Here is a 115,343-nt window from a genome sequence, read left to right on the forward strand (position 1 = left end):
CGAGACGGTCGCGCCTCCGGTTGCGCCCGAACCGCCTGCGCCGCCGCCACCCCGCGCCGCCCGCAGCGAGCCGCCGGCACCACCGGCCCCGCCCGCAAAGCCTGCCGCGGAAAAGACCAGCTTTGAGAATCTCGAAGACGAGATGGCCTCTCTGCTCGGCCGTCCGAAGCCGTCTTCGTGAGGCTGCCGTCCCTCCCGCGTAGAGTTGTTTTCCTTTCTGTCCTGATCGGCGCGGCATCGGCAGCGATGCCGGCGCATGCGCAGGACATCAGCATCAATCTCGGCGGCGGCGCTGGCGGCGGCGGCGTCACCGAGCGCGCGATCCAGCTGATCGCGCTGCTCACCGTGCTGTCGATCGCGCCGTCGATCCTGATCATGATGACGTCGTTCACGCGCATCGTGGTGGTGCTGTCGCTGCTGCGCACCGCGTTGGGCACGGCGACCGCGCCGCCGAACTCGGTGATCATCGCGCTGGCGATGTTCCTCACCTTCTTCGTGATGGGGCCGGTCCTGCAAAAATCCTACGACGACGGCATCCGCCCGCTGGTCGCCAACCAGATCGGCGTCGAGGACGCGCTGCAGCGCGCCTCCGTTCCCTTGCGCGGCTTCATGCAGAAGAACGTGCGCGAGAAGGACCTCAAGCTGTTCCTGGATCTCTCGGGCGAGGCGCCGCCGGCCACCCCCGACGACCTCGCACTGCGCATCCTCGTCCCCGCCTTCATGATCTCCGAGCTGAAGCGCGCCTTCGAGATCGGCTTCCTGCTGTTCCTGCCCTTCCTGATCATCGACCTCGTCGTTGCCTCGGTGCTGATGTCGATGGGCATGATGATGCTGCCCCCGGCAACGATCTCGCTGCCGTTCAAGCTGATCTTCTTCGTGCTGGTCGACGGCTGGTCGCTGGTGGCGGGGAGCCTGGTGCAGAGTTACGGAGGGTGAGGCAGGCATCGGGCGATGCGCCCCCTCCGCCCTCAGCGACCGCCTCCGCTCCCTCTCGTCATCGACGAGAACGTGGAGCCGTCGCGGGCCGCGCTTGGCGCGGCAGCCTTCCTACCGCGTCATCTTGATCTGACGCACGACGGGGATCGTCGGCAGCGAGCCGGTGTGGTCGACTTGTTCCTTGGCCTGCGGTGAGCCAGGGGCGCGGGCGGTGGCGTCGGGGAAGCGCTGCTTCATCTCGCGCAGGAAGCCGTCGAGCGTGTCGACGCTGGCAGCCAGCTTGGCGATCTCGGCGAATTCGGCACTGGAGGCCGCGGCCGGCTTGCTGGCGATGTCGAAGGCGAGACGGTCGGCGCTTTCGCTCATCAGCGGCGCGTATTTCTCGCGGAAGCGCGACAGGCCGATCGAGTCGTCGGCGAGCGCATAGCCGACGGCGGCGCGGATGATGTCGCTCTTCTCCACCGCGTTGAGCGGCTTGAAGTCGCGGAAGCGCTCGCCGTAATAGAGCTCGATCTGCTCGGCGGACTCGCGCCAGCGCCGTGCCGCCCAGAAGATGTCGGAACGCAGGCGCAGCACCTCGCGCCCGGAGACGTTGGAGACGATGTCGAGCGCGAGATCGTGACGGCCGACGTCGCTCTGCGCGCGCGCCTCCAGCAGCAGGCGCTGCTGCCTGAGCTCGCCGGAGAGGTCGCTGATGCGGCTCGCGCGCAGCGCGGTGATCGCCATGTCGGGCTTGCGGTTGGCGAGATAGATCATGGACAGGCGCGCGGCGACCTGGGCGCGCGCGGCGCCTTCGAGGCGGTGATCGACCTGGTATTGCAGCAGCTCGGCGGCCTGGTCGAGCAGGTCGATCGAGGCGAGACGGTCGGCGAGACGGCGGATCAACTCGTCGCCGCGCCGGCCGATCGGCGTCAGCTCGCGGAATTCGTAGAACATCCCGAGCGCCTCGACCGGCGGCAGCTCGTCGCCCTTCGGTCCCAGGAAGATCTTGGTGAACAGGTCCGAGGCGAGATCCTGCGCCTGGCGCGAGGCTTCGGCGTTCGGCTGCAGCCTGGTCGCGGTGCGCGCCGCGGTGAGCGCATCGCGGTAGCGCCCGTTCTCGGCAAACATCTGCGACAGCATCTGCAGCGTCTTGACCTCGATCGCGTCGCCGCGCCAGGTCATGGACAGCGTCTCGAGCTCGCGCAGCGCGTCTTCCTTGCTGATCTCGTCGCGCTTCTGCCGCAGCGCGACCTCGAGCTGCTTGGCCTCGGCCGCAGCCGGCCGATCGGCCGAGGCGGCCGCGAACCTGTAGTCGTCGAGCGCGTCCTTGTCGTGGCCGAGCGCCTCGGCGAGCCGGCCGCGCAGCACGGCGAAGCCGGGCGCGGCCTCGGGCGAGACGCCGACCACCTCGAGCTCGCTGCGGCGCTTGGAGGCGCCGGCGTAGTCCTTCACCTCGAGTGAGGCGCGCATCGCGTCCATCGTCACGATGCGCTGGATGTCGAGCGGCAGCGAGGCGATGGCGAATTCGACGTTCTTGAATTTTTCGCGCGCGTCAGCCCATTTGCCCTGGCGAGCATAGGCGAGCGCCTTCCAGAGCTGGGAATCGTGGCTGTTCCCGATCACGGGATTGGCGAGGTCCTTCAGGCCCTGCGCCGGCCGGCCGATCAGGATGCTGGCGATCGCATGCATGATCAGCGCACCGCTCTCCTCCTTGTTGAGCGGATCGCTCAGCATCAGCTCGGTCACGGCCTTGGCCTCGTGATACATCGCGCGCGACATGTAGAACTGCGCGAGATCGAGCCGCGGCAGGGAACGCAGCGCCGGTTCAACGGCCGAGATCGCCGTCATCAGCTCGGCCTGGCGCGCCATGAAGTTGTCCGACTGGCCCTTGCGCCAGCCTTCGGGGCTGAAGATCGGGCGCACCGCGGTCGGCGCGCGCTCGGCCGAGATGTCGACCGGCGACAGCGTCAGTCCGCCCCTCTTGCCGAGGATCACCTTGTCGGCACCGACCTCGACGCCGACCTCGTCGGAGTTCGGCCGGATCGCGATGCCGTGCGCGGATTCCAGCAGCGAGAGATCGACGAGATCCTGCCGCTTGATGAAGCCGCGCACCGGCCGCTGCGCGGTGACGACATAGAGCGCGTCGCCGGCATCGGGGTCGGTGAGCTTGTGCAGCAGGCCGGGATTGGCGAAGGGGATGGCGATGTTGGCGAGCGCGGGGTCGGTGATGTTGCGCGACATCATCAGCGGCAGCGGCGTCGACTGGATCTTGTCGGCGAGCGTCAGCAGCCAGTTGGTCTCCTTGCCGACCTCCTCGCTCGCCAGCGAGTAGACCAGCGGGCGGGTGAGACGGATGCGCACCGCCTGCCCCTTGTCGAGCGGGATGCGGCCGACCTCGCCGATCATCGCCCCGCCCCTGGCGCGGATCGCCTCGACGTCGATCGGCTTCGGCGTATCGAACACCAGCCACACCGTGTCGCCGCGGCGGAACGCGGCCGCCGGTGTTGCGACCTGAATTGGGAACGTCACGCGCAGGCCGTCGCTGTCGCGGCGCGCATCGACGCTGGCGATCGTGGGCTGCGGCGCGGCCGGCGCCTCAACGGGCGCAGCCTTGGCGGCTTCCTTCACGGCCTCTTTGGGCGCTTCGGCAGGCGCCGGCTTGGCAGGCGTGGCCGCCGCTTCGGAAACCGGCGGCGCGGGCTTCGCAGTTTCCTTGGCAGTTTCCTTGGCAGTTTCCTTGGCAGTTTCCTTGGCAGTTTCCTTGGGCGCTTCCGGGGCGTGCACAGCCTCGGTCGCGGCGGCCGGCGCCGGTTTCGGCGCTTCAGCGGGCGGCATCGCGGCGGGCGCTTCGGGCTTCACCTCGGGCTTGACCTCGATCTTGGCTTCGCGCGCGATCGTCTCGGAGGTCGGCGGCGCGATCTCGCGATGGGCGTCCTTCGGCTTCTCGGCCGCGGGCTTGTCGGGGGCCGGTGCGTGACCGACAGGCTTCATCTGCGCGATCGCCGCCTCGGGCGTCGCGGCAGTCTTGCCCTTGTCGGGCTGAAAAGAGACGTCGACGACGTAGTTCTTCTCGTCGCGGAACGAATGCACGTCGGAATCGCCGATCAGCGCGATCTCGACATTGGTCTGATCGATGTCGGCCTTCTGCTTGATCGAGGCGACGTTCGGCGGCGCCGCGACGACCGCGTCCGCCAGATCGAAGTTGAGGTTGGCGTTGAAAGCGAGCGTGAGCTTCTGCTCGTTGAGCACGGAGGAGACGCCGACGCCGTCGGGCATCTCGAACACGAAGCGCACGAAGGTCGGCTGCACCGAGGCCCGCACGCGGATCTGCGGACGCTTCTTGGTCTCCGCCGCGGCGCGCTGCGCGCGCAACGCGCGCTCGGCCACGCGGGCGCGCTCGGCGAGCTCCTTGACCACGTCCATCGGCAGGCTCGGCGGCGGTCCCTTCCAGCCCTCCGGCAACAGGTCGACGAAAGTGCGCTCGCCGGCATTCATGGTGTTGACGGTGACGCGCCGCGCCAGCGACAGGCGGATGGCACCGCCGTCAGGATCGCGGCGCGCGGAGTTGACGTAATCGGGCGCGCCTTCGGGAACGCGGTCGACGGGAACGTCGACCGCCCGGTCGAACCGGATGATGAGGATGGAGCCTGCGGTCGTCACCTCGGAGGAAACGTCCTCGCCGAGCTTGATGACGAGACGGGCAAAGCCGCCACCGGCCGAAAAGCTCGCCTCGCCCCTGATCGGATCGGCCGCCCGGGCAGGCGCACCGAGACCGGTCAGCAGGCAGGCCGCCAGCACGCCCGCTGTTCGGACATGACGCAACAGCCCCGACGCCAAGGCGCGGGCTCGCGTCACAAATCCAGCGGCAGCCTTTCGCGCCATTGGCGGCATTTCTTCCGGTTCGGCGGTCCATGCCGGCATTAAGGCCGGCCCATGCCGTCGACTGTAGGTCTCGCCAATTAAGGACTTGTTAATGCTATATCTTGATTTGCTTTGGAGGCAGCACGCCGTGCCGCATCGAGCGTGGGCGGATCCGCCGCGTCTGAATTTGAGACGCCGATGGTTAAGGCCTCGTTAACACCTGCAAAACGGTGCCGTCGCGGTTGACCAGTCCCTTCACGGGCACCCCATAGCGGTCAAAGGCTTGGTCGATTCCAGCGTCGTTTTTTCTGGCCGCCGAGATATCGCTATGGCTACCATCTGTGTCGCCGAGCTTGAATTTGGCAATCCCTCGGCCGTAGAGCGCGCTCGCAAGCTTGGGCGCGAACCGCAGCGCTGAGTTGTAGTCATGCATCGCCGCGGAGAATTGCCCCATTTTCAGATTTATGAGAGCGCGCGAATCGTATGTTGCCGCGTTGTTTGCTCCCGATCGAAGCGCAATATCGCAGTCTTCCAGCGCAGCCTGCAAAGCGCCAAGGACGGCTCGGGTCCAACAGCGTCCGCTCCGCACCGCCTCCAGCTTCGGATCAAGGCGAATTGCCTCGTCATAGTCCCGCGCTGCGCGGTCGTACGCGTTCCCTTGCAGGTGGGCCGCCGCACGGTTGGCAAAAGCGGAGCCGTAGTTCGGGTTGAGCCTAAGCGCCTCGTCAAAGGCGCCGATCGCCAGATCGCGCGCCCCCGTTCTCAGATAGGCCACGCCGAGGTTGTTGAACGCTTTCGCATAATTCGGGTCAAGCCTGGTCGCTTCAACGAAATCCTTGATCGCGCGTTCGTAGTCGGCTTTGGCGCTATAGGCATTCCCCCTGTTGTTGTAGGCGACAACGAAGCCGTTCACCGCTCCCTCGCCCGCATCGATAAACGCCGTGCAGCCATCGATCCGAGCTTCGGGTGACACGCGGTCTGAGCCGTTACACAGTTCAACATTCTTGAGGGAGCTGCCCTTCTTCTGCGCCCAGCCCGACGAACTGGACAGCACAAGGACAAGAATGAGCATCACGGCCTTGATGAAACTGGCTCTTGCAATCATTTCCACACCAAGTGTCCGGCTCCGACAGCGAACGAAGCGCCAATCCTGGTCTCCCTGCCCGGCCGGCACTGCGGCATCACGGCGGCTTCGGGCCTAGCAAGTTTCTCAGCATCCCCGGCAGATGTTGAGCCTCCGATTGCTGGTTCGATCGGGCTCCGGCGCCGCCGATGTCGGCGTTTTCTTCAAGAGCTTACTCTTGCCCTCTTCGATAAGGGTCGAAATTTTGACCGACCCATCGTCCGAAATCTCGACATGCGGCGTCGTGCCTCGGATCCCCAGCGTGGCGACGGGAGTATCGACCTTCATGTCGCCGGTCTTCGCGACACCGCCCGCAACAAAAGTGAACGTTCCCCTGGCGAGATTGAATAGGGTCGCATTGGACTTGCCGGCCGGCTCATACACATAGTGATCCAACACCATGCGGGCGTTGCTCGATAAATTGAACGAGCTGCCGTCGGTAAAATTGATGCCGACGCGGCCGTCGGCCCCCGTCTGCACCACGTCACCAAGATATACGGGATCACCCGTGTTGGCCCGGCCAGGGTCACTCGAGACATTCGCCTGAACGACCACGGCGCCCGCATGTTCGATCGTGACCGAGCCTGTGGCCACCACCACCTTCCCAATCGGTTTCGATGACGAGGCAGCGACGGCGGGCTTGGCGGAATCGATTTGCGCTCGAGCCTCACTCGGCAAGAAATTGGCAAGGGCCAAAACCAGGCCGGTCGTCAAAGCGGCTATCGCAGGTCTGCACATGATCCCCCCTTTCTGAGAAGATCTCGTCGCTATCGGCGGCCCATTCTTGAACCGCGCAGCGCTGCCAGAATAACTATAATTGTTGTTTAATTTTATTAACTAGCCTAATTTATCTCCAGCGCTACACGAGCGCCACAAATTAAATACGTCTCGTTTGTCAATTTAATCACATTGGCGGGAGGGGGCACGGCGGGAATGGCGGTAGGCGTCGCTCTCTCCCGCGCAATGCATCTCTCTCGATCGACTTGATTTTTTCGGCGGGCAAGCCTTCGGGGCTGCCAGCGCCCAGGAAATTTTGTCCCTTGGCGAGGGCCCCAGCAAGGTTTTGGCAGCACGCCGAGCCTGAATCGATCACCCGGGCGAGGTCTAGCCATGTTAGTTGCATCCGGCATCCAGGTTGATAGCGGGGCCACCATGGCCCTGCCTGTCGAACTCATCGGCCATATTCATAGAGTGATCGGTTGCTGTGTGCTTACGCGAGCGAGCGGCGTCGCCACACAGGCCGTAGCTGGTGCGCCCATCTACCGGGGCGACGTGCTGGAGACCGACGCCGACGGGCAGATCACAATCTGCTTCATCGACGGTACTTTCTTCAACATCGCCTGCAGCACTCACGTCGTGCTGAGCGAGTTTGTCTTCGACGTCGAAGGCATGCCACCTGCAGCCTTGTTCGACGTGACCCGAGGGAGCTTCAGTTTCGTACCGGGCCGGCTGGCGGAAACCGGGGCGCTCCAGCTGAATACGCCCCTTGCAGGCATTCGCGCCCGGGGCCACGCGGGCGGTTTCGGGATGCTGACACTTGCAGCATTGACCTTCTCGGCCGCGCAGCATGCCGAGGCCGCGGACCCGGATGTCACATTCCTGGATGACGACTCCATTACCTACAAGGACCTTGCGCACGGCGCATTTGAGCTCGTGACCAAGGAGCGGGTCCCGCGACGCATCATCGTCGAAGATCCCGGCGAGACGATCGTCATCAAGAAGGTGGGATCCACCATCAGCGTCAATCACGTCGCGAACACGGCGGCTCGCATGGAGGAGTTGCGCGCCGCCCAACAGGATGTGCTCGCCAATCTAGGAGAACAAGGGCCCCGTGGCTCGAGCACGCCTTTCTTCGTCAAACCCCAGCCACTGCAGCCGATCAATTTCATTCAGCCGGATGCGCCCACGCTGCAGATCTTGCCGACGACGTTACCACTCATCACTTTCGCGCTGGTGGACCCTGTACCGCCGACCCTCAGCACCGGGGCTGGGCCAATCGAGCTCGATACGGTCGTGTTTGACACATTCACGGCGACGACGGGAACCTTCAGTGCCAGTAGCACCAGCGGCGGCGGCAATCTGACCTTCGGCATCATCGGGGCCAGCGCCGGCAGTACGGTTCTGGATGGAGTGACGTACGATCTGTCGAAGACAAGTTCCTACGGGATTCTCTACGTCAACAGCACGAGCGGCGCTTATACGTTCGTGCCCGACAATGCCGCAATCAACGCGCTGAAGGCGCCTACGACCGACGGTTTCGTTATCACCGTCTCCGACGGACTCACCTCCGTCACCCAGACCTTCACGATCACCATCAACGGTGTCAATGACGCTGCAATCATCTCCGGCACCACGACCGGTTCGATCATCGAGGCTGGCGGCATCGCCAACGGAACGCCCGGCACGCCGCTTGCGACCGGCACCCTCACCGACATCGATGTCGACGATCCGCCCAATACGTTCACCGCCGTGAGTTCGCCAACCGCGAGCGCCGGTGGCTATGGCACCTTCACGATGACGGCGGCCGGCGTGTGGACCTACACCTTGGACAATGCCAACCTCGCAGTGCAGGCACTCAATGCCGGCGAGACGCTGACCGACAGCTTTACGGTGACCTCGATCGGAGGCACCCCACAGGTGGTGACGATCACCATCCACGGGACCCGTGACGCTGCGATCATTTCCGGCGCGACGACCGGCGAGGTGATCGAGGCCGGCGACGTCGCCAATGCAAACCCCGGCACACCCACCGCGACCGGCACCCTCAACGACACCGACGTCGACACGACCGCCAATGCTTTCACGGCCGTCGGATCGCCGACGGTGAGCGCCGCCGGCTATGGCACCTTCACCATGACGGCAGCGGGCGTGTGGACCTACACGCTCGACAATGCCAACGGCGCGGTGCAGGGGCTCAATACCGGCGAGACACTGACCGACACGTTCACACTGACCACTCTGGACGGAACTGCCCAAGTGGTAACGATCACCATCCATGGCGCCAACGATGCGGCCATCGTTTCCGGCACCACGACCGCCTCGGTGACCGAGGCCGGAGGCGTTGCCAACGCGACACCCGGCAGCCCGAGCACAACGGGCACGCTCTTTGCCGCCGACGTCGACAATCCGTCCAATACCTTCACCGCGGTGAGTTCGCCCAAGGCAAGCACGAATGGCTATGGCACCTTTACGATAACCGCCGCCGGCGTGTGGACCTACACGCTCGACAACGCCAGCGGCGCGGTGCAGGCGCTCAATGTCGGCGGCACGCTCACCGACAGTTTTACTGTCACGACCCTCGACGGTACGCCGCAGGTGGTGACGATCACCATTCAGGGCAGCAACGACGCCGCCCTCATTTCCGGCACCACGACCGGCTCAGTGACAGAGGCAGGAACTTTCTCGCCCGGCATTCCCGTCACGACCGGCACGCTCACCGATACGGACGTCGACAACGCTCCGAACACGTTCACCGCAGTCTCTTCGCCGGCTGCGAGCGACGGCGGATACGGCACTTTCACGATGACCGCAGCCGGCGTATGGACTTACACCCTCGATAACAACAACACCGTGGTTCAGGCGCTCGAGGCCGGCGAAACCCTGACGGACACCTTCTCGATAACTGCCATCGACGGTACGACGCAGACGGTGACCGTCGCCATTCATGGTGCCAGCGACGCAGACCCGAACGATTTTGATAACCTGGCCACCGGATCTGCCGTGATCTCCGATCCCCCCAACGTGTATGGAACGCCGGGGAGCGAAACCATTGCCGGTGGCGGCAACACAGGTCAGATCATCTATGCGGGGGCCAGCAGCGACACGGTCAACGGGACCGGAAAGGCCGACGTTCTCTATGGCGGCTCGGGCAATGACACGATCAAAGGCAATGATGGGGATGACACCATCTACGGCGGCTCGGGCAGCGATACCATCAACGGCAACAACGGCGCCGACACCATAACGGGCGGATTTGGTGCGGACCAGCTCACCGGCAGCAATGGGAACGACCGTTTCGCTTACTTGTTCGTAGCCGACTCCAACGCAAGCCAGTTCGACACCATCACCGACTTTGCATCGGGAGCGGACAAGATCGACTTGACCGCCATGGGCGCGCTTGGGTTCGCCATATTGGCATTGAGCTCAACCAGCACGGCCGTGCCGGCACATACGATCGCCTGGCTCTATGACAGTGCGGCGAATGAAACGATCGTGTACGTCAATTCAACGGACCAGACCCTGCACGTCGGCGATTCCAGTCTGCTCGAAATCCATTTGCAGGGCATCGCAACCATCGACGCGTCGGACTTCATCACGGCGCCGGCAGCGGCACCTGTGATGGCGGCTGCCGGCGAACTGCTCGACCCCATCGCAACCTCGCAGGGTGACGCGACCGCCGTGATGACGACCACTTCCGAAGTCTCGTCCGATTCCGGCAGCGGCGACGGCTCGCTTCTCGCTGCAGGAAGTTCGACCATCCAATCGACCGAGGCGGCCACCAGCCTCGATTCGAACTGGGACCAGATCGGACAGACCGGATATTCCAGCTTGTCCAGTTCAGACGAAGTGCAAACGCTCGCGATCGAAACGCCCCGCGGCGACGCGGCAGCTCCCTCAGCCGGCGGATTGTCTTTGATCGTGCAGCACGTGATCCCACTCACCGAGGCCAGCTTTGTCTTCACCAACCCGGCCGGGCTCGACGCAGCCTCATTGGCTGGCAAGAATGGCGCGATTGCCGCAAGCGGCCAGGTGCCCGACATCGCCATGCTGAATTTTGTCCACGGCGCTGCCGGACAGCACGCCGGTAGCGGGCTTGCGCTCGGAAGCGACGCTGGGAATGACGGCGTCTCGTCACCAAGAGGCGCCGCCCAGGCGGCTCATTCCCACGGTCATACCAGCGATGAAGCGGCAGACACTTCGCTCAACCCAAGCCTTCTGAAGTCATCGACCGGCGGTGCCAACCATTCGCTCTCAAGCGGGGCGGACCAGCACAACCCGTCCGGGGGAGCGTCTGGATCAAAGCCTGCCGATCCGCAGCAGCTCGGCGACTCGTTCCAGTTCCGGGATCAGGCGTCGCAGGGCTCGCTGCATAGCGCGATGCTGGATCATCTCTCGGACTTCGTCGGTCGTCACGAGCACGCTGGGGAATTGCATGGATCCGAGCCGGCATTCATGCCTGAAACATCGCCGTCCGATGTCGATCCACCTTTCTCGGCAGGTACCGTTCACGGCCATGTGTCGCACGATCTGATCGTGTGACGGCGTTAAGCCGATTGCGGCTTCAATGTTGCTTGCCGGCACCTTCCGGTGCCGAGGAGCTGTCTTCGTCGAGAGAAGATTCATCATCGTTGCCGTCGTCGTCTTCTGGCGGCGCTGCATGCTGATGGCTGAGGGCGGATGTCCACGCCGATGTCATCGCCGCTATGAGCAGCCGGTTGAGGGCCTCGATGACGCGTTCTGCTGCGGACGAGTAGTTCATGGCCTCCTCCTGCGCTGCCGATTGCGACTGGCCAAAGCGTAGGACCGGGCCTTGGGCGCCACTGTACGCCACTTCACACCTGCGCGCGTCAACTCATCGCAGTCTCAGAAGATGCCGCCAGCTTCGACTGCATCCGCCACGGGAGCTTGATCTGCCGCCTTGAGGAGTTGCTGAGCGCGCGCACTCACAACCTTCGGAGCGTTGCGGTTCGCGCGCGACTCTGAATCAGATGTGACCTCGGCGATGCGAATCGCATTGGTTAGCTTTGGGGGTAATCAATGAGCGGAGAAGCCGGTTGCATTGTGTGTAGCAGGGCAAGAGCGGTCGTAGCGATCGTTCCGATCGCCAGAGGATATGCCCTGAAAATATATGAGTGCTCCTGTTGCCATAGCACCCTGCAGCTCGTGACTCGCGTCACGAAGGCAGCGCTGATCAAGCAGCAGGTCGATACTCTTGCTCGGGTGGAGAAGCAGGCGCCTGTTCGCAGGGTGCAACAGGTCTTCGCGAACTAGACCCGCAAGGCCTCTCGCTGGGCGCCGGTCGAACTGGCCACGCGACAACGCGCCAGGTCGCGATAACCCTCTTCGCCTCGCGCCCTCAATTCGGCTTTTGCGTCGGCTTGCCGTCGATCTTGGGCAGCTCGCCGGCCGAGGCCGACTGATCGCCGCCGCCATTGGCACGGCGGGCCATCTCGACCGTCAGCTTCTCGGCGGCCTCCGGCGACATCAGTCCCATGATGTCCGACATCTTCCGCGGCGCGATCGCCGAGGCGATCTCGATCAGCACGCCCATCTCCAGCCGGTCGAACACCCGTGCGGCGTCCTTGGGCTTCATGCCCTCGTACATGGTCACGAGGCCCTTCATGCGCTGGGCTTCGGCGGCCTTCTGCTCGGCCTGCGTCGCGGAGATGCGGGTTTCCACCGCCTTCATCTCCTCGACCTTGCCTTCGATGCGCTTCTCGGCCGACTTGAGCAGGCTCTCGCGGATGTCGATCTCGCGCTGGCGGGCCTCGATCTCCTGGCGGCGCGCCTGCAACCGCTCGAGGATCGCGCGCTCGGAGGCCGAGACCTGCGGCTGGGCTTCGTCGACCTTGACCACGGTGCCTTCCGGCTTGGTCTCCGGCGCGGCCGGCTTGGGCGCCTCCTTCGGCGCGCCATGGGTCGAGCCGGTGATGATCTCCGGCTCCTCGCGGCCGGTCGGGAAGTTCAGATTCTCCTGCGCCCAGGATTTCCTGGTCTGGTTCGGCTTGTAGTCGAACACATAGCCGCCATTGATCACGAGACCCGCCACCTTCAGCGTGGCGAGGCCTGCGACGGCAACCAGGACGACCGGGATGACACGGATGTTACGAAAGGACTTCATACCCCTGACTTCATGCGGCAAGGCCGTTGGATCGTCGGCGCTCGGAGAAGGCTTCGGCCGCAGCCGCCACCGCCTTCGCCGTCGATGGCTTGGCTGCGGGCGCGACGACCGTTTCCGGACCGGTCATGGGGCGCGCGGCGATCGCGATCTTGGACAGCCGGCGCACCACGTTGTCGGCCTCGCCGAGCTGCTTGTAGAGCTGGTCCGACATCTGCGTCGCCGCGGCGAGCTGGCTGCCGAGATTCTCGTTGACGTCGCGCACCGCCAGCTTCAGCCCGCCGATCGCGCGCTCGGCGATCTCGGTCGCGGTGATCAGCTCGCCGATCACCGCCTTCAGCGAATGCTCGTCCGCCTTCAGCCGCGTCAGCCGCTTGTTGAGCATGACGCAATAAACGATCGTCAGCATCAGCAGGATAGCCACCAGCGTCTCGATCGCCATTCCCAGGGAGTGGTTCATGGGGCCTCCATCATCTTGTTCTGCTCGTCCACCTTCTCGAACATCGCAAGTGTCGTACTTGGCTTGCGCAAGGGTTTCGTCACGCGAATCGCGACGCGGTCGCCGACCCGGCCCATCCGCCCCTCGGTCAGCGTGACGTCGCCGCAGCGCACGGTGACGTTGGCGTCGGCGCGCATGTCCAGCGGCAGGGTGTCGCCGACCTTGAGCCGCATCAGCTGCTTGAGCGGGATGTCGGCCTCGTAGAGCACGGCATCGACGGCGATCTCGGCCTGCACGATCTCGGTGGCGAAATGGCCTTCCCAGACCGGGTCGCGGCCGAACTTTTCGCCCATGAACATCTGGAGCAGGACGCCCCGGATCGGCTCGATGGTCGCATAAGGCAGCAGCAGCTCGATGTTGCCGCCGCGGTCTTCCATGTCGATGCGCAGGCGCACCAGGATCGCGGCATTGGCGGGACGGCTGATCGCGGCGAAACGCGGGTTGGTCTCGAGCCGGTCGATCGTGAAGGTCACCGGCGACAGCGGCCGGAATGCCTGCTCGGCGTCGGCGAGCACCACCTCGACCAGCCGCTTGACCAGCTCGGTCTCGATCGTGGTGTAGGGCCGGCCCTCGATGCGGAGCTGGCTGGTGCCGCGGCGGCCACCGAGCAGCACGTCGATCATCGAATAGATCAGGTTGGAATCGACCGTCGCCATGCCGAAGTTTTCCCATTCCTCGGCCTTGAAGACGGTGAGGACGGCTGGCAGCGGGATCGAGTTCATGTAGTCGCCGAAACGCACCGAGGTGATGCGGTCGAGCGAGACTTCGACGTTGTCGGAGGTGAAATTGCGCAGGGACGTCGTCATCAGCCGCACCAGGCGGTCGAAGACGATTTCGAGCATCGGCAGACGCTCGTAGGAGACCATCGCCGAATCGATGATCGCGCGGATGCCGGAATGGTCGTCGAGGGTGACGTCGCCGACGGTGAAGCCGAGGAGATTGTCGATCTCCTCCTGCGACAGCACCCGCTCGCCGGAATTCTTACCGCTGCCGAGATCGCGGCTGCCGTCCTCGACCATGGCGGCCCATTGCAGGGCCATGGTCTCCGACAGCTCGTTCTCGGCCGCAGCCTTCGCGGCCTCGGCGGGATCCTCGGAATCGAGCGATGCCTCCCATTGGGCGGCAATCGCATCCTGGTCCATTTGCTCGTTGCCGGCCATGACGCTAGCCCATCACCTTCCGCAGCGTCCTCACTGGATCACGACTTCCTTGAACAGCACCGCGCTGACCTGGACCGGAGCGACCGCCGCGTTGACGCGCTTGGTCAGCTCCTCCTTGAGGCGGAAGATGCCGGCGGAACCGTTGAGGTCGGAGGGGCGCAGCTCGCGCACATAGGTCTGGAAGATGTCGGTGACCCGCGGCATCGTCGGCTTGATCGCCTCGATCTGCTTCTCTTCCTTCAGCTCCAGCACGATCTTCAGCCGCAGATATTGCACGCGCTCGCCAGGCGCACCGGCGAGGTTGACCATGATGTCGGGAACGTCGACGAAGGACGGCGGCTTCGGCGGAGGCGCGGCCTCGGCATGATGCTCGTCGTCGCCGTGCCGGAAGAAGAAGAACCAGGTCGCAGCACCGCCGCCGAGAACGGCGAGCAGGCCGACGGCCATGATGATGAGCTTCAGCTTGTTCTTCGGCGGAGCGGCTTCCGCGCCCTCAGTGGCTGCGCCGCCTTCCGCTTCATTCTCTGCCATGGTCGCCGCGCCCGGATCTCTCAAAGGGGTCGAAAGAGCGAAGCCTTAAGACAAGGACGCGATACAAATGCCCCGGCGCAATGCGCTCCTCTTCATGGCAAACGCTACGGTAATAATGGTTAACGGAATCTTTCGATTGGGCCTCCACTAGGAAAAATCTGCCGGGCAGACATGGCTAACAGAACCTTTCTGCCGCCCTCCAGCGCCCCTTCAAAATCAGCAAACCACTGAAATTACGAAGTTTTCCAGGTTGGCACGGCTTTCGCTGAGAAAGGACCGAGACCCGACGGTTTGGGAGAACCCGACGGTCTCGTTCACGGGGTCCGCCAAGGCGCTTGGGAGAGCGAAATGGCAGATCCGCTCAGGGGAGATTTCCGATGCAGAACGCGCTTCTGATCGGCTTGTCACGGCAGATGACGTTGGAACGGCAGATGGATGTCATCGCCAACAACGTCGCCAATGCCAACACCAACGGCTTCAAGGCCGACCATTCGCTGTTCGAGGAGTACCTCAACTCGAACGCGCGTGAGGACAATTTCATCGGCGCGGACCGCCGGGTCTCCTATGTGCAGGACCGCGGCACCTACCGCGACATCGGCCAGGGCCCGATGGAGCCGACCAACAACCCGCTCGACATGGCGATCGACGGCAACGCCTATTTCGCGGTGCAGGCCAATGGCGGCGAGTTGTTCACCCGCGACGGCAAGTTCTCGCTCAACGCCACCGGCCAGCTCGTCACCCCCGACGGCAATCTGGTGCTCGGCACCGGCGGCCCGATCACCTTCCAGCCGACCGATCACGACATCAACGTCGCGCCCGACGGCACCATCACGGTGCTCGAGGGCACCGCCAAGACCGACTCGATCCGCGGCAAGATCCGCATGGCCTCGTTCGACGATCCGACCAAGCTGACCAAGCTCGGCGCCAATCTCTATGCCGCCGGCTCCGCCACCCCGCAGCCCGATGCCAAATCCAGCAGCGTGCGCCAGGGCTATGTCGAGAAGTCGAACGTGAATTCGGTCGGCGAGATGACCCGCATGGTCGAAGTCATGCGCAGCTACACCGCCATCGCCAATCTGCTCCAGCAGCAGAGCGACCTCCACAAATCGGCGATCGAGAAGCTCGCCGACGTTCCGGCCTGATTGAGGGAGAACTGACATGCAGGCGCTTCACACCGCAGCGACCGGAATGGCGGCACAGGAACTCAACGTTCAGGTGATCTCCAACAACATCGCCAACCTGCGCACCACCGGCTTCAAGAAGCAGACCGCGGCGTTCCAGGACCTGATCTACGAGCACGTCCGCCGCGTCGGCGCGCAGGCCTCGGACCAGGGCACCATCCTGCCCGTCGGCGTCGACATCGGCGGCGGCGTCAAGACCGTCGGCACGCCGCGCAGCATGACGCAGGGCACGCTGTCGCAGACCGGCAACGATCTCGACCTCGCGATGTCCGGCGAAGGCTTCTTCAAGATCCTGATGCCCGACGGCACCTACCAGTACACCCGCGACGGCACCTTCCAGATGGACAATCAGGGCCGCGTCGTCACCGCCCAGGGCAACCCGGTGCAGCCGAGCATCACGATCCCGCAAAACGCGTCCGGCATCAGCGTGAGCGAACAGGGCCAGGTCTCGGTGACGCTGCCGGGCTCGTCGACCTCTTCGATCGTCGGCCAGATCGGCGTGACCCGCTTCATCAACAAGGCGGGCCTGCAGCCGGTCGGCAGCAACCAGTTCACCGAAACCCCGTCGTCCGGCCCGCCGCAGGACGGCACCGCGAACTCCGAGGGCTACGGCAAGATCACCCAGGGCAGCCTCGAGCAGGCCAATGTCGACGTCGTCTCGGAGATGAGCGACCTGATCGCCGCCCAGCGCGCCTATGAGATGAACGCCAAGGTGATCAGCGCCGCCGACCAGATGATGCAATCGACCACGGCGCTGTTCCGCTGAGGCAATGACGATGATCCGCACCACCCTCGCCACCATCTCCGCCCTGCTCGCGCTGGCCCTGCCGGCAGCGGCCGCGGACGACTTCATCGCCTCGCCGACGCTGCGCGCGAGCGTCACCGTGACCTCGGACGTGGTGCGGATCGGCGATCTCATCGACAATGCCGGATCGGCCGCGCTGATCCCCGTCTACCGCTCGCCCGATCTCGGCACCACCGGCACGCTGACGGTCACGCAGGTGCTGTCGGTGCTGCGCGCAAAACAGGTGATCGGCGTGATGACGGGCGACCTCAAGGAGGTCCAGGTCACCCGCCTCGCCCGCACGCTCGCGAACAAGGATCTCGAAACCGCCGTCGCCGTGGCGCTCGAGCGCCGCTTCGGCCTCGGGGACGCCGCCAACATCACCGTCACCTTCGACCGCGGCGTCGCCGAGATGCGGCTGGACGCCTCCAACTCCGGCGCGCTCCAGCCGGTCGCAACCCGCTACGACGCCCGCAGCGGCCGGTTCGACATCGCCTTCGAGATCGCCAACGACAGCAATCCGACCGCGACCAAGCTGCGCTTCACCGGGACCGCGATCGAGACGGTGGAAGTGGCCGTGCTGACGCGCGACATCGAGCGTCTCGATCTCTTGAAGTCCTCCGACGTCACGCTGGAACGCCGGCCGAAGGCCGAGGTCACCGGCGAGCCCGCCTCGCGCGACCGCAGCATCGGCATGCAGCTGCGCCGGCCGATGCGGGCAGGCACCGCGCTCCGTGCCGCCGACATCGTCAAGCCCGACTTCGTGGTGCGTGATCAGAACGTCACCATCATCTACCAGGTGCCCGGCCTCTATCTCACCTCGCGCGGCAAGGCGATCGAGAGCGGCGCCGAGGGCGACACCGTCAGCGTGCTCAATGTGCAATCCAAGCGCACGCTGACCGGCGTCGTCACCGGCCGCGGCCAGGTGACGATCCAGGGCGCGAGCCAATCCGCACCGATGGCGCCCGCGGTCGAGCAGACCTCCTCGCTCAAGCGTGATGAGGCGCCCGCCCCCGTCGACACCGCAGCCCTCCTCCGGAACCTGGTGCAGGCCCCCGCCTCGCCGGCCCAGATCGCACAAGCCCAGATCCCGCAAGCTCGCGTCTCGCAAGCTCAAGCCAAGTAAGAGTTCGTCATGTCCGCTTTCAGTTCGGCTTTCCGCCTTCGTCGCATCGCGATCTCTGCCCTCCTGCTGGCCTCTTGCGCGCTGGGCGGTTGCTCCTCGATCGACCGCCTGTCGCAGATCGGCGAGCAGCCGAAATTGTCCGCGATCGACAATCCGACGGCGCAGCCGGGCTACAAGCCGGTGCAGATGCCGATGCCGAAGCCGGAAGTCGCCTCCTACAATCCGAACTCGCTGTGGCGCAACGGCAGCCGCGCGTTCTTCAAGGACCAGCGCGCCCGCCAGGTCGGCGACCTCCTCACCGTGGCCGTCAACATCACCGACAAGGCCAACATCGCCAACGAGACCCAGCGCAGCCGCACCAATTCGGAAGACTCAGGCATCACCGATTTCATCGGCGCGAAGACGCTCGGCGCGCAGGCCCAGAAGGTGCTGCCCGGCCGCATCCTCACCGCCGACTCCACCGCGTCCAGCGACGGCAAGGGCTCGGTCAACCGCACGGAAGCCTTGCAGACCAACGTCGCCGCGGTCGTCACCCAGGTGCTGCCGAACGGCAACCTCGTGGTTGAGGGCAAGCAGGAGATCCGCGTCAACTTCGAGATCCGCGAGCTCGTGGTCGCGGGCATCGTCCGCCCCGAAGACATCCAGAGCGACAACACCATCGATTCAACCAAGATCGCGCAGGCCCGCATCGCCTATGGCGGCCGCGGCCAGATCATGGACGTGCAGCAGCCGCGCTACGGCCAGCAGGTGATGGACGTGCTGCTGCCCTTCTAACCCTCTTCAAGAGCTCCCACATCGTGTTCGCGAACCTAGGCGCGAACGACGATGTACTACGCGGCCTCCGGTAGCTCCCCTGCCGGAGGCCGCATGTATTTTGGGGATGGAAGCAGCTGCACGTCGGATGGTCCCATAAGAGCGATGTCCCATCCACGTCATTGCGAGGAGCCCTTCGCGACGAAGCAATCCAGACTGCCTCCGTGGAAAGACTCTGGATTGCTTCCGCCTTCGCTCAGGCTTCGGCGGACAAGTCGCTGCGCTCGCAACAATGGCGGTGAACGCTAGCGTCACCTCACGCCGCATCGGCGACGGCGCGTATTTCCAGATGCACACCGGTCTCCTTCTGGAGCGCGTGGATCACCGCCATCAGGTTCTCGGCCGTAGGATTGCCGCGCGGCCCAAACATCCGCATCAGGCTCTTTTGCGGACGGTCGAGCACCTCGCTGAGCCGCTCGAAACCGATGGTGGCATTGATGTAGGTCCGCAGCGCGGTGCGGCCATAGTCGACATCCCCCTGCAACAGGCCCTGCATCGCCTCCAGGAACAGCGCCTCGCGAAAGGCGGGATCGCGCTCGGCCATCGCGCGGACGGTGTCACGAAAACTCCGGGTCAATGGCATCACCTATTCCCCTGTCCTGCTCTTGACTTGTAATCCCGCCATCGTCGCAGCGCCGCATCGATGTCGTTTTGCTGTCTCTGCTTGGTGCCGCCTCCCAACAGAATGACCAGCAAATTGCCATTCCAGCCGAAATACACCCGATAGCCAGGGCCGCGATTGATCTTCAGCTCGGCGGCCCCCTCCCCAATGGACTTGACGTTCGATGTGTTGCCGTCGGCCAACCGCTCGATCGCGACCGCAATCATCACACGTGCCTGCGGATCAAGTCGTTCGAGCCAATCGCGGAACGGGCTACGATCGTTGACGATATATTCTTCGATCCTGATCATTTGGTACCACACACGTTACCAATTTTCAATTTCAGAATTTTCGGATTTTAGAAATTCTTGTTGACACGCTCCGACCATCTCATTATGTTCTCGTTTCGTTCCATCCCACAAGAGGGCGTATCGCGATCGTCACGAAGCGCGGGATGGAATGCGGTGGCCGCGACGGCGTCGGCGCGCGATGTTCGCTTCAGGGCGGGAAACCGTGAGCAGCGGCAGGCGCGATACGACACGGCGCTGACAACGTCTTACGCTTGGTCTCGACGGTGAGCGCACGCCAGCCGTGGAGAACCCAGCGAGGATGTGCGCGGACGGAGAAGTCGTGTGGTCCTGACGCCCGGGGTCTGTGCGTCAAGCCTTGCGGTGATGTGGCGGCCAACCGGTGCGCGCATCGATCATCCGCAAGGCGACGGGGGCAATAGTGCATCGCTCCCCGAGGAGAGCACGAAGGACACCGTTCAAACCATCGCGCAGGGAAGGCCGGGATGTCCCGGCGTCACCTGTGATCCACCCGTGCGCGTATCCTTCGCACACGGGATTGCGGGTGCCAGCCGGCGCCCGGCCTTCCCTGCGCCTTCTTGATCCTCAGGAGGGCAAGCCGACAGCAAAGCTCGGGCCGAAGATGCCGCGAGGATGCGGAGGCGTGTCCGCGATTGCGATCTTAATGGAAAAGCCGAGATTGTTGCCGGACACTCATCCCTCGCCTGTCCGGACAAGACGCAGCGCGTCAGCGATGCGGCGCAGAGCCGGGACCCAGATAGCCGCGCAACACGCTGCTGCATGGGCCCCGGCTCTGCAGCGCACCGCTCCCTGGACGATGCTTCGCATCGCCAGGGCTGCGCTGCGCTGCGTCCGGGGCACGGAGATCGCAACGCACCCTCAGGTAAACTTCACCTCTACCGCCCCCAGCCCGTCCAGTTCCATCCGCACCTTGTCGCCGGCCTTCAGCCACAGCGTCTTGACCAGGCTGCCGGTGAGCACGAGCTGTCCCGCGTGAAGACCCTTGCCTTCGGCGGCGAGATGGTTGGCGAGCCAGGCGAGCGCGTTGTGGGGATGACCGAGCACGTCGGCGCCGGTGCCGTGGCTGACCTCCTCGCCATTGAGGATGGCGCGGCCCTTGACCGCCTTCAGGTCCGGCACCGACGAGCGCGGAACCGCCGGGGCCAGCACGCAGCCGGCCGCGAAGAAATCGTCGGCGATCAGCGTCGGGGCACCCATCGCCTCCCACTTCACGTAGCGGTCGTCGACGATCTCGATGGCGGGATGATAGGCCTCGACCGCTTCGCCGACCCATTCGGCCGTGAACGGCGCCTCGCCGGCGGCAAGGTCGCGCTTCAACCGCACCGCGATCTCGCATTCGACCCCGACCCGGACATAGTTGGAGGCGGCGAGCTTGGCGCCGGTGTCGTGCACGCCCTTCTGGAACACGCCGCCGCCGCAGGGATGCGGGATGCCGATATAGTCCTGCATCACCTGGCTGGTGCAGCCGATCTTGTAGCCGACCAGCGGCCCGAGATGCGGCAGCCGCAGATCGTGCAGCGCGCGCTGGACCTGGTAGCCCTCGGCCTCATCCATCGGGGGACGTTCCAGCGCCGCGAGCGGCGCATGGTTGCGGCGCGCCAGCGCGATCGCCTTTGCGGCTTCGAGAATCTTATCCATCGGCGCCGCCTCCCACGCTACGCAACATTGCCGCTCAGTTCAGCATCCCCGTCCGCGCCTGACAAGCGCTGGTCGGCGCTCAGCCGGGCCGAATACGGGGGGCTCCCGCCGCTTAAGGAAATATTGAGTTGGTCCGGTCTTTATGGAGCCACGCGCCAGGCCCACCCGGCCCGCGCGGAACGAGACCCTGATTGCAGCGATGCGTGAAGCCGCTGCGCCGTCGTCTCAAGATGCCGGTCGATCTCCTTGATGCGACTCGCAAAACTTCCCGCACCTGAAGTGAAGGCTTTTTCTCATGCGAACTCACGTGAGCATGCAGGATTCGACTCTAGCCCATTGATCGCGATTCACTTTTCGCGATCGCGGCAATTGGCATCGGACGACAGCGGCGTTGTGGCGGAGGAACCCGCCACAACGCTGCGTGCAATGACAACGCTTCCGTCAAATGCGTCCAAGCGCGAGGCGAATGGCGACCTCGACCGGCGAGTAGTCGCCCTCGCTCCGCTCCAGCCGGTACGGCTCGGCGAGATGCAGCGGTGGTTGCGCCAGGAAGCGCGGTCGCGTTCCCCGATGCTTCTGCGCGGCATGAACCAGGAAGGGATGATAGAGATAGACCGTGCCGGCCGCACCGGTCGCGAGCGCCACCGGACAATCGGCCCCCATCTGCTCCAGCAGCATGTGCGCCCGGCCCGCATCGCCGGCTGGCGCCAGGTAGCGCGCCATCGGCAGATGCGAGCCGACCCGGATCCGCGTCGGCGCATCGTCGTCACCGACATCGGAGAACAGGAACAGCAGCAGCAGCGCTCGCCCCCGCGAGGTGATGTTGACGCGCCAGGCCGAGAAATCCTGCGTCTCGTTCGGGTTGCTGGCCTCGCCGGGAAAGCTGAGATCGATATGCCAGCCGTCGTCGCCCGGATCGTCCGGATGCGGAAACCGCACCGGAAAGGTGCCGATATCGCGTCGCGGCCGCCATCGCCCCTGCCCGACGATCTGGTCGAAGGCGGCATGGAGCACTCCGGTGTTGATGGCATCCCGGAACGGCGGGCCGCCATAATAGGGCAGCCGCACCACGGGCCGGGTCCAGCTCGCGGGGTCGTGCTCGCTGCATGGCAGATCGCGCCAGATGATGACGCGGGCCGCCTCGGCGAGCTCACGGGGGAAAGCATTGTCGATCCGGACAAAGCCGTCGCGGATGAATTTAGCTATTTGCGCGTCGTCGAACGCGCGCGGATTGGCAGTCATGATGATCTCTCGAAGGCTCGCCAGCCCTCATCGTCCGCTCGCTGCGGAACCGGCTGGCTCAATCGGTTGGGAGGCCGCAAGTCGAACTTGCGGGACGCAATGCCTCCGCGACGGAGGCGGCTGCTCTCAGCCCAGGAAGAAGACCGATGCGATGTTGAGAGTGCAAATCATCATGACGGCGCGAATCTACGCGCCGGACCAGCGGCGTTCAAGCGACGCCGTGAGCCAAAAACAAAAGAGCCGCACGCGGCGGCTCGGGCTCTATTCGTCGCGATAGACCTTCTCGCGCTTCTCGTGGCGCTCCTGCGCTTCCACCGAGAGCGTCGCGATGGGCCGGGCCTCGAGCCGCTTCAACGAGATCGGCTCGCCGGTGTCCTCGCAATAGCCGTAGGTGTTGTCCTCGATACGCTGGAGCGCGGCGTCGATCTTGGCGATCAACTTGCGCTGGCGGTCGCGGGCGCGGAGCTCGATGGCACGGTCGGTTTCGGACGATGCCCGATCGGCGAGATCGGGGTGGTTGACGTTCTCCTCCTGCAGGGCTTGCAGGGTGAGCTTGGACTCTTTGAGGATCTCATCCTTCCAGGCGAGGAGCTTCAAGCGGAAGTACTCCTTCTGCCGGTCGTTCATGAAAGGCTCTTTTTCGGTCGGTCGGTAGTTTTTCAACTTTTCCAAGGGCGGCCTATCTGTCTAATCAACGACTCGCAAACGGAACGGAGTCCGTTGAGCGGGGCCTTATATAGCGGCCACCTGTGACAGACAATGTTTCCCTGAGCAACCGGTTAGCGCCCCCAAGCCCTTGCACAGGAAGGTTTATCCTGGAGGGCCCGGGGGCGGCCGAAGGCCTAGTAGCCGACCGTGAAACGCTGCCTCACATGGGCCGGCCGTTCGATCTCGTCGGCGAGCGCAATGGCGTAGTCAGCGAACGTGATCCAGCTCTTCCCGTTCGCATCTGCGAGAAGCTGATCGGTGCCAAGCCGGAACTTGCCCGTGCGCTCCCCTTCGATGAACAGCGCCGACGGCGAAATGAAGGTCCAGTTCAGATCCTTTTCCTGCCGCAGCAGGTCGAGGAAGACCGAGCCCGCTTCCGCTTCCGCCTTGTATTGGGCCGGAAAATTGGGAGTCGTGACCAGTTTCACGCCCGGCGCGACTTCGAGGCTGCCGGCGCCGCCGACGACGAGGTAACGACCAACCTTGGCGTCCTTCGCCGCGCCGATCAGCTTGCGCGCATCGCTCGCCAGGAAGTGCACGGAACTCACGGCGACGTCATGCCCGGTCCACAGCTTGGCAAGCCCCGCCTGGTCGAGCACGTCGCCCTTGGTCGGCGTGACGCTGGGCAGGGCCGCGATCTTCTCGGGGTTCCGGGCGATGGCCGTGACCGCATGGCCGCGGCGGGACAGTTCCTTGGTGATTTCCGACCCGGCCCGACCCGAGGCGCCGGCAACTGCGATTTTCATGGAAGGCTCCTTTGCTTCTGTGGTAACTAACAGTGACTAGATATCGCAAAGAATGCTGGTGTTAAGAGAGCACTTTGTGCTTACCTGATTACGCAAGGGTAACCGCCACGCGCACCGCGAGCGACGAAAACGGATTCCGAGGACCGACGATGAAACCCGACGTCTATGCAGCGAACTGCCCCACCCGCCAGATTCTCGATCGCATCGGCGACAAATGGGCGGTGCTGATCCTGCTGCTGCTGCGGGAGGAGCCGATGCGCTTCAATCAGTTGCGCCGCACGATCGAAGGCATTTCGCAGAAGATGCTGAGCCAGGTTCTCAAATCGCTCGAACGTGACGGCCTGATCAGGCGCCATGCGATCGCGACCGTTCCCGTCACGGTGGAGTATTCGATCACGCAGCTCGGGCTGACGCTCGCCGGCGCAGTCGATCCGCTGCGCGATTGGGCCGAGCAGAATCTGAAAGACGTTCTCGCCGCCCAGCGCCGCTACGACGCGCAGCAGAAGGAGGAAGCGGCGTAAGGGGCGCGGCGAAGATCCAATAGCAGTCCCGTCATCCTGAGGCGCGAGGCATGGGACGCAACGCGTCCCATGGGGAGCCTCGAAGGATGCACGGCCGAGATGCTTCAGCGGGGCCGTCGCCCTTCGAGGCTTGCCCTGCAATTGCATTGCAGGGCGCGCACCTCAGGGTGACGGATGACGATTAAGCCCGTCCGGCCTTGGCGAGTTCAACCTCGACGCGCAGCTCGATCTCGGAGAGCACCGCATCGAGACCGGGGTCGCCGGAGGATGATTTCAGGTTCGCCGCAGCATCGCGCAGGCGCATCACGGTCGAGGCGTCGAGATTGCCGGCCAAGAGCCCCATCTTGAGATCGTCGAGCACGTCGAGCGCGGTCCTGCCGCGGGTGACCGAGCGCTTGCGGCGCTCGACCGGGTCCTCCTCGACGCCCTGCAGCGCCAGCAACCCGTCGATGTTGGTGGCGGCCTTCGGTGCGGCAGCGCTCCGGGTCTCCTGCGCCGACGAGGTGTCAGGCAACACGAAGGTGCCGGAGCCGGTCCGCCTGGCCTGGTTGGCCGGCGTTCCAAGCGTCGTGCCGTTCGGTCCGTAGATGCGCATCGGAGGGAATCCGGGTGATCGATGCGGTCACCTTCGCCGTCTTATGGTTAACGGCGCGTAAACGGCCCGGCAAAATCTGCCGACGGGCGGCAGTTTCGCTCCTCAGGGACAACGCCGGCTGACACCGGTCGAAACAGATTTATTCAACCTATTCAGCGGCCTATCCCCGCCGCCCCGGGTTGGCACAGCCCTCGCAAGGACAGCGCCGGACCAGCTCGTCATGGGAGTGTCGTGCAGGTCCTTCCGATTTGAGGAGCCTTTTGAGGATCCTTGGGGAGCAGAGGATGCCAAGCGTTCGTTGGGTGAGGATTGTTGGGGTGGCCTGCGCGGCGCTGTCGGCGCTGGTGCTGTCGCTCGCGCCGGCGGCTGCGACCTCGCGCATCAAGGATCTCGCCAATATCGAAGGCGTGCGGCAGAACCAGCTGATCGGCTACGGCCTCGTCGTCGGCCTCAACGGCACCGGCGACACGCTCAACAACATCCCCTTCACCAAGCAGTCGCTGCAGGCGATGCTCGAGCGCATGGGCGTCAACATCCGCGGCGCCACCATCCGCACCGGCAACGTCGCAGCCGTGATGGTGACCGGCAATCTGCCGGCCTTCGCCACGCAAGGCACGCGCATGGACGTCACCGTCTCCGCGCTCGGCGATGCCAAGAACCTCCAGGGCGGCACCCTGCTCGTCACCCCCCTGTTGGGTGCCGACGGCAATGTCTACGCGGTGGCGCAAGGCTCGCTCGCGATCTCCGGATTCCAGGCCGAGGGCGAGGCGGCCAAGATCGTGCGCGGCGTTCCGACCGTGGGACGCATCGCCAACGGCGCCATCATCGAGCGCGAGATCGAGTTCGCGCTCAATCGGTTGCCGAACGTGCGCCTGGCGCTGCGCAACGCCGATTTCACCACGGCCAAACGGATCGCGGCCGCGGTCAATGACTATCTCGGCGTCAAGACCGCCGAACCGATCGATCCCTCCACGGTGCAGCTTTCGGTCCCGCCCGAGTTTAAGGGCAACGTCGTCGCCTTCCTCACCGAGATCGAGCAGCTCCAGGTCGACCCCGATCTCGCCGCCAAGATCGTCATCGACGAGCGCAGCGGCATCATCGTGATGGGGCGCGACGTCCGCGTCGCCACCGTCGCGGTCGCGCAGGGCAACCTCACCGTCACCATCTCCGAGAGCCCGCAGGTGAGCCAGCCCAACCCGCTGTCGCGCGGCCGCACCGTGGTCGCGCCGCGCAGCAGCGTCACCGTCACCGAGGACGGCAAGAAGCTGGCCGTCGTCAAGGACGGCGTCTCGCTCCAGCAGCTCGTCGACGGCCTCAACGGCCTCGGCATCGGTCCGCGCGACATGATCAGCATCCTCCAGGCGATCAAGGCCGCCGGTGCCATCGAAGCCGACATCGAGGTGATGTGATGCAGACCGGCACGATCAACACACCGCGCCTTGCCACCTCGTCGGCCTTCTCGGTCGAGAGCCGCAACGGCCGGCCCGATTTCGAGCTCGCCGCCGCCCTACAAAAGGTCTCGCCGAAGCAGCAGGCCAGAGCGCAGAAGACCGCCACCGACTTCGAGGCGATGTTCCTCAACAGCATGTTCTCGCAGATGACCTCGGGCCTGAAGGGCGAAGGCCCGTTCGGCGACACGCCCGGCACCGGCGTGTGGCGCTCGATGCTGACCGAGCAATATTCCAAGAACTTCGCCAAGGCCGGCGGCGTCGGCGTCGCCACCGAAGTCTACCGCACCCTCATCATGCAGCAGGCGAAAACGATCCGCACGGCATAAGGTCAAACGAGATGAACCATTTCAACGCCTCACGTCAGCCGCTGCAACAGCGCCCGAACACCGCGCCCGGCAGCGCCGAGGCGCGCAAGCTCGCCGAAGACCTGATGGACGCGATGAGCGCCCTGCTCGGACTGATCGAGCGCGAGACCGAGCTCGTTCGCGCCGGCAAGGTCCGCGAGGCGATGACGCTCGAGAGCAAGAAGCAGGAGCTGTCGCGAAACTATGTCGGCGCCGTCAGCCAGCTGAAGGCGAACCAGGCACAGCTCGCGAAATCCGCGCCGGAGCTGCTCTCGACGCTGCACCGGCATCACGATGCGTTCCGCGCGATGCTGCAGGTCAATCTCACCGTGCTCGCGACCGCGCACGCCGTCTCCGAAAGCGTCGTGCGCGGCGTCAATGCCGAGATCCAGAAGCGCAACGTGCCGAACACCTATACGGCCGCAGGTCGCCGCGCAGCTCCTGGTCCGCGTCACATCACGCCGCTCGCGGTCAGCCGCTCGCTCTGAGCTGGGCGCGCACAAAAACAACCGACAATTTTACGAAAAACCGCGCGGCGAAATCGTCGCGCGGTTAGTCACGTTTCCTTACCGGGTCTTCAGTCCTGGTGTTCCATGGTTGCGTTATTGGAGGGGTTGGGATTTGACTCACGTTAGGCAACCAGGAGGCTGCCATGAGTACAGATTTCAGCATCAGGCCGGTGGGGATCCCGGCACCCGTGCAGATCGTAACGACGTCCAATGCGGCGGCGAACGAGGCTGTGCAAACCGATCTTCCGGTGAACCAGACGGTCGCCGCGGCGGATACGAGCGCACCCGTGCGCAACGATCTGCCGAACCACGAGAACGTCTCGCGCCAGGTCGTATTCGACCAGGCGTCGGCATCCATGGTCTTCCAGGTCGTCAACGACAAGACCGAAGCGGTGGTCAACCAGTTCCCTGACGAAGCCATGCTGCGCCGGCGGGCCTATTTCCATGCATTGGATATGAAGTCCGAGCCCTCGCGTCCGCTCAGCACGGACGTCAGCGCCTGACGATCAGGAGATCGGCAACGACGCTCTGCGTCTGACCGGCACCGGTCAGCGCGAAATTCGTGTTTCCGAAGGACAGTTAGTCTGGGATTCTCGTGATGCGGCCATCACGAGTCGCCGTCACGGCCGCCCGGACAGGCCCGCGGCGATATTGCGGTTGATCTCGATCAGCGGACGGAAGTGATCGAACTGCGGGCTCATCTGCAGCGCGGCGGTCTGGCTCAGCACGAACACGCTGATGTTGGCGATCTTCTGCCGGACGTCGATCGGCTGCGGATTGTTGTCGCGCATCGCCTCGCTCAGGAAGATGGTCCAGAGCTTGCGGTTGAACATCAGCGCCTGCATGGTCTGCTCGCTGAGCGGATCGGCGTTGTTCACCGCATCCTGGAGCTTGTTCGCGGCCTTGAGCAGGGTCTGCGCCTCGATGTCGCGAGGAGATGCAGTGGTCGTTGCAACGCGCGCGTAAGCCGAGGCAGCGGAATTCGACATCAATCACACCCTGGAGGTTACCTAGCGCGTTGGACGCGCTTAAGGATTTCTTTCCCAACCCTAGGCAGCACCGCTTAAGATTTGCTTACATGTGTGCTTGGAAGCACTCCGGATAATTACGGGTCGCGGAGCTCTTCGTCAGCGCAACGCTAGATCCACGCACGCACGATGTAAACTCGCTCGCGTGATGCGTGTCGATCTCAGCTAATCTCGTCCTAGCGATCTCCCTCAAAAGAACGGCGGAGCGTTAGCCCCGCCGCGATATATCGTGTGGCGATCTTGCGCTGCGAGATTAGCGGAGCAGCTGCAGCACGCTCTGTTGCGACTGGTTGGCCAGCGACAGCGCGGACACCGCGATCGACTGGCGGGTCGACAGCGCCTGGCTGTTGGCCGCTTCCTCGTTGGTGTCGGCGAGGGTCAGATTCGACGAGCCGGTCTGCAGCACGTTGATCAGGTTCTTGGAGAAGTCCTGGCGCACCTGCACGATCGAGAGGTTCGAACCGAGCGACGATCCTTCCGAGCGCAGCCTGCTCGAGGCGGCATTCAGGCTGGCCAGCACCTTGTTGGTGGCGCCGTTGTCGATGAAGTCCGTGCCGGGAACGAGATTGCTGAGGCCGAGGCCGGCCGCGTTGAACACGACGCCGTTGATGCCGAGCGTGGAGCTGCCGGTTTCGTTGAAGACCAGCTTCAGCGTGTCGCCGTTGAGCAGGTTGATGCCGTTGAAGGACGAGTCCTGCGACGTCGTGTCGATCTGCGCCAGGATGTTGTTGAACTGGCTGACCAGGCTCGAACGCGCCGTCTGCGCGACGGGATCCTGAACCGGCGGCTGTGCAGTGGTAAAGGCGAGCACGCCGGTGAGCGTACCACCGACCGCGCCGCCCGCGGCAGTCGAGCCAAGGGTCGAGGAGGCGTATTCGTTGACGGTGGTGACCGTCAGCACGCCGTTGGCGTCGATCGTCGCCGTCAGGTGGTTGGCCTGCAGCTGCACATTGAGCTGGTCGAGCGTCTTGACCGTACCGTTGGTGCCGTCGCCGAAGGTGACGTTCACCGGCGTACCGCCGTTGAAGGAGGAGAAGGTCAGAGTCTTGCCGCTGACACCGCCAACACCGGAGGTCCGCGCAGCGGTGAAGGCGGTCGCCGTTCCCGTGTTGCCGCTGAGACCGAACGCGCTGAGCGCGTTGCCCGTGCCGGTGATCGAGAGATCGGCGTTGATGCCGGTGGAGAGCGCAAGCTGACCGCTGCTGTTGACCGACGACGGGATCTGGCCCGCGGTGGTCGACAGCGCCGCCGCGCCGTTGAAGATGCTCGCGGTCTTGACGCCAGTGGCAAGGTCGACCGCGTTGAGCAGGTCGGTCAGCGTCGCGCTCTGGATATAGACCGTCGAGTTGCCGTTGCCGTCGGTGACGATGTTGCCGCTGACGCCACCCGACGTGACGCTCGCCGCCGATTGCGGCGTCTGCGCGTTCTTGAACGTGATGGTGTGACCGTCGATATTGAGCGTCGAGCCGTCCTGAACGAGAGAGCCGAGCGAGCCGGCGGTCGTCGACCGGTTCGCGGTCACGCTCGCATTGCCTGCGCCGGTCGCCGCGGTCAGACCGAGCTTGTTGAGGAAGTCGGCCTTGCCCGTCACGCTCAGATCGGCGCCGGTCGAGCTCTTCAATGTAACAGCGCCCGCCGTGATGGACGATGCCACCTGAAGCGTACCGACGGGACCCGCCGAACCGCTGACCGCGATGGTCGCCGCGCTCGCGCTGATCGTGGCGGTCTTGACGCCGCTGGCGAGGTCGATCGCGCTGAGGACGTCGTTGATGGTCGCACCGGGCGCAGCCGCCGTTCCCTCATAGACGATCGAATTGCCGTTGCCGTCGGTGGCGATATGCCCGCTGGCGTCGAGGCCCCAGCCGGTCGGTTGCGTGCTCGGAGCGATGCCGGTGCGGAAGGTGATGGTCTTGCCGTTCACCGTGATGGTGTCGCCATCCGCAGGCGCACTCCCGAATGTGGTGGATGCGGTGGTGCCGACCAGTGTGGCGGTGCCGGAGAGTGCGGTGGTGCCGTCGGCCGCCGTCGCGGCGAACCCGACCACCGTGCCCGCGCTTGAACCCAGCGACGCGCCGAGCGCCGCAGTCCCGGTGACCGGGGTCGTGCCACCGGCAGCACCGGTATAAAGCACGTTGCTCTTGGCGGTCGCGCTCGCATAGGAGGTCGTGCCGCGCAGGTCGGCCGGCGTCGCACCGGGAATGGTGGTGGAGACGTTCGACTTGGTGGAATAGCCGACCGTGGTCTGCAGCGCCTGGTTGGCGATCGATTTCGCGCTGTCGATCAGCTTCTGCAGCGAGGTGATGCCGGTGTTGGCGGCCTGCAGCACCTGGACACCGTTGTTGATGCCATCGAGCAGGTTGCTGATGTCGCTCGCCCGGTTGTCGAGCCCCTGCGCCGTGAAGAAGTTGGTGGGATTGTCGAGCGCGGTGTTGACCTTCTTGCCGGTCGACAGCCGCTCCTGCGTCGTGGCCAGCAAGTCGGCCGTCGACTGCAGCGACAACAGGTTCTGGCGAACGGACGCCGAGAGAACGATGTTGGACATTGGCGAGTCTTCCTCTTGAACCGGATACGAATCGGCCGCGCGGTCTGCAAAGCGGGCTTTTGTCCAGTCTTAGGGGGTCTCCTTTAAAGTATGGTTAACGCCGGTTTAAGGGATAGGGTTAATGGCCGATGAACGCCCCTGCCCGTCTCCGGACGCAAAAAAGAGCGGCGGGACAAATGACCCCGCCGCCCGGTTTTGTTTAGTGATTTCAGTCGCTTATTAGCGAAGCAGCTGGAGCACGCTCTGCTGCGAGGTGTTGGCCAGCGACAGCGCGGAGACCGCGATGGACTGGCGGGTCGACAGCGCCTGGCTGTTGGCCGCCTCGACGTTGGTGTCGGCCAGGGTCAGGTTGGACGAGCCGGTCTGCAGCACGTTGATCAGGTTCTTGTTGAAGTCCTGACGGATCTGCACGACCGAGAGGTTCGAACCGAGGCTCGAGGCTTCCGAGCGCAGCGTGCTCGACGCCGCGTTCAGGTTGGTCAGCACCCTGTTGGCGGCGGCGTTGTCGATGAAGTCGACGCCGACGGTCAGGGCAGCAAGACCAAGACCCTTGGAGTTGTAGGTCACGCCGGTGATGTTCAGGCTCGACTTGCCGGTCTCGTCGAACACCAGCTTGAGCTGGTCGCCGTTCAGGAGGTTGACGCCGTTGAACGAGGAGTCCTGCGAGGTCGTGTCGATCTGGTTCAGGATGTTGTTGTACTGAGACACCAGATTGGCACGCGCCGTCTGGGCAACCGCATCCTGGACGGGGTTGGAAGCCGTCGAGAAGGTCAGCGCCGTGGTGAGCGTGCCGCCGATCGCACCGCCGGCAGCCGTCGAGCCGAGCGTCGAGGACGCGTAGTCGTTGGACGCGGTGATGGTCAGCAGGCCGTTGGCGTCGATCGTCGCAGACAGGTTGTTGGCCTGAAGCTTGGTGTTGAGCTGATCGAGCGTCTTGACCGTGCCGTTGGTGCCGTCGCCGAAGGTGACATTGACCGCCGTGCCGCCGTTGAAGGAGGAGAAGGTCAGGGTCTTGCCGCTGAGGCCGCCAACGCCGGAGGTGCGGGCCGCAGTAAAGGCGGTCGCGTTGCCGGTGTTGCCGGCGAGGCCGAACACGTTCAGCGCATTGCCGGTGCCGGTGATCGAGAGGTCAGCATTGATACCGGTCGAGATCTTGAGCTGGCCGGACGTGTTGATCGTCGAGTTGGACTGGCCGGTGGCGGTCGCAAGCGTCGCGGTGCCGTTGGCGTTGATCGTCGCGGTCTGCACGCCGGTGGCAAGGTCGATCGCCTTCAAGACGTCGTTGACCGTGCCGGCCTGCAGATAGACCGTCGAGTTGCCGTTGCCGTCGGTGAGGACGTTACCGGAGGCGCCGAAGCCGCTCGGAACGCTCGGAGCACCGGTCGAGCCCGGGATCGGCGCGTTCTTGAAGGTGATGACGTGACCGTCGACGTTCAGCGTCGAACCGTCCGCGATGGTCGCGCCCAGCGAGGCCGCGCTCGTGGTCCGGGGGACGTCGATGGTGGCATTGCCTGCGCCCGTAGACGTGGTCAGGGCGAGGGCCTTGAGCAGGTCGGCCTTGCCGGTGACGCTCAGATCCGCACCCGTCGAGCTCCTCAGCGTGACGGCGCCGCCGGCAACGGTCGAAACCGCAGCACCTGGCTGGCTGGCGCTCACGGCGATCGTCGCAGCACCCGAGGTGATGGAGACCGTCTTCACGCCGCTTGCCAGATCGATCGCGCTCAACAGATCGTCGACGGTCGCAAGCGTTGCAGGCGTGCCGGTGCTGCCGAGATAGACGGTGGTGTTGCCGCTGCCGTCGGTGACGAGATGGCCGCTGACGCCCGAACCGGACGGAACGGCGCTCGATGCCGGCGCAACGCCGGCGCGGAAGGTGATGGTCTTGCCGTTCACGGTCAGGGTGTCGCCGTCGGCGGGCTGGGCGTTGCCGGCCAGGCCGCTGGCGCTCGTGCCGTTGGTGGCGATCAGGGTGATGGTGCCTTCCAGGGTCGTGGTGCCGCCGGCGCCGGTCGTTGCGCCAGTGCTTGCGAAGACGCCGATGCTGGCGCCGAGCGTCGTGGTGCCGGTCGCCGCCGTGGTACCGCCGGCCGTGCCGTTATACAGCACGTTGCTGCTCGCGGTCGCGCTGGCGAAGGACGTCGTGCCGCGCAAATCAGCCGCGGTCGCACCGGCGATCGTGGTGGAGACGTTGGACTTGGTGGAGTAGCCGACCGTGGTCTGCAGTGCCTGGTTGGCGATCGACTTCGCAGAGTCGATCAGCTTCTGCAACGAGGTCAGGCCGGTGTTGGCGGCCTGCAACACCTGCACGCCGTTGGCGATGCTATCGAGCAGATTGTTGATGTCGCTGGCGCGGTTGTCGAGCGACTGTGCCGTGAAGAAGTTGGTGGGATTGTCCAGGGCCGAGTTGACGCTCTTGCCGGTCGACAGACGGTTCTGTGTGGTGGCGAGAAGATCAGCGGTGGACTGGAGAGAGAGGAGGTTCTGGCGAACCGACGCAGAAAGAACAATACCTGACATGACTCTTACCCTTCTGGCTTACGCGTCTTCGTTCGATCGCTTCGGATCGAGTGACGGGGCCAGCGTGCCGCGACATGGCTAACAAAGGGTGAAACGAACATCGCCTGCATAAGCGCCGGTTCACCATAAGCCGGCGGGACGCGCGGAGCGAAATGGCAATCCGCCTGAAATCATTGGCAATTCTCTGCGCTTACGCTCCATTAACCATAACCGCTGGTTACTTTTCGGAGTGCCGCCTGCCCTCTCAAAACTCGGGCGATCAACGAAAAGCGGCGGGGCCGAAGCCCCGCCGCCGGATCTTGCTTGCGATGTCGTCCGCGACTTAGCGGAGCAGCTGCAGCACGCTCTGCTGCGACTGGTTGGCCAGCGACAGCGCAGAGACCGCGATCGACTGGCGGGTCGACAGCGCCTGGCTGTTGGCCGCTTCGACGTTGGTGTCGGCCAGGGTCAGGTTGGACGAACCGGTCTGCAGCACGTTGATCAGGTTCTTGTTGAAGTCCTGACGAACCTGCACGATCGTCAGGTTCGAACCAAGGCTCGAAGCCTCCGAACGCAGCGTGCTCGACGCGGCGTTCAGGTTGGTCAGCACCTTGTTGGTGGCGGCGTTGTCGATGAAGTCGACACCGCCGGTCAGCGCAGCGAGGCCCAGACCCTTGGAGTTGTAGGTCACGCCGGTGATGCTCAGGTTCGACTTGCCGGTCTCGTCGAACACCAGCTTGAGTTGGTCGCCATTGAGCAGGTTGACGCCGTTGAACGAGGAGTCCTGCGCCGTGGAGTCGATCTGGTTCAGGATGTTGTTGTACTGAGACACCAGGTTCGAACGCGAGGTCTGGGCAACCGTGTCCTGGACGGGGCTGGAAGCCGTCGAGAACGTCAGCGCCGTGGTCAACGTGCCGCCGATCGCACCACCCGCGGCGCTCGATCCGATGGTCGAGGACGCGTAGTCGTTGGTGGTCGAGACCGTCAGCAGGCCGTTGGCGTCGATCGTCGCCGTCAGGTTGTTGGCCTGCAGCTTGGTGTTGAGCTGATCGAGCGTCTTGACCGTGCCGTTGGTGCCGTCGCCGAAGGTGACATTGACCGCCGTGCCGCCGTTGAAGGAGGAGAAGGTCAAGGTCTTGCCGCTGAGGCCGCCGACGCCCGAGGTACGCGCCGCGGTGAAGGCGGTCGAGGTCCCGGTGTTGCCGGCCAGGCCGAGCACGTTCAACGCATTACCGGTGCCGGTGACCGACAGATCGGCATTGACGCCGGTCGAGAGCTTGAGCTGACCCGAGGCGTTGATGGACGAGTTGGTCTGGCCCGTTGCGGTGGCAAGCGTCGCGGTGCCGTTGGCGTTGATCGTCGCGGTCTGCACGCCGGTGGCAAGGTCGATCGCCTTCAGCACATCGTTGACCGTGCCGGCCTGCAGGTAGACCGTCGAGTTGCCGTTGCCGTCGGTGAGGACGTTGCCGCTCGCACCAAAACCGCTCGGAACACTCGGAGCACCGGTCGAACCCGGGATCGGCGCGTTCTTGAAGGTGATGACGTGACCGTCGACGTTCAGCGTCGAGCCGTCCGCGATCTCCGCACCCAGCGAGGTCGCGCTCGTGGTCCGGTTGACGTTGACCGTGGCGTTGCCGCCGCCCACAGACGTCGTCAGGGCGAGGGCCTTGAGCAGGTCGGCCTTGCCGGTGACGCTCAGATCCGCACCCGTCGAGCTCCTCAGCGTGACGGCGCCGCCGGCAACGGTCGAAACCGCAGCACCTGGCTGGCTGGCGCTCACGGCGATCGTCGCAGCACCCGAGGTGATGGAGACCGTCTTCACGCCGCTTGCCAGATCGATCGCGCTCAACAGATCGTCGACGGTCGCAAGCGTTGCAGGCGTGCCGGTGCTACCGAGATAGACGGTGGTGTTGCCGCTGCCGTCGGTGACGAGATGGCCGCTGACGCCCGAACCGGAGGGGACCCCGGTTGCCGCCGGCGCGACGCCGGCACGGAAGGTGATGGTCTTGCCGTTCACGGTCAGGGTGTCGCCGTCGGCGGGCTGGGCGTTGCCGGCCAGGCCGCTGGCGCTCGTGCCGTTGGTGGCGATCAGGGTGATGGTGCCTTCCAGGGTCGTGGTGCCGCCGGCGCCGGTCGTTGCGCCGGTGCTCGCGAAGACGCCGATGCTGGCGCCGAGCGTCGTGGTGCCGGTCGCCGCCGTGGTGCCGCCGGCCGCGCCGCTATACAGCACGTTGCTGGATGCGGTGGCGCTGGCGAAGCTCGTCGTGCCGCGCAGGTCGGCCGCCGTCGCACCGGAGATGGTGGTGGAGACGTTCGACTTGGTGGAATAGCCGACCGTGGTCTGCAGCGCCTGGTTGGCGATCGACTTGGCGCTGTCGATCAGCTTCTGCAGCGAGGTGATGCCGGTGTTGGCAGCCTGCAGCACCTGCACGCCGTTGGCGATGCCGTCGAGCAGGTTGTTGATGTCGCTGGCGCGGTTGTCGAGCGACTGGGCGGTGAAGAAGTTGGTGGGATTGTCCAGGGCCGAGTTGACGCTCTTGCCGGTCGAGAGACGGCTCTGTGTGGTGGCGAGGAGGTCGGCGGTGGACTGGAGGGAGAGCAGGTTCTGACGAACCGACGAAGAGAGGACGATACCGGACATTGAGTGTTACCCTTCTGGTACGCAACGCAACAAACAAACTTCGATTAGGATTAATCGATGCCGGGACGGTGAACGCAGACGGCTAACAAAGCATGAAGCGTGTCGCACCAGTCCTTGCGCGGATTCACCATACGCGCGTTCGGAGCCGGATGGGACTTCGCCGTATCGTCATGATCAGATGATGCTTTTTCACGCACCGACGAAGCGTTTGCTACTTGTCAACCATAACTCAGAGTGAGCAATTTGCTGGACTCGAACGCATCGCCCCCATTGTGCCGGGCGGCATTCTGATGCCAGCGCAAAAAAGAAAGCGGCGGGGCCGAAGCCCCGCCGCCGGATCTTGCTTGCGATGTCGTCCGCGACTTAGCGGAGCAGCTGCAGCACGCTCTGCTGCGACTGGTTGGCCAGCGACAGCGCGGAGACCGCGATCGACTGGCGGGTCGACAGCGCCTGGCTGTTGGCCGCTTCGGTGTTGGTGTCGGCCAGGGTCAGGTTGGACGAACCGGTCTGCAGCACGTTGATCAGGCTCTTGTTGAAGTCCTGACGAACCTGCACCACCGAGAGGTTCGAACCGAGGCTCGAGGCTTCCGAACGCAGCGTGCTCGACGCCGCGTTCAGGTTCGCCAGCACCTTGTTGGTCGCGGAGTTGTCGATGAAGTCGACACCGCTGGTCAACGCAGCAAGGCCTAGGCCCTTGGAGTTGTAGGTCACGCCGGTGATGCTGAGGTTCGACTTGCCGGTCTCGTCGAACACCAGCTTGAGCTGGTCGCCGTTCAAGAGGTTGACACCGTTGAACGAGGAGTCCTGCGCCGTCGTGTCGATCTGGTTCAGGATGTTGTTGTACTGAGACACCAGATTGGCACGCGAGGTCTGGGCAACCGTATCCTGGACGGGGCTGGAAGCCGTCGAGAACGTCAGCGACGAAGTCAGCGTGCCGCCGATCGCACCACCCGCAGCGCTCGAACCGATGGTCGAGGACGCGTAGTCGTTGGTGGTGGAGACCGTCAGCAGGCCGTTGGCGTCGATCGTCGCGGTCAGGTTGTTGGCCTGAAGCTTCGTGTTGAGCTGATCGAGCGTCTTGACCGTGCCGTTGGTGCCGTCGCCGAAGGTGACGTCAACCGCGGTGCCGCCGTTGAAGGAGGAGAAGGTCAAGGTCTTGCCACTGATGCCGCCGATGCCGGAGGTACGAGCCGCGGTGAAGGCGGTCGAGGTCCCGGTGTTGCCGGCGAGGCCGAGCACGTTCAGCGCGTTGCCGGTGCCCGTGATCGACAGATCGGCATTGACGCCGGTCGAGAGCTTGAGCGCACCGGAAGCGTTGATCGACGAGTTGGTCTGGCCGGTGGCGGTGGCAAGCGTCGCGGTGCCGTTGGCGTTGATCGTCGCGGTCTGCACGCCGGTGGCAAGGTCGATCGCCTTCAAGACGTCGTTGACCGTGCCGGCCTGCAGATAGACCGTCGAGTTGCCGTTGCCGTCGGTGAGGACGTTGCCGCTCGCACCATAACCGCTCGGAACGCTCGGAGCACCGGTCGAACCCGGGATCGGCGCGTTCTTGAAGGTGATGACGTGACCGTCGACGTTCAGCGTCGAACCGTCCGCGATCTCCGCACCCAGCGAGGCCGCGCTCGTGGTCCGGTTGACGTTGACCGTGGCGTTGCCGCCGCCCACAGACGTCGTCAGGGCGAGGGCCTTGAGCAGGTCGGCCTTGCCGGTGACGCTCAGATCCGCACCCGTCGAGCTCCTCAGCGTGACGGCACCGCCGGCAACGGTCGAAACCGCAGCACCTGGCTGGCTGGCGCTCACGGCGATCGTCGCAGCACCCGACGTGATGGAGACCGTCTTCACGCCGCTGGCGAGATCGATCGCGCTCAACAGATCGTCGACGGTCGCAAGCGTTGCAGGCGTGCCGGTGCTACCGAGATAGACCGTGGTATTGCCGCTGCCGTCAGTGACGAGATGGCCGCTGACGCCCGAACCGGAGGGAACACCGGTCGCCGCCGGCGCGGTGCCGGCACGGAAGGTGATGGTCTTGCCGTTCACGGTCAGGGTGTCGCCGTCGGCGGGCTGGGCGTTGCCGGCCAGGCCGCTGGCGCTCGTGCCGTTGGTGGCGATCAGGGTGATGGTGCCTTCCAGGGTCGTGGTGCCGCCGGCGCCGGTCGTTGCGCCAGTGCTTGCGAAGACGCCGATGCTGGCGCCGAGCGTCGTGGTGCCGGTCGCCGCCGTGGTGCCGCCCGCCGCGCCGCTATACAGCACGTTGCTGGATGCGGTGGCGCTGGCATAGGAGGTCGTGCCGCGCAGGTCGGCCGCCGTCGCACCGGAGATGGTGGCGGAGACGTTGGACTTGGTGGAGTAACCGACCGTGGTCTGCAGCGCCTGGTTGGCGATCGACTTCGCAGAGTCGATCAGCTTCTGCAGCGAGGTGATGCCGGTGTTGGCAGCCTGCAGCACCTGCACGCCGTTGGCGATGCCATCGAGCAGATTGTTGATGTCGCTGGCGCGGTTGTCGAGCGACTGGGCGGTGAAGAAGTTGGTGGGATTGTCCAGGGCCGAATTGACGCTCTTGCCAGTCGACAGACGGTTCTGCGTGGTGGCGAGAAGATCAGCAGTGGACTGGAGGGAGAGGAGGTTCTGGCGAACCGACGCGGAGAGGACGATGCCTGACATAACTCTGTTACCTTTCTGGTAAACGACGCAACTGTTACTCGTCTGCTTGGATCGAGAGTGACCCAGCGACCGGCGGACCGTGGCGCCGAGACCTCTAACGAAACATGAAATGAAATCCGTGCCTTTGCCGGGTTTCGCGTGATTCGGCCGGGGACGCCGCGCAAGATCGCCGCGCAGCCGCAAGGGTACGAGCTTGAAAATATTGCGGTTTCCCGCGTGAACGGCGGGAATTTACAGGTCGTTAACTAATTCCGAGCGAGAATCACGTCTTAATAGGCCGCAACGAGCGCTCGGTTACGAAAGCGTTGATGGAGAACAGGCAATGGCCCTCAAGGTCGAGCTCAGACCGCACGAACGCATCATCGTCGGCAACTGCGTGATTACCAACACGGACCAGCGCGCGCGCCTCCTGATCGACGGCGACAACGTGCCGATCCTGCGCGAGCGCGACATCCTCACGCCGGAGACCGCGGATTCGCCGGCGAAGCTCGTCTATTTGGCGGTCCAGCTCATGTACATCTCGCCGGATCCGCAGAGCCAGCACGGCACCTATTTCAACCTGGTGCGCGACATCGTCACCGCGGTGCCGAGCGCCTGGCCGATCATCGAGGGCATCAACAATAACATCCTGAACGGCGACCTCTACCGGGCGCTGAAGGATGCCCGCAAGCTGATCGCCTATGAAGAGAAGCTGCGGAGCCAATTCGAGGCCACCCATCCCCAGACGGAAGCGGCCAAGGACGTGAGCTCCGCCGCCTGACCGCGCGCGTTCGCGCTGCCGCGCCACGCGAACGACCCAGTCCGCAAACGACAACGGCCCCGGATCGTCTCCGGGGCCGTTGTCGTTTCAGCCATGCACCAGTGCTATTGCGCCGCGAGCGGCGGTGCCTCGACCTCGATCATCCCGTCGCCGCACCGCCGGCCGCCGAACTCCAGCACAGCCGCGACCAGCGCATCGATGTCCGCCTCCTCGGTGCGGTGATTGACGATCGCGGCGCGGATCGCAAACCTGCCGCCCAGCGTCGTGCTCGAGGGAGCTGCTATTCCGGACTCCTGGATGTCGGCGACAATCTCGCGATTGACCGCATCATCGGCACGATAGCGGAAGCAGACGATGTTGAGGTTGACCGGCGCCAGCAATTCCAGCCGCGGTTCAGCCATTACGCGGGCCTCCAGATATTTCGCCAGCGCGCAGCTTCTCGTGATCGTCGCACCCAGCCGATCGGTGCCGAATGTCTTCAGCGTGAACCACGTCTTCAGCGCACGGAAGCCGCGCGAAAGATCGGGGCCGAGGTCGCAGGGCCAGACCGCGCCCGCCGCAAGCCCCCTCGCCTCGCGGCGCAGATAGGCCGCGGGCTGCGCGAAGGCCTGCCGATGCAGCTCGCCATCGCGCACCAGCAGGAAGCCAGCGTCGTAGGGCACCTGCCCCCATTTGTGAAAGTCGAGTGCAATGGAATCTGCGAGCTCGATGCCGCCGAGCAGCGGCGCGAGCTCGGGCGAGAAGATCGCGAGCGCGCCGAAAGCGCCGTCGACGTGAAACCAGATTCCCTCCTCGCGGCACAGCTCCGCGATCGCCTTGAGGTCGTCGATCGCGCCGATGTCGACGGTGCCGGCAGAGGCAACGACCAGGAACGGCGTGAAACCGACCTCACGATCGATTGTGATCTGCGCGCGCAGCGCGGCTACGTCGATGCGATGATCGGCATCGACGCCGATCTTGCGCAGCGCGTCGGTGCCGAGCCCGGCGATGTCCATCGCCCTGGAGACGCAGCCATGCGCGGCCTGCGACGTATAGGCCGTGAGCAGCGCGCCGTCATTGCCGATGCCGTATTGCCGCGCCAGCGTGCCGAGCGCAGCGTTACGCGCCACCAGCACCGCCATCAGATTGGCCATCGACGTGCCCGTGACGAAGATGCCGCTCGCACTGTCCGGAAACGCGAACAGGCGGCGCATCCAGTCGACGATCTGGCGCTCGACCTCGATCGGCATGTGGTCGCGTCCGCCGAGATTGGCGTTGAGGCCGGCTGCGAGCATGTCCGCGATCATGCCGACCGCGGTGCCGCCGCCATGCACCCAGCCCATGAAGCCGGGATGGACGTTGCCGGTCGCATACGGCGCGACGTGATCGGCGAATTCGCGGTAGACCTCGGCGAGGTCGCTCGCCTCGCGCGGCACGTCGGCCTTGAAGGCCGCGCGGGTCGCATCGGGAATCGGCTGCCAGACCGGACGCGCCCGAACGTTGGCGATGCCGTCGATCGCATCGTCGAGCATGCGATGGGCGAGCGCGCGAAATTCGCTCCAGTCCTGCGGGTCGAGCGAAGCGTGCGCGACGGAGCTTTGCGCGTTGCGGATGATCTCGTTCATGCTGCACTCCCCTCGCCTGCTCCTGCATGCCGCGACAGCATCGCCGAGAACGCCGCGAAGATCTTTCGCATCTGTGGCGGCTTGTAGGGAAACACGACCGGCGAATCCATGTTGTGCACGACGGCGGTGTTGTCGGCCTCGAACACCAGGAGCTCGCCGTCCTGGTTCTCGGCGCAATCGACGATGAAATAATCGAGGCCGACACGCCTGCTCATCTCGTCGAGCGCGCGTCCGTGGCGCGCGGCGAAGGCGTGATCGAAGTCGCGCATGAAGATCGCTTCTTCTGCCCGCTTCTCCTCGCTGAACGCCATGTAGGCGTTGAGATACCAGATGTCCCAGCGGTCGGCGATCGCCATGTGACAGGCGTAGGGTTTGCCGTCGACCATCGCGAGACGATATTTGCGGAAGAGCCCGTCGGAGTTCGCATAGTCGACGAAGCGCGCGACGAAGAAATCCTGCTCATCACGCTCGGCAAGGTAGGCTGCGAGCGCGGCCGCATCGTCGAGCTTCGCGAGTCCGACGCCGGCATGCGATCCGCGCGGCCGCGCGATCATCGGAAAGCGCAGTTCGGCCGCGATGTCCCGGCAGGCGATCTGCCCTCGCGAAAGCTCGGACAATTGCGCGCGCGTCGCGTGGATGGTCGCGGGAATGTCGAGACCCGGCACGCCGGCCAGCAGCCGATGCAGCTTGTCGCGATCGAGATTGCCGATGCGATCGGGACGATTGAGCAGCGGCCGCGGCCAGTGCGGCGCGGCCTTCTCGATCGAGGCGAGCGCCTCACGGCACTCCTCGGAATCGGAGGCGACCACGATGGCAACGTCATGCTCGGGCAAATTCTCCGGCAGACCGACGCCCTTGACCACGTAGAGCGTCAACAGCTCGATGTCGGAGCCTTCGAGCAGAAAATCGATCGGCGTGTTGCCGCCCATGTCGATGTCGGCTGCCAGCGCGAGCACGCGCAAGCCCGGCTTCGGAGCAGCGCCCGGCGTGCGAAACAATTGGTGGAAGCTCAGCACCTCCGACTGGATCGCAAGCCCCTGATCCTTGTCACCGAGAAGCTGGGTGATCAACGACAGATCCAGCCCTTCGCCCGCCAGTACGGTCCCCGCCGCGATCCGCGCCAGCAGCTGGTCGCGCAACGGATGCAGGTCGACGCCTTCGAAGGCCTGGCGCGTCAGCTGCGCAAAGCCGATGCGATCGGCGTAGTTCGCCGCCATCATGCGAAGCGGCGCGGAAACCGGATGCTGCATCTCACACCTCGAACGCGGAGTTTACCGGCACGGCCGCAACCGCGCCACGGTCGAGCAGCAGCTCGATCTTTACCAGGACATGGGCGATGCGATCGAGAATCTGCTGCACGTTGCGTTGCGCCTGCGCCATGTCCGGCGACCAGGCCTCGGTCACGAGCCGTGCGCCGACGCAGAGGCGCAGCACGGCCTGCGGTGCCTCGTCCTGCCGCTCCAGCCGGACCGGCTGGCCGATCAGGCAGCGCTGCACGGCGACCTGCCGGTCCGCCGCACTGCCGCCGATCGCCTCGTTCATGTCACGCGCCAGCGCCCGGTGAACGGCCGCGGTCTCGGCGATCGAGACCGGCTTGCCGTCGCGCAGCAGGATGAACGGAAAGATCGTGGTTTGTGCAAATTCCTCATCATCCACGCCGGCGGTCCCGATCGCGGATGGGACGGCGCGAAGCGAAGGCGACAGCGCGATCATGCTGTCGATGCCGGCGGCGAGCTCGGCGAGCATCTCGGCGCGGAAAGCCCCTGATACGGCGTAGTAGCGGCCGATCTCGGCCAGCGCCGCTTCCCAGCGCAGCCATTGACCGAAATTCGGACGGCGTTCGAAGCGCGAACGCAGCGCCGCCCAGGCCACCGGCCAATCGCAACGGCCGGCATAGTCGAAGATACCAGGCGCAATCCCCTCGACCCGGTCGAGCGACCGCGAAAGGCCCTTCGGCACCAGCACCGCGCCGCTGAAGGCGGGCCCACCGAAGAATTTCGAGCCTGTCACCAGCACCATATAGCCGCGGTCGAGATAAGAGCGCAGCCGGCGGCGGCCGAGCCGGGCCTGGCAGGCGTCGACGACGATCTGGACCTTGCGCGGCCAGCGCCGCGCGATCTCGTCGAGACAGGCCGCGCTCGGTGCGCGCCAGCCGAGCTTCGATGCATCCATGATCTGGAGCAGCACGGGCGCGCCTCGCGCGATCGTGGCCTCGATCGCATGCAGCACGGCGGCATCCGCGTCCGCGCGCATCGCAATCCCGGGCGCGGTCCCGAGCAGCGGCAATGCGAGACAGGCGCCGGCGAGCCCCGCAACCGCACCGTCCTTGCGAACCGCAAGGCCGCTCGCCGTCATGGAGCTGAAATGGTGGCCGCGGGCGGTGTGGATCGTCCCGCTTCCGGTCTGGTCGGCGCCGACCACGATCGTCACCGGCGGCGCCCCGAGCACCGCGCGCGCCAGGAACAGGGCGTGGAGCTGGGAGTCGGTGCCGGAGGGCGAGAACACGACGTCGACGCGCGGCGAGAGCTGGAGATGGCCGCGCAGCTCGTCCCGCATGTCCTCGCAGCGCGCGTCGAAGGCGACCTCGACCTCGTCGAACAGGCACTTGTGCATCAGCTCTTCGCGCGCCAGCGCGGCACGGTCGTAGGCCATTTGCGAGATCGTCGATGCGGTCGAGGAGGCGAAATTCCAGATCTCCGGCTCCGGCGAAGCCGCGCAGCCATAGCCGTTGACGCGATCGCTGGCGTCGAGCGCCAGCCGCGGATCGCCGCCGGAGACGAGCAGCGTGTCCAGGGGCGTGAAGAGATCGCGCAGGCGATAACGCGAGCCGCCGTCGGGGGCGCGCTCCTGACCTGACAGACGGGATGCGCCGGCGCTCATCCCGGAAGGCTCACGCCGCATCGGCCGCCGCCGCGGGCGCCGGCGCGAATTGCGAGGCGATGTCGCCGTGGAATACCGACGGCCCGACGTGATCGAGCGAGCTCTGGATGTCGGCCCAGATCTCGCCGCCGATATCGGTCCAGCGCTTGCAGAAGGCGAAGTCCTCGGAAAGATACGTGCCGGTCGCCGGATCGATCATGCATTCGAACAGCGCGAAACGGTTCTGGCTCGCCGCCAGCGTATCGTGCGAATGCTCGCGGAAGAACTGCAAGGCCGCATAGTCCGGATGGCGGCACATCGCCTCCAGCGCCTGACGCCGGATCATCAGGAAGCCGGTGCCGGCATAGCGCACCCGGGTGAAGCCGTTGACCACGACGATACGGTCGGGGTCCTCGATCTCGAGCACGTAATCGAGCGAGGCGGCCGGCACGTCGGTGCGGCCGGCGTCAATCGCACGCTTTGCCTTATCCCAATTGACCCGCTTGATCGGATAGCAGCCGGCGACGACGTCCGCGCCGCATTCGATCAGCCTGAACACCTGCTCCGGCTTGAAGCCGATATCGGCATCGATGAACAGGAAATGCGTCGCCCTGGGATCGTCCAGGAACATCGCGACCAGATTGGCCCGCGCGCGGGTGATCAGCGCATCGCCGTCGCGCAGCAGCACCTTGAGCTCGAGATTGGACATGCCGTGCACGGCCCGCTGCAGCGCGAAGATCGAGCTCGCATAGATGCTCGACACCTGCCCGCCGAAGCACGGCGTTGCCACCACCAGTTGCATCCTGTCCGACATCGGCAGCTCCGCCCCGCTCCAATCCTCACCAAGAGGTAAAGAGGCATGGTTAACGGCGCCTTAACGCATCCTTACAGGAACTTGACGAGCGACAGCTGCGCGAGGTTCGAGGTCACCTGGTAGGACGCCTGGAGCGCGTTCTGCAGCGCCAGCAGCTGGCTCGCGACCTCGTCCGGCGAGGCCGATTCCGCCTGGTCGATGATGGTCTGGAGCTGCGCCTTGGCCTGGGTCTGGCGCGTGCTCGCGTCCTTCATCGTGTTCTGGGCCATCGCGATGTCGGTCTGGATGTCCTCGATGCGCTGCTGGCCGGGCTGCTGGGTCAGCGCCTGGGTGGTGCGCAGGCTCAGCGCGGCGACCTGCCCGCCCGAATACTGCCCGGTCGGCGAGGTCGAGAAGGTTCCGAACACCGCGATTGCCTGCAGCTGCCGGCGGATCGCGTCCTCGTTCGCCTGGGCGCCGTACTGCACCGTGACGGAATCGTCGACCCGCGCCATCGCGGTGGAGCGCGCCGGGCCGGGCCCGTCATTGCCGGTGTACCACTTCACGGTGTTGGCCGAGCCGTTGACCAGCGTCGTCGCCGAGCTCGCGGGCGAGGAGCCTACGCGCAGCGGCGGCTGCGTCGCGGTCACCGGCGTCGCGCTGAAGCCGAGCGAACCGAGCGCGCCGGTATTCGAACTCGTGATGTTCAGGCTCGCCGCATCGTCCGTGTTGATCGTGATCGAACCGCCATGGATTGTCGACGGCTTCGACGTCCCCGTGATCGCGTCGATCTTGCTCATCAGCGTCTGGACGCTGTCGCCGACGTTGAGCTGATTGCCGGTCGCGCCCGAGGCCACGAAGGTCAGCGTGGTGCCGTTGACGGTGATGGTGTCGCCGGCGACGAAACCCGGCGAGATCGAGTCCGTGGGGCTCGCACCGGACAGCGCCGTCGCTCCGCTGATCGGTACGAGTGGGCCCGCTTGGCTGGTCTTGGGCGCGCCGATCGCAGAGCTGGCGGTGTTGAAGAAATTGTCGCCCGCCGTGACCGCGGATGCCGCCACCAACGAGGTGCCCGCGAGCTTCTTGATCGCAGTGTTCAGCGCCGTGTTGAGATTCGTCGCGGTGTTGGCCGGGTTGACGGGGATGCTTGCGTCGATCGCGAAGCTGCCCACCGGGGTCGGCGTAGCCGTCGAGGCGGTCAGGTCGATCTGCTCGGTCGAGCCGTCCGGCAAGGTGAACTGAACGCTGAGCTTGTCGCCGTTGTTCGGATTGAGGCCGTTGAGATTGACCGAGAACGACACCGGCGAGCCGCTCGGACCGGTGATGGTGGCCCCCGTCAGTGTCGAGGAGACCGCCGCGATCTTCAGACCGAACGGCGAACCGGCAACGTCCTCGGACACCTGTATCGCGCCCGACGGCAGCGTCGACTGCACCAGACGACCCATCCCGTCGCCGAGGTCGGCGGCCTGGCGCTCCGCCATCACGGTCTTGAACCCCGCCTGCGTCGTGGTGCCGTTGATGATGTCGCCGGCATCCGCGACCGACTGCGTGCTGACGGCGGTCCCCGAGAACAGATAGCGGTTGCCCGTCTGCGTGTTGAGCACGCCGACCATCGAGCCGAACTGGGCGGCGGCGGTGTTCTGCGCGATGGTCTGGCCGTTGACGTTGAGATCCTGCGCGGTGTTGGCCGCGCCCGTCTGCACCGTGCTGCGGATCTTGGTCAGCGACTGCAGCGCGGTATTGGCGAGGTTGATGCTCACATTGACGTTGGTGATCGTGTCGGTATAGGCGGCGATGTTGGAGAGCTGCGCGCGCCCGGCGATCGCAAAGCCCTCGTTGGTGCCCATCCCGGAATAGTTCTGCGACAGCTTGCCGGTCGAGAGCTGCGTCGACAGGTCGGTGAGCTGCTGATTGATGTTGCGGATCTGCGAGCCGAGAATCGACGAAGAGTAGTTGATGCTGCTGATCGACATGTTTCAGAGCCCTGTTACTTGTTACACTTGAGCCTGGAGCAACGTATTCATCATGCTCTGCACCACCGACATGACGTGGGCGTTGGCGGCATAGGCATTCTGCAGCTGGATCAGGTTCGACATCTCCGAGTCCAGATTGACCTTGGAGGTCGAGTCGAACTTGGCCTGGAGCGTCGAGACCACGACGCTCTGGCCCTGCTGGAGCTGGGTGGCCTGGGTCGCGGAATTGGCCTGGACGCTCAGGAACTGCTGCAGATAATTCGAAACGCTGCCGGTGAAGGGCTGGCTCGCCGAGCCGAGACCGCTCGTTGGCGAATAGGAGAACACCGCCGAGGTGAGCTGCGAGTAGAGATAGTCCGAACGCGCGGTGTCACCCGAAGGCGTCACCGGCGAGGTGTTGTACACCGACATCCTGGTCGGGTCGTTGACCAGCTGCGTGTTCACGGCGATGCGTCCGGCAAGGCCGGTCATCTGCGAGCCCGAGGCGGTGATCGCGCCGGTGTAGAGCGCCTGTCCGCCGTCGGTGAACAGCGGCAGTTGTGGATTGCCCGAGGTCAGCGACGAGATCGTCTTGGTGATCGAGGACGAATTGACCTTGGCAAGGCCGCTGTTGTCGTCCGTGATCCGCAGCGTCGTGGCGCTCGCCGGCGGCAGCGCGGCGGAGAACGTCAAATGCGAGGTGGGGAGCGCCGTGTTGAGCGCCGAAGCGATCGCGCCCATGCCGCCGGAGAAGTTCACGCCGATCTGCATCGGATTGGCGTTGGTGGCGTTCTGCAGCGGCAGCGCCGCCGGATCGGTGACGTTGACAAGGGTGACCTGGCGCTTCGTGTTGGTCGCCGTATCGGTGTAGGTGAAGGTGGCGGTGTTGCCCGGCAGCGCCCCGGCAAGGTCGATGTCGAAGCCGGCCGGCGGGCCCGACACCGTGGTGCCGGCGGTGGTCTTGTCCGACAGCGCGCTCGACATCGTGGCAGCGAGCTGGTCGATCTGGTTCTGCGCCTGCACCAGCGTCTCGTCGCGCAGCTTCAGATCGGCCGCGATCTGGCCCGAGGAGACCACGTTGTTGGCGACCACGTCGACCTTCGAGCCGTTCGGCAGCACGATGTTGAGCGCGCCGACGCCGGACTTGGCCGGATCGATGTTGTAGAGCGAGGTCGCCGACAGCGCGCCGGCGGAAGCAAAGGTGAATTGCGAGGCGAGCCCGGCGCCGACGAGCTGGATGCCCGTCGTGGTGTAGATGTTGGCCTGGTTCGAACCGTCGGTGGTGACGCGGACGTCGACATATTTCGACAGCGTGTTGATGGCCTGGTCGCGCTGGTCCATCAGCGTCGCGGCCGAGGGATCGTCGGCCGACAGGCCCTGCAGCTTGGTGTTGATGTCGGCGATCTGCTGCATGGCGACGTTGGCCGCTTGCGCCGAGTTGCCGAGATCCTGCTCGACATTGGAGCGCAGCGACTGGATGCCCTTGGTGGTGACGTTGAGCTGCGTGGCCAGCGCCTGCGCCGCACCGAGCGCCACGGTTTGCGCCGATGAGGCGCCCGAGCTGGTCGACAGCGCCTGCAGCGCCGTGGTGAACTTGTTCAGCGCGGTTTCGAGCGTGCCGCTGTTGCCCGGCGTGCCATAGACATTCTGAAGCTGCTTCAGGATGTTGGCCATCTGATCGGCGTAGCCGCTGCCGCCGGTCTCGGTGCGCAGCTGGTTCAGCACATAGGTGTCGAGCTCCCGGCTGACGCCGGTCGTCATCGCCGTCGAGCCGAAATCGCCGGTGGTGACCTCGATCTGGTTCGGGGTCTGGACGACGTAACCCGGCGTCTGCGCATTGGCGACGTTCGAGGAAACGATCGAGAGCGCGGCCTGGTTGGCACGCAGACCGCTCATCGCACTGGCGAGGGCTGAACTCAAACCCATGTTACTTGCCGCCTTTGGTTACGTTACGCGCCGATCAGCGCAACACGTTCAAGAGGTCCTGCACCATCGAATTCGCAGTCGTGATCACCTTGGTGTTGGCCGAATAGGCCTGCTGGGTCACGATCAGCTTGGTGAATTCGTCGGCGATGTCGGTGTTAGATCCCTCAAGCGACGAGCCGCTGATGGTGCCCGAAGCGCCGTCGATCGCGTCACCCGACTGCTCGGTCGCGGCATAGGCACCGCCGTCCATCGCCTTCAGATAATTGGTGCCGTTGAAGTGCGACAGCTGAACCTGAGCGAGGTTGAGGTTCTGGCCGTTGGAGAAGGTGCCGACCACGATGCCGTTGTTGTTGACGGCGACCGAGCGAAGCTGACCGGCGGCATAGCCATTCTGCGTGATGGTGTTGATGGTCACCGCGCCGCTGGTGCTGGCATATTGCGTCAGTCCGCCTGAGGAGATGTTGAAGGCGACCGAGCCGAGCGACTGGCCGCTGACGCTGACATTGTTGATGGTGATGCCCGAGCCGCTCGGCGAGGTCAGCGAGCCGTCGCTGGCAAAGGTGAACGTCTGGCCGGTATTGATCCAGCCGACGGTCGTGCCGGTCGCGTTCGGATCGGTCTGGTAGAACAGGTTCCAGCTATCCGAATGACCCGCGCCCAGCGAGGCGCTGTCGGTCTTGGCCCAACGCAATTGCAGGTTCACCGGCGTGCCGGCGGCGTTGTAGGCGGTCACCGCGCCGCCGCTGATCGATTCCTTGGTGAAGGTCGCGATGTCGTTGCCGATCACGCCACCGGTGCCGGCGGTGCCGCCGCCGTCGCGGTTCTTGGTGATGGTCGAGGTGAAGCCGAGCGCCGAGAAGGCAGCGCTGTTGGAGCTGGACACCGAGAGGTTGGAGACGGTGCCGGTGTTCAGCGTGATGACGCCGCCGCTGCTGACCGACGATCCCGAGGCGCCGGAGAGCGCGTCGATCTTGCCGAGCAGAGTCGTGACGTTGTCGGTGGTGAGGATCTGAGCGGCGCTGGGAACCGTAGGCGGCGAGACGAAAGTCAGTGTCTGGCCGTTGACGGTGATGGTATCGCCGGCGGCGAAGCCGGACGAGAGCACCTGGGCGCCACCGGCGGTCGCGCTCCCGCTCAGCACCGTTGCACCCGAGATCGCGGGCGAGGACAGCACGTTGCCGCCGCGGGTTACGCTGCTGATGCCGAGCGCGGTGGCGGCCGTACCGCTGCCGACCGCCACGTCGGTGCCGGTGCCGCTGGAGATCACGATGTTGCCGCTGGCGGAGAGCGAGGCCGTGACGCCGGCGCCGCCCGCAGTCTGGATCCCGTTCAGGATGTCCGCGACCGTCGCCGTGGTGCCCGCGCCGAGACCGATCGTGGTGTTGTTGCCGACGGTCGAGACCGTCGTGCCGCCGTTGAACGTGATGGTGTTGCCATTGATGGTCAGCGTCTGGCCGCTCAAGGCGGTGAGGATGCTGGAGGCGAGATGCGTGCCGACCGCGTTATCGAGCGATGTGGTGGTCGAGGCCACCGCCGACGAATTGTTCTGGAGTGCGACCGTGCCCGTGCCCGTCGTCGACGAGTAGGCCGAACGGACGTTGCCGGTTGCAGCCGCGCCGGACACCAATGCGTTGGCATAGGGCGCGGGAGGTGTGCCGACCGGCAGCGGGTTGGCTGCGAAATCGGACGGGTTCAGCCCGCCGGCCGCCAGCAGCGTGCCGCTCGACGCGGTCGTTTTCGCCACCGTGTTCGGCTGGGTCGGCAGGTTCGCAGCGTACTGGATCGAGGTGGTCGCCTGCGCCGGAATGAAGTTGTTCTGGAATTGCAGCACGTTTGCCACGCTGCCGGTCGGGTTACCGGTCTTCGGATCGACCGTGACGCCCATCAGGTAATAACCGGCGCCGTTGACCAGATTGCCGTTGGCATTGAGCTGGAAGTCGCCGCGCCGCGTGTAATAGGTGACGCCGGTGAAGACCGGCACGTTGTCGACGACGCCGCTCGCCTTCTGGATCGAGAAGAAGCCGTCGCCGGTGATCGCCATGTTGGTGGCGACGGTGGAGCCCGAGATCGTGCCCTGCGTGGTGATGGTGGCCTTGGCGTTGGCCGTCACGCCGCCCGCGACCTGCTTGCTCGGGACCGAGGAGTCGGGGATGAGATCGACGAAGCTGGTGCCGATGCCCTTGTAACCGGTGGTGGATGAGTTCGCGATGTTGCCGGAGATGTTCTGCAGCGCGTAGGACTGCGCCTGCAGGCCACCCACCGAGGTGTTCATTGCATCGAAGATACCCATAACTTTGTCTCCAAATCCGATCTCGGCGGCGGGTCGACATGGCCGCAGTCGGAGGAGACAGTCGCAAGGGCTATGCCAATGCGGGTATCTTCAGAAAATCAATGACTTAACAAAAAAGCCCCGGCCTGATGACCGGGGCACATTTGCCGGGACCGGCAACAATTGCCGGGAGAAATTGTCGTTCCGGAGCGAGCGTCAGCATCGAATTCTGGTGCGCAATTGCGTACCTGAGAACCTCGAGATTCTCAGGTGCGCAAGCGCGCACCATAGCTCGGTCCTACGGACCGCCGCGGAATGACAAGTTAAACTCTACGTCGCTGACGCCGCCGCGGGGTGGAAAACCAGCCCGAAACCGTCGATGCAATAGCGCAATCCGGTCGGCTTCGGACCGTCGTCGAAGACGTGGCCGAGATGGCCGCCGCAGCGCCGGCAATGCACCTCGGTGCGAACCATGCCGTAGGCCCGGTCTTCGGTCTTGCCGACATTGCCCTCGATCGGCTGGTAGAAGCTCGGCCAGCCCGTACCGCTCTCGAACTTGGTCTCGGACGCGAACAGCGGCAGGTCGCAGCCGGCGCAGGCGAAGGTCCCCTTGCGGTGCTCCTTCAAGAGCGGACTGGAGCCGGGCCGCTCGGTGCCGTGGTTGCGCAGAATCTCATATTGCTGCGGCGTGAGCTGGGCGCGCCATTCAGCCTCCGTCTTCGTGATCTCGAACTTTTCCGCGGCTTTCTCGCCAGCCTCGGCGGGCGTTGCTCTCAGCCAGCGGAAGGCCCCAAGGCCGAACAGGCCGGCGGCAGTCGTCAACAGGATGCGGCGGTCAAACATCTCATTCTCCGTGCGCGGGCAATCCACGCCCTGAGATACGGGCTTCTGTCGGCCGAAGTTACACGTCCGGGCGGAATTTCTCTCAACTTATTGGGAGGCGGCGCCATCATGCGAGGCCGGTTCCACAACCTGCTCTGCCTCCCGGGCCGGGCGTTTCGGCGGCGGGGCCGGTCGCGGCCTGACGCCGGACGGTGGGCGGCGCGGACCAGTGCCGGCGGCCCGGTTGGCCTCGGCAAGGCGCGCCTCGCGCTCGCTGTCCTTGACCCTGGCACGCTCGCGGTAGCGGGCGAGCGAGCCTGCGGCGGCGGAACTCGCCCTGCCCCAGATCCCGACCAGCTGGCCCGCGACCCTCCCCGTGGCGCCGCCCGCCCAGACCAGCTCGAACGGCGAGAACAGCTTCCAGCGCTCATCACCCCACAGGATGCTGCGCGCGATCATCTGCCCGGCCATGGCGGAGGTGTTCATGCCCTGGCGGCCGAACCCGCTCGCCACCCACAGGCCTTTGCGCAACTGGCCGATCTGCGGCATGCCGTGCACGGTCTGGCCGGTGGCGCCGCCGAACATATCAGTGACCTCGACATTGCCGAGCTCCGGAAAGATCGTGCGGATCCGCCGCCTGACGCTGCCTGCAAAGCGCTGCGGACGCGCGGCCCAGGTGGTCTCCGGGCTCTCCCACATCAGCCGGTCGCCGTCGACGATGCGGAAATGGTCGACACCGTCGGAATCCATCACCGCTCCGTTGAAGGCGATGATCTCGTGCACGCGCTCGCCGAGCGGCGCGGTGATGCCGGCATAGCGCCAGACCGGCAGCAGCGTCTCCGACAGGCGCCGCAAGGGCGCGCCGAGATGGATGTTGCCGGCCAGCACGATGTGGGTCGCGCGCATACGCGCCGAGGGCGTGACGATGCGTTTGCGGATGCCGGAATGATCGATGCTGACGACCGGCGTGTCCTCGAAGATGCGGGCGCCTGCCCGCCGCGCCAGCGCCGCAAGGCCGTGCACATATTTGCGGCCGTCGACCTGGAACGCTTTGGGATAATACACGCCGTGGAAATAGCGATCGGTCCTGAGCACCTCGCGGACGCGATCGACCTGCCAGCCTTCGACCTCGGTTTCGAAATCCTCGTTCAGCATCTGCAACCGGCTGATCAGACGGTCGCCGGCGTCGACGTTGGAGACCTCCAGCACGCCGTTGCTCGGGGCGATCCCCGGCATGTTCTCTTCCGTGGCGTTGGCCCGGACGAACTCGGCGCCCTCCTTCGACAGCGTCCACAATTCACGCGCGTCCTCGAAGCCGATGCGCTCGATCAGGTCGGTGAGCGGCAGCGCAAAGCCCGGCAGCACGGTGCCGAGCTGGTTGCCGGAGGCGTTCCAGCCGATATGACGGCCCTCGAGCACCGCGACGCTTGCCCCGAGCCGGGCCGCCTCCAGCGCGATGGAGAGCCCGGCAAGCCCGGCACCGATGACGCAGATGTCGGCGTCGAGATCGAACGACAGCCGCACACGGTCGCGAAAGCCGGCTTCTTCCTGGGACACGCTTGTGAAAGTCTCGCTCATGCCGTTTTCTTAGAGGACTGAGCGGGCGCTTGTCACCTTGTCCTCACCCGCGTCTGTACATTATCAGCGACCGTAACGATTCGAGAATGCCATGCGCCGTTTGATGCTGCTGCGTCACGCCAAGACCGAGACCGACGCGCCGAGCGGCCGTGACCAGGACCGACGGCTCGATGATCGCGGCCACAAGGATGCCGCCCGGATCGGCGACTGGATCGCCGCCCACCCGCCCTTCCCCGAGACCGTGCTGGTGTCGCACGCCGTCCGGGCTCGGCAGACCTGGGACATCGCCTGGGAGGCGATGAAGGACCGCGTCCCGACGCCGCAGGTCGAGATCCTGCCGGAGCTCTACGGCGCCGATCCCGCGCAGATCCTGGAGTCCATTCGCACCGCAACCGCCCCGGCCGACCCGAAGCAATTGCTGCTGGTCGCCCACAATCCCGGCATGCACGAGGCCGCCTTGATGCTGATGGGCGGCGGCGATCCTGATGGCGCCAGGGCGCTCGCTGACAATCTGCCCACCGCGGGGCTTGCGATCTTCGATTTTGACGTCAAGGATTGGGGTGACGTGGCCTACCGCCGCGGCAAGCTGGTGCTGTTCACCAGCCCCAAGCTGCTTCGATCGGGATGATCGCGACGACCGGCAAAAGTTGCTGACTGGAAGATTTGGAGGCGCAGATGTTCAAGTCCATCCTCGTGCCCATCGACCTCGCCGACACCGACCTCGCCAAGCCGGCGATCGCGACCGCGGCAACGCTGTCGCAGACCTGGAGCGGCCAGGTGCGCCTGCTCAACGTGCTGCCGATGACGCCGGTGATGCTGGCCGAATACGTGCCGGCCGATTTCGACGAGCAGCAGCGCCAGACCTCGGAAGAAGCCCTCGCCATCGTCGCACGCGAATCCGGCATCGAGCCGAGCCGCATCTCCAGCGTGGTACGCCAGGGCGGCATCTACCACGAGATCCTGGAGGAAGCCGTGCACATGAAGGCCGATCTGATCGTGATGACCTCGCACCGGCCGGCGATGCGCACCTATTTCCTCGGCTCCAACGCGGGGCATGTGGTGCGCTACGCCAAGTGCTCGGTGCTGGTGGTGAGGCACTAGGCTCTGACCTATTCCCGTCATTGCGAGTGTGACGATGCTGGTGTGCGTCGGAAACTCCGCTCTCGTGCCCCGGACGCAGCGCAGCGCTACTTCAGCGGTGCGCTGCAGAGCCGGGGCCCATGCATCGGCGGATTGCGTGGCCTGCTAGGTCCCGCCTCTGCGCAGCAACGCGAAGGGCGTTGCAGCGCGTCCGGGACACGAGAGCTACCAGACCTTGCGTTGCCCGACGGGCAAAACACCCAAGGTATCGGTCAACGCATGGCGGCGGAAATATTCCACTTTACCGAAATTCGGAAATGACGTATGTGTCGCGGCAACCCGGCCCAAGGAAGAGGGGCGTATCGCGATCGTCACGAACGCGGGCCGGACGGCGGTGGACGTGGGTCACATCGGCGCGAAGGGTTTTGCAGGGCGGAGAGCCGTGAGCAGAACCGTCGCGCACACGACCGGTGTGATCGGCGTACGGCAAAACCGTGTGGTCCTGACGCCCGGGGTCTGTGCGTCAAGTCTTGTGGTGATGGGTATCGTCCAACCGGACGCGCTCGTCAGCCATCCGCAAGGCGACGGGGGCAATAGTGCAACGCTCCCCGGGGAGAGCACGACATAAGCCGTAAAGCCACTGCGCAGGGAAGGCCGGGATGTCCTGGCTACACCTGTATGCCGCTGTGCAGATTTCCTTACTGCAACATCGCACAGTGGACCGCGGGTGCCAGCCGGCTCCCGGCCTTCCCTGCGCCCTCTTTCAATTATGAGGGTGAAGAGATGAAGCAAAGCTCGGGCGAGCTGCGCCGCGAGGATGACGAACCATGTCTATCGTTGAACAAAGGTCTCGTGCCCCGGACGCAGCGCAGCGCCTCCCCGGCGATGCGAAGCATCGTCCGGTCGGCGGTGCGCTGCAGAGCCGGGGCCCATGTAGCGGTGCGCGCGGCTTCCTGGGTCCCGGCTCAGCGCAGCAACGCCAAGAGCGTTGCAGCGCGTCCGGGACACGGAAGGAGCGAGCGCATCAGAAACGCCTCACAGATACCGCGTCAGCTCGGCCTTGACCTGCCCGTAGACGGCGTCCTCGATCTGGCTGCGCGTGATCCCGATGTCGCGCAGGGCGCGGTCGTCGAGCTCGTTCAATGTCTTCACCGCCGAGCGGCGCTCGAGGCGGTTGAACAGCGCATAGGCGCCCTGGGCGAGCGTTGCAAAAAATCCGCCCGTTGAGGATGGGCGTAAACTCCGCCCGGCAGTTTGCGAGATCGTGGTCATGTTTCTTCTCCGGCCTGTTGTCCCGCGCGGCGAAGCAGGTGCCGTTGGCGCCGACGCTGTCAGCGCCTGCACCTCATTTGCCGTCGGATTGCTCTCGCTCTCCTCGGCTCAATCGTGGAACTTGATGGAACTTAAATGCTCCAGTACACTGCTCGGAGCAAGTAAAACATTGCTCTCGGTGCAATAATGTCCAAGTTCGAGTACGTGAAGCTTGCCGATGCCATTGCCTCGGATATCTCTAACGGCACGTTAAGGCCCGGCGATCGGCTGCCGCCGCAGCGCAATTTTGCCTATGACCGCGGCATCGCGGTCTCGACCGCGAGCCGGGTTTATACGGAGCTGCTCCGTCGCGGCCTCGTCGTCGGCGAGGTCGGCCGCGGCACCTTCATCTCCGGCGACATCAGGCGCGAGGTCGAAGCTTTGAGCGAGCCGCGCGATGCGCGGATCGATTTCGAGGTCAATTATCCGCTATTGCCGCAGCAATGGGCGATGATCGCCAAGAGCCTTGCGGGGCTCGAGCGCGTCGACGCGCTCGAATCCGCGCTGCGCGTCTCGACCAGCACCGGCACCAAGAGCGCGCGCAACGCTGCCGCCGCTTATCTCGCACGCAAGGATTTCGCGCCGCAGGCCGAGCAGATCGTGTTCACCGCCAACGGCAAGCAATCGCTCGCGGCCGCGCTCGCGGCGCTCGTCCCCACCGGCGGCCGCTGCGGCGTCGAGGCGCTGACCTACCCTTACGTCAAGAGCATCGCGGCACGGCTCGGCATCACGCTGGTCCCGATTCCGATGGACGAATTCGGCGCGCGTCCCGATGCGATCCAGAAGGCGCATCGCGAGGCGCATCTGTCGGCGCTGTATCTGCAGCCCATCATTCAGAACCCGCTCGGCGTCACCATGAACGCGACGCGGCGCGCCGACATCATGCGCGTCGCCGAGAAGCTCGACCTCACCATCATCGAGGATACCGTCTACGGCTTCCTCGCCGACGACACGCCGCTGGCATCGCTCGGGCCGGACCGCTGCATCGTGATCGACAGCCTGTCCAAGAAGGTCGCGCCGGGCCTTGCGCTCGGTATCCTCGTCGCGCCGCCGCATTTGCGCGAGAGCGTGATGAGCGCGGTGCGCACCGGCGGCTGGATCGCCTCCGGCCATGCGCTGGCGGCCGGGCAGCGGCTGATGGCCGACGGCACCGTCGCCGAACTGACGCGGCTGAAGCGCATCGACGCCGCGCGGCGGCAGCAGACCGCGGCAAGGCTGCTGGCCGGCTACCAGCACGCCGCCGATCCGCGCTCCTATCATCTCTGGCTGACGCTGCCCTCACACTGGCGCTCGCAGACCTTCGTCGGAGCAGCAGCGAGGCGCGGCATCGCGCTGACGCCCTCCTCCACCTTCGCGATCGCCCACGGCCATGCACCGAATGCGGTGCGCCTCGCGCTCGCGCCGCCCACCTTCGAGCAACTCGATTCCGGCCTGCGCACGCTCGTCTCGCTGCTCGGCACCAAGGAAGAGGATTTCGACTCCACGGAGTAGCTCGCAGCAGGCTCTCGCGCTTGTCACGCCGCCGGCCATTCCGCGATGAAGCCCTTCGCCTTGTACGGCTCGATCTTGTCCCATTCGTGCAGCATGCGGCGGCAAAATTCGGCGTCGGTGTGCCAGAGCGCGCGCGGCGTCGCAAAGCTGTCGACGGTGAGCAGCATCTTCGTCACCTCCGGCCAGTGCCGGTGCAGCGTCATCGGATAGCGCCGCGCGGTCCAGGTGTTGCCGAGGCAGATCACGCTGCGGATGTTTGCAAGGCTCAGCGCCGCATCGATGATCGGCAGCGAGAAGATCACGTTCTCGCCGGTGTTCATCGCGCGATGCTCCTCGAGGATCCGGTCCGCCGGAATGCCCGCCGCAATCATCGCAGCCTTGATGACCGTGCATTCGGATTGCTCCGAGCCCGGCGTCACGCCGCCGCTGACAATCGACCAGCGGAAATAGCCCTCGCACCACAGCCGCGCGGCGGTGTCTGCGCGCAGGCCGACGTCCTCGCGGGTGCCGAACATGAACAGCAGGTCGGCCGGCCGGAGCGGCGTATCGATCAGATGGGTGCGGTTGATTCCCGCGATCTCGTCTGCCGTCGGCAGACGCGTGCTGCGGTCCATGACTGACATGGCGGCACGATGCGGCATCGGCGCGGTTGCGCGAAGTCACGTTTGATTGCGACCGATTGCACCTAGGGCAGCAGGGCCTTCGGCACCTGATCGAAGCGATAGCTCTGCGGCTGGTTGCGCCGCACGAAGCCGCCGACCTGCCAGGCGAACAGCGCGGCAAAGCCGAGGATGAACAGCGCGCCGGCGAACTCGCCGCTCACGAGGGCGCGGATCAACAGGCCGACCATGGCCACCGTGAGCACCGCCAGGAACGCCAGCACCGCCGCATAGGCCGTTCGGCCGAGCCCCGCCGTCAGCACCGCGCGGCTGCCCGCCTTCGCCATCCGGGCGTGCAGCGCGAGCATGAACGCGCGAAAGCCGTTGTCCTGCGGCGCCATCAGTGCCGCCGTCTGCCAGCTCGTCGACAGGATCGCGATGCGGCGGCCGCTGCTGTGAGTGACATCGGCGCGAAAGCGGTGCTGTTGCATCGACACCGGGCGGAACGACAGCCGGATCGCGCTGATCTCGTCATAAGGCCACAGCGAGGTGCGGCCGCCGATGTGCCAGGACAGCCCCTGCTCCGTCAGCTCGAAGCGATGCGCCGAGCCGATCAGCGACGCCTTGTAGGCATAGTTCGTGACCGGCGTGGCCTCAGCTTCCGAAACCTGCATCTCGATCATCAATCCCGTCTGCGATCCGCTTGCGCGATCGCCCTCGCCCATCCTACAAGCGAGGCATGGCTGAGACGATCTTTTTTCCGCGCCGCCTGATTCTCGGCGCCGCCGTGATATCCGGCGTGCTGCTCGCGCTCGCGGTGCACATGCTGGGCGCGCGCTACGGGCTCGACCTCGGCGGTCTCTGGCGCTCCGACACGCATGAGTTCATACCGGCGGGCGCGGCGATCGCGTGGTGGCTGATCGCGACCGTCGGCTTCTCCGGCGGCTATTTCACGGCGACGCTGATGCAGAGCGCTGCCGACGGCCAGATCCCGCAACGGATGCGGCAGTTCCTGATCGCGGTCGGCGTGCTGCTGCTCGCCGGTGCCGGCCAGGTGGCCTCGGCGCCGAGCCCGGTCCCGACCGTCTCGGGCGTGCTGGCCGGACTCGCCGCGCTGTGCCTCGGCGCCGTCATGGCATTCTGCGGCGCCCATTTCGCCCTGCGCCGCGGCTGAAGCTCAAGCCGATGCAAGCAGCCGCGGGCGGTTCAGCATGATCGCCACGTCGGAGGCGGGCCGCGGCTTGCTGAACAGATAGCCCTGCGCCTGGGTGCAGCCCTCGCGCCTGAGCAGCTCGAGCTGCGCGTCGTTCTCGACGCCTTCCGCGGTGGTGACGATGCCGAGGCTGCGGCCGAGACCGGTCACGGCGCGGATGATCGCCATGGAATCCTCGCGCGTCGCCAGCTCCGACACGAAGGAGCGGTCGATCTTGATCTTGTCGAACGGGAAGCTGCGCAGATAGCTCAGCGACGAATAGCCGGTGCCGAAATCGTCCAGCGAGATGCGCACGCCCATGGCGCGCAGATCATGCAGCGTGGTCAGCGTCGCCTCGCTATTCTGCAGCAGCACGGATTCGGTGATCTCGAGCTCGAGGCGGCGCGCGTCAAGTCCCGAGGCGGCGAGCGCCGCGATCACGGATGCGATCAGGTTCGGATTCTTGAACTGCACCGGCGACAAATTGACGGCGAGGTCGACATCGTCCGGCCATGTGGCGGCATCGGTGCAGGCCGAGCGCAGCACGAATTCGCCGAGCTGGACGATCAGTCCGGTCTCCTCGGCCAGCGGAATGAAGTCGATGGGCGCGATCAGGCCACGCTGCGGATGGTTCCAGCGCAGCAGCGCCTCGAAGGCGACGACGCGGCCGCTGGCGACGTCGCGGATCGGCTGATAATACGCCTCGAACTCGTCGCGCTGCACCGCCGCGCGCAGGTCCATTTCCAGGAGGCGCCGCGCCTGCGCGCGGGCATCCATGCCGGTCTCGAAGAAGCGATAGGTGCCGCGGCCGTCCGCCTTGGCGCGGTAGAGCGCGAGGTCGGCGTTCTTCAGCAATTCGCTCGGATCGCTGCCGTCCTGCGGCGACAGCGAGATGCCGATCGAGACGCCGATCACGATCTGATGGTCGTCGATCTCGTAGGGCGCCGAGATGACCTCGACGAGGCGGCCGGCAAGCGATCTCGCAGCGGCTTCCTCGGAGCGACCGATCTGGACCACGGCGAACTCGTCGCCGCCCAGTCGCGCCACCGTGTCGCTCTCGCCGACCGTCGCCTTCAGCCTGCGGCCGACCTCCCTCAACAGCGCGTCGCCGATGGGATGGCCGAGCGAGTCGTTGATGTCCTTGAAGTGGTCGAGATCGAGACACAGTACCGCGAGCTGATCGCCCGACCTGGTCCGGCGCAGTCCCTGCTCGAGCTGCTCGTGGAACAGCACGCGGTTCGGCAGGCTGGTCAGCGCGTCATGGCGCGCCATGTGCGAGATCTTGGCCTGCGCCTCCAGCCATTCGGTGATGTCCTCGAAGGTCGCGACCCAGCCGCCGCCCTGCATCGGCTGGTTGACGACCCGGATGGAGCGGCCGAACCGGCTGACGATGTCGGTCGTGGTGCGCCCCTCGCGCGCATCGGCCACGAGGCGGGCAAAGAATTCATCCGCGTCGCCCTGCCACTGGCCCTTGGCCTGCTCGTCCCTGAGCACGTCGACCAACAGGCGGCCAGTCAGCGCAATGTCGGTGCGGCGGAGCATGGCGGCATAGCGCTCGTTGAACAGCATGACCTTGCCGTCCGCGTCGAACATGCACAGACCCTGCGACATGTTCTCGAGCGCCGTATCCAGCACCATTTGCTGGGCGCCCAATTCACTCCTGGCGCGGCGGTCGAGCAGCGCGGCCACGAGCGCGATCGCGATGATCGCAACCGCCGCACTGGCCGTGAGGAAGGACAGCGACGCCGGCGGGATCGACAGACCGCCGATCGCGAGCGTCGGATCCGGCGTCAGCAGCACCGCGCCCATTGCGGTGAAATGATGCGCGACGATAGCGACGGTCAGCAGGACCGTCGCCGTCAGCGCATGGAAGAGGTCGTCGCGCCGCGCGGCCACGAACAGTGCAAGTGCCGCAAAGACAATTCCTGACAGCACCGAGGCGGCGACCGTGCTTCCGATCCAGTCCACGCGCGCCGGTATCTCCAGCGCCGCCATGCCGGTGTAATGCATCGCCGCGACACCGGTGCCGACGATGGCGCCGCCGAGGACGATCCCGACCGCCCGCGAGGACGACACGGCGATGCTCAGCCCCACGAAGGTCACGGAGATCGCAAAGACCAACGACAGGATCGTCACCGGGATGTTGTAGGCGCCCGCGCCTCCCGGTCCGTAGGCCAGCATCGCGATGAAATGCGTCGCCCAGATGCCGCAGCCGCTGACGGCGGCATCGAGGCCGAGCCAGGCCAGACGGCCGACGCCGTGCGTCGCGCGCGCCCGGTGGAACAGGCTGATGGCCGCCGCGCTGGCGAGCAGACACACCGCGCCGCCAAGCGCGACGAGCCGCCAATCGTGCTCTTCGGTGAAACAGTAGAGAATTTGATGCATCGCAGGCCTCTGATGGACCCGCACTTGACCCGATCAATATGGACAGGTGGTAACCGGCTACGCGCCTGTTGCGGCAATGGTGAACGGAAGATGTGTTCATTCACTCGGATTGTTCATCCTCGCGCGCCGGCGCACCGAGGCCGATCACGACGGCAGCGAGCAGCAGGACGGACGCGGACACGACCAGCGCTAGATGCAGGCCCGCCATGAACGACCCCTCCGCGGCCACCAGTGAGCCGAACAGCGCGACGCCGAGCACGCTGCCGGTCTGCCGCGTCGCGTTCAGAACGCCCGCCGCGATGCCGGAGCGCGCTTTGTCGACGCTGCCCAGCAAGGTCGAGGTCAGCGGCGGAACCAGCAGCCCAAGTCCGCCACTGATCGCGATCATCTGCGCGCAGATCGCCCAATAGCTGGTGTCGGCTTCGATCCACAGCAGGCCGAGACAGCCGACCGCCGACACGCTGGCACCGACGACGATGGTCGGGCACGGGCCGATGCGCTCGGCGAGGCGCGGCGCCAGCAGATTGACCGGCAGCACCGCCGCCATCATCGGCACGAAGGCGAGCCCGGTCCACCACGCCGACAGCCCGTTGATCCGCTGGAAGTACAGGCTGAGCACGAAGATCAGGCCGTAGATCGCGATGTTGACGAGCAGGCCGACCAGCGAGGTCAGCGCGAACAGCCGGTGGCCGAACAGCGACAGCGGCAGCATCGGCTGCGCCGCGCGGCTCTCGCGCCAGATGAAGAGCGCGGCGAGACCGGCGGCCCCGACGAAGGCTGCGATCACGACCGGATGATCCCACCCGAGCGCACCGCCTTCGATGATCGCGCCGGCCAGCGCCCCCAATGCCCCGATCGCAGCCAGCTGGCCGGGCAGGTCGATCTCGCGCGAGCGGGCCCGCGTGGTCTCGCTGGCGTATCGCCAGCTCAGCCACAGGCCGGCGAGCCCGATCGGCAGATTGACCAGGAAGATCGCGCGCCAGCCGACCAGCGTGATCAGCGCGCCGCCGACGAAGGGGCCCGCGGTGAGCGCAAGGCTCGCGCCGGCAGCCCAGACCGCGACGGCACGGCCGCGCGCGCGGTCGTCCGGATAGGCATGATTGAGCAGCGCGAGGGAATTCGGCACCAGGATCGCCGCCGCCAGCCCCTGCACCAGTCGCGCGCCGATCAGCACGGCGGCATTGGGCGACAGCGCGCAGGCGAGCGAAGCCGCGGTGAAGATGGCGAACCCCGCCATAAAGACGCGCTTGGCGCCGATGCGGTCGCCGAGCGCGCCTGCCGTCAGGATGAAGGCGGCAAACGCGATGGTGTAGGCGCTGACCACCCATTGCAGCTCGGCAACGCCGCCGCCGAGCGTCCGGCCCATCGCATCGAGCGCGGTGTTGACGATGGTGACGTCGAGCTGCACCACGCCGTAGCCGAGGCTCATCGCGGCGAGCGTGAGCGAGGTCGCAAGACGCGAACCGGCACGCGACGCGCCGGCTCCGTGGTCGAAGGTCTCATATTTGATGGTGCTCGCGCGCATGCTGCCACCTCGGTTGCAGCCCCATGCGGAATATACGCTTCTAGCCTGCCGCCATGCTTCGATAACGACCGAACGATGACGTAGTGCATGCATGCAAACGCCGCGCGGATCACCGCGCGGCGCCATGCTGGTCAAGCCTAAGCTTAGCTGGCCGCGCGCAGGTTCACCTTGCTCTCTGCGAGCTTGGTGAGCTTCTTGTCGGTCGCCTTCTCCTCCTCCAGCGTCTTGGCGAGCACGGTCGCGCAGTCGTTGCGGCCGAGCTGCTTGGCCCAGGCGATCAGGCTGCCGTAGCGTACGATCTCGTAATGTTCTGCGGCCTGCGCCGCGTTGATCAGGGCGGCGTCGAGCACCGCCTTGTCGGCGACTTCGCCGGCGGTCTCGTCGGCCTCCTCGATGATGCCGTCGATCGCCGGACAGTCGACCGCCTTCACGGGGACGCCGTGCATCTTGAACACTTCTTCGAGCCGCGCGACGTGCTGCTTGGTTTCTTCGAGGTGCGTCAAAAAGCCCTGCTTCAGCTGCGGATCGGTGGCCTTACTGGCCATCTTCGGCAGCGCCTTGGTCAGCTGCTGCTCGGCGTAATAGATGTCCTGGAGCTGATGCACGAACAGGTCGTTCATGGTTTTGATGTCTTTTGTGAACAGTCCCATCGTTCCGTCCTCTTCCGGTTTTGTGGAACACGAAGGCAGCGGCTTGCACGAAAAGCCGCTTATTCCACCATGTTCGGTTGCTGATGGGGCCCAACGAGCACGCGGTATCGACGTTCCAAAAAAGACCCGGCTGGCTTGCGCTGGAACAATGCGGACGGCGCCGGCATCTGAAATCATGTCGGCATACGAAACGCGCGGGGCCGAGCCGGTTTCACGACTCATATGCTTAACGCGCCGCCGATGTGAACCGCGTATGACAAAAGTGACCGGTCCGACGCAGAACCAATTGTTGTCAAGGGCTGCACAAGCCGGTGTTTTTGCCTTAAATGAGCTGGATCATGCCCAGCGATCGATGCCTGCTTTTGGCCGTGATCGTACCCGACTGGCCAATGTCTGGCCGGGTCGGTCTTGCCCCCCGCCGGGAGGATGAATGCACGGACTGCTGCCCGCGCTGAAACGCGGCTTCAAGAGATGGATCGGCTGGCGACGGCTCGGAGTTGCCGCGAGCATCTTCATTATCGCCTTCGCGATCACCTCGCTGGTGCGGACCCTCAAGGGCATCGATACCGGGGTCATCCTGACTGCGTTAACCGAGATTCCCCGCGGCAGCATCGGGCTGGCGGCGATCTGCGTGTTCTTCGCGTTCTGTACGCTGACCTTCTACGATTTTTTTGCACTGCGAACGATCGGCAAGAAGCACGTTCCGTACCGCATTGCGGCGCTCTCCAGCTTCACGTCCTATTCGATCGGCCACAACATCGGCGCCACGGTCTTCACCGGCGGCGCAATCCGCTTCCGGATCTATTCGGATTACGGGCTGAACGCGATCGACGTCGCCAAGATCTGCTTCCTGTCGGGCCTGACCTTCTGGCTCGGTAACATCTTCGTGCTCTCGATCGGCATGGCGATCCATCCGGATGCGGCGTCCTCGATGGACCAGCTCCCCTCCTCGATCAATCGGCTGATCGCGCTCGGCGGCCTTGCCTCGATCGGTGCCTATCTGGTCTGGCTCTGCATGGGCGAAAAGCGGCGCGAACTCGGCCAAAAGGGCTGGAAGGTCGTTTTGCCGTCGGCGCCGCTGACGCTGGTCCAGATCCTGATCGGTGTGGTCGATCTCGGCTTCTGCGCCACGGCGATGTACCTGCTGATGCCGGCCAATCCGCCGATCGACTTCATGTCGCTGGCCGTGGTGTTCATCCTGGCGACGCTGCTCGGCTTCGCCAGCCACGCCCCCGGCTCGATCGGCGTGTTCGATGCCGCCATGCTGCTGGCGCTGCCCGAATTCGGGCGCGAGCAGCTTCTGGCGACGCTGCTGGTGTTCCGCATCCTCTATTTCGTGATCCCGTTCGGCCTCGCCATCTCCATCATGGGCACGCGCGAGCTCTGGATGAACGTGGTCGAGCCCTGGCAGGAGCGGCGGCGGCTGGCGGAGGCCTGCGCGCAGGCCAATCTGCCCAAGCAGGTGACGCCGATGGAGCGCGAGCGGATACTGCGCCAGGCCAACAAGCGGTAGGCCACGATCTGGACCCGGAGGGGTTGCGGGCGGCGGAGCAATGCTCTCTTATTTCCGCCTCAACTTTGCCGTTGAAGACGCGGGCCATGATCCCTGTATTCCTTCGTACCCTCTCCGCAGGCGCCCTGTTGCTTGCCGGGATTCTGACGGCCATGCCGCCCGAGCGCGCGAGCGCTCAGGACGCCGGCGCCCTGCAGATCAATTGGGAGGTGCGTAACCGCTTCCGGCTGTTCCGCGAGGAGCGCGACTTCCTGCTCCATGTCGAGAACGCGCGCAACCGCAGCATCCTGGCGGCCGAGCAATCGCTGGAGCTCCAGAGCGAAGGCCGCGGGTGGGCCCGCAACATGGTCAATCGGCTCTGCATCGACCTCCAGGGCCGGGTCAACCAGCCCTGCACCCGCGACAACACCAAGGAAAACTACCTCACCCCGATCGATCACCCCGTCACCGTCCGTCTCGTTGGCGCGGTGCCGGTCGGCGCCACCTGCGCCTGGTCGTTCGACGACGGCGACGGGCCGCAGCAATCGACCTTCGACTGCGCCGAGCCGATCAATTTGCGCGTCCGCTACGGCAAGCAGACGGTCGCGACCGTCGACGTCTCCTCCGGCTCCGATCCGACCCAGCGCGTCCAGACCGAGATCCAGGTGCGTGACATCTTCGTCGCCGGCCTCGGGGACAGCATCGCGTCCGGCGAAGGCAATCCGGACCGGCCACTGGCGCTGTCGGACGAAGGTTTTTGCTTCCGCTCCTATCTGGGCACCGCCGGTGCGCAGTACTACCGGCCGAGCCGCCACGGCTTCAAAGGCGGCCGCGCCTGCGAGGCGCCGGACACGCTCGCCAACTGGCAGCGCTACAGCGCGCTCTGGTTCAACTCGCCCTGCCACCGCTCGCTCTACAGCTACCAGACGCGCACCGCCCTCGCACTCGCGGTGCGCTACACCCACATCGCAGTGACCTACCTGCCGCTCGCCTGCACCGGCGCCAGCATCGGTGACGGCCTGCTCGGCTCGCAGCGCGCCCGCGAATGCCCACCCGGCAAGACCGGTGTCTGCAACACCAGCGTGAACGCACAGGTCGCCGAGTTGCGCGAGGCGCTCACCGCGGCGAAGAAGCGCCAGCCCGATCGCACGCTCGACCTCGTGCTGCTCTCGGTCGGCGCCAACGACGTCTATTTCTCCGGCCTCGTCGCCGACGTGATCGTCGAGACCGCGACCGAGCGCGCGCTGTTCCGCCGCTCCGGCGTGATGGCGAGCGTCGACGATTCCCGCGATGCGCTGGCGCGCGAACTGCCGCAGAATTTCGTCAAGCTGCGCGAGGCGCTCAAGCCGCTGGTCGGCGGCGACCTTTCGCATGTCGTCTATGTCTCCTACGCCAACCCCGCGCTCGCCGACGGCGGCGTACCCTGCCGCGGCGGCCGGGCCGGCTTCGACATACATCCGGCCTTCAACGCCGATCCGCAGCGCCTTGCCCGCGTCTCGACCTTCGTCGATACCGAGTTCTTGCCGCAGCTGAAGGGGCTTGCCACCTGCAGCCGCGGCGCGCTGTGCCGCGATCCCGAAGCCGACCGCATGACCTTCGTCGATGCGCATCAGGCGGCGTTCGCCGATCACGGCTTCTGCGCCCATTCGGGCAACGACCCCGAATTCGACCGCAGCTGCTTTGCGGAGAACGGCCAGAGCTTCAATCCTGATATCGTGAGCGCGGCGAGCCAGCCGATGCTGTGCGGCCGCGGCGCCTCGGAATACCGCGCCTATCTGCCCCGCGCGCGCTGGATCCGTGACGCCAATGACAGCTATTTTGCCGCGATGACCTATCCGCAGGGATTGCCGGCGGCGAGCCAGCCGACCGACATTCACGACGCGACCTGGGGCGTGCTCTCCGCCGTCTATGGCGGCGCGGTGCATCCGAGCGCGGAAGGGCATGCGGCGATGGCGGATGCGGCGCTGCCGGCCGCGAGCGCGGTGCTCGGGCTCGATGCCGTGCCGCCGGGCGTCACGCGCGGATTTCTGCCGCAGCTGTTGCCGAGCGCGCAGCAGTAAAGGTCCATCCGACCTTTGGCGTAGCCCTTCGCCCCTTCCAAGAAGAGAAGCTTCAGCAGACAACCAAAACATGCTTTAGCCGAAAGGTACACTTCCCTGACTCGGCTGAGACGAGTACAACCTCTGATGAATAGGGATCGCGCCGAGGAACACGATCTATTGGGGGATTTCGGTGGCTCAACTTCTTCTACTTACTTCAATAGGAACGAAGCTCGTAAAGGGACTGGTCTCGTTATGGCTTGGCGATCGTGCAATAGCCAAATTAACATCAGATCTCACCTTCGACTTCTTTGAAAAATACACAAAGGACTTCTACGAGGCTCGCCGCGCCAAGCGCTTCTTTGAGGAGCTGGCTGACAGGATTTCCGGCGACTTAGCGAGCTTTCTTGAATCTGAACACAAAGCGCTTCCTAAGGGCGATGCGCTTCAAATCATGGAAAGCTCAATCGAAATCATTTCGACTGACGAATTTTATGATCTTTGCATCGCTGAACGATTATCTTTCGAGCGCATCCTAAAAGCCTGCTCCCCTCAGCTTGACGCTCAAGCCAAGAAGCGCCTTTTGAAGCGATCTGCTCAACTTTCGATTTTCCGTTTCTTGCTAATGGAATTCATCACGGTCCTGAGCTCTCTTCCTCAGTTTAATCGAGTGGCATTCCGAAAAATCCTCGAGGACACGGAAGTTATACTTGAGCGAATTGCACGTCTTCAATCGAAATTGGATGATGTCACGACGGCGGCAGACAACGAAATTCTCAAGAACGAGCATGTTTATCGCAGGAATTTCGCAAGGCGCTTCCGTAAGATTCAGCTATTCGGCATTGATTCTAGAGGGTTAGAGAAGAAATACGATCTTTCGATCGGTTACATCAGCCTGACGATATCGAGCCACCGCTCCTCAGAAGAGGCGTCCGGCCAAAATGTAGAGGACGTACTGGCCCGAAACGATATCTTAGATACTAGGTTTAACTTGCTTGTTGGGGCGCCTGGCTCCGGAAAAACTACCATACTCTCATGGCTGGCCATGAATGCTGCAGATCGCTCTCTGCCACCGCAGCTTACGGCCCTGCACTCTATGACGCCGGTATTCTTTGCTTTTCGAGAGTACGCCGACCGCCCCCTCCCACTTGGTCAGGATATTCTCGTAGCTCAGGTTGGGGCACTCGCAGACGCACTGGATCCCAAATGGATCCGACAACAATTGAAGGCTGGGAGCTTTCTGTTTCTTCTTGATGGCTTCGACGAAGTTACCGAACAACGAAGAAGCGTCATCACATCGTGGATTCTGGAACTAAGCAGAGCATTCCCAGAATCAAAGTTCTTCATAACTAGTCGCCCCTACGCGAGCGATTCAGTGGTTACTGAGATCGCATCGGAGCCTGACAATTTCAATGAGCTTCACGTTGAACCGATGGATATAGTCCAAATCAACGAGTTCGTGAAGCACTGGTACGATTGCATACACCTACGACGCAGAAGATCGTCAGCAGTTCGAGCGACTCCGGGCAGCTCGGGAGCGACTACAGGAGGCGCTCTCATCGAGCTCCAGTCTACGTTCGATATCCAGCAACCCGCTCTTATGCGCGCTCATATGTTTCGTAAACGCAGACCGGGAGGGATTCGTCCCGACTGCACGGGGCGAGCTTTACAACATTGCAGCAGAAGCCCTCCTAGAACGTCGAGAAAGGGAAAGGAACATTGCGTCTGACTTCAATCTAACAAAGCAGCAAAAATTCAAAATAGTGGGATTCGTAGCCGAATACTTCTTCGCGAGAAGATCAGTCCAATTGCCTCACGAAGCAGTAGCCGAGCAGCTGCGCATCTTCTTGCCGGCGCTAGGGTTAGAGGAAGGGAAGTCCAGTAACATTCTACGGTTCTTGACCGAGCGAAGCCAGATATTGCGGTCTCCCGACGAGGGGTTTGTCGATTTCTCCCACAAGACCTTCCAAGAATACTTTTATGCTCGTCGTATCGTTGATGCCAACTTGAGAGAGCTCGTCGCCTACGAGTTCTTCGTTCCAGATCGAGCGGAGGTTGTCCTTTTCGTTAGCGCGCTCGCCCCTTCGGAATTCGTGGAATACATTGTCGGGAAAGCCATGCTGCAGCTCGGCAAACCAAACACTTCCCAATTTAGAGATAGGGCAATCTTCCTACATTCCTGCGTTACGGAAGCAGCCGAGATGAATGTCGAACTGCGGAATTTCGTAGCCGCAAAACTTAGCATGGTGCTACCTCCCAAGACAGTAGAAGAGGCTGAAAATTTAGGTCTAGCCGGACGCAGCATCATAGAACCCCTGTCGAGATTTGCGGCGCCGCGCTTCAAGAAGAACTGGCCTCATTGCGCCGCCGCTCTCGTTGCTACAATGGACGAAGAGGCTTTTCCTGTCCTCGCGCGTTTTGCGACTTTAAACGACAAAGCCGTAGACGATGTCCTCCTCGGCGCGAAGCGATTCTTTGAGAGCAATCGGTACAACAAGGTCGTTTTATCGAATTGCTCGCACATCGACCGACTTTTAGTTCGCGACGCTTTTGATTTTGATCTTATGAATGCCCTTAAAGGCCTTTGCGAGATCGAGATTAAATCATACAACGAGAGCTTCGACAGCCTTACGCGCAAAGAGAGCGTTCGAACTCTGAAGCTCACTAGCGTCGATCCCCCGGATGGATTGGACTTTCTCGAGTATTTCCCCCATTTGACTAAGCTAGAGATCATAGAGTCACCTCATATCGACAACTTTCGAGGCGTTCGCTTCTGCCGCGAGTTAGAAGAGCTGAAGATCGAGACTGAGTCAGACATCACGAGCCTAGAGTTTTTGGCTGGGCTAGACCAACTCCGCATACTTGACGTCTCGGAGTGCATGGAGCTAACCGATGTACGCGCGATAAATGGTCTTAAGAAGATCAAAGACGTAACCTTACCGTACGCATCGCTTTATGAGCAATTGAGCCCACGGCTTAACAAGGTCGTCGAGTTGCTGGACAAAGACGCCGATAGTTATTTCTGACTATCAATTTTCAGATTGCTACCTGCGCGGGCTCCCTCAACGGTGCCGCCGCGCGCTATCGCGCCACGAATGCAAGTACATCGTGCGAAGACACGGAGAGCTGCGAATCAACGGCACCAGCTTCGCGACAACGGCAGCAGCTTACGTGGCGCAAACTCGCCTCTCACTCGTTCACCTGCCGTTTCATCAATCCAAAAACGGTATCGATCGATACCCCCTTGAACTTGGACACTTTGCCGCGCGCGCCTCTAGGAGTCGGATCGAGGAAACATTTCGACTTGAGGAGGCGCCTGATGAGCGCAGTGGTGTCCGCAGCGGACGTGAGGAGGTCTCGCGTCAGGCTGTTCATCGTGACCATGTTGTTCCTGGTCACCACCGTCAATTATGCCGACCGCGCCACGCTGTCGATCGCAGGCCCCGCGCTGTCCAAGGAGCTGCATCTCGATCCCGTCGCCATGGGCTGGATCTTCTCGGCGTTCGGCTGGTCCTATGTCGCGGCGCAGGTACCGGGCGGCTGGCTGCTCGACCGTTATGGCTCGCGTCTCGTCTATGCCTTCAGCATCATCATCTGGTCGCTGTTCACGCTGATGCAGGGCTGGGTCGGCTTCCTCAGCGCCGGCACGGCTGTTGTCGTGCTGTTCGCGCTCCGCCTCCTGGTCGGCGTCGCGGAAGCGCCCTCCTTCCCCGCCAACGCCCGCATCGTCGCGGCGTGGTTTCCGGGCAACGAGCGCGGCACCGCGTCGGCCTTCTTCAACTCGGGACAGTACTTCGCGACCGTGATCTTCGCGCCGCTGATGGGCTGGATCGCGCACGCCTATGGCTGGCGCTTCGTGTTCTTCGTGATGGGCGCGCTCGGCATCGTCATGGGCTTGGTCTGGCTCAAGACCATCTACGGCCCGAAGGAGCATCCTTCGATCAACGATGCCGAGTTCGACTACATCAAGGAAGGCGGCGCGCTGGTCGATCTCGACGCGCCCAAGGATGATCTGCCGCGCGCGCGTGCGCAAGAGGCCGGCTCCGGCTGGGACCACATCCGCCAGCTGCTCTCCAACCGCATGATGCTCGGCGTCTATCTCGGCCAGTATTGCATCAACACGCTGACCTATTTCTTCCTGACCTGGTTCCCCGTCTATCTGGTCAAGGAGCGCGGCCTGTCGATCCTGCAGGCCGGCTTCGTCGCGACGCTGCCGGCGCTGTGCGGCTTCATCGGCGGCGTGCTCGGCGGCATCATCTCCGATGCGATCCTGCGCCGGACCGGCTCGCTGACCATGGCGCGCAAGATCCCGATCGTCGGCGGCATGCTGCTGTCGATGTCGATCATCGCCTGCAACTATGTCGATGGACAGGCGCTGGTGGTCGGCTTCATGGCGCTCGCCTTCTTCGGCAAGGGCATCGGTGCGCTCGGCTGGGCGGTCGTCTCCGACACCTCGCCAAAGGAAGCCGGCGGCGTCTCCGGCGGCCTGTTCAACACCTTCGGCAATCTCTCCTCGATCACCACGCCGATCGTGATCGGCTACATCCTGGCCGCGACCGGCTCGTTCAACGGCGCGCTGGTGTTCGTGGGCCTCAACGCGCTGGTGGCGGCGTTCGCCTATCTCGTCATCGTCGGCAAGATAGAGCGGGTGACGCTCAAACGTTCCTCCTGAGGGCTCCCGACGGGAGCTTGACCAGGCAACTCAACGGCGGCCCAAAAGCCGCCGTCTTTGTTTTGGGGATGATCGATGCTAGAAGTACCGGGGAAACGCCTTATCCATCTAAGGCATGTATCGATGTTCGACCTCAACCAGCTCCGCTGTTTCGTCACGGTGGCGGAGGAATTGCATTTCGGCCGCGCCGCGACGCGGCTGAACATGACCCAGCCGCCGCTGTCCCGGCAGATCCAGGTGCTCGAGCACATCATCGATGCGCCGCTGCTGGAGCGCACCAGCCGCTCGGTGCGCCTCACCCCGGCGGGGCGCAGCTTTCTGCCGGAGGCGCGGCGCATCCTCAAGCTTGCCGAGAGCGCCTCGCAGGTCGCCCGCCGCATCGCGCTCGGCAAGACCGGCTCGCTGAAGATCGGCTTCACCGCAGCCGCGGCCTATGGCTTCCTGCCCGAACTGGTCGCGGCCTGCCGCGCAAAACTGCCCGAGGTCGACTTCTCGCTGAAGGAGATGGTGTCGGGCGACCAGTTCGAGGCGCTGACCTCGGGCCAGATCGACGCCGGCCTGCTCAGGCCGCCGATCGCGCGCCCCGAGCTCACCAGCCGCCGCGTCGTCGCCGAGCCCCTGCTCGCCGCGATCCCGAAGAAGCATCCGCTCGCCAATGCCGACAGCATCACCATCAAGGATTTCGACGACCAGCCCTTCGTGATGTATTCGCCCTATGAGAGCCGCTACTTCCACGATCTCCTGGTGGCGCTGTTCACCCGTGCCGACGTGCTGCCGCGCTACGTCCAGCATCTGAGCCAGATCCACTCGATCCTCGCCATGGTGCGCGCCGGCCTCGGCCTTGCCATCGTGCCGGCGGCGGCTGCGAGCCTGAAGATTTCCGACGTGCGCCTGCGCCCGCTGAAGCTGCGCACGCGCGTCCCCGTCGAGTTGTTCATGGTCTGGCGCCGCGACGACGAGAATCCGCTACTGTCGGCGCTCGTCAAAATCGCCGGCGAACTGGCCTCTGCGGAGCCCGCGGAAGATTGATGCTCATTTCGCATCGGTCGATATAGGCTTTGGCTTGGACCCGCATCGAACGGTCTCCTAAACCACGGCGCATGGACGCGCAGCCTTCTGCTTGCGTCCTCCACAACACGCAATGAGGGAGCCGCGCGCCCATGAGCAAGATGACCCCGCAGGAAATGGCCCAGAAGATCGGATCTGGCCTCCTGTCTTTCCCCGTCACGCCCTTCAAGGCTGACTACTCCTTCGACGAGGCGACCTATCGCGCCAACATGGACTGGCTGTGCGGCTATGATGTCGCAGGCCTGTTCGCCGCCGGCGGCACCGGCGAATTCTTCTCGCTGACGCCGACCGAGGTCCCTGAAGTCGTCAAGGTCGCGGTCGACGAGACCAAGGGCCGCGTGCCCGTGCTCGCCGGCACCGGCTATGGCACCGCGATCGCCCGCGAGATCGCAATCGGCGCGGAGAAGGCCGGCGCGGACGGCCTGCTGCTGCTGCCGCCCTACCTCACCCACTCCGAGCAGGAGGGCCTTGCCGCCCATGTCGAGGCGGTCTGCGCCGCCGTGAAAATCGGCGTCATCGTCTACAACCGCGACAACGCGATCCTGCAGCCCGACACGCTCGCGCGGCTTGCCGAGCGCTGCCCGAACCTCGTCGGTTACAAGGACGGCATCGGCGACATCGAGCTGATGACCCGCGTCTACACCAAGCTCGGCGATCGTCTCACCTATGTCGGCGGCCTGCCGACCGCCGAGACCTTCGCGCTGCCCTATCTCGACATGGGCGTGACGACCTATTCCTCGGCCGTGTTCAATTTCGTGCCGGAATTCGCCACCAACTTCTACGCCGCGGTGCGCAAGCGCGACCATGCCACGATCCAGGCCGGGCTGAAGGACTTCATCCTGCCGCTGATCGCGATCCGCAACCGCAAGAAGGGCTATGCCGTCTCGATCATCAAAGCCGGCATGAAGGTGATCGGCCGCGACTCCGGCCCGGTCCGCCCGCCGCTTACCGACCTCACCGAGCAGGAGATCGCCGAGGTGACCGCGCTGGTGAAGAATCTGCCCGCCATCCGATCGACACAACAGGCGGCAGAATAGGGCGGCAACAGCGAGGAGCGAGCGATGGCCGTGACCGATATCTCTGGCGCCCCTGTCGTCACGGCGATGCGGGTGATTCCGGTCGCGGGCCGCGACAGCATGCTCCTCAATCTGAGCGGCGCGCATGCGCCATTCTTCACCCGCAACATCGTCATCCTCACCGACAATGCCGGCCACACCGGCGTCGGCGAGGTGCCGGGCGGGCAGAAGATCTGGCAGACGCTGCAGGACGCGCGCGATCTCGTGATCGGCAAGACCGTCGGCGCGCTCAACAACATCCTCGCCGACGTCCGCACCGCCTTCGCCGACCGCGACGCCGGCGGCCGCGGCAAGCAGACTTTCGATCTTCGCGTCATGATCCACGCGGTCACCGCGATCGAATCCGCACTGCTTGATCTGCTTGGCCAGCATCTCAACTTGCCCGTCGCCGCGCTGCTCGGCGAAGGCCAGCAACGCAATAGCGTCGAGACGCTCGGCTATCTCTTCTTCGTCGGCGACCGGCGCAAGTCGAAGCTGAACTACGTCCAGGGCGAGACCGGCAAGGCGGAATGGTTCAATCTCCGCCATCAGGAGGCGATGACCCCGGAGACCGTGGTGCGGCTCGCGGAAGCCACCCACGACCATTACGGCTTCGCCGACTTCAAGCTGAAAGGCGGCGTGCTGCGCGGCGAGCAGGAGATCGAGGCCGTCACCGCGATCGCAAAGCGCTTCCCGAACGCGCGCGTGACGCTCGATCCCAATGGCGCCTGGTCGCTCGACGAGGCGATCCGCCTATGCAAGGACATGCACGGCATCCTCGCCTATGCCGAGGACCCCTGCGGCGCCGAGGCCGGCTTTTCCGGCCGCGAGATCATGGCCGAGTTCCGCCGCGCCACCGGCCTGCCGACCGCGACCAACATGATCGCCACCGACTGGCGGCAGCTCTCCCATGCGCTGCGTCTCGGCGCGGTGGACATTCCGCTCGCCGATCCCCATTTCTGGACCATGCAGGGCTCGGTGCGGGTGGCGCAGACCTGCCGTGACAACGGCCTGACCTGGGGCTCGCACTCCAACAACCATTTCGACATTTCGCTGGCCATGTTCACCCATGTCGGCGCCGCCGCCCCCGGCAAGGTCACTGCGATCGACACCCATTGGATCTGGCAGGACGGCCAGGCGCTCACCAAAGAGCCGCTCCAGATCAAGGGCGGCAAGATTGCCGTCCCTGATAGCCCGGGCCTGGGCATCGAAATCGACAGGGCCGCCATCGACGCGGCGCATGACCTCTACAAGCAGCATGGACTCGGTGCCCGCGATGACGCTATTGCCATGCAGGACCTGATCCCCGGCTGGACCTTTGACGACAAGCGTCCGTGCCTCGTGCGTTAGACAAACTTCAGGCATGATCCCGGAAAAGTGGGCACCGGTTTTCCGATAGGGATCATGCCCCTTAAACGACTTGGAGGAATGAGATGACTGCGATCCTGAAGAACTTCATCGGCGGCGAATGGGTCGATGGCTCCGGCGTCACCAGGAACATCAACCCCTCCAACACCAACGACGTTGTCGGCGAATACGCCAAGGCCGACAAGGCGCAGACCGAGAAGGCCATTGCAGCCGCCAAGGCCGCCTTCCCCGCCTGGGCGCAGTCGACGCCGCAGGTTCGCTATGACGCATTGAACAAGATTTCCCTCGAGATCCTCGCCCGCAAGGAAGAGCTCGGCCGCCTGCTCGCGCGCGAGGAGGGCAAGACGCTCCCCGAGGGCATCGGCGAGGTCGCGCGTGCCGGCCAGATCTTTGCGTTCTTCGCCGGCGAGGCGTTGCGCCTGATCGGCGAGAAGGGCGCCTCCGTGCGTCCCGGCCTCGACGTCGAGCTCACCCGTGAGCCGGTCGGCGTCGTCGGCATGATCACGCCCTGGAATTTCCCGATCGCGATCCCGGCCTGGAAGATCGCGCCCGCGCTCTGCTACGGCAACACCGTGGTATTCAAGCCGGCCGAGCTGGTGCCGGGCTCGGGTCACGCGCTGGCCGAAATCATCACCCGCTCCGGCATTCCCGCCGGCGTGTTCAACCTCGTGGTCGGCTCCGGCTCGGTGGTCGGCCAGACCCTGCTCGACCACCCCGACGTCGCGGCGATCTCCTTCACGGGCTCGGTGCAGACCGGACGCAAGATCGCGCAGGCCTGCGTGCTCTCGAACCCGATGAAGAAGTTCCAGCTGGAGATGGGCGGCAAGAATCCGCTGGTCGTGCTCGACGACGCCGACCTCAAGACCGCCGTCGAGGTCGCCGTCAACGGTGCCTATTTCTCCACCGGCCAGCGCTGCACCGCCTCCTCCCGCCTGATCGTCACCGAAGGCATTCACGACCAATTCGTCGCGGCGGTGGCCGAGCGCCTGAACGGCCTGTCGGTCGACGACGCGCTCAAGGCCGGCGTGCATATCGGCCCCGTCGTGGACCAGAGCCAGCTCGACCAGGACCTGCGCTACATCAAGATCGGCCAGGACGAGGGTGCGAAGCTGTCGTTCGGCGGCGAGTTGCTCAAGCGCGAGAACCCCGGCCACTACCTGCAGCCGGCGCTGTTCACCGAAGCCAACAACAACATGCGCATCGCGCGTGAGGAGATCTTTGGCCCGGTCGCCGCCGTCATCCGCGCCAAGAACTACGAAGAGGCGCTGGCGATCTCCAACGACACCGAGTTCGGCCTCGCCTCCGGCATCTGCACCACCAGCCTGAAATACGCCTCGCACTATAAGCGCAACAGCGAGTCCGGCATGGTGATGGTCAACCTGCCGACCGCCGGCGTCGACTATCACGTGCCGTTCGGCGGCCGGAAGGGCTCGAGCTACGGCGCCCGCGAGCAGGGCTCCTACGCGCGCGAGTTCTACACGACGGTGAAGACGGCTTATACGTTCCCGGGCTGACCACCGGGAAGATATCGTAGGGTGGGCAAAGCGAAGCGTGCCCACCGCTTACGTTCGGTATGAAGCATGGTGGGCACGGCGCGTTGCGCCTTTGCCCACCCTACGGCTTCGGAGGCAAGCGCAGATGGACCAGGACGTCGCAGCGAAAGAGCAGCCCCGCTACATCAAGCTCAACGAGCGCGACAATGTCGCGATCGTGGTCAATGATTTCGGGCTTCCCGCCGGCTCCCGCTTTGCCAGCGGCCTGACACTGCGCGCCTTCGTGCCGCAGGGGCACAAGACGGCGCTGGTCGACATCGCGCAAGATCAGCCGATCGTCCGCTACGGCGAGATCATCGGCTACGCGCTGTCGCCGATCCTGGCCGGCGAATGGGTCGACGAGGCACGCATTCGCATGCCGGATGCCCCCGACCTCGACAAGCTCGAGATCTCGACCGCCGTCCCCGCCCCGCTGCCGCCGCTCGAAGGGTTCACCTTCGAAGGCTATCGCAATCCGGACGGCTCGGTCGGCACCAAGAACATCCTCGGCATCTCCTCCTCCGTGCAATGCGTCAAGGGCACGATGGAATATGCAGTGAAGCGCATCCGCGCCGAGCTGCTGCCGAAGTACCCGAATGTCGACGACGTCGTTCCGCTGACCCATGCCTATGGCTGCGGCGTCGCCATCACCGCACCAGACGCAGTGATTCCGATCCGCACGCTGCAGAACATCGCGCTCAACCCGAATTTCGGCGGCGAGATCCTCGTCGTCGGCCTCGGCTGCGAGAAGCTCGCACCGGAGCGGCTGGTGCCGGAAGGCGTCAGCGATGCCATCGTGCGCATGCAGGACGAAGCCTTCGACGGCTTCGGCGCCATCGTCGATGCGATCATGACGCAGGCGGAGGCGCGGCTGAAAATTCTCAACAAGCGCACCCGAGAGACCTGCCCGGCCTCCGATCTCGTCATCGGCCTGCAATGCGGCGGCAGCGACGCCTTCTCCGGCGTCACCGCCAATCCCGCCGTCGGCTTCGCCGCCGACCTGCTGGTGCGTGCCGGCGCCACCGTGATGTTCTCGGAAGTGACCGAGGTGCGCGACGCCATCCAGCTGCTCACGCGACGCGCCATCAACGAGGACGTCGGCCGCGCACTGGTGCGCGAGATGGCCTGGTACGATTCCTATCTCGCGCGAGGCGGTGCCGATCGCAGCGCCAACACCACGCCCGGCAACAAGAAGGGCGGCCTCGCCAACATCGTCGAGAAGTCACTGGGCTCGATCGTCAAGTCCGGCTCGAGCGCAATCACCGGCGTGCTCTCCCCCGGCGAGAAGGCGACGCAGAAGGGCATGCTGTTCGCGGCAACCCCCGCCTCCGACTTCATCTGCGGCACGCTTCAGCTCGCCTCCGGCATGACGTTGCAGGTGTTCACCACCGGCCGCGGCACTCCCTACGGCCTTGCGGCCGCGCCCGTCATCAAGGTCGCGACCCGCAGCGAGCTGGCGCGGCGCTGGAAAGACCTGATCGACTTCGACGCAGGCCGCATCGCCACCGGCGAGAAGACCATCGAGGAGACCGGTTGGGACCTGTTCCGCCTGATCCTCGATGTCGCCTCCGGCCGCACCAAGCCATGGTCGGACCGCTGGGGCATCCACAACGATCTGACGCTGTTCAATCCCGCGCCGGTGACCTGAGGCCGCCAGCCGGCTTCACTGACCACCGATCAGATGCATGTCGTCCAGCGTGACGGGCAGGCTGCGCGTGATGAGGTCCGCAATCGCCGCGCGCAGCCGTTCGCTCGAAGCCGGACCGTCAAAGTTCCCTTCCACCGGCCAGCTCGGGCCGGCGATCCCTATGGTCCCGGTGTTGTCGAGCGGCGCGGCCGCCCTCTTCTCGATCACGTCGAACGTCTTGCCGTCGATGACGCGGACCTCGTACAGCGCGTGGATCAGGCCGTAGTCCGCAAGCAGCGTCCGGTATTCGGCGATCCCGACCCCCTCGACGTTACGACCGTTTCCGAGTTTCGATTTCGCGCGGGTAATGACGATGTACGCATCCAGTCCCTGGGGCGTGACGTCGGTGCGAACCAGCTCCTTGAACGGATCGCTCCGCAGCAGATTGACGGGCGTGACCGCCGAATCTCTGACAGCAGCGAAGGCGGCGCGGGTGTAGTTGACGGCCTGAACGCGATAGCGTCCGCCTAGCAGCCGGGTGACCTGCTGGACGATCAGCTCATCCAGCCCCCATGCACTGATCGAGGCGCTTTGCCCGGTGGAGCCGAGCTTGGTAAGGCCTGCCTGTGAAAGGCTCATCTCTTCGCCGATGGCGGAGACGATGCCCACCGTCTTGATCGCCTGGAGCCGGCTCGCCCGCGTCTCGAACGCCGCCGCGGCGCCGAGGGCGACGCAAGCGGCTGCGAGGCCAATCCATAGAAAAGCAGTGCGACGCATGGTGACCTATCGGATCCTGAAATCGAACGAATACGACGCGCCGAGACCGACGGTGGTCTGGTTCGACGATCCCCGCAGCTTCACCAGCGGACTGTCCGCGGCATCGCCGAGCAGCTTCTCGTATTCGACATAGGCATGGACCTCCCACTGCGGATTGATGCGATAGGAGACCTGGCTGCCGAAGCCGACCGAGTGCGCGCCGCCTTTGGCATTGTATGTCGGCAATCCCGACGCCAGCGCCTGCGCGGCGTCGACGCCGAAATAGGGAGCGGTCGCCTTGGTGCTTTTCCAGGTGAAGCGCGGGCCGGCCGAGATCGTCAACCTCTGAATCAGCGGCACGATGACGTCGGCAGAGATGTCGGCGACGGTGCCGGTATGGCCGCCCACGCCCTGGCGCAATTCGCTGCGCAGGCGGAGCCAGTCGACCGGATAATATTCGACGAAGCCGCCGAGCTCGTAGGCGGCCTTGACGTCGCCAAGGCCGGTCAGCTCGGCATATTTGTCGGCCTTGCGCGAGGCGACGTATTTGAACGCAGGCCCTGCGCGAAAATTGCCGACGTCGAGCAGCGCGATGCTGGCGCTGTCGCGCGGCCCGCGAAACTGGTCGATCGATCCGGCGCGGCGAATGGAGAAGATCGGGATCGGCATGAACCTGCCGTTCTTCGATCCGACGAAGTCAGGCATGTACTCGCCGCCGATGCCGACCATGACCGTCCAGTTTCCAGAAGGCGAAGGCAGCATCGGCAGCTCGAATGGCGGCGCCGGCAGCGTGAACGCGGTCTGCGCCGATGCGGATTGAGGGATCGCCATGATCGCGCCGATTGCGGCGAGCAAGGTGGCCGTGAGCCTCACATTCACCGTGAGGCGAAGAGCGGCGTCGTCAAAATGCTTCATTACAGGGCCCCGGACCGGCCATCCTGGCCTGGTCGACTCGTGTGGTTGGAGCTCCAGTATGTGGTCCGGCAAAATTGCCCCAAGATTGCAAGGCGAGAACCGCCGCCCCACCATGCTCCCGGCGCGCACGTGGCGGCGGCCGCCGAACCAACATTGCCCGAACATTGCCGCGCGGCGCTCACGCCGCCAAACTTTGACCGCCGGTGCCGGCCAGCGCCGTCACCGCTGCCTTTTATTCGCCAAGCTCGCTGCCTTTATGGGAACCCTGCGCAGGAGCCGAAACGCCAGACTTCGGCCAGGGAGCGTCACGCTCGGGGTTTTGTTGCCCAGCAGAGTCAAGGACGACCCGCGTGCGTTCCCTCGTAATCGAAGACGAACCGCAGATCGGCGCCTATGTCAGCCGCCTGCTCGGGCAATTGCACGGGATCGTCGATCTCGTCGGCTCGATTGCCGATGCCCGCCAGGCGCTGGACAACTTCAAATATGATCTCGCGATCGTCGACCGCATGCTGCCCGACGGCGATGCGCTCCAGGTGGTCACGGCGCTGAGCCGATCGCCGGAACGCCCCGCCATCATCATGTTGACCTCCAAGGACGCCAAGGAGGATGTCGTCGATGGCCTCAATAGCGGCGCCGACGATTATCTCGGCAAGCCGTTCGAGCCGCAGGAGCTGATCGCGCGGGTGCGCGCGGTGCTGCGGCGACCCCGGCTGCTCGCCCCTTCGGTGCTGTCGCTCGGCAATGTGGAGCTGCATCTCGGCAGCAACGAGGCGGTGGTTGCCGACACCAAGATCCTGCTGCGGCGGCGCGAGGCGCTGATCTTGGGCGCGCTCCTGATGCGACGCGACCGCGTCATCACCCGCGCCGCCCTGATCGAAGAGATCTATGGCTTCGACGACGAGATCGAATCCAACACGCTGGAAGCTCAGGTCTCGCGGCTGAGGAAGAAATTGCTCGAGCTCGGCGGCGATGTCGAGATCCGCAGCATGCGAGGCATCGGCTACATCCTGCGGCTGGCAACGCCGCGATGACGTCGATCGCCCGAACGTTTGCGCTGTCGCTCGGCATCGCCGCGACAATGATCTTCCTGATCATGGTCGCGATCTTCGTCTCGAGGTACCCGCTGGAGGAACGCGAGTTCAGGGCCTGCCGGGTCGTCGCCGCTGTTCTCGATCGCGCTACCGAGATCGATGGGCGAAACCTGACGATACGCCCGACTTCCGCACTCGCGGAGTTGAAGGCCGACAGCCCGAAACTCTGGTACGTCGTGTCCGCAGGCGACATGGTCAGCGAGTACGGCAGCGAACGCCGGCCGGCCCTCCCCTTCGCCTTTCCCTATCACGGGCCTGTCGGCTCATCGGTCTTCAACACACTCGACCAGAAGAGCACCTTCTGCCTCGCCGTCGCGCAAAGGGGCTCATTGCAGCTCGCGATGATGGTCGGCGAGCCTCAGGTCCGCTTCGGACGAATGGCCGGGAACTTCCTCGTCAACAGGATTTTTTCGATCATCCTGGTGGCGCTGGCCTTTGCGGCGACCGTCGCCGTCGGTTCAGCGCTTGCTGCACGTTTCGTCTCGCGCGGGATCGAACGGGTGGCGCTTCGCGCGCTCGCGATCGACCCGTCGGCACCGCAAGGTCTGATCTCCCTGTCCGAGGTCCCTCGCGAATTGAAGCCGTTGGTCGAGGCGCTGAACCGCGCCTTCGGCGAGATCGATGCCTATATCAGGATGCAGCGCCGCTTCCTCGGCAATGCCGCCCACCAACTTCGCACGCCGCTGACGCTGCTGCGCGCGAAGGTCGAGGACGTGTCCGAGCCGGCCCTGAAGGTCGAGCTGGTGCGCGACATCAGGCGCCTGACGTCGCTGGTCTCCGCCATGCTGGACCTGGCGCGGCTGCAAAATCATGCGATCGAAAAACGGCCGATCGATCTCGCCCAGATCACTCTGGACGTGCTGGCCGATTTCGGCCCCTCGGCACTGGACGCCGGCATCGAGCTCGCGCTGGAACAGGCCGAGAAAGGTCCGCTCCTTGTGCAGGGCGTGGATGCCGCGATTCGCAGCGCGCTTGCCAATCTCGTCGGCAACGCGCTCATCCACGCCCATGGCGCGCGACGCATCGTCGCCACGCTCGGCCGCGACGGCGTCTCGATCGACGACGACGGCGCGGGCCTGCCCGATGGCGCGGAACACAAACTGCTCGAGCCGTTTCAGACCGGCAACACCGCCGGCGACGGCACGGGCCTCGGCTTGTCGATCGTCCGCGAGATCATGGCGGCCCACGGCGGCGAACTGATCATCTCGTCGTCACCCGGCCGCGGCACGAGCATGAGCCTGCGTTTTCCGGTGACCGCCGCGCCGACCATATCTGCGCATCTGGAGTTGCAGACAAGCTAGCTGCGAGCTGCTTCGATCGATGCGGCGAAACCGTCCGGAAACATTGGCGCCAAAAACTTCTTCCTCGTTTCGTCGTTGCGCATCAAGCAATCAATATGTTCGTCGACGGCCACGGGAATGTTCTCTCACAAGCGAACCTGGCCCGGCATCGCCACGACCAAACCTCCGATTGACACCTTCAACGGAGATTTTCCAATGCGTGTTCTCACAATGATTGCCGTCGCCAGTGCCGCGATTGCGAGCTCGACCGGTGCTTTCGCCAGTGAGCTTCCCTCTTACGAAGTGAAGTCGCTGCCGATCTCGGCGACGCAGGTGCAGGTGCTCGGCGGCGCCGGCGTCGAGGAGCAGTCGACCGCGCCGGCGATGACCGTCGCCGGCATGCCCGCCTCGCCCGCACAGGTCTCGGTGTTGTCGCCGCGCGTGAAGCAGCTTGCGAGCGCCGGCTCGGGAAGCGAAGCGCGCTAAGCCTCCCCTTCGCCTTCGGCGCCTGCATCTGATGCGGGCGCCGTCAGCGTTTTCAGGTCATGCTGCCCGGCATGAAACAGCGTACCCGCGGATGGCCGTCGATATAGTGCTTCCACACCATGGTGCGACCGATCTTGTTCGGCACGGTGATGACGGCACCGTCGGGCACCACGACCCACTCGTTGTCGATGCGGACGCGGAAGCGGCCGTGATCGGACTCCCAATCGACGTCGGCAATGACGTAGCCGTCCGCATCCGTGCAGCATTGCCCGTATTCGCTGTACAGGCTCTCGAACCAGGGCTTCAACGGCGAGTTGGCATAGCGTCCGTCATCGCGCGCCTGCGCCGATGTCGTCACGAGCGCGGCGAGGCCCAGCAAGGGCGCCGCATACAATCTTGCAGGTCGCAATCTTGCAAGTCGCAATCTTGGAGGTCGCATATCGTCTCCGCGGGTCGACGTGATCGCCGCGTGGGACAACGCACGCCGCCCGCCTTCCGCAGCTTGCGCGAAAGGCGCGGAGGGCAGCGACTCATTCCCCCAGCAGCTCTGCGGATAGCTATGCAAATCCGGCGCCAGCATGCATTCCGGGCAACTACTGGAGCGGGCCCGCGGCGCATTGGTCTTTCGGCGGATATGGCCGCCGCCGACTCTCCGTCGTCCCGCCTGCGCGAGGAATAACGACGATGTGTGGAGCTACTGCCGATCAGGCGGCCCAGCGCACGACGGACACCCTTACTGCTTGGGCGCCGGCGCCATCATCGTTCCGCCACTCTTCTTCGTCGGCGCCGGCGGCTTGGTGGCCGCAGCCTGCGCGGGCAGATATTTTGCGACGATGGCGGGATCGACCTGGGCGATGTTGGTGTCAGGCAGGCGCGTCCAGGCCTCGTCCTTGCCGAGCAGCGCGATGCCGAGATAGCCGCGCAGGGTCAGGGTCTGGCCATCAGGACTGACCTTCATGTTGGCCTTCCAGATCTGGCCGTCGCGCGGATTGAGAACGTTGCCGCCTTCGTACTTCAATCCTTCGCGCTTCATGTTGCGGACGAAGGAGATGCCGAGCACCGGTGCGTTCTTGCGATCGTCGGTGCACTTGGCGCAGATCTCGTTCGGATCATCGCCGGGCCGCGGGAAGGTCTTTGCGATCACGCCTTCGAAGATGCCGTTATGGTCGATAAAGAGGAACCATCCGACCGTCTTGCCGTCCTCGACCTTCTGCCAGAGGCCCGCCGCCGTGGGCTCGGCGATTTGTGCCGCAGACGGCGTCACCGTCGCGAGCGACAATGCGAGCGCGAGGAAGGGGAGCAGCCGAGAGCTGGAAAAAATCCGCATTAGGTCACCTTGTTATTCCACGACCGGAATGGCCGCAGACTACGGCGATTTCGCGAACGGTTCCAGCGCCAGAAACATGGGGCATCCCCTCCCCACCCCGCCGCCGTCAGTTGACACCGAGCTTCTTTTGCAGGCTGGAGGACGAGGTCGTGTACTGGAACACGAGCCGCTTCTCCGGATAGACGTAGCGATGGGCTTTTTGCGACATCAGCGCGCCCTCGTGGAAGCCGCACAGGATCAGCTTGATCTTGCCGGGATAAGTGTTGATGTCGCCGATCGCGAAGATGCCGGGAACATTGGTCTCGAATGCGGACGTCTCGACCGGCACCAGATTGTTCTCCAGCGCAATGCCCCAGTTCGCGACCGGGCCGAGCTTCATGGTCAGCCCGAAGAACGGCAGCATGGTATCGCAGACGACTTCCGTGACGCTGTTGTCGTTGCCCTTGATGGTGGCGCCCGTGAGCTTGCCCTCGGTGCCTGAGAGAGCGGTGACCTGGCCGAGCCGGAGATCCATCTTGCCGCCGGCGACCAGCGCGCGCATCTGCTCGACGCTGTGGGGCGCGGCGCGAAATTCGTCACGCCGGTGCAACAGCGTGATGCGCTTCGCGATCGGATGCAGATTGAGCGTCCAGTCGAGCGCGGAATCGCCGCCGCCGACGACCAGCACGTTCTTGTCACGGAACGTCTCCATCTTGCGCACGGCGTAATGGACTGAAGTGCCTTCATAGGCCTCGATGCCCGGCACCGGCGGACGCTTGGGCTGGAACGAGCCGCCGCCGGCCGCGATCACCAGCACCTTGCATTCGAACACCTTGCCCGCGTCGGTGATGCAACGAAAGGCGGGATCGCCGATCTTCTCCACGGTCTCGACCATCTCGCCGAGATGGAAGGTCGGATGGAACGGCTTGATCTGCTCCATCAACGCGTCGGTGAGGCCCTGCCCCGAAACCTGCGGAATGCCGGGAATGTCGTAGATCGGCTTTTCCGGATAGAGCTCGGCGCACTGGCCGCCGACCTTGTCGAGGATGTCGACGAAATGCGTCTTCATGTCGAGAAGGCCAAGCTCGAAGGCGGCGAACAGACCGCACGGGCCGGCGCCAATAATCAGCACATCGGTTTTGATCACGTCGCTCATGTCGTCTCTTTATCGGTCGTTATCGGTTGGACGGCGCCCGGCGGGCAGAGGTGACCCTGCCTGTCTAGCCAACGGGGATGGATCAGGGAAGGCATAAAAGCGGGAGCGCCCCGCAGCCGCGCCCACTTGCCGGGTCAGGATAACTGGGTTGTAACGAGGATGGATATGACGGAGATCAATCGGTGAACGCACCAAGCCGCCTCGACACGACGCCGCGTCTGGAGGACTTCCCCTTCCGCCTCAGCGACAATGTCCGCTTTGGCGATCTCGACCCCAACCAGCACGTCAACAACGCTGTCTACGCCACCTATTTCGAGACCGGCCGCGTCACGCTGATGAAGCTTCCCCAGTACGGTCTGACCCCGCCGGGCCTCGCCTGGATCATGGTGCGGCTCGACATGCATTTCCGCGCCGAACTGCACTGGCCAAACACGATCGAGCTCGGCCTCGGCGTAGTGAAGCTCGGACGGACGTCAGTGACCTTCGAGCAGGTCGTGTTCTCGGAGGGAAAATGCATCGCCTCGGCGAATTCGGTCGGCGTCTTGCTCGACGAGGCGACGCGCCGGCCGGCCCCGCTGACCGCGGAGGTGATCGAGAAATTCAGACCCTGGCACAAGCGCGGCATCGAAGTCGCGCCGCCGAGCGCTTCGTAAATCGCAAGAAGGAGCAGGCTTGAAAGATCAGGCCTGGCGTTCCGGTGTCGTCACGACGAGACCGTCGAGATCGTCGGAGACCTTGATCTGGCAGGACAGGCGCGAATTCGGGCGCACATCGAAGCCGAAATCGAGCATGTCCTCTTCCATCGGCGTCGGGCTGCCGACCTTCTCACGCCAGGCTTCGTCGACATAGACATGGCAGGTCGCGCAGGCGCAGGCGCCGCCGCATTCGGCCTCGACGCCGGGAATGCTGTTGCGGATCGCGGCTTCCATCACGGTTGCGCCGTTCTCGATTTCCACCGTGCGGGTTTCGCCCTTGTGGTCGACAAAGTGAATCTTGGCCATGTGTGCTCGTGCTGCCGCGGTGCTGGGAATGAAGGAGGGTCCGGGCTGTCCTATAACGGGTCGATCAGCCCGGCGCCATAGGGTTTTCAGCCGAAGTGAATCCCGCTTTGCGGGAAGAAAACGCGTCAAAACAAGAGACTAGAGTCCGGCTCGGCCGCGTGGCCTCAAGGCTTCAGCATCGCCTCGATGGCGGCACGGGCCTCGGTCACTGCCTCCTTCAGCGCGGCGAGGGCGTGGCGCTGGTCATGGCCGGTCTGGACCGCGATCTCCAGGCTTGCTGCGGCATCAGCCACCGCAAAGGCGCCGACCCCGCGGGCCGAGCCCTTGAGCTTGTGGGCCAATGCGCCGGCCTCGGCCGGCAGCGCCGCCATCGCCGCGATCAGGCGGACAGCCTGCTCGGCGAACATGGCGAGCACTTCCTGTTCCAGATCCGCATCGCCGAGCGTCATCCGGGAGAGATGGTCGAGGTCGAGCGGGCTGTCGATGGGTGCAAGCGGGGGCGAGGGCATCCAGTCCATCCGTTGCAGTTCAGGCGTCATGGCGCAGGCCCCGGCATCGCGCGACGGTTCCGCCGGTTCGGCGGTGAGTTCGCCTCACCCAAGCATGGAAATGGTTAACGAAATGTTGGGGGTCTTGAACGCAGTTCCGCCGGATTATTGACGAAAAGTTGCCGCAATCGGCCGAGTCCAGTGGAGAATTGCATTTATTGCTAAGGCGTTACGGCGCGATCCTGTTAACGATGATTAAGATTGTCTTAATCGCGGGCATTTCATTCGCGACGCTCTGCCAATAGGATGTTGCGGAAATTGGCGGACAAGCCGTCCGGGTGGGGACGGCTCGGAGATCCGCGCAAGCGGCATGATCCGGTCTGTGGGCTTGCGTAGCGCGCAGGGCTCGCGGGGGGACGCGTACAAGTAACGAGGGCTCGGACTGAACATGGCGAACACTCCGAAAAAGGTCAAAGACCCCACAGAAGTTGCGCTTTCTGCGATCCAGGAAGCCCTGAACATCAGCGACACGGCTGCCGACACCAGCCGCAACGCCGCGATGCGCAACGAAACCGCGCCTTCGGTGGCGCCGCCGCCCCCGATCTTCGACGAGCCGAGCTTCGAGCCGCGCCCTGCCGCCAACGAACGCTCGACCGTGTTCGACCCGGTCGAGGAGCCGCGCTCTTCGCGCCGCGCCGCCAATGACGACCGCGAGACCATCGGCCAGTTGCTCCAGGCGCTTCAGAAGGGCCGCCCTGCCCGCAGCGTCTACACCTTCGCCACCATCTTCGCCGGCGTCTGGCTCGCCGCCTGCGCCGCGCTGACGTTCGGCTTCCTGCCCTCGATCCAGGCCGCCATGGGCCAGAGCGGCGGCGTGCTCGTCATCGCCGGCCTGATCGCGATGTTCTTCGCGCCGATCATGCTGTTCTACTTCCTTGCGAGCCTCGTCTGGCGCGGCCAGGAAATGCGCATGATCGCGCAGGCGATGGCGCAGGTCGCGATCCGCTTCTCCGAGCCCGAGGGCTCGGCCTCCGATTCCATGGTCACCGTCGGCCAGGCCATCCGCCGCGAGGTCGCGGCGATGGGCGACGGCATCGAGCGCGCCATCGCGCGCGCCGGCGAGCTCGAGACGCTGGTCGCCAACGAGGTCGCCGCGCTCGAACGCGCCTATTCCGACAACGAAGTGCGCATCCGCGCCCTGCTCCAGGACATCGCCCATCAGCGCGACAATCTGGTCGGCCAGGCCGAGCAGGTCCGCAGCGCCATCTCCGGCGTGCAGATCGATTTGCGCCACGACATCGCGCTGATCTCTGATGCGATCGCCTCGCGTGTCGACGAGGTCGCCAAGTCCATCACCGGCGCGCTGGAAGAGCGCGGCGCGCACATCACCAGCGCGCTGAGCAATGCCGGCGACAACATGATCCTGGCGCTCGGCGAGCGCGGCGGCGACCTGCTCGACCGTCTCGAGGAAGCCAGCAACGAGACCACGCGCGCCGTGCTCGATGCCAGCGAGCGGCTGACCACCAGCCTCAACTTCAAGACCGGCCACGTCCACGACGAATTCGTCGACCTCGCCGACCGCGTCCACGAGATGCTGAACGAGCGCATCGACCGCATCACCGGCGAGTTCGAGCAGCGCTCCGCCGCGATCGTCGACGGCATCTCCGAGCGCACCGAGCAGGTGCACGACAGCCTGAAGAATTCCTCGGACTCGCTGCTGCTCGAGCTCGAGCTGCGCTCCAACGACCTCTCCGCCAAGATCGACGACGCCGGCAACCGCCTCGCCGGCCAGATCCTGACGAGCGGCGACAAGGCGAGCGAGGCGCTCGACGCCACCGTCAACACCCTCGTCGCCAAGGTCGTCAGCCAGACCGAGACCGCGCACGATTCGCTGTCGCTGCAGATGAGCGCGTTCGACGAGCTGGTCAGGAACCAGGGCACCGAGCTGGTCGAGAAGTTCGCCCGCGACTCCGGCACGCTGGGCGCGCTGATCACGCGCCACATCTCCGAGTTCGACCGCACCGTGAAGACCTTCGGCGGCGAGATCGTCGAGCGCATGGGCCAGCGCACGCAGGACATCCACGAGTCGCTGAAGACCTATGTCGAGAATTTCGACACCCGCTTCACCGCGAACGGCGGCGAGATCACGGCCTTGCTCGACCAGCGCCTGGTGCAGTTCGAGACCACGGTCGGCGAACGCGTCAACCACCTCGACGCCTCGCTGAACGGCAAGATCGCCAGCCTCGACGGCACGATCGATGGTCACATCAAGACCTTCGACGAGCAGCTCGTCGGCCGCGTCGCCGCGCTCGAACAGTCGTTCGACACCCGCGCGCAATCCATGACCGAGACCATCGACGGGCGCATCAACACGCTCGCGACCTCGCTGACGGATGGCGCCGCGCAGGCGATCCAGTCGATCGACTCCCGCCTCACCCACCTCACGACGTCGCTGACCGGCGGCGCTACGCAGGCCATCGAAACCATCGATGCGCGCCTCAACCACCTCACGAGCTCGCTGACCGATGGCGCCTCGCAGACCATCCAGTCGATCGATACGCGGCTGACCCATCTCACCTCGACGCTCACCGGCGGCGCGACGCAGGCGCTCGAGTCCATCGACTCCCGCCTCACCTACCTGACCACCGCGGTCACGAACGGCGCCTCGCAGGCCGTGCAGTCGATCGACACGCGCCTGACCCTCCTGACCTCCACCCTCACGGACGGCACCGCGCAGGCGATCGAGGCGGTCGACCGTCGCATCACCGGCGTCACCGAGATCATCGACGGCCGCAGCACGCACCTGACCGACACGGTCACGGCGCGCTTCCAGGAGATCCATCAGGTCATCGAGACCCGGGTCGGTTCGGTCGCCAGCGACATCGACGTGCGCGTGGCGCAGTTCGAGGATCTGCTCGGCTCGCGCGTCGAGGCCGTCGCCGGCCGCATCGAAAGCAGCGGCCGCCAGGCCAGCGAGGACATGATGTCCCGCGCCGAGATGATCTCGACCGCGATCCGCTCGCATGTCGAGGACGCCGAGCGCTCGCTCACCAACCTCGTCGTCAACACCAGCGAGACGATCCAGACCGGTGCGCGCACCGCCCAGCAGTCGCTGATGACGGTCTCCTCCGACGTCAACGCCCAGCTCAAGATGACCTCTGCCGAGGTCGAGCGCGCGCTGACCGCGGTCGGCACCGGTTCGGCGAACTCGATCCTGAGCAGCGCCCGCGAGGCGCAGTCGACGCTGGTCGCAGCCTCGGGCGAGGCCTCCAACCAGATCAAGGGGCTTGCGGCCGACGTCGAGCGTACGCTGTCGGCGGCAGGTTCTGCCACCGCAGCCTCGATCCTGGCCGGCGCCCGCGAGGTGCAGACCACCCTCGTCACGGCGTCCTCGGACGCGGCCAACCACGTCAAGACGCTCACCGCCGACGTGCAGCGCTCGCTGTCGATGGCCGGCACCACCACGGCGGAATCGATCACCGCCGGCGCTCGCGATGCGCAGAGCGCGTTGATCGCGGCCTCGAGCGAGACCGCCAATCAGATCAAGGCGCTCTCCTCCGACGTGCAGCGTTCGCTCACGATGGCCGGCACCTCGACCGCCGAGATCCTCACCAGCGGCGCGCGCGAGGCGCAGAACACGCTGGTTGCCGGGTCCTCGGATGCGGCGGCCCAGGTCAAGTCGCTCACCGCCGATGTGCAACGCTCGCTCTCGATGGCCGGCACCTCGACCGCCGAGACCATCACCGCCGGCGCGCGAGAGGCGCAGAACATGCTGGTCACGGCGTCTTCCGAGGCGGCCAGCCAGGTCAAATCGCTCGCGGCCGAAGTGCATCGTTCGCTATCGCAGGTCGGCCAGTCCACCGCCGAGACGATCACCACCAGCGCCCGCGACGCTCAGACCACCCTGCTCTCCGTCTCGGCCGAGCAGACCAGCCAGGTCCGTTCGCTCGCGGCCGAGATGCAGCGCGCACTGGCAACCGCCGGCGGCGCCACCATCGAGGCGCTCACCAGCGGCGTGCGCGAGGCCCAGGGCTCGCTGATCTCCGCCTCGACCGATGCGGCCAGCCAGATCAAGTCGCTGACCACGGACATCGAGCGCACGCTGACCGCGGTCGGTGCCGACACCGCCTCAACCATCCTCAACAGCGCGCGTGAGGCCCAGACCTCGCTGACCTCGACCTCGGCAGACGCCGCGAGCCAGATCCGCACGATCTCGACCGAGATCGAACGGACGCTGAGCGCGGCCACCGCGAACGCGACCAACGACATCCAGACCAGCGCGCTCAACGCCCAGAACGCGCTGATCTCGGCCTCCAACGAGGCGAGCTCGCGGGTCAAGTCGAGCTCGTCCGACGTCGAGCGTTCGGTGCTCGCCGCCAGCTCCAGCTTCGGCCAGGCCATGACCGGCAAGACCGACGAGATCGTCACCTACGTGCAGCAGCAGGCCGACCGCCTGTCGAACATGATCGACGCCAAGCGCGGCGCCCTGGTCGACGCGATCGGCTCCAAGACCAGCCAGCTCACGCTCGACATCGACCGCGTCACCTCGGACGCGCTCAAATCGATCGAGACGCGCGGCCAGGCGTTCTCGCAGACCATGATGGGCAACGGCTCGGAAGTCGCGCGCACCATCAACGCGGCGAGCGAGATCGCCACCGGCGCGGTCGGCAAGTCGCTCAAGGACCTCGAGCAGGCCTCGCGCGCGGCGATCGACCAGTCGCGCCAGGTCTCGATCGCGGCCGTCACGGAGATGCAGGAGACCAGCAAGATCCTGCGTACCGACACCGTGGCGCTGTTCGAGCGTCTGCGCGAAGGCAACATCCTGCTTCAGGAGGTGCTGACCGGTGCGCACGACAACCTCAACTCGCTCGAGCGGGCGCTGGTGACGCGCGTCGCCGACTTCGTCTCGGCGATGAACGACGTCACCTCGCGCAACGGCGCGGCGACGCAGAACCTGGAAGAGCAGCTCAACGTCTTCAACAGCAAGACCACGAAGGCGCTGCAGGATCTCGGCGAGCTGTCGACCCAGTTCGACGCGCACGGCAAAGCCCTGGTCGACGCCGCGCAGGTCGTCGAGCAGAGCAACAAGAACACCACCGCCTCGCTCGCCGAGCGCAAGCAGGCGCTGGAATCGCTCGTCACCACGATCGACCTGCGCACGGCCGATCTCGACCAGCGCCTGTCGCGCTTCACCGGCCTGCTCGATGAATCGCTGGCGGCCGCCGAAGAGCGTGCCCGCGACATCGCCCGCGTCGTCGCCGAGACCGCCGGCGCAGGCTCCGCGGCGATCACCCGCCAGTTCGAGGCGGTGCGCGTCGCATCCGAGGAAGAGCACCGGCAGACCATCGAGGCCATGCACGACATCTACCGCCAGACCACGGACGAGGCGGACACGATGTTCAAGCAGTCGACCGAGAAGTTCACCAACCTCGTCTCCAGCATGAAGCAGATGGCCTTCGAGATGCACAACGAGCTCGAAGCCACCCGCAACGAGCTGCGCCGCGGCGTGCTCGAGATGCCGCAGGAGGCCGCCGAGAGCACTGCGCAGATGCGCAAGGTGATCGTCGACCAGATCGAGGCCCTCGCCGAGCTCAACCGCATCGTGGCCCAGCATGGCCGTGGCCTCGACGTCACCACGACGGGCCGCGCGTCCGTCGCCGTCCAGCGCCAGGAGGAGCCGATCATGGCAGCTGCGGGCGGACGTAGCGCCGAGACCCGCATGCGCGACACCGGCAGCGCTTCCACGCTGCCGCCGCCGGACCTCGGCATGCCGGCCGCGCGCCGCACCGATGCACCGCCGGTCGCGCCCGCCGGTAACGACCAGGGCCGTGACGGCTGGCTGTCGGACCTCCTCAACCGCACGGACGCAAATCAGGGCGCCCCGACCGGCCGTGAGGCTCCGCGTGGCCGCGCCGCACCCGCGCCGCAGCCGCAGGCGCCGCAGGCAAGCGGCAATCCGCTGGAATCGCTGTCGCTCGACATCGGCCGGCTGATGGACCGCAACCTCGCCGCCGAAATGTGGGACCGCTACCAGCGCGGCGAGAACAAGGCCTTCACCAAGCGCCTCTACACGCCCGCCGGCCAGAAGGCCTTCGACGAGGTCGCCCGCAAGTACCGCGCCGACCGCAACTTCAAGGGCACGGTCGACCGCTACGTCGCCGAGTTCGAGCGCCTGCTCGACGAAGTCGCCCGCGACGGCCGCGGCCCGCAGGAACTGCGCAGCCACCTGACCTCGGAGACGGGGCTGGTGTACACGCTGCTGGCGCATGCGGCGGGACGGCTGGGGTAAGCGACAAGGCTCGCCAATCGCACGACGAAAAACGGAGGCCTCGCGGCCTCTGTTTTGTTTTGCGGGAAGAGTTCAGGTCGCGTTGGGCTGGCCGAACGACAGCCGCTCGGCGAGGACGGCGGCCTGGGTGCGCGAGCCGACGCCGAGCTTGCGCAGGATCGTCGAGACGTGGCCCTTCACGGTCTGCTCGGCGATGTCGAGCTCGCCCGCGATCTGCTTGTTGAGCTTGCCCTCCACGATCATCGCGAGAATGCGCAGCTGCTGCGCCGACAGCGAGGCCATGCGCGCGGCGAGTTCGACATCGGCGCTCTGGATCGAGCCGCGGCCGCCGACATTGGGCGGCATCCAGATCTCGCCGGCGAGAATCCTGGTGATCGCCTCGGCCATCTCGGGCAGGCCGAGCGATTTCGGGATGTAGCCTGAGGCGCCATAGGCGATGGCGCGGCGGATCGTGGTGGCGTCCTGCCGAGCCGAGATGATCGCCACCGGCACAGTCGGAAATTGCGCCGACAGGATGAACAGCGCGGCAAATCCCTGGATGCCCGGCATGGTCAGGTCCCAGAGGATCAGGTCGATCTCGCCCGACTGGACCGTCAGCACGCCGATCGCCTCGTCCAGTGACTGGCAGGCAATGACGTCGAGATCGGGCAGCACGGCCGACAGCGCGCTGCGCAAGGCGGCCTGCACCAGCGGATGATCATCGCCGATCAGGATGCGCATCGTCAGGAAGTCCTCTGTTTCGTCCCGAGCTGCCGACTCAAGGCTTCGCTGCCGAGGAAGCGCCGCAGCGCCGCCGGCTTGACCGGCTTTGACAGGATCTCGCAGCCGCGCGCCCTCGCTTCCTTGCGGACCGCTTCGCTGCGATCACCGGTGACGACCAGGGCGCGAACCTCGCGGCCCGCCTTCTGCCTGAGTTCGTCGAGAAAGTCCAAGCCGCTGCGGCCGCCATCGAGATGGTAATCGAGCAGCACGACGTCCGGCACGTCGGCCGCCGCCGCTTCCATCGCCCCGGCGGCGTCTGGTGCGACCAGCACGCGATGTCCCCAATCACCGAGCAGCGCCGTGAGGCCGTCGAGGATGGTCGCGTCATTGTCCAGGCACAGGATCGTCAGAGGCCGCTCCGCCGCCACCGGCGCGGCAATTGCCGGACCGCGCTGAAGCGGCTGGCCCGGTCCGCGCGCAAGCGGCACCGTGACGGCAAAGCACGAGCCATGTCCCGGACGCGAACGGACATCGACCGCATGGCCCAGCAGCCGCGACACGCGATCGACGATGGCGAGCCCGAGGCCCAATCCCTTCTCCGATCCGGGCGCGAGGCGCTGGAACTCCTCGAAGATGCGCTTCTGGTCCTCCGCCGCGATCCCGACACCGGTGTCCCAGATCTCGATGCGCAGCGCGCTGCCCCGCCTCCGGCAGCCGAGCAGGATGCGCCCCCTCGGCGTGTAGCGAAGCGCATTGGACAGCAGGTTCTGCAAGATCCGGCGCAACAGATGCGGATCGCTGCGCACCGCGAGGCCGCAATCGACGACGCGAAGGACGAGCCCGCGTTCCCGTGCCATCGCCGAGAACTCGACGTTCAACTGCACGAAGAGGTCGGCAATCGGGAAGTCGAGGACCTCGGCGCGAACGGCACCGGCATCGTAGGAGGAGATGTCGAGCAGCCTGTCGAGCACATGCTCGGTGGAGCGCAGCGCCGTGACCGCGCTGCTCGCCAGGGCGCGCTCCTTGTCGGCGTCAGCCGCGCGCGACGAAACACTCAGGCTCTCGTCGAGCGCTGACAGGAACAGACGGGCCGCGTTCAGCGGCTGCAGCAGATCGTGGCTGGCCGCGGCCAGGAAACGGGTCTTGCCGAGATTGGCCTGCTCGGCCTCTGCCTTGGCCTGTTCGAGCGCCTCGGTCCGCTCGCGGACGCGCAGCTCGAGCCCCTCATTGGCGCGTCGCAGGGCTTCGGCGGCCCGGTGGCGCTCGGTCACGTCGGTATAGGTCGAGACATAGCCGCCCTCGGCGGTGCGGTCATAGACGATTTCGAGCACCGTGCCGTCCGGCCGCTTGCGCTCGTAGAGATAGGGCCAGATCTGCGTGGCGACGTCACGGTTGACCAGGAGCGCTGCGAATTCGGAGGCGGCATACTCCCCCCGCTCGACGTTGAAGGCGATCAGCTCCGCCAGCGGAAGCCCCACGCGCACGAAATCCGGCGGCAGGTCCAAGAGCGCAATGAAACGGCCGTTCCAGGCCGTGATGTTGAAATCGGCGTCGAACGCGCAAATGCCCTGCGGCACGCTCTCGAGCGTGCTCTGCAAGAGGCTGCGGTTGAAACGCAGCGCCTCCGAGGCTTCGTCGAGCATCGCCATCGCCTCCCGCCGCGACAGCGAATGCCCTTCGAGCGACGCCGCGATCACCACCCGCGCGGATGCCGCACCGATCGCGCCGGCGAGCAGGTTTTCGGTGAACCGGATCGAGTCGAGATCGACGAGCCCCGACGGATCGAGGCGCGGCCCGGTGCCGGAGACACGAGCGGCAAGATAGCCGTCAAAGGACGCCGCACCGCGCTCGGCGCCGACAAAACGCAGCGCCAGCGCCCGGAGATCGTCGAGACGGACCAGCACGCGCGAGGATAGCTTCGGGATCGTTTCGCGAACGACACCGTCGGCGAACGCAGCAGCCTGGTTGCGCTCGACGGTCGATTGCCGTCCGAACGCCGAAAACACCAGGAAGCAGACGAGATTGGCACCGAGACTCCAGAGCGTGGCGTGCGAGATCGGATCGATACCTTCGAGACCGAACAGCGCGTTCGGCTTGAGCCAGCCGAGTTGCCAGGGGCCGTTGCGAACGATCTCCGCGATCCCAGGCCAGAGCGGCGCGGCCGAGGGCAGCAGCAGCGTATAGGCCCAGATGCAGAAACCCGCCGCGATCCCGAGCGAGGCGCCGGCCTTGTTGGCCCGCGGCCAGAACAGCCCTCCGACGAATGCTGGACCGAATTGCGCGACCGCGACGAACGACAGCAGGCCGATCACGGTGAGCGGATAAGACTGGTTCACCAGACGATGCATCAGATAGGCGAGCAGCAGGATGCCGAGGATCGAGAGCCGCCGCACCGCCACCAGGACCGAGGTCATCGGCCGGCTCCGCGCGCGCAGGCCGAAGACGCGCGAGCGCAGCAGCAGCGGCATGATGACGTCGTTGCAAAGCATGGTGCTGAGCGCGACCGACGTCATGATCACCATGCCGGTTGCGGCCGAGAGACCGCCGAGGAAGGCAATCAGGCTGACGGTGCTCGCATCCGCCGCGATCGGCAGCGAGATGACGTAGGTGTCGGGGTCCATCATTGCGCCGAACCGGGTCAGCCCGGTCGCAGCGATCGGCAGGATCAGCAGGCTGAACAGCGCGAGATAGGCCGGATAAAGCCACGCTGCGGTGCGCGTGTGGCTCGGGCTCTCGTTCTCGACGACGGCGACATGGAACGCCTGCGGCAGGCACAGAAAGGCGATGCCTGAGATGATGATCGTCGCTGGCCACACCGGCTGCGTCGGATCGAAGCTCAGAATCCCCGCCAGTTGCGGCTCGGATTGAAATTGCGACAGCAGTGCGGCCGGCCCGCCCGATAGTCCGAACAGCACGAACAGCGCGACGATCAGGAAGGCGAGCAGCTTGACGACGCTCTCGAAGGCGATCGCGAGCATCAGGCCGCGATGATGCTCGCTGGCATGGACGTGCCGGACGCCGAACACGATCGCAAACAACGCCATCGACGCCGCCACGCCGAACGCCGAATCCTGCCAGAACCGCAGGGCCTCGCCGCCTGCGCGCTCAGGCTGGAGGATCAGATAGTCGAAGCTCTTGCCGACGGCCTTGAGCTGGAGCGCGATATAGGGAAGCACGCCAAGCACCGATGCGAGCGTCACGAAGGCCGCCAGCACCTGGCTCTTGCCGTAGCGCGCGGCGATGAAGTCCGAGATCGAGGTGACGTTCTGCGCCTTGGCGATCGCGATCACCTTGGACAGGAGCCTCTGGCCGAACAGCAGCACCAGCGTCGGGCCGATATAGATCGTGGCGAAGTCCAGCCCGCTTGTGGCGGCACGCCCGACCGATCCGTAAAAGCTCCACGAGGTGTTATAGACCGCAAGCGTCAGACAATAGCTGATCGCGGCCGTCCAGGAGTTTGGCAAGACCAGCGGCCCACCGGCGCTCCGCCGGTCGCCCCACCAGGCCACCAGGAACAGCGTGGTCACATAGCCGGCAGCGACCGCAAGAACGAACCACGCCTGCAAGACATCCTCACCCGAGACCGTCAGATCCGCCCGCGACGAGCGGGGTCGGAGCAAGGGCAGATACTAAAACGTTTTCAATCGCATGAAAGACTATTCATTCCGAACGAGAGCGGCGGCCGGAGGATCGCCGGCCGCCGCTCGCAGGTCACCTCAGGCCGCCTCGCGGGAGAGCCGCTCCTGCGGCGTGCGCTTGAGCACCAAATTGACCGCGACCGCCACCACGATGTTGAGCGCGAGCGCCAGCAGGCCGGTGTAGATCGCAACCGGGCCAGCACCGAGGTCAATGCTGTGCAGCGGCTTCAAGCCGTCCGACCATGCCAGCCAGGATCCGCCTGCAAGGCCGACCGCCCAGCCGGCCAGCAGCGCCGTGCTCGAGAACCAGTTCAGATAGAGACCGAACACCAGCGCCGGCAGCGTCTGCAGGATCCAGAGGCCTCCGAGCAGCTGCAGGTCGAGCGCGAACTGCGTCGGCATCAGGAGGATGGCGAGCAGCGCGCCGACCTTCACCAGCATGGAGGTGATCTTGGCGACCTTCGCCTCACCTGCCGGCGTCACCTTCGGATCGACCCACACCTTCCAGAAGTTGCGGGTGAACAGATTGGCCGCGCCGATGCTCATGACCGCGGCCGGCACCAGTGCGCCGATCGCAATCGCGGCGAAGGCAAAGCCCGCGAACCAGCTCGGGAACAGCATCTTGAACAGCTCGGGCACGACGTCGTTGTTGCTGGCGAGCTTGAGGCCCGCAGCATGGCCCATGTAGCCCAGCAGCGCGAGCAGGCCGAGCAGCAGCGTGTAGGCCGGCAACAGCATCGCATTCTTGCGGATCGTGTTGCCGCCGGACGACGCGAAGATGCCGGTCAGCGTGTGCGGGTACATGAAGGCGGCGAGCGCCGAGCCCAGCGCCAGCGAGGCATAGGGCACGATCTGCGCCGGCGACAGCAGGATGCCGCCCGAACCCTTCTTGGCGAAGGCCGCATCCGCCGCGGTGAAGATCGCACCGTAGCCGCCGAGCTTGGACGGCACGATCGCGATCGCGGCGATCACCACGATGTAGATCATGATATCCTTGACGAAGGCGATCAGCGCCGGCGCGCGCAGGCCCGACGAATAGGTGTAGAGCGCCAGCACCAGGAAGGCGAGAACGAGCGGCACCTCGCCGTGCAGGCCCAGCGCCTTGATCGCCACCTCCATGCCGATGAGCTGGAGCGCGATGTAGGGCATCGTCGCCAGCACGCCGGTGGCTGCAACGGCAAGCTCGAGCCCGCGCGATCCGTAGGCGCCGCGCACCACGTCGCCGGCTGTGACGTAGCCGCGCTCCTTGGCGACCTTCCACAGCACCGGCATCACCGCGAACACGAAGGGATAGACGATGATGGTGTAGGGAAGCGCGAAGAAGCCGTAGGCGCCGACCGCGTAGACCAGCGCGGGAACGGCGATCACGGTGTAGGCGGTGTAGAAGTCGCCGCCGACCAGGAACCAGGTGATCCAGGTCCCGAACTTGCGGCCGCCGAGGCCCCACTCGTCGAGATGGGCGAGCGTCTCCGGCTTGCGCCAGCGCGAGGCGACGAAGCCCATGCCGGTGACGAGGACGAACAGTGCGAGGAATACGGCGAATGCCGCGCTATCGACATTAGTCAGCACGGCGCGCGCTCCTGTAAACGATGTAGGTGAGGAGCGAGGTCAGCGGCACCCAGGCGAGCTGATACCAGTAGAAGAAGGGAAAGCCGAATAGATGCGGCTCCCCGATATTGTAGAACGGCACGATCATCAGGCCGATGAACGGCAACAACAGCAACAGGCGTACCACGCGCTCTCCTCCCCTGTGTGTGAAGTCGACGCGCTTTTTCGTGAGCGCGACTTGAGCGCGATATAGCGGACAATGACGGCCAGCCCCTCCCCCTACCTTGGCTCGGCCAGACCCCCATACTTTCGTATCGGCCCTGTCATTGCGAAGAGAGGTCTAACCCGTCACCCTGATTGAGGGATGACGGAATCGATAACGGGGCGGACACGCCAATCGTCGTTGCGAGGAGCGAAGCGACGAAGCAATCCAGATCGTCCCCGCAGAGACAGTCCGGATTGCTTCGCGGAGCCTGTCATCGGTCCGCGCTACGCGGACCCGTTGGCTCGCAATGACGAGTGGAGAGGTCCGTGGACGACGCGCTGCTACCGCCTGCGCTCCGGCGCGGCCGGCCTCGGCGGCTCGGGCGGCGGAGGCGGTGGGGCGCTGCTGTTGCTGGCGCCGAACAGCACGCGGGTGGGGTTGCGGTCGAAATTGTTCACGGCGCGGCTGATGTCGCCGAGGGTGCGGCGGCCGTCGCTCATCAACGCGCCGGAGCGCTTGTCGAAATCGTCGGCCAGCTCGCGGATCGACTTCACCGCCTGGAACAGCTCGCCGCCGTCCTTGCCGCCGGCGAGCGTGTTGAGGCCGAGCATGAGGTTGTCGGCCTTGAGCATGACGCCGTCGACCTTGGCCATGACGCCGTCGATCTTCTCGGAATTGCGCGCGAGCGAGTTGGTGAAGGTCTCCAGATTCTTCAGCGAGTTCTTCACCGATTCCTGATTGTCGGCGACGATCTTGTTGATGTTCTGCAGCGTGCCGCGGATCGCCTCGGTGACGTCCTGGAGCTTGTTGGGGTCGGCCGTCAGCGTCGGGATGCCGTCCTGGTCGAGCGGCGGCGGCGCCGCGGCCTCGTCTCCGCCCTTCAGCGAGATGGCGGCGACGCCGGTGAGGCCCTGGAATTCGAGGCCGACCAGGGTGTCCTTGCGGATCGGGGCGTTGTTCTCGATCATGGCGAGTGCGACAACCCGCCGCGGGTTGTCGAGCTTCACCGAGACCACCTCGCCCACCCGGATACCGTTGAAGTTGACGCTACCCCCGTTGCGCAGGCCCGCCGCCGGGCCCTCGAACACGACGCGCAGGGGGCTGCGCTGCTTGGTGGTGTGCAGCGACTGGAACCAGAGCACGAAGCCGATCGCCGCGGCGATCACCGCCAGCGTAAACGACCCGATCAAGACGTAGTTTGCCCGCGTTTCCATCAGGTGCTCCGGCTACTCATCACAGCTACTCAACCCCGCCACTCAACCCATGACCGCGCGGGCGCGCTTGCCATGGAAGTATTGCCTCAGCCAGGGATGCTGCGAGGCCTGCATGTCGGCGATCGACCCTGCCGCTATGATCTTACCGTTCCCTAAAACGGCGATGCGGTCACACGCTGTGTAAAGGCTGTCGAGGTCGTGGGTTACCATGAAAACGGTGAGCCCCAAAGTGCGCTGGAGCGTCCTGACCAGCTCGTCGAAGTCGCCAGCGCCGATCGGATCGAGGCCCGAGGTCGGCTCGTCCAGGAAGACGAGGTCCGGATCGAGCGACAACGCGCGCGCCAGCGCGACGCGCTTGATCATGCCGCCGGAGAGCTCTGACGGGAAGCGCTCGGCAACCTCGGGCTTGAGGCCGACCATGGTGAGCTTGGCCATGGTGATCTCGTCCATCAGCCGCTGCGAGACCCGAAGATATTCGCGCATCGGAAACTGGATGTTCTGCCGCACGGTCAGCGAGGAGAACAGCGCCCCCTGCTGAAACAAGACGCCCCAGCGCCGCTCCACGTTGCGGCGCTGCGACGTGTTGGAGGAATCCAGGTCGACGCCGAACACCTCGATGGAGCCCGCGACCTTCGGCACGAGACCGATGATGGTGCGCGTCAGCACCGACTTGCCCGCACCGGAAGGGCCGACGAAGCCCAAGATCTCGCCGCGCTTGACGTCGAGGTTGAGGCCGTCGAGCACGCGCGTTGAGCCGAACTGCACGGTGATGTCGCGCACGCGGATGATCGGATTTTGGATCTCGGGAGCCATCGTCACATCCCGATCGAGGCGAAGAAGATGGCGAACACGCCATCCATGACGATGACGAAGAAGATGCCCTTCACCACCGAGGCCGTGGTGTGCTGGCCCAGCGATTCCGCGCTGCCCTGCACGGCGAGGCCCTCGACACAGGCGACGATGCCGATCACGGCCGCCATGACCGGCGCCTTGACGATGCCGACGATGAAATGGTCGATCGAGATGGCGTCGCGCAAGCGGAGCAGGAAGGCCTCGGGCTCGACCCCGCCATAGAGCCAGGCGACGAGACCGCCGCCATAGAGCGCGGCCATCGCGCCGAGGAAGGCCAGGATCGGCAACGCCAGCACGAGCGCCATCATGCGCGGCAGCACCAGCACCTCGATCGGATCGAAGCCCATGGTGCGCAGCGCGTCGATCTCCTCGCGCATCTTCATCGAGCCGAGTTCGGCGGTGTAGGCGCTGCCCGAGCGGCCCGCGACCATGATCGCGACCAGCAGCACGCCGATCTCGCGCAGCACCAGCACGCCCAGCATGTCGACCACGAAGATGTCGGCGCCGAAGCGGCGGAAATGGAAGATGCCCTGTTGGGCGATGATGCAGCCGATCAGGAAGGTGATCAGCACGATGATCGGCACCGCGCGCCAGCAGACCTGCTCCATGTGATGCACGGTCGAGGTCAGGCGAAACGAGCGCGGATGGATCAGGACGCGAAATCCCGCCGCGAGCACGGCGCCGAGCATGTCGACGAGGCCCGCGACCGTGCCGCCGATGCCGGCCACGGTCCGGCCGATCTGCTCCAGCATGCCGGTGATGGTCACCGTGCCGCTATCGACCACGGCCGTCGCCCTGACCCGCCGCACCTCGTCCACGAGGCTGGAATAATTGGCGGACAGACCCGCGATCTGCGCCTCGACGGCGCCCTGGGTCAGGCTGCGGCGCAGCCGCTCGATCAGCCAGGCGCCGAACGTGTCGAGCTTGGCGACTTCGGAGACGTCGATGAAGATGCTTTGCTGTCCGCCAGCGAGCTTCTCGGCGTCGGCCACCATCCGCTCCAGGACCGGCGCGAAGTTGGCCGTCCACGTCCCGGTGGCGCAGAGTGCCAGCGCGTTGCCCTTGGCAATCCGTTCCAGCTTCGGATCGCTATTCAAGATGTCCGCTCCCGTGCCGGGGCGGAGAAAATCAGATAGTTGCGCACGCGCCCTTACCCAGAGAAGGTATCCCCAAGTGGTTAATGTTAGTTGCTAGAGGTAACTAGCAGGTTCAGATTTCGCCAGAGTTCAAAATGACTTCCATGAAATTTGCTGCCTTGGCGGCGCGAATCGAGCGCTTCCCGATCGCGGGCAGCTTTACCATCAGCCGGGGCGCCAAGACCGAGGCCGTGACTATCGTAGCGGAGGTCAGCCGGGACGGGCTGACCGGCCGCGGCGAGTGCGTGCCCTATCCCCGCTATGGCGAGACGCCCGAGGCGACGCTAGCGGCCATCCAGGCCATGCAGCAGGCCGTCGCGGACGGGCTGACGCGGCAAGCCCTGCAGGCCGCCATGGCGCCCGGTGCGGCCCGCAATGCCCTGGACTGCGCCCTGATCGACCTGGAGGCCAAGGCGGGGGGCCTGCGGGCCTGGAACCTGCTCGACCGCCCGGTGCCGGGCGAGCGCACCACGGCGTACACGATCTCGTTAGGGACCCCCGAGGCCATGGCGGCCGCCACCGCCAAGGCGGCGCACCGGCCGCTGCTCAAGATCAAGCTCGGCGGCGACGGCGATCCCGAGCGGATCGCCGCGGTGCGCAAGGCCGCTCCCGAATCCGAGCTGATCGTCGATGCCAACGAGGCCTGGACCGAGGCCAATCTGGCGCACAATCTCGCCGCCTGCGATGCCGCCGGCGTCACCCTGGTGGAGCAGCCGCTGCCGGCCGGCCGGGACGAAGCGCTGGCACGGATCAAGCGCCCGCTCGCGGTCTGCGCCGACGAGAGCGTGCATGACCGCTCCTCGCTGGTCCCCTTGCGCGACCGCTACGACGCCGTGAACATCAAGCTCGACAAGACCGGCGGCCTCACCGAGGCCCTCGCGATGGCGGACGCCGCGCAGGCGCTCGGCTTCGAGATCATGATCGGCTGCATGGTCGCAACCTCGCTGTCGATGGCCCCCGCGATGCTGGTGACGCCACAGGCGCGCTTCGTCGATCTCGACGGCCCCTTGCTGCTGGCGCGCGACCGCGATCACGGCCTGCGTTACGATGACAGCCTCGTCTATCCGCCGGACGTTTCGCTCTGGGGCTGAGGCTTGAGCCGGTGCCGCGCCGACCAGATCAGAAGCGCGCCGGCCGCCGCCATCGCAGCCATCACGTAATACAATCCATCGCCGATGCGGGCGTAGATCGCACCTGACGCGATCGAGGTCGCGGCGCCGAGCAGTCCGTTGCACGCGGCGTAATAGCCCTGCCCCCGCGCGATCTGATGCGAGGGCACGCGCTGCACCAGGAGATTCATCGTGCCGACGATGGTCATGCCGAAGCTGAGGCCGTGGCCGAGCTGGACGATCGCCAACAGCGCGAGCGGCGGCTCATTGGCAGTGACGATCCAGCGCAGCACGGCGCTGAGACCCCCGATCGCGATCATGGTGGACGGATGCAGCGAGAAGCGCGGCGACAGCGCGAACACCACGATCTCCGCGATCACGCCCAGCGTCCACAGGCCCGCGATCGTCAGCCCGCTGATCCCATGGAGCTGCCAGTTGATGGCGGAGAAGGTGTAGTAGGCGACGTGGCTGCCCTGAATCAGCGCGGCCGAGACGATGACGGCCCAGAAGCCGGCATCGCGCAGCAGCGCCTTGCCGGCATGCCTCTCCGTCGTCTTGCGCCTGACATCGTCCAGCGGCTGAAGCAGCAGGCCGGCTGCGACCGCAACGACGGCCCATGCGACGATGACCCAGATCAGGTCGCGCGCGGCGATGTGGTCTACGAGATAGCCGCAGGCGAGCGAGCCGGCGGCGAAGGCCGCCGAGCCCCACAGCCGCAAGGGTCCGTAATCGAGCCCGTAACGAGCGACGCCGCGCAACGCATAGGCATCGGTCAGCGGCATCGTCGGCGTCCACATCATGCAGGTAGCCGCGTAGATCAGGAACAGCGCCAGCGGCTGCTGCTGCAGGCCGACCGCCGTAAAGCCGATCGCGGTCGCCAGCACCGACACCATCATGCCGGCGCGAATGGCATGTCGCTTTTCGGCGAAGGCGGTCACTTGCGGCAGCGTGGTGAAGCGCGTGATCGCCGGCAGCGCGTTGATAAGGCCGATCCAGGCCGCGTCGATGCCGATCGCCTTCAGCCACACCGGAAAGAACGGCAGATGCGTGCCCGAGACCGCGAAGACGGCCGAATAGAACAGGGCGAGGCTGACGGCGAATCGCCGTTTCGCCGATGCTGGTGTGGGGATTTGTGATTCGGGTGCCATCAAACCAATTGCGATTCGGTCGATATCGTGGTGATCGTTACTGTAACGCGCGGTGATTTGCGCGACGAGATCGCAATGGCCAACGAAGCATTCGCCCTTTCGCCCATGTCTGCCCGCGCGGCCGAGCCGAACGAGCAGGATTACGACGCGATCCGCGAAGCCTTCATGGAGACGGCGCGCGGCCGCTGGTTCCTCGGCGAATACGCCAAGCGCAACCGCAACGCCGACACGAGCATGGTGCTCGACGCGGTCGCGAAAATCGAAGAAACCCTTGCGGCACAGCGGCAACCCGTCGTCGAGGACCGCCTGCCCGAAGCCCTGATCGAGATCCGCCGCGCGATCCGCGAGGCCGAGACGATCGCCATCGCCGCCTTCGATCCCGCCGCGATCGAGACGAGCCTCGCCGCGATCCCGCGCGGCGTGCGCATCATCAAGGAGATCTCCTGGCGCTGGCGCGAGATCGGTGCCGACGGGCGAATCTGCGACCTCATTGATTCGCAGCTCGCCTCGATCGAGGCCGCCTGCGGACAGATCTCGACCATCGATCCCCGCGTCGAGCTCAAGGCCGCATTCGATCTCTTGAGGGATCGGGTGGAGCAGACCGACGGCGACGCAACGCCGCAGGCGGCGGCTCCCGCGTCCGCTCCGGTGCAGGAGGCGCCGTCATTCGCCGCCGAAGCTCCGCCTGCCGAGACCGCGCCCGCTGCGATGGCGAGCGAAGCATCCGTGGCTTTTACGGAGCCACCGCAGGATCTCGCCGCGGCTGCCGAGCCCGAAGCAGCCGCTGACGCGACCGTCGCCACCGAAGCGTTCGCCGAGGCGGAACAGGCAATGGACGCGGCTGTTACGCCGGAGATTGCGGCCGAGAGCCAGATGGCTGTCGAGAGCACCGCGCTCGACCAAGTCGCGCCAGAAGACGTCGCGCCCGAATCCGTCTCGCCCGAAGAGCCGGCCCCTGAACCCGTCGGCTTCGCAGAAGTCGCTGACGCGTTCGCGCTCGATGCAGCCGCGCAGGCCGAGGACGACGCGGTGCTGGAGGCCATCGCGCTCGAGATGGCCGCGCCCGATCCTGATTTCGACGAGATCATCGCGCCGGTCGAGATGGAAGCGGTCATTCCGGAGCCGATGGTGGCGGAGGCCGCAGCGCCCATTACCGCTGAGCTTGCCGAGCCGATCGCGCCTCAGCCGGTCGTCGCTCCAATGGCGGAAGAGCCCGCCGCCGACGCGCCGATCGCCATGGACTCGCTCGCGCGCCTCACCGACGCCATTGCGGAGGCCGCCGCCGAGGTGATGGAGCAGCAGGCCCCGGCCATGGCCGCGACGGCGAATTTCGCCGCAGCGCCGACAACGTCGCTGCCCACGCCCACGCCCTTGTCTGCTTCCTTGCCCGAGACCTCGCTCGGCGCCACCATCCTCGCCAGCGGCATCCTGCAAAAGCCCCGCGCGCCGGCCAACGATCCCCTCGCCCCGATCCGCCGCATGACCCAGGCCGAGAAGATCGCGTTCTTCTCGTAAGGGGGAGCATCGTGTCCCGGACAAGCTACAACGCGCCAGCGTTGCAGCGCAGAGCCGGGACCCAGAGGCTATGCTCTCCGCTGCCACATGGGCCCCGGCTCAGCAGCGCACCGCTGAAGAAGCGCTGCGCTGCGTCCGGGGCACGAGTAAGCGAGAAGGCGCGCACACTTTCTCCGCATCGTCATTGCGAGCGCAGCGACGGCGCGATCAGCTGGTCACCCGCAATTCCACACCGCCCCAATCGGCGTGCGCGTCCAGCACGGACCAAAACTGCCGCCATTGTAGCGGCCGCCGTTGAAGCCGGGGCGGCCGAAATAGTGCCACTCGCCGTCCCAGCGGTAATATTGCGGCACCGGGTCGATGTACCAATGGCGCCGGTCGGCGCGCGACATTCGGCGCATCGCTTCCTTTTGCTTGTAGAGCGGAATGCTGTTGCTCAGCGGCTGACGATAGCCCGGCAGGAAGCCGTAGCCCTTCCAGACGGGCTTGGGACGCTTTTGAACGGGCTCAGCGGACGCCACAGTCGGCAGCAGCGATAGGATGATGGCAACGAATAGACACACAAAGCGGGACATGGAGAAACCATAGACAGTCAGTTCCCGCCGCGCCATTCAAATTCGAGTGCGGGACGTTTCGCCGCTTCTGCCGAGCGGCCGCTCTCGATAAACTCGCAACGCGCAGCGTGAACGCGGCGCGGACCGCTTGCATGTGCCGGAGTGACCGAATGCCTGAGAGCCCGCGCGTCGGCGCCTTTGCGATCGTTCCCAGCAACGATCTTCCCGCCGCAATTCCGTTCTGGGAACGGCTCGGCTTTGCGCGCATCGGCGGCGATGCCGGCTATGTCATCATGAGCGGCTGGGGATGCGAGGTGCATCTCACGCAAGCCGGCGATGGCCAGTGGCGCGTGCCGGAGCACAATCCCTTTGGCATTTTCATTCGCACGCCCGAGGTCGAGGCCATTGCCGCGCGCGTGAACGATCTCATCATCCGGCCCGGCGGCGTGCTGCGCCACCGCGATTGGGGCATGTATGAAGTCGGCATCAACGGCCCCGACGGCCTTCTCGTCCGGGTTGGCTGGCCGTCGGAGCTGATGCGCCAATCCGGCTAGCCTATCACGCCCTTCCTGATCAGGAAGCAGCCGTAACCTCTGCTGTCCCCCACCTGCACGACACCAAACCCCGCCGCCGCCGCGCGGTAAAAATCCGGACGCGAGAGCTTGCCGGGAGCAACGGCGCGTCCGACCGCACGCTCGATCTCGGCCAGCACGGCGCGCTGCACGTCGGGCACGCGGTCGGGATCGTCGACCGGCGCCATCACGCGCACCGGGTCGGGATCGAAATCGTCGAGCGGATAGAGCGTCATGATGGCGCGGACGGCCGTCTCCATCGTCATGCCCGGCAGCTGGATCAGGCGCTGCGACGAGGTGCTGCGGGCGATGTGCGTGGCCGGGTGGTTGGCGTCGACGACCACGAGATCGTCGCCGTGGCCCATGGAGGCCAGCAGCCAGAGCAGGTCGGGCGTCAGGATCGGATCGATCGATTTCAGCATGTGACGGCAGTTCCCCTTATCGATCGCTCACCATAGCAGGTTCCGAGCGTGATTCAGATCACGGAGGCCACCATGGTGACCGGGATCACGGACCTCAAACTCGAACGCGGTCAGGCTTCGCCGCAACCAATCTCGCATCGAGATCAGTGCCAAAGGAGCACGCCATGTTCCGCCTAAAGCCCTTTTTGATGACGGCTAGCCTCGTGGGAAGCCTGTTCGGCTTCACGTGCGGCGCATCCGCGCAAGTTGCCCCGGTCCAGCCTGCCCCTAGCGCCCTGCAAGGCCCGGAGCAGCGGGTGGCGCTCGTGATCGGCAATGCGAACTACCAGAACGCGCCGCAGCTTGCGAACCCCGACGATGACGCGCAGTCGATGGCGCAGTTCCTGAACTCCGCCGGCTTCGAGGTGGTTGCCGCAACCGACCTGACCCAGAACGACATGCTGCGCGTGGTGCAGGACTTTTCCGCCAAGGTCGCTTCGCGCGGCCCGAACACGGTGGCGATGGTCTACTACGCCGGCCACGGCGTGCAGCTCGCCGGCGAGAACTATCTCGTTCCTGTCGATGCGAAGGTCTCCAACCCCACCGAACTCGTCAACAATTCGGTGCGCCTCGTCGACGTGATGTCGACGCTGGAGACGATCCCGAGCCGCATGCGCATCGTGATCCTCGATGCCTGCCGCAACAATCCGTTCCCTGATGTCAATGACGCCGGCCGCGGCCTCGCCATCGTCGATGCGCCGAACGGCTCGATCGTCGGTTACTCGACCGCGCCGGGCGCCGAAGCGCTCGACGGCACCGGCGGTCACAGCCCCTACACGCAGGCGTTCCTGAACGTCGCGCGCGAACCCAACGTGCCGATCGAGCAGTTGTTCAAGCGCGTCCGCCTGCAGGTGAACCAATCCACCAGCGGCGCGCAGATCCCGTGGGAGAGCTCCTCGCTCACCTCGGACTTCACCTTCTTCGGCGACACCGCGGTTGCCGCCAACCGCGCGCCCGTCAGGGCGCCGGTGGTGCAGATGGCCTCCAACCTGCCGAGCCGCTCGACGCGTCAGGCCTATGACTACGTCGTGTCCGAGGGCCGGCCGGAATATTATCAGGAGTTCATCCAGATGTACCCGCACGACCCGCTGTGCGACCACGTCCGTTGGCTGCTCAACAACATCCTGCTCTCGCAGGCCTGGCACAAGGCGGTGCTGGTGAATTCGCCGGTTGCCTACAAGAGCTTCTACGACAGCTACGGCAACAGCCCTTATGCGCAAATGGCGCTGAAGCTGCAGACGCAGCCGAAGCAGATCCCCTTGATGCAAGCAACCAAGTTCCTGGCGCCGCAGAACATTGCTCCGACCTTCAAGATCGGCAATCTCGGCCAGCCCAAATACATGCCGCTGCAGCAGGGTAATGGCGGTGGTCAGATCAACGGCAATTTGCCGATCGTGCAGAAGCCGGTCGACGGCAATGTCATCGGCAAGCTCGGCAATGGCGGCCAGATCGGCAATCTGCCCTCGGGCAACAACCAGCCGAACGGCACGCCGTCGCAGACCCCGGGCAAGATCGTCACCCTGCCTGCGCCGACCAACACGACCACCAGCAATGGCGGCATCGGCAAGATCGTGACCCTGCCCGCGACCAACAACAAGCCGGACGCCGGCAACGGCACCCCCGGCAAGATCGTCAGCGTGCCGGTGAATGTCGGCAAGGGCGGCCCGAAGGTCGAGACGAAGCCGGTCAACGTCCAGACGCAGAACAACCCGATCCGCGTCAACAACGGCGTGAAGATCAACAACAACCCGGTGAACAAGGTGCAGGTGCAGAACAACAATCGCCCGCAGTTCAACACGACCAACCGCATGGTCAACAGCGGCGGCAACAACTTCCGCCAGTCGATGAACCAGGCCCCGAGCACGGGCGGCGGCAATAACCACCGCGGCTTCATGCGCTGATCGCAGCGAGCCACACAACGAAGAAGGGGCAGAGCGGAAACGCTCTGCCCCTTCTTCATGTCGACCCTCGACGATCGTCATTCCGGGATGCGCCGTGAGGCGCAGGCCCGGAATCCATTGTGCGGCAGAGACGGCGGAGAAGTGGATTCCGGGTTCTTGCTTCGCGAGCCCCGGAATGGCGGCTAGGCGACCAACTCCGCAAACAAATCCGCATCGACATTGCCGCCGGAGAGCACGATCACGACGTTCTTGCCGGCAACGTCGAGCCGGCCCGCAAGCAGCGCTGCGAGCCCCACCGCGCCGCCCGGCTCGACCACGAGCTTCAGCTCGCGATAGGCGAAGGCAACGGCGGCGCCGACTTCCTTGTCCGAGGCGGTGACGCCGCGCGCCAGCAGCTTGCTATTGATCGCGAAGGTCATCTCGCCGGGGATCAGGGCCATCAGCGCATCGCAGATGGTGCGGCCCGCCGGCGGATGCGGCTCGCGATGGCCTGCGCTCAGCGAAATGCCGTGATCGTCGAACGCCTCGGGCTCGGCCACCACGATTTCGGCTAGCGGATAGCGCGCCTTCACGGCGGTTGCGACGCCCGCGATCAGGCCGCCGCCGGACGCCGGCGCCACCACGATGTCGGGGCTGAGACCGAGCGTTGCCATGTCCTCCGCGATCTCGCGGCCGGCAGTGCCCTGCCCTGCGATCACGAACGGATCGTCGTAAGGCCTGACCAGCGTCGCGCCGCGCTTCTCGGCGATGCCGCGCGAGATCGCCTCACGGTCGTCCTTGTCGCGATCATAGAGCACGACCTCGGCGCCGTAGGATTTGGTGCGCTCGCGCTTCGACAGCGGCGCATCCGCCGGCATCACGATGGTCGCCTGCATGTCGAGAATCTTTGCCGCCGCCGCCACGCCCTGGGCGTGGTTGCCGGAGGAGAACGCGACGACACCGCCGGCGCGCTTGTCCTGCGGGATCGAGAACACCTTGTTGAAGGCGCCGCGGAACTTGAACGAGCCGGTGCGCTGGAGCATCTCCGGCTTCAGGAAGACCTTGGCGCCGACGCGCTCGTTGAGCACGGGAAAGGACAACAGCGGGGTGCGGATGGCGTAGGGCGCGATCACGCGCGCTGCGGCGTCGATATCGGCAGGGCCGATCGGGAGGAGCTGTTCGGTCATGTCAGATCTTATCGCGGCCACCGCAGCGCGGGCAAGACACCTCCGCGCGAGGATTTTTCTCTTCAGGCGACGAAGCGCGGCTGTTCCGCGGCGTTCCGGCCAGGCAGCACCGCGCCGACCGCCTCAATGCTGGCCACAAAGGCCCTCGCCGAGGCTTCCCAGGTGTAATTGGCGGCGAACGCGACGCAGTCCTGCCGGGAGATGTCCAGCGCCGCGAAGCAGGCGCTGCGCAGGTCGTGATCGAGTGCGCCGACCGGGGCATCGCCGATGACGTCGCGAGGACCCTTCACCGGGAAAGCGGCCACCGGCAGGCCGCTCGCGAGCGCTTCCAGCAGCACCAGGCCGAACGTGTCGGTCTTGCTCGGAAACACGAAGACGTCGGCGGCCGCATAGATATCCGCCAGTTCCTCGCCGTGCTTCTCGCCGAGGAAGATCGCGTCGGGATAGGCCTCTTCGAGCGAGGCGCGCGCGGGGCCGTCACCAACGATGACCTTGGTCCCGGGCAGCTCGAGATCGAGGAAGGCCTCGAGATTTTTCTCCACCGCGACGCGGCCGACCGATAGGAACACCGGTCCCGGCAGGCAAAGGTCGATGGCGCGGGGGTGGAACAGATGGGTGTCGACGCCGCGCGGCCACAGCACGACATTGTCGAAACCACGCTCGGTCAGCTCGCGGGCGAGCGCAGGCGTTGCCGCCATCACGGCGCGGCTGGGCGCGTGGAAGCGGCGCAGTGCCCGCCAGATCAGCGAGCCCGGCACCGGCACGCGGGCACGGACATATTCGGGAAAGCGGGTGTGGAAGCTGGTCGTGAACGGCAGCTTGCGCTGGCGGCAATAGCGGCGGACCATCAGGCCGATCGGCCCTTCGGTCGCAATGTGGATGCTGTCGGGGCGCGCCTCCTCGATCAGCTTGGCGATTCGTGCGGGACGGGGCATCGCCAGCCGCACATCGCGATAGCTCGGCATTGCAAAGGTGCGGAAGGATTGCGGCGGCAGGAACGTGAATTCGACGCCGAGGCTTTTGCCGGCGTCGGCGAGCTTGGTCAGCGTCCGAACCACACCGTTGACTTGCGGGTGCCAGGCGTCGGTCGCGACCAGGATGCGCATCAGGCGGCCTCTGTTATGCAGCTCTGGCTGCAACCTGCGGGACGGCTGCCGGCTTCTGCAAATGATCCGCCCAGGTGATGATCTCGAAATGACCGTCGTCGTGCTCGACCAGCGCCGTGCAGCTCTCGACCCAGTCGCCGCAATTCATGTAGCGAATGCCGCCCTCGTCGCGGATCACGGCGTAATGGATGTGGCCGCAGATCACGCCGTCGGCGTCGTGGCGCCGCGCCTCGGCGGCGAGCGCCTGCTCGAACGCGCCGATGTAATTGACGGCGTTCTTGACCTTCTGCTTGGCCCATTGCGACAGCGACCAATAGGGCACCTTGAACAAGCGGCGGAAGAAGTTGACGAAGCGATTCATCTGGATCGCGAAGTCGTAGGCCTTGTCGCCGAGATGGGCGAGCCAGCGCGCGTTTTGCACCACGAGGTCGAAGATGTCGCCATGGATGACGAGATAACGCTTGCCGTCCACGCCGGTGTGGACCGTGTTCTCGACGACGTCGATGCCGCCGAAATGCGTGCCGTAATAGTTGCGCAGGAACTCGTCGTGATTGCCGGGGATGTAGACGACCTTGGCGCCCTTGCGTGCCTTGCGCAGCAGCTTCTGCACGAGGTCGTTGTGGGATTGCGGCCAGTTCCAGCTCGATTTCAGCGCCCAGCCGTCGACGATGTCGCCGACGAGATAGATCGTGTCGGCATCATGGTAGCGCAGGAAGTCGAGCAGAAGATCGGCTTGAGAACCGCGGGCTCCGAGATGAACGTCGGAGATGAACAACGTGCGAAAGCGCCGCTCCGGGCTCTCGTCACTCACATCGTAACTTCCCATGCGCCAGCCTGTAACAATGTCCCGTGACAGGGGGATGACCAATTGAACTTTTGAGGCACCCTCAGATACGAATCACGCCTTGCCTCGCCTGCCTGCGAATATCAGCCGCATGCGACAATCAGGCGACATGGCGCCGCAGGAGGCGCCGGGACCCTACTCTTCCCTGAGGCCATCTCCCCCGCAACACATCCTTCGAGACGCCCGCCGTTGGCGGGCCCTCAGGATGAGGGCGGAGTGCGCGGCTGCAAATTCAAAGCGGACCGACGCAGTTCAGCCTCATCCTGAGGAGGCCGCGAAGCGGTCGTCTCGAAGGAGAGGCGCTTGCTCGATGTCGCCACAAGGCATTGGGGACGATGAAGCCAGCGCTCAACGGATCGATGGCCGCGCTTCCGCGGACGGCCCGCCTCAGTAGAACCTGTGGAAATGATGGACCGGGCCGTGGCCGTGCCCGACGCTGAAGCGGTCGGCGGCTGCGATGGCCGCGCTGATCCAGGACTTGGCGTTGCGCACGGCGAGCTCCAGATCTTCGCCCTTGGCCAGTCCAGCCGCGACAGCCGAGGACAGCGAGCAGCCGGTGCCATGGGTGTTGCGTGTGGCAACACGCGGCGCCGCAAGCGCGATCGTGCTTTCGGACGTGACGAGATAGTCGGTGCTCTCGGCGCCCTCGCCGTGTCCGCCCTTGATCAGGACCGCACGGCAGCCGAGCGCCAGCAGACGACGCCCCTGGCTTTCGATCTCGGCCTCGCTTGCCGCGACCGGCTCGTCGAGCAGAGCCGCGGCTTCCGGCAGATTGGGCGTGATCACCGACGCCAGCGATATCAGTTTTGTGCGGAGCGCGTCGACGGCCTCGGATGCCAGCAGGCGGTCGCCGGAGGTTGCCACCATCACGGGATCGAGCACGACATGCCGCGGCGACCAGCGTGACAGCGCGGCCGCGACCGCATCGATGCCGGCGACCTCAGCCACCATGCCGATCTTCACCGCACCAATGTCGAGATCGGAGAACACCGCATCGATCTGCGCGGTGACGAATTCCGCCGGGACTGGGTGAATGCCGGTGACACCGCGCGTGTTCTGCGCCGTCAGCGCCGTGATGGCGGAGGCACCATAGACGCCGAGCGCGGCAAAGGTCTTCAGGTCGGCCTGGATGCCGGCGCCGCCGCTCGAATCGGAGCCGGCGATGGTGAGTGCGACCGGGGTCGTCATCGCCGGGCACCTTTGCTGGATAAGGACACCGCCATGGCCTGTCCTAGCGCGGCCGTGGAACACCGGCAAGCGCGCCGAGCCGTGTTCGACAGTGATTCGCGACGCCGTGTATTCCCTGCGAATCAGGCAAGCAGCGGGCCGGCACGCCCCGCAATCGTGCGGACTTGAAAATGCAACCGCGCCGGACCCTTGGTATAGTCTCGAACCTTACCTGCTTCGCCGGAGCGCGAGGTGAGAGTGGAACTGTCCAGCGACACCCATGATGCGGGCTCCCGGCCCGCAAGCCGCCTGGAACGGAATCTTGGGGTGGAATGATGTGGGCCTTTTTTGAACGTCTCCTCGACTCGTCCATGCTGTCGCCGCACGGCATCTGCCTGTTGTGGGAGCCTGAGCTGATCTGGCTTCACGTCGTTTCCGACGCCTGCATCGCCGCCGCCTATTTTTCGATTCCGTTTGCCCTTGCGATTCTGGTCACCAAGCGGCGCGACCTCAAGTTCGGCTGGGTCTATTGGGCCTTCGCGATCTTCATCATGGCGTGCGGCCTGACCCACGTATTGTCGATCTACACGCTCTGGGTCCCGGTCTATGGCATCGAGGGCATGGTCAAGGCGGCGACCGCGGTGGCATCCGTGGTCACGGCGGGCGCGCTCTGGCCGCTGCTGCCGAAGATCCTGACGATCCCCTCGCCGTTCGAGCTGCGGCAGGTCCAGGCCGCGCTCGAGGAGGAGGAAATCAAGAGCCGGGACGCGACGCTCCTGCTCCAGCAGGTCAGCGACGCCCAGCGCGCCATGCGCGAGAGCGTGGCGCGCCTCACCGCGATCGTCGAGACCGCGGTCGACGGGGTCATCCTGCTCGACGCGCAGGACCATATTCTGCTGTTCAATCCGGCCTGCGAACGCTTGTTCGGCTACTCTGCCGACGAGGTCATGGGCCGGAACGTCAGGATGCTGATGCCCGAGGCGGGCACCGCGCCCGACAGCCACGCAAGGCATTTCGCGACCGCCGGCGAGGCCATCGGCCTGCGCAAGGACGGATCGACCTTTCCGATGGACGTGTCGGTCGGCCGGACCCGGCAGGACGGCGAATTGATCTTCGTCGGCATCGTCCACGACCTGACCGCGCGCAAGCTGACTGAGCAGCAGCTCCAGCAGGCGCAGAAGATGGAGACGGTCGGTCAGCTC

Annotated in this window: 92 protein-coding genes and 1 pseudogene (1 of these 93 running past the window's edge); 37 read left to right on the forward strand and 56 right to left on the reverse strand. The window is 65.2% G+C overall.

All coding sequences use genetic code 11. The annotated features are described in order from the left end of the window. Together XI03_RS36480 and fliP are read left to right on the forward strand one after the other, a co-directional pair. A pseudogene (locus XI03_RS36480) lies at window positions 1–181 on the forward strand (flagellar biosynthetic protein FliO); the annotation flags it as partial. Then, window positions 178–936, forward strand: a complete 759-nt coding sequence (gene fliP, locus XI03_RS36485) for a flagellar type III secretion system pore protein FliP (RefSeq protein WP_028142765.1) — start codon at window positions 178–180, stop codon at window positions 934–936. The pseudogene XI03_RS36480 and the gene fliP, both read left to right, overlap by 4 nt. Window positions 937–1,047: 111 nt before the next feature. On the opposite strand, the gene XI03_RS36490 is transcribed toward fliP, so the two are convergent. The 3 genes from XI03_RS36490 to XI03_RS36500 form a co-directional block, all read right to left on the reverse strand. After that, complete coding sequence (locus XI03_RS36490; RefSeq protein WP_271594832.1) at window positions 1,048–4,800, reverse strand: tetratricopeptide repeat protein; 3,753 nt, start codon at window positions 4,798–4,800, stop codon at window positions 1,048–1,050. A gap of 181 nt (window positions 4,801–4,981) precedes the next feature. Continuing rightward, window positions 4,982–5,884 carry a tetratricopeptide repeat protein gene (locus XI03_RS36495; RefSeq protein ID WP_271594992.1) on the reverse strand — a complete coding sequence of 301 codons (903 nt, stop codon included), beginning with the start codon at window positions 5,882–5,884 and terminating at the stop codon, window positions 4,982–4,984. Window positions 5,885–5,989: 105 nt separating this feature from the next. Then, the gene (locus XI03_RS36500) at window positions 5,990–6,616 is read right to left on the reverse strand and encodes a FecR family protein (RefSeq protein WP_333936805.1); all 627 of its coding nucleotides are present in this window, start codon (window positions 6,614–6,616) and stop codon (window positions 5,990–5,992) included. Window positions 6,617–7,012: 396 nt separating this feature from the next. Here XI03_RS36500 and XI03_RS36505 point away from each other — a divergent pair, with 396 nt between their 5' ends. Beyond that, entirely contained in the window at window positions 7,013–11,161 is a 4,149-nt protein-coding gene (locus XI03_RS36505; protein WP_271594834.1) for a VCBS domain-containing protein, read from the forward strand. Between the two features lie 22 nt (window positions 11,162–11,183). Here the strand turns inward: XI03_RS36505 and XI03_RS36510 are convergent, their stop codons facing one another. From XI03_RS36510 to fliL, 5 genes are all read right to left on the reverse strand, one after another. After that, complete coding sequence (locus XI03_RS36510; RefSeq protein ID WP_109866598.1) at window positions 11,184–11,381, reverse strand: hypothetical protein; 198 nt, start codon at window positions 11,379–11,381, stop codon at window positions 11,184–11,186. Window positions 11,382–11,978: 597 nt separating this feature from the next. After that, complete coding sequence (locus XI03_RS36515) at window positions 11,979–12,743, reverse strand: MotE family protein (RefSeq protein ID WP_028142760.1); 765 nt, start codon at window positions 12,741–12,743, stop codon at window positions 11,979–11,981. A gap of 10 nt (window positions 12,744–12,753) precedes the next feature. Next, on the reverse strand, window positions 12,754–13,200 hold the full coding sequence (locus XI03_RS36520; protein ID WP_028142759.1) for a DUF6468 domain-containing protein: 447 nt from the start codon (window positions 13,198–13,200) through the stop codon (window positions 12,754–12,756). Beyond that, on the reverse strand, window positions 13,197–14,399 hold the full coding sequence (gene fliM / locus XI03_RS36525) for a flagellar motor switch protein FliM (RefSeq protein WP_018321852.1): 1,203 nt from the start codon (window positions 14,397–14,399) through the stop codon (window positions 13,197–13,199). Before fliM ends, XI03_RS36520 begins: the two co-directional genes overlap by 4 nt. Before the next feature lie 30 nt (window positions 14,400–14,429). Beyond that, window positions 14,430–14,930 carry a flagellar basal body-associated protein FliL gene (gene fliL / locus XI03_RS36530; protein WP_028142758.1) on the reverse strand — a complete coding sequence of 167 codons (501 nt, stop codon included), beginning with the start codon at window positions 14,928–14,930 and terminating at the stop codon, window positions 14,430–14,432. A 377-nt stretch (window positions 14,931–15,307) separates the two neighbouring features. Here fliL and flgF point away from each other — a divergent pair, with 377 nt between their 5' ends. Genes flgF through flgH form a run of 4 tightly spaced genes read left to right on the forward strand, consistent with a single transcriptional unit; the run spans window position 15,308 to window position 18,795 of the window. Next, window positions 15,308–16,072 carry a flagellar basal-body rod protein FlgF gene (gene flgF, locus XI03_RS36535; protein ID WP_271594835.1) on the forward strand — a complete coding sequence of 255 codons (765 nt, stop codon included), beginning with the start codon at window positions 15,308–15,310 and terminating at the stop codon, window positions 16,070–16,072. 16 nt (window positions 16,073–16,088) lie between these two features. Then, window positions 16,089–16,877: a flagellar basal-body rod protein FlgG gene (flgG, locus tag XI03_RS36540; RefSeq protein ID WP_028142756.1), complete on the forward strand. Its 789-nt coding sequence runs from the start codon at window positions 16,089–16,091 to the stop codon at window positions 16,875–16,877. Between the two features lie 10 nt (window positions 16,878–16,887). Then, window positions 16,888–18,021, forward strand: coding sequence for a flagellar basal body P-ring formation chaperone FlgA (flgA, locus tag XI03_RS36545; protein ID WP_271594836.1), 1,134 nt, complete (start codon window positions 16,888–16,890; stop codon window positions 18,019–18,021). Window positions 18,022–18,030: 9 nt separating this feature from the next. Beyond that, a complete protein-coding gene (gene flgH / locus XI03_RS36550) occupies window positions 18,031–18,795 on the forward strand; it encodes a flagellar basal body L-ring protein FlgH (RefSeq protein WP_028142754.1) in 765 nt (254 codons plus the stop codon). Between the two features lie 295 nt (window positions 18,796–19,090). Here flgH and XI03_RS36555 read toward each other — a convergent pair whose 3' ends face one another. From XI03_RS36555 to XI03_RS36580, 6 genes are all read right to left on the reverse strand, one after another. Further along, window positions 19,091–19,417 carry a helix-turn-helix domain-containing transcriptional regulator gene (locus XI03_RS36555; RefSeq protein WP_038971603.1) on the reverse strand — a complete coding sequence of 109 codons (327 nt, stop codon included), beginning with the start codon at window positions 19,415–19,417 and terminating at the stop codon, window positions 19,091–19,093. Continuing rightward, window positions 19,417–19,746: a type II toxin-antitoxin system RelE/ParE family toxin gene (locus XI03_RS36560; protein WP_038971602.1), complete on the reverse strand. Its 330-nt coding sequence runs from the start codon at window positions 19,744–19,746 to the stop codon at window positions 19,417–19,419. The genes XI03_RS36555 and XI03_RS36560 overlap by 1 nt, the downstream gene beginning before the upstream one ends. A gap of 876 nt (window positions 19,747–20,622) precedes the next feature. Further along, on the reverse strand, window positions 20,623–21,402 hold the full coding sequence (locus XI03_RS36565; protein WP_271594837.1) for a 2-keto-4-pentenoate hydratase: 780 nt from the start codon (window positions 21,400–21,402) through the stop codon (window positions 20,623–20,625). Between the two features lie 441 nt (window positions 21,403–21,843). Next, entirely contained in the window at window positions 21,844–22,644 is an 801-nt protein-coding gene (locus XI03_RS36570; RefSeq protein ID WP_271594838.1) for a phytanoyl-CoA dioxygenase family protein, read from the reverse strand. A gap of 261 nt (window positions 22,645–22,905) precedes the next feature. Further along, complete coding sequence (dksA, locus tag XI03_RS36575; protein ID WP_008554760.1) at window positions 22,906–23,271, reverse strand: RNA polymerase-binding protein DksA; 366 nt, start codon at window positions 23,269–23,271, stop codon at window positions 22,906–22,908. Window positions 23,272–23,486: 215 nt separating this feature from the next. Beyond that, on the reverse strand, window positions 23,487–24,098 hold the full coding sequence (locus XI03_RS36580; RefSeq protein ID WP_271594839.1) for an NAD(P)-dependent oxidoreductase: 612 nt from the start codon (window positions 24,096–24,098) through the stop codon (window positions 23,487–23,489). 149 nt (window positions 24,099–24,247) lie between these two features. Here XI03_RS36580 and XI03_RS36585 point away from each other — a divergent pair, with 149 nt between their 5' ends. Then, the gene (locus XI03_RS36585) at window positions 24,248–24,619 is read left to right on the forward strand and encodes a winged helix-turn-helix transcriptional regulator (protein ID WP_028142748.1); all 372 of its coding nucleotides are present in this window, start codon (window positions 24,248–24,250) and stop codon (window positions 24,617–24,619) included. A gap of 181 nt (window positions 24,620–24,800) precedes the next feature. Here the strand turns inward: XI03_RS36585 and XI03_RS36590 are convergent, their stop codons facing one another. After that, window positions 24,801–25,214, reverse strand: coding sequence for a flagellar assembly protein FliX (locus XI03_RS36590; RefSeq protein ID WP_018321841.1), 414 nt, complete (start codon window positions 25,212–25,214; stop codon window positions 24,801–24,803). Between the two features lie 284 nt (window positions 25,215–25,498). Here XI03_RS36590 and XI03_RS36595 point away from each other — a divergent pair, with 284 nt between their 5' ends. From XI03_RS36595 to XI03_RS36610, 4 genes are all read left to right on the forward strand, one after another. Then, complete coding sequence (locus XI03_RS36595; protein WP_271594840.1) at window positions 25,499–26,623, forward strand: flagellar basal body P-ring protein FlgI; 1,125 nt, start codon at window positions 25,499–25,501, stop codon at window positions 26,621–26,623. Beyond that, window positions 26,623–26,991, forward strand: coding sequence for a flagellar assembly peptidoglycan hydrolase FlgJ (gene flgJ / locus XI03_RS36600; protein ID WP_028142746.1), 369 nt, complete (start codon window positions 26,623–26,625; stop codon window positions 26,989–26,991). The genes XI03_RS36595 and flgJ overlap by 1 nt, the downstream gene beginning before the upstream one ends. A gap of 11 nt (window positions 26,992–27,002) precedes the next feature. After that, window positions 27,003–27,497 carry a hypothetical protein gene (locus XI03_RS36605; RefSeq protein WP_152102692.1) on the forward strand — a complete coding sequence of 165 codons (495 nt, stop codon included), beginning with the start codon at window positions 27,003–27,005 and terminating at the stop codon, window positions 27,495–27,497. Window positions 27,498–27,661: 164 nt separating this feature from the next. Then, window positions 27,662–28,021, forward strand: a complete 360-nt coding sequence (locus tag XI03_RS36610; RefSeq protein ID WP_038971596.1) for a hypothetical protein — start codon at window positions 27,662–27,664, stop codon at window positions 28,019–28,021. Between the two features lie 117 nt (window positions 28,022–28,138). On the opposite strand, the gene flaF is transcribed toward XI03_RS36610, so the two are convergent. The 5 genes from flaF to XI03_RS36635 all read right to left on the reverse strand — a co-directional run bounded on the left by flaF (window position 28,139) and on the right by XI03_RS36635 (window position 38,886). After that, window positions 28,139–28,507, reverse strand: coding sequence for a flagellar biosynthesis regulator FlaF (gene flaF, locus XI03_RS36615; protein ID WP_008554779.1), 369 nt, complete (start codon window positions 28,505–28,507; stop codon window positions 28,139–28,141). 292 nt (window positions 28,508–28,799) lie between these two features. Continuing rightward, entirely contained in the window at window positions 28,800–31,088 is a 2,289-nt protein-coding gene (locus XI03_RS36620) for a DUF1522 domain-containing protein (protein ID WP_028142743.1), read from the reverse strand. A gap of 219 nt (window positions 31,089–31,307) precedes the next feature. After that, window positions 31,308–33,605: a DUF1522 domain-containing protein gene (locus tag XI03_RS36625; RefSeq protein WP_271594841.1), complete on the reverse strand. Its 2,298-nt coding sequence runs from the start codon at window positions 33,603–33,605 to the stop codon at window positions 31,308–31,310. Window positions 33,606–33,927: 322 nt separating this feature from the next. After that, window positions 33,928–36,225 (reverse strand): DUF1522 domain-containing protein, encoded by a 2,298-nt coding sequence (locus XI03_RS36630; RefSeq protein ID WP_271594842.1) that lies wholly within the window; start codon window positions 36,223–36,225, stop codon window positions 33,928–33,930. A 363-nt stretch (window positions 36,226–36,588) separates the two neighbouring features. After that, the gene (locus tag XI03_RS36635) at window positions 36,589–38,886 is read right to left on the reverse strand and encodes a DUF1522 domain-containing protein (RefSeq protein WP_271594843.1); all 2,298 of its coding nucleotides are present in this window, start codon (window positions 38,884–38,886) and stop codon (window positions 36,589–36,591) included. Window positions 38,887–39,208: 322 nt separating this feature from the next. Between XI03_RS36635 and flbT the strand changes: the two genes are divergently transcribed. After that, on the forward strand, window positions 39,209–39,646 hold the full coding sequence (gene flbT / locus XI03_RS36640; RefSeq protein ID WP_028144338.1) for a flagellar biosynthesis repressor FlbT: 438 nt from the start codon (window positions 39,209–39,211) through the stop codon (window positions 39,644–39,646). 104 nt (window positions 39,647–39,750) lie between these two features. Here the strand turns inward: flbT and XI03_RS36645 are convergent, their stop codons facing one another. The 9 genes from XI03_RS36645 to XI03_RS36685 all read right to left on the reverse strand — a co-directional run bounded on the left by XI03_RS36645 (window position 39,751) and on the right by XI03_RS36685 (window position 53,449). Beyond that, window positions 39,751–41,250, reverse strand: a complete 1,500-nt coding sequence (locus XI03_RS36645; RefSeq protein ID WP_271594844.1) for a pyridoxal phosphate-dependent decarboxylase family protein — start codon at window positions 41,248–41,250, stop codon at window positions 39,751–39,753. Further along, a complete protein-coding gene (locus XI03_RS36650; protein WP_271594845.1) occupies window positions 41,247–42,500 on the reverse strand; it encodes an ATP-grasp domain-containing protein in 1,254 nt (417 codons plus the stop codon). The genes XI03_RS36645 and XI03_RS36650 overlap by 4 nt, the downstream gene beginning before the upstream one ends. Before the next feature lies 1 nt (window position 42,501). After that, on the reverse strand, window positions 42,502–44,151 hold the full coding sequence (locus XI03_RS36655; RefSeq protein ID WP_271594846.1) for a hypothetical protein: 1,650 nt from the start codon (window positions 44,149–44,151) through the stop codon (window positions 42,502–42,504). Further along, window positions 44,141–44,923: a hypothetical protein gene (locus XI03_RS36660; RefSeq protein WP_028144334.1), complete on the reverse strand. Its 783-nt coding sequence runs from the start codon at window positions 44,921–44,923 to the stop codon at window positions 44,141–44,143. The genes XI03_RS36655 and XI03_RS36660 overlap by 11 nt, the downstream gene beginning before the upstream one ends. A 71-nt stretch (window positions 44,924–44,994) precedes the next feature. Beyond that, complete coding sequence (locus XI03_RS36665; protein ID WP_271594847.1) at window positions 44,995–46,875, reverse strand: flagellar protein; 1,881 nt, start codon at window positions 46,873–46,875, stop codon at window positions 44,995–44,997. A 21-nt stretch (window positions 46,876–46,896) separates the two neighbouring features. After that, entirely contained in the window at window positions 46,897–48,780 is a 1,884-nt protein-coding gene (gene flgK, locus XI03_RS36670) for a flagellar hook-associated protein FlgK (protein WP_271594848.1), read from the reverse strand. A 34-nt stretch (window positions 48,781–48,814) separates the two neighbouring features. Further along, a complete protein-coding gene (locus XI03_RS36675) occupies window positions 48,815–51,070 on the reverse strand; it encodes a flagellar hook-basal body complex protein (RefSeq protein ID WP_271594849.1) in 2,256 nt (751 codons plus the stop codon). A 309-nt stretch (window positions 51,071–51,379) separates the two neighbouring features. Beyond that, a complete protein-coding gene (gene msrB / locus XI03_RS36680) occupies window positions 51,380–51,892 on the reverse strand; it encodes a peptide-methionine (R)-S-oxide reductase MsrB (protein ID WP_028144330.1) in 513 nt (170 codons plus the stop codon). An 87-nt stretch (window positions 51,893–51,979) separates the two neighbouring features. After that, complete coding sequence (locus XI03_RS36685) at window positions 51,980–53,449, reverse strand: NAD(P)/FAD-dependent oxidoreductase (protein ID WP_271594850.1); 1,470 nt, start codon at window positions 53,447–53,449, stop codon at window positions 51,980–51,982. 91 nt (window positions 53,450–53,540) lie between these two features. Here XI03_RS36685 and XI03_RS36690 point away from each other — a divergent pair, with 91 nt between their 5' ends. Together XI03_RS36690 and XI03_RS36695 are read left to right on the forward strand one after the other, a co-directional pair. Further along, window positions 53,541–54,077, forward strand: a complete 537-nt coding sequence (locus XI03_RS36690; protein ID WP_028144328.1) for a SixA phosphatase family protein — start codon at window positions 53,541–53,543, stop codon at window positions 54,075–54,077. Between the two features lie 47 nt (window positions 54,078–54,124). Next, window positions 54,125–54,550, forward strand: coding sequence for a universal stress protein (locus XI03_RS36695; protein WP_038951239.1), 426 nt, complete (start codon window positions 54,125–54,127; stop codon window positions 54,548–54,550). Window positions 54,551–55,564: 1,014 nt separating this feature from the next. On the opposite strand, the gene XI03_RS36700 is transcribed toward XI03_RS36695, so the two are convergent. Continuing rightward, on the reverse strand, window positions 55,565–55,801 hold the full coding sequence (locus XI03_RS36700) for a DUF1127 domain-containing protein (protein ID WP_026201826.1): 237 nt from the start codon (window positions 55,799–55,801) through the stop codon (window positions 55,565–55,567). Window positions 55,802–55,987: 186 nt separating this feature from the next. Here XI03_RS36700 and XI03_RS36705 point away from each other — a divergent pair, with 186 nt between their 5' ends. Beyond that, on the forward strand, window positions 55,988–57,331 hold the full coding sequence (locus tag XI03_RS36705; RefSeq protein WP_271594851.1) for an aminotransferase-like domain-containing protein: 1,344 nt from the start codon (window positions 55,988–55,990) through the stop codon (window positions 57,329–57,331). 23 nt (window positions 57,332–57,354) lie between these two features. Here XI03_RS36705 and XI03_RS36710 read toward each other — a convergent pair whose 3' ends face one another. Next, a complete protein-coding gene (locus XI03_RS36710; RefSeq protein WP_271594852.1) occupies window positions 57,355–57,954 on the reverse strand; it encodes a YdcF family protein in 600 nt (199 codons plus the stop codon). A 62-nt stretch (window positions 57,955–58,016) separates the two neighbouring features. Then, window positions 58,017–58,604, reverse strand: coding sequence for a hypothetical protein (locus XI03_RS36715; RefSeq protein ID WP_271594993.1), 588 nt, complete (start codon window positions 58,602–58,604; stop codon window positions 58,017–58,019). Window positions 58,605–58,669: 65 nt separating this feature from the next. Here XI03_RS36715 and XI03_RS36720 point away from each other — a divergent pair, with 65 nt between their 5' ends. Beyond that, the gene (locus XI03_RS36720; protein WP_271594853.1) at window positions 58,670–59,104 is read left to right on the forward strand and encodes a hypothetical protein; all 435 of its coding nucleotides are present in this window, start codon (window positions 58,670–58,672) and stop codon (window positions 59,102–59,104) included. Window positions 59,105–59,107: 3 nt separating this feature from the next. On the opposite strand, the gene XI03_RS36725 is transcribed toward XI03_RS36720, so the two are convergent. From XI03_RS36725 to XI03_RS36735, 3 genes are all read right to left on the reverse strand, one after another. Continuing rightward, window positions 59,108–61,507, reverse strand: coding sequence for an EAL domain-containing protein (locus XI03_RS36725; protein ID WP_271594854.1), 2,400 nt, complete (start codon window positions 61,505–61,507; stop codon window positions 59,108–59,110). Window positions 61,508–61,607: 100 nt separating this feature from the next. Continuing rightward, window positions 61,608–63,032 carry an MFS transporter gene (locus XI03_RS36730; protein ID WP_271594855.1) on the reverse strand — a complete coding sequence of 475 codons (1,425 nt, stop codon included), beginning with the start codon at window positions 63,030–63,032 and terminating at the stop codon, window positions 61,608–61,610. A gap of 143 nt (window positions 63,033–63,175) precedes the next feature. Continuing rightward, window positions 63,176–63,682, reverse strand: a complete 507-nt coding sequence (locus tag XI03_RS36735; protein WP_271594856.1) for a YciE/YciF ferroxidase family protein — start codon at window positions 63,680–63,682, stop codon at window positions 63,176–63,178. 430 nt (window positions 63,683–64,112) lie between these two features. Between XI03_RS36735 and XI03_RS36740 the strand changes: the two genes are divergently transcribed. The 10 genes from XI03_RS36740 to garD all read left to right on the forward strand — a co-directional run bounded on the left by XI03_RS36740 (window position 64,113) and on the right by garD (window position 78,556). Then, entirely contained in the window at window positions 64,113–65,195 is a 1,083-nt protein-coding gene (locus tag XI03_RS36740; RefSeq protein ID WP_028143274.1) for a lysylphosphatidylglycerol synthase transmembrane domain-containing protein, read from the forward strand. A gap of 86 nt (window positions 65,196–65,281) precedes the next feature. After that, the gene (locus tag XI03_RS36745; RefSeq protein WP_271594857.1) at window positions 65,282–67,234 is read left to right on the forward strand and encodes a hypothetical protein; all 1,953 of its coding nucleotides are present in this window, start codon (window positions 65,282–65,284) and stop codon (window positions 67,232–67,234) included. Window positions 67,235–67,406: 172 nt separating this feature from the next. Beyond that, window positions 67,407–68,942, forward strand: coding sequence for an NACHT domain-containing protein (locus XI03_RS36750; protein WP_271594858.1), 1,536 nt, complete (start codon window positions 67,407–67,409; stop codon window positions 68,940–68,942). A 79-nt stretch (window positions 68,943–69,021) separates the two neighbouring features. Next, on the forward strand, window positions 69,022–70,239 hold the full coding sequence (locus tag XI03_RS36755; RefSeq protein ID WP_271594859.1) for a hypothetical protein: 1,218 nt from the start codon (window positions 69,022–69,024) through the stop codon (window positions 70,237–70,239). A 293-nt stretch (window positions 70,240–70,532) separates the two neighbouring features. Further along, complete coding sequence (locus XI03_RS36760; RefSeq protein ID WP_271594860.1) at window positions 70,533–71,885, forward strand: MFS transporter; 1,353 nt, start codon at window positions 70,533–70,535, stop codon at window positions 71,883–71,885. Between the two features lie 123 nt (window positions 71,886–72,008). Beyond that, window positions 72,009–72,914, forward strand: a complete 906-nt coding sequence (locus XI03_RS36765) for a LysR substrate-binding domain-containing protein (RefSeq protein WP_018317334.1) — start codon at window positions 72,009–72,011, stop codon at window positions 72,912–72,914. Window positions 72,915–73,045: 131 nt separating this feature from the next. Then, window positions 73,046–73,990 carry a 5-dehydro-4-deoxyglucarate dehydratase gene (gene kdgD / locus XI03_RS36770; RefSeq protein ID WP_018317335.1) on the forward strand — a complete coding sequence of 315 codons (945 nt, stop codon included), beginning with the start codon at window positions 73,046–73,048 and terminating at the stop codon, window positions 73,988–73,990. 24 nt (window positions 73,991–74,014) lie between these two features. Further along, window positions 74,015–75,358: a glucarate dehydratase gene (gudD, locus tag XI03_RS36775; protein WP_271594861.1), complete on the forward strand. Its 1,344-nt coding sequence runs from the start codon at window positions 74,015–74,017 to the stop codon at window positions 75,356–75,358. A gap of 83 nt (window positions 75,359–75,441) precedes the next feature. Further along, a complete protein-coding gene (locus XI03_RS36780; protein ID WP_271594862.1) occupies window positions 75,442–76,890 on the forward strand; it encodes an aldehyde dehydrogenase family protein in 1,449 nt (482 codons plus the stop codon). 124 nt (window positions 76,891–77,014) lie between these two features. Beyond that, on the forward strand, window positions 77,015–78,556 hold the full coding sequence (gene garD, locus XI03_RS36785) for a galactarate dehydratase (protein WP_038971697.1): 1,542 nt from the start codon (window positions 77,015–77,017) through the stop codon (window positions 78,554–78,556). Between the two features lie 15 nt (window positions 78,557–78,571). Here garD and XI03_RS36790 read toward each other — a convergent pair whose 3' ends face one another. Beyond that, entirely contained in the window at window positions 78,572–79,312 is a 741-nt protein-coding gene (locus XI03_RS36790) for a hypothetical protein (RefSeq protein WP_152102683.1), read from the reverse strand. A gap of 6 nt (window positions 79,313–79,318) precedes the next feature. Then, entirely contained in the window at window positions 79,319–80,206 is an 888-nt protein-coding gene (locus tag XI03_RS36795; RefSeq protein WP_161966407.1) for a MipA/OmpV family protein, read from the reverse strand. A gap of 350 nt (window positions 80,207–80,556) precedes the next feature. Here XI03_RS36795 and XI03_RS36800 point away from each other — a divergent pair, with 350 nt between their 5' ends. From XI03_RS36800 to XI03_RS36810, 3 genes are all read left to right on the forward strand, one after another. Beyond that, complete coding sequence (locus tag XI03_RS36800; protein WP_271594863.1) at window positions 80,557–81,237, forward strand: response regulator transcription factor; 681 nt, start codon at window positions 80,557–80,559, stop codon at window positions 81,235–81,237. After that, entirely contained in the window at window positions 81,234–82,598 is a 1,365-nt protein-coding gene (locus XI03_RS36805; protein WP_271594864.1) for a sensor histidine kinase, read from the forward strand. Before XI03_RS36800 ends, XI03_RS36805 begins: the two co-directional genes overlap by 4 nt. Before the next feature lie 195 nt (window positions 82,599–82,793). Then, a complete protein-coding gene (locus XI03_RS36810; RefSeq protein WP_161966406.1) occupies window positions 82,794–83,063 on the forward strand; it encodes a hypothetical protein in 270 nt (89 codons plus the stop codon). Window positions 83,064–83,115: 52 nt separating this feature from the next. Here the strand turns inward: XI03_RS36810 and XI03_RS36815 are convergent, their stop codons facing one another. The 3 genes from XI03_RS36815 to XI03_RS36825 form a co-directional block, all read right to left on the reverse strand. Next, window positions 83,116–83,502: a hypothetical protein gene (locus tag XI03_RS36815; protein WP_081494309.1), complete on the reverse strand. Its 387-nt coding sequence runs from the start codon at window positions 83,500–83,502 to the stop codon at window positions 83,116–83,118. Between the two features lie 294 nt (window positions 83,503–83,796). Continuing rightward, window positions 83,797–84,390, reverse strand: coding sequence for a DUF2147 domain-containing protein (locus XI03_RS36820; RefSeq protein ID WP_095425596.1), 594 nt, complete (start codon window positions 84,388–84,390; stop codon window positions 83,797–83,799). Between the two features lie 106 nt (window positions 84,391–84,496). Further along, complete coding sequence (locus XI03_RS36825) at window positions 84,497–85,525, reverse strand: NAD(P)/FAD-dependent oxidoreductase (RefSeq protein WP_028143288.1); 1,029 nt, start codon at window positions 85,523–85,525, stop codon at window positions 84,497–84,499. Window positions 85,526–85,707: 182 nt separating this feature from the next. Here XI03_RS36825 and XI03_RS36830 point away from each other — a divergent pair, with 182 nt between their 5' ends. Beyond that, the gene (locus tag XI03_RS36830; protein ID WP_271594865.1) at window positions 85,708–86,178 is read left to right on the forward strand and encodes an acyl-CoA thioesterase; all 471 of its coding nucleotides are present in this window, start codon (window positions 85,708–85,710) and stop codon (window positions 86,176–86,178) included. Window positions 86,179–86,205: 27 nt separating this feature from the next. Here XI03_RS36830 and XI03_RS36835 read toward each other — a convergent pair whose 3' ends face one another. Continuing rightward, window positions 86,206–86,526 carry a 2Fe-2S iron-sulfur cluster-binding protein gene (locus tag XI03_RS36835; RefSeq protein ID WP_018317347.1) on the reverse strand — a complete coding sequence of 107 codons (321 nt, stop codon included), beginning with the start codon at window positions 86,524–86,526 and terminating at the stop codon, window positions 86,206–86,208. Window positions 86,527–86,690: 164 nt separating this feature from the next. Continuing rightward, the gene (locus XI03_RS36840; protein ID WP_271594866.1) at window positions 86,691–87,065 is read right to left on the reverse strand and encodes an Hpt domain-containing protein; all 375 of its coding nucleotides are present in this window, start codon (window positions 87,063–87,065) and stop codon (window positions 86,691–86,693) included. 397 nt (window positions 87,066–87,462) lie between these two features. Here XI03_RS36840 and XI03_RS36845 point away from each other — a divergent pair, with 397 nt between their 5' ends. Then, the gene (locus XI03_RS36845; protein ID WP_028143291.1) at window positions 87,463–93,303 is read left to right on the forward strand and encodes a negative regulator of septation ring formation; all 5,841 of its coding nucleotides are present in this window, start codon (window positions 87,463–87,465) and stop codon (window positions 93,301–93,303) included. Window positions 93,304–93,375: 72 nt separating this feature from the next. Here XI03_RS36845 and XI03_RS36850 read toward each other — a convergent pair whose 3' ends face one another. The 7 genes from XI03_RS36850 to XI03_RS36880 all read right to left on the reverse strand — a co-directional run bounded on the left by XI03_RS36850 (window position 93,376) and on the right by XI03_RS36880 (window position 102,559). Then, window positions 93,376–94,029: a response regulator gene (locus XI03_RS36850; RefSeq protein ID WP_271594994.1), complete on the reverse strand. Its 654-nt coding sequence runs from the start codon at window positions 94,027–94,029 to the stop codon at window positions 93,376–93,378. Next, the gene (locus XI03_RS36855) at window positions 94,026–97,571 is read right to left on the reverse strand and encodes a hybrid sensor histidine kinase/response regulator (protein ID WP_271594867.1); all 3,546 of its coding nucleotides are present in this window, start codon (window positions 97,569–97,571) and stop codon (window positions 94,026–94,028) included. The genes XI03_RS36850 and XI03_RS36855 overlap by 4 nt, the downstream gene beginning before the upstream one ends. A gap of 150 nt (window positions 97,572–97,721) precedes the next feature. Further along, window positions 97,722–99,212 (reverse strand): monocarboxylate uptake permease MctP, encoded by a 1,491-nt coding sequence (mctP, locus tag XI03_RS36860; RefSeq protein WP_038949069.1) that lies wholly within the window; start codon window positions 99,210–99,212, stop codon window positions 97,722–97,724. Next, the gene (locus XI03_RS36865; protein ID WP_028143295.1) at window positions 99,202–99,378 is read right to left on the reverse strand and encodes a DUF3311 domain-containing protein; all 177 of its coding nucleotides are present in this window, start codon (window positions 99,376–99,378) and stop codon (window positions 99,202–99,204) included. Before XI03_RS36865 ends, mctP begins: the two co-directional genes overlap by 11 nt. A 359-nt stretch (window positions 99,379–99,737) precedes the next feature. Beyond that, window positions 99,738–100,610 (reverse strand): MlaD family protein, encoded by an 873-nt coding sequence (locus tag XI03_RS36870; protein WP_028143296.1) that lies wholly within the window; start codon window positions 100,608–100,610, stop codon window positions 99,738–99,740. A gap of 42 nt (window positions 100,611–100,652) precedes the next feature. Beyond that, window positions 100,653–101,423, reverse strand: a complete 771-nt coding sequence (locus XI03_RS36875) for an ABC transporter ATP-binding protein (RefSeq protein ID WP_028143297.1) — start codon at window positions 101,421–101,423, stop codon at window positions 100,653–100,655. 2 nt (window positions 101,424–101,425) lie between these two features. Continuing rightward, window positions 101,426–102,559 (reverse strand): MlaE family ABC transporter permease, encoded by a 1,134-nt coding sequence (locus tag XI03_RS36880; RefSeq protein WP_271594868.1) that lies wholly within the window; start codon window positions 102,557–102,559, stop codon window positions 101,426–101,428. 134 nt (window positions 102,560–102,693) lie between these two features. Between XI03_RS36880 and dgcA the strand changes: the two genes are divergently transcribed. Continuing rightward, a complete protein-coding gene (gene dgcA / locus XI03_RS36885) occupies window positions 102,694–103,689 on the forward strand; it encodes an N-acetyl-D-Glu racemase DgcA (RefSeq protein WP_271594869.1) in 996 nt (331 codons plus the stop codon). Here dgcA and XI03_RS36890 read toward each other — a convergent pair. After that, on the reverse strand, window positions 103,659–104,855 hold the full coding sequence (locus XI03_RS36890) for an MFS transporter (protein ID WP_271594870.1): 1,197 nt from the start codon (window positions 104,853–104,855) through the stop codon (window positions 103,659–103,661). The two genes, dgcA and XI03_RS36890, sit on opposite strands and share 31 nt — an antisense overlap. A gap of 75 nt (window positions 104,856–104,930) precedes the next feature. Between XI03_RS36890 and XI03_RS36895 the strand changes: the two genes are divergently transcribed. Further along, window positions 104,931–106,370 (forward strand): hypothetical protein, encoded by a 1,440-nt coding sequence (locus XI03_RS36895; RefSeq protein WP_271594871.1) that lies wholly within the window; start codon window positions 104,931–104,933, stop codon window positions 106,368–106,370. Between the two features lie 215 nt (window positions 106,371–106,585). On the opposite strand, the gene XI03_RS36900 is transcribed toward XI03_RS36895, so the two are convergent. Beyond that, window positions 106,586–106,945 (reverse strand): hypothetical protein, encoded by a 360-nt coding sequence (locus tag XI03_RS36900; RefSeq protein ID WP_038971722.1) that lies wholly within the window; start codon window positions 106,943–106,945, stop codon window positions 106,586–106,588. Window positions 106,946–107,094: 149 nt separating this feature from the next. Between XI03_RS36900 and XI03_RS36905 the strand changes: the two genes are divergently transcribed. After that, window positions 107,095–107,478 (forward strand): glyoxalase, encoded by a 384-nt coding sequence (locus XI03_RS36905; RefSeq protein ID WP_271594872.1) that lies wholly within the window; start codon window positions 107,095–107,097, stop codon window positions 107,476–107,478. Here the strand turns inward: XI03_RS36905 and XI03_RS36910 are convergent. Beyond that, window positions 107,475–107,918 (reverse strand): RbsD/FucU family protein, encoded by a 444-nt coding sequence (locus XI03_RS36910; RefSeq protein ID WP_028143304.1) that lies wholly within the window; start codon window positions 107,916–107,918, stop codon window positions 107,475–107,477. The two genes, XI03_RS36905 and XI03_RS36910, sit on opposite strands and share 4 nt — an antisense overlap. A gap of 164 nt (window positions 107,919–108,082) precedes the next feature. Between XI03_RS36910 and XI03_RS36915 the strand changes: the two genes are divergently transcribed. After that, a complete protein-coding gene (locus tag XI03_RS36915) occupies window positions 108,083–109,858 on the forward strand; it encodes a caspase family protein (RefSeq protein ID WP_271594873.1) in 1,776 nt (591 codons plus the stop codon). A 182-nt stretch (window positions 109,859–110,040) separates the two neighbouring features. Here the strand turns inward: XI03_RS36915 and XI03_RS36920 are convergent, their stop codons facing one another. The 4 genes from XI03_RS36920 to thiD all read right to left on the reverse strand — a co-directional run bounded on the left by XI03_RS36920 (window position 110,041) and on the right by thiD (window position 114,162). After that, the gene (locus tag XI03_RS36920; RefSeq protein ID WP_028143306.1) at window positions 110,041–111,024 is read right to left on the reverse strand and encodes a threonine/serine dehydratase; all 984 of its coding nucleotides are present in this window, start codon (window positions 111,022–111,024) and stop codon (window positions 110,041–110,043) included. 62 nt (window positions 111,025–111,086) lie between these two features. Continuing rightward, window positions 111,087–112,130 (reverse strand): glycosyltransferase family 4 protein, encoded by a 1,044-nt coding sequence (locus tag XI03_RS36925; RefSeq protein WP_271594874.1) that lies wholly within the window; start codon window positions 112,128–112,130, stop codon window positions 111,087–111,089. 13 nt (window positions 112,131–112,143) lie between these two features. Beyond that, window positions 112,144–112,956 carry a UDP-2,3-diacylglucosamine diphosphatase gene (locus tag XI03_RS36930; protein WP_028143308.1) on the reverse strand — a complete coding sequence of 271 codons (813 nt, stop codon included), beginning with the start codon at window positions 112,954–112,956 and terminating at the stop codon, window positions 112,144–112,146. A gap of 405 nt (window positions 112,957–113,361) precedes the next feature. Further along, window positions 113,362–114,162, reverse strand: a complete 801-nt coding sequence (gene thiD / locus XI03_RS36935; RefSeq protein WP_271594875.1) for a bifunctional hydroxymethylpyrimidine kinase/phosphomethylpyrimidine kinase — start codon at window positions 114,160–114,162, stop codon at window positions 113,362–113,364. A 350-nt stretch (window positions 114,163–114,512) separates the two neighbouring features. Here thiD and XI03_RS36940 point away from each other — a divergent pair, with 350 nt between their 5' ends. Beyond that, window positions 114,513–115,343, forward strand: partial view of a PAS domain S-box protein gene (locus tag XI03_RS36940; RefSeq protein ID WP_271594876.1) — the 5' end (the start) only. It continues 1,113 nt past the right edge of the window; the window shows 831 of its 1,944 coding nt (coding positions 1–831); its start codon is at window positions 114,513–114,515; its stop codon lies beyond the right edge, outside the window.

Source organism: Bradyrhizobium sp. CCBAU 65884, assembly GCF_028128835.1.
GTDB classification, from domain to species: domain Bacteria; phylum Pseudomonadota; class Alphaproteobacteria; order Rhizobiales; family Xanthobacteraceae; genus Bradyrhizobium; species Bradyrhizobium ottawaense.

Excerpts from the sequence above, each read along its gene's own strand:
- XI03_RS36520 (WP_028142759.1), bottom strand. The coding sequence starts at position 13,200 with ATGAACCACTCCCTGGGAATGGCGATCGAGACGCTGGTGGCTATCCTG.
- XI03_RS36625 (WP_271594841.1), bottom strand. The coding sequence starts at position 33,605 with ATGTCAGGTATTGTTCTTTCTGCGTCGGTTCGCCAGAACCTCCTCTCT.
- XI03_RS36825 (WP_028143288.1), bottom strand. The coding sequence starts at position 85,525 with ATGAGCGACGTGATCAAAACCGATGTGCTGATTATTGGCGCCGGCCCG.
- XI03_RS36875 (WP_028143297.1), bottom strand. The coding sequence starts at position 101,423 with ATGGCTCCCGAGATCCAAAATCCGATCATCCGCGTGCGCGACATCACC.
- XI03_RS36555 (WP_038971603.1), bottom strand. The coding sequence starts at position 19,417 with ATGCCATTGACCCGGAGTTTTCGTGACACCGTCCGCGCGATGGCCGAG.
- XI03_RS36805 (WP_271594864.1), top strand. The coding sequence starts at position 81,234 with ATGACGTCGATCGCCCGAACGTTTGCGCTGTCGCTCGGCATCGCCGCG.
- XI03_RS36675 (WP_271594849.1), bottom strand. The coding sequence starts at position 51,070 with ATGGGTATCTTCGATGCAATGAACACCTCGGTGGGTGGCCTGCAGGCG.
- XI03_RS36810 (WP_161966406.1), top strand. The coding sequence starts at position 82,794 with ATGCGTGTTCTCACAATGATTGCCGTCGCCAGTGCCGCGATTGCGAGC.
- XI03_RS36620 (WP_028142743.1), bottom strand. The coding sequence starts at position 31,088 with ATGTCCAACATCGTTCTCTCGGCGTCCGTTCGCCAGAACCTGTTGTCG.
- flgG (WP_028142756.1), top strand. The coding sequence starts at position 16,089 with ATGCAGGCGCTTCACACCGCAGCGACCGGAATGGCGGCACAGGAACTC.
- XI03_RS36490 (WP_271594832.1), bottom strand. The coding sequence starts at position 4,800 with ATGGCGCGAAAGGCTGCCGCTGGATTTGTGACGCGAGCCCGCGCCTTG.
- XI03_RS36720 (WP_271594853.1), top strand. The coding sequence starts at position 58,670 with ATGGCTGAGACGATCTTTTTTCCGCGCCGCCTGATTCTCGGCGCCGCC.
- fliL (WP_028142758.1), bottom strand. The coding sequence starts at position 14,930 with ATGGCAGAGAATGAAGCGGAAGGCGGCGCAGCCACTGAGGGCGCGGAA.
- XI03_RS36595 (WP_271594840.1), top strand. The coding sequence starts at position 25,499 with ATGCCAAGCGTTCGTTGGGTGAGGATTGTTGGGGTGGCCTGCGCGGCG.
- XI03_RS36630 (WP_271594842.1), bottom strand. The coding sequence starts at position 36,225 with ATGTCCGGTATCGTCCTCTCTTCGTCGGTTCGTCAGAACCTGCTCTCC.
- XI03_RS36815 (WP_081494309.1), bottom strand. The coding sequence starts at position 83,502 with ATGCGACCTCCAAGATTGCGACTTGCAAGATTGCGACCTGCAAGATTG.
- XI03_RS36715 (WP_271594993.1), bottom strand. The coding sequence starts at position 58,604 with ATGCAGGTTTCGGAAGCTGAGGCCACGCCGGTCACGAACTATGCCTAC.
- XI03_RS36655 (WP_271594846.1), bottom strand. The coding sequence starts at position 44,151 with ATGCGGCGTGAGCCTTCCGGGATGAGCGCCGGCGCATCCCGTCTGTCA.
- XI03_RS36735 (WP_271594856.1), bottom strand. The coding sequence starts at position 63,682 with ATGGGACTGTTCACAAAAGACATCAAAACCATGAACGACCTGTTCGTG.
- XI03_RS36840 (WP_271594866.1), bottom strand. The coding sequence starts at position 87,065 with ATGACGCCTGAACTGCAACGGATGGACTGGATGCCCTCGCCCCCGCTT.
- XI03_RS36915 (WP_271594873.1), top strand. The coding sequence starts at position 108,083 with ATGTTCCGCCTAAAGCCCTTTTTGATGACGGCTAGCCTCGTGGGAAGC.
- XI03_RS36695 (WP_038951239.1), top strand. The coding sequence starts at position 54,125 with ATGTTCAAGTCCATCCTCGTGCCCATCGACCTCGCCGACACCGACCTC.
- XI03_RS36515 (WP_028142760.1), bottom strand. The coding sequence starts at position 12,743 with ATGAAGTCCTTTCGTAACATCCGTGTCATCCCGGTCGTCCTGGTTGCC.
- XI03_RS36910 (WP_028143304.1), bottom strand. The coding sequence starts at position 107,918 with ATGCTGAAATCGATCGATCCGATCCTGACGCCCGACCTGCTCTGGCTG.
- flbT (WP_028144338.1), top strand. The coding sequence starts at position 39,209 with ATGGCCCTCAAGGTCGAGCTCAGACCGCACGAACGCATCATCGTCGGC.
- XI03_RS36685 (WP_271594850.1), bottom strand. The coding sequence starts at position 53,449 with ATGAGCGAGACTTTCACAAGCGTGTCCCAGGAAGAAGCCGGCTTTCGC.
- flgA (WP_271594836.1), top strand. The coding sequence starts at position 16,888 with ATGATCCGCACCACCCTCGCCACCATCTCCGCCCTGCTCGCGCTGGCC.
- XI03_RS36645 (WP_271594844.1), bottom strand. The coding sequence starts at position 41,250 with ATGAACGAGATCATCCGCAACGCGCAAAGCTCCGTCGCGCACGCTTCG.
- XI03_RS36905 (WP_271594872.1), top strand. The coding sequence starts at position 107,095 with ATGCCTGAGAGCCCGCGCGTCGGCGCCTTTGCGATCGTTCCCAGCAAC.
- XI03_RS36870 (WP_028143296.1), bottom strand. The coding sequence starts at position 100,610 with ATGGAAACGCGGGCAAACTACGTCTTGATCGGGTCGTTTACGCTGGCG.
- XI03_RS36930 (WP_028143308.1), bottom strand. The coding sequence starts at position 112,956 with ATGGGAAGTTACGATGTGAGTGACGAGAGCCCGGAGCGGCGCTTTCGC.
- XI03_RS36765 (WP_018317334.1), top strand. The coding sequence starts at position 72,009 with ATGTTCGACCTCAACCAGCTCCGCTGTTTCGTCACGGTGGCGGAGGAA.
- XI03_RS36660 (WP_028144334.1), bottom strand. The coding sequence starts at position 44,923 with ATGTCGGACAGGATGCAACTGGTGGTGGCAACGCCGTGCTTCGGCGGG.
- dksA (WP_008554760.1), bottom strand. The coding sequence starts at position 23,271 with ATGAACGACCGGCAGAAGGAGTACTTCCGCTTGAAGCTCCTCGCCTGG.
- flgJ (WP_028142746.1), top strand. The coding sequence starts at position 26,623 with ATGCAGACCGGCACGATCAACACACCGCGCCTTGCCACCTCGTCGGCC.
- XI03_RS36495 (WP_271594992.1), bottom strand. The coding sequence starts at position 5,884 with ATGATTGCAAGAGCCAGTTTCATCAAGGCCGTGATGCTCATTCTTGTC.
- XI03_RS36585 (WP_028142748.1), top strand. The coding sequence starts at position 24,248 with ATGAAACCCGACGTCTATGCAGCGAACTGCCCCACCCGCCAGATTCTC.
- XI03_RS36845 (WP_028143291.1), top strand. The coding sequence starts at position 87,463 with ATGGCGAACACTCCGAAAAAGGTCAAAGACCCCACAGAAGTTGCGCTT.
- XI03_RS36570 (WP_271594838.1), bottom strand. The coding sequence starts at position 22,644 with ATGACTGCCAATCCGCGCGCGTTCGACGACGCGCAAATAGCTAAATTC.
- XI03_RS36740 (WP_028143274.1), top strand. The coding sequence starts at position 64,113 with ATGCACGGACTGCTGCCCGCGCTGAAACGCGGCTTCAAGAGATGGATC.
- XI03_RS36700 (WP_026201826.1), bottom strand. The coding sequence starts at position 55,801 with ATGACCACGATCTCGCAAACTGCCGGGCGGAGTTTACGCCCATCCTCA.
- flgK (WP_271594848.1), bottom strand. The coding sequence starts at position 48,780 with ATGGGTTTGAGTTCAGCCCTCGCCAGTGCGATGAGCGGTCTGCGTGCC.
- dgcA (WP_271594869.1), top strand. The coding sequence starts at position 102,694 with ATGACTTCCATGAAATTTGCTGCCTTGGCGGCGCGAATCGAGCGCTTC.
- XI03_RS36560 (WP_038971602.1), bottom strand. The coding sequence starts at position 19,746 with ATGATCAGGATCGAAGAATATATCGTCAACGATCGTAGCCCGTTCCGC.
- XI03_RS36590 (WP_018321841.1), bottom strand. The coding sequence starts at position 25,214 with ATGCGCATCTACGGACCGAACGGCACGACGCTTGGAACGCCGGCCAAC.
- XI03_RS36610 (WP_038971596.1), top strand. The coding sequence starts at position 27,662 with ATGAGTACAGATTTCAGCATCAGGCCGGTGGGGATCCCGGCACCCGTG.
- XI03_RS36890 (WP_271594870.1), bottom strand. The coding sequence starts at position 104,855 with ATGGCACCCGAATCACAAATCCCCACACCAGCATCGGCGAAACGGCGA.
- XI03_RS36510 (WP_109866598.1), bottom strand. The coding sequence starts at position 11,381 with ATGAACTACTCGTCCGCAGCAGAACGCGTCATCGAGGCCCTCAACCGG.
- thiD (WP_271594875.1), bottom strand. The coding sequence starts at position 114,162 with ATGACGACCCCGGTCGCACTCACCATCGCCGGCTCCGATTCGAGCGGC.
- fliM (WP_018321852.1), bottom strand. The coding sequence starts at position 14,399 with ATGGCCGGCAACGAGCAAATGGACCAGGATGCGATTGCCGCCCAATGG.
- XI03_RS36900 (WP_038971722.1), bottom strand. The coding sequence starts at position 106,945 with ATGTCCCGCTTTGTGTGTCTATTCGTTGCCATCATCCTATCGCTGCTG.
- XI03_RS36705 (WP_271594851.1), top strand. The coding sequence starts at position 55,988 with ATGTCCAAGTTCGAGTACGTGAAGCTTGCCGATGCCATTGCCTCGGAT.
- garD (WP_038971697.1), top strand. The coding sequence starts at position 77,015 with ATGGACCAGGACGTCGCAGCGAAAGAGCAGCCCCGCTACATCAAGCTC.
- kdgD (WP_018317335.1), top strand. The coding sequence starts at position 73,046 with ATGAGCAAGATGACCCCGCAGGAAATGGCCCAGAAGATCGGATCTGGC.
- XI03_RS36690 (WP_028144328.1), top strand. The coding sequence starts at position 53,541 with ATGCGCCGTTTGATGCTGCTGCGTCACGCCAAGACCGAGACCGACGCG.
- XI03_RS36795 (WP_161966407.1), bottom strand. The coding sequence starts at position 80,206 with ATGAAGCATTTTGACGACGCCGCTCTTCGCCTCACGGTGAATGTGAGG.
- XI03_RS36580 (WP_271594839.1), bottom strand. The coding sequence starts at position 24,098 with ATGAAAATCGCAGTTGCCGGCGCCTCGGGTCGGGCCGGGTCGGAAATC.
- XI03_RS36650 (WP_271594845.1), bottom strand. The coding sequence starts at position 42,500 with ATGCAGCATCCGGTTTCCGCGCCGCTTCGCATGATGGCGGCGAACTAC.
- XI03_RS36760 (WP_271594860.1), top strand. The coding sequence starts at position 70,533 with ATGAGCGCAGTGGTGTCCGCAGCGGACGTGAGGAGGTCTCGCGTCAGG.
- XI03_RS36505 (WP_271594834.1), top strand. The coding sequence starts at position 7,013 with ATGTTAGTTGCATCCGGCATCCAGGTTGATAGCGGGGCCACCATGGCC.
- XI03_RS36635 (WP_271594843.1), bottom strand. The coding sequence starts at position 38,886 with ATGTCAGGCATCGTCCTCTCCGCGTCGGTTCGCCAGAACCTCCTCTCC.
- XI03_RS36605 (WP_152102692.1), top strand. The coding sequence starts at position 27,003 with ATGAACCATTTCAACGCCTCACGTCAGCCGCTGCAACAGCGCCCGAAC.
- XI03_RS36895 (WP_271594871.1), top strand. The coding sequence starts at position 104,931 with ATGGCCAACGAAGCATTCGCCCTTTCGCCCATGTCTGCCCGCGCGGCC.
- XI03_RS36745 (WP_271594857.1), top strand. The coding sequence starts at position 65,282 with ATGATCCCTGTATTCCTTCGTACCCTCTCCGCAGGCGCCCTGTTGCTT.
- XI03_RS36780 (WP_271594862.1), top strand. The coding sequence starts at position 75,442 with ATGACTGCGATCCTGAAGAACTTCATCGGCGGCGAATGGGTCGATGGC.
- XI03_RS36730 (WP_271594855.1), bottom strand. The coding sequence starts at position 63,032 with ATGCGCGCGAGCACCATCAAATATGAGACCTTCGACCACGGAGCCGGC.
- gudD (WP_271594861.1), top strand. The coding sequence starts at position 74,015 with ATGGCCGTGACCGATATCTCTGGCGCCCCTGTCGTCACGGCGATGCGG.
- flgF (WP_271594835.1), top strand. The coding sequence starts at position 15,308 with ATGCAGAACGCGCTTCTGATCGGCTTGTCACGGCAGATGACGTTGGAA.
- XI03_RS36710 (WP_271594852.1), bottom strand. The coding sequence starts at position 57,954 with ATGTCAGTCATGGACCGCAGCACGCGTCTGCCGACGGCAGACGAGATC.
- XI03_RS36925 (WP_271594874.1), bottom strand. The coding sequence starts at position 112,130 with ATGCGCATCCTGGTCGCGACCGACGCCTGGCACCCGCAAGTCAACGGT.
- flaF (WP_008554779.1), bottom strand. The coding sequence starts at position 28,507 with ATGTCGAATTCCGCTGCCTCGGCTTACGCGCGCGTTGCAACGACCACT.
- XI03_RS36725 (WP_271594854.1), bottom strand. The coding sequence starts at position 61,507 with ATGCATCAAATTCTCTACTGTTTCACCGAAGAGCACGATTGGCGGCTC.
- msrB (WP_028144330.1), bottom strand. The coding sequence starts at position 51,892 with ATGTTTGACCGCCGCATCCTGTTGACGACTGCCGCCGGCCTGTTCGGC.
- flgH (WP_028142754.1), top strand. The coding sequence starts at position 18,031 with ATGTCCGCTTTCAGTTCGGCTTTCCGCCTTCGTCGCATCGCGATCTCT.
- XI03_RS36565 (WP_271594837.1), bottom strand. The coding sequence starts at position 21,402 with ATGGATAAGATTCTCGAAGCCGCAAAGGCGATCGCGCTGGCGCGCCGC.
- XI03_RS36920 (WP_028143306.1), bottom strand. The coding sequence starts at position 111,024 with ATGACCGAACAGCTCCTCCCGATCGGCCCTGCCGATATCGACGCCGCA.
- XI03_RS36665 (WP_271594847.1), bottom strand. The coding sequence starts at position 46,875 with ATGTCGATCAGCAGCATCAACTACTCTTCGTCGATTCTCGGCTCGCAG.
- XI03_RS36820 (WP_095425596.1), bottom strand. The coding sequence starts at position 84,390 with ATGCGGATTTTTTCCAGCTCTCGGCTGCTCCCCTTCCTCGCGCTCGCA.
- XI03_RS36835 (WP_018317347.1), bottom strand. The coding sequence starts at position 86,526 with ATGGCCAAGATTCACTTTGTCGACCACAAGGGCGAAACCCGCACGGTG.
- XI03_RS36790 (WP_152102683.1), bottom strand. The coding sequence starts at position 79,312 with ATGCGTCGCACTGCTTTTCTATGGATTGGCCTCGCAGCCGCTTGCGTC.